Genomic DNA, 115,343 nt, shown 5'->3' on the forward strand with positions numbered 1-115,343 from the left:
CAAAAGTACTTTTATACTCTACGGTATGTAATGCTCCGGATTCACAATCTCTGATGTTTATTGGATTTTCATCTGTAATCGTTTTCACTTTCACAACAGTATCCAGTTCTCGAACCCAAAGTCCGCTTAAAGCATCATCACGTTCGGTGTCGTCTGGCTCAGCTTGTCCATTGGAAACCTTTATTCTTGTAGAATAACAAGATAAAAGGACCAATATGGATAAAAGACCTATCACAATTTTAATTCTTTGCATGGTAATTTAATTTTAGTTATTGGCAAACAAATAGTTATAAGCCAATTTTAAAAATTAAAGTTATTGCATTCAGAGAAGATTTAGTAGAGGCTTTTCCCTGATTTTTTTAAAGCAAAAGCCCCACTATTCTGTGGGGCTTTTTATGTCTATAGCCTGTTTGTTAACTAAAATTGGTAACGCACGCCAAAAGCAATATCGAAATCTACATCATCTCTAAAATCTCCAAATCCAAACTCCGGCCTAAAATCTAATGAGAGTAATAGCGGAAAATCAAAATCATATTCAATTCCTATGTCTCCCGCTGCAAATACAAAAGTTTCATTATCAGGATTCCCCGGAAATGAATTGTCAAAGTCAATTTGTCCAACACCGCCACCAGCTCCTACATACCAATTAAAATTTCCATCTAATACCCAAACCCATTGATACAAAGCAGTAAGCTTAAAAGCATCAAAATCATTACTGCTACGCCAGCCTAGCGCAAATTCTAATCTATTATTCTCGCTAAGGGCACGTTGGTAGTTGATTTCAGTTCCAAAGCCATCACTGTCCCCTAAACGCAATCCTAATGCATTATCTGCAATATTTTGAGCTTCCATGTTCATTGAGAACGCAGCTACGGCAATCAAAATTAAAAAGGTGTTTCTCATAATTGTTTGTTTACGTTTTTTAACGTTTCAAAAGTAGAAGTATTATAAATCTAAGTTTGTTAATACTGTCCAAAAGTTTTTACGAGTTAATAGAAATTTTTGTTAAGAAGTATAATGTGTTTGTTACTTTTACAGTAGTTGTTATGAAAGAAGCATTTACCAATTTTAGTAAAGATTTTGAAGGAGAATTGTACTTCGATGCTCTTCACAGGTCTATCTATGCTACAGATGCTTCAGTATATCGAAAACTGCCACTGGCTGTTGCATTTCCTAAAACCGAAGAGGACATTCAAAAGCTTATCTGTTTTGCTAAAATACATAGTACATCCCTTATTCCCAGAACGGCCGGAACTTCTCTCGCAGGACAATGCGTAGGAGAAGGTATCGTGGTAGATGTTTCTAAGTACTTTACAAAGATCATTTCTGTAGATACAGAAAATAATACTGTTACAGTACAGCCCGGAGTGATACGGGATAAATTAAATAGTTATCTGAAACCTTTCGGATTGTTTTTTGGGCCTAATACATCTACTTCCAATCGATGTATGATTGGTGGAATGGTAGGAAATAATTCCAGTGGAACCACATCCATACAATATGGAGTAACACGCGATAAGGTTTTAAAGCTAAAAACATTACTTTCCAATGGAGAGGAAGCTGTTTTTGAACCTCTTTCTAAAGAAGATTTTGTTTCTAAAACCAAAGAGGATTCATTAGAAGGTGAGATCTATAAAATGCTTTATGCTGAATTGGCTTCAGAAAAAGTGCGAAAAGAGATCATAAAAGAATTTCCAAAACCTGAGATTCACCGCCGTAATACCGGCTATGCAGTTGATACATTACTTTCAACAGAAGTATTTTCTAATTCAGAAGAAAAAATAAACCTTTGCAAGCTTCTATGCGGAAGCGAAGGGACACTTGCTTTTACTACCGAGATCACCTTACAGCTTGATGCTCTGCCTCCTGAGGAAACTGTATTGGTAGTAGCACATTACAACACATTGGAAAATTGCCTGAATGATGTAAATAACGTTATGCAACATCAATTGCATACCTGCGAAATGATAGATGATGTGATTCTTGACTGTACCAAACAAAATAAAAAATTTGAACCACATCGTTTTTTTGTAGAAGGCACGCCAAAAGCATTGTTACTACTGGAATTAAAAGCAGATACACAAGATTCACTTCAGCAAAAGACAGAGAAGTTACTGGCATCTTTGAGTGACACTGCCCTTAGTTACAGCAAACCTGTTCTAAGAGGAGAGGAGATCAAAATGGCTATGGAATTGCGAAAAGCCGGCCTTGGGTTATTAGGTAATATGGTAGGAGATCGTAAAGCCGTTGCATGTATTGAAGATACTGCGGTTGCTTTACCCGATCTACCTGGTTTTATTACTGAATTTTCAGAATTAATGGGGCAATACAACCAGAAGGCAGTGTATTATGCACATGCCGGAGCCGGAGAGTTACACCTTCGTCCAATTCTTAATTTGAAGGAGCGAGAGGATGTTGAGTTCTTTAGAAAAATAACAACCGATGTTGCCAGGCTTACCAAGAAATATAAAGGATCTTTTTCAGGGGAGCATGGAGATGGTATTGTGAGAGCCGAATTTCTTCCTATGCTTATCGGGCAAAAGAACTACGAGCTGTTGCAGAGAATTAAAGATACTTTCGATCCTCAGAATATTTTCAATCCCGGAAAGATAGTTGATGCTTATAAAATGGATGAATCACTTCGATATGAAGTAGCCCGGAATGAACCAAACATTGAAACCTTCCTCAATTTTGATGATTCTGAAGGAATCCTTCGTTTATCCGAAAAATGCAATGGAAGCGGAGACTGTCGTAAAACAGCTGAATCTGATGGAGTTATGTGCCCCAGTTATCATGCAACCAAAAATGAAAAGGATACTACGAGGGCACGTGCCAATGCTTTACGGGAAGTCCTGACAAACCATGAAGCAGTAAACAAATTTGACTCCAGCCAGTTAAAAGAAGTATTTGACCTGTGCTTAAGCTGCAAGGCTTGTGCTACAGAATGCCCCAGTAATGTGGATATTGCAACTGCTAAAGCAGAGTTTTTGTATCAATACCAAAAAACAAATGGTGTTTCCAGAGAAGATAAGTTGTTTGCAAAGAGTAGTAGCTACCATAAAAAAGCATCAAAATTTCCCGGACTTGCAAATTGGGCCTTCACCAATTCATTTACAGCAAGTATTATTAAAAGAATTACTGGTGTTGCAGTAAAAAGAACATTGCCAAAAATTTCAAGTAAAAGTTTTAATAAAATACTAAAAAACAAAGAAAATCAAGTAGATATAAATAATAAAGAAGTTGTTTTGTTTGTAGATGAATTCAGCAACTATCTCGAATCTCATATTGCAGAAGATGCTTACAATTTATTAATAGGGTTGGGATATAAAGTAACCGTTGTAGACGAACTGGATAGTGCTAGAGCATTACTTTCAAAGGGTTTTTTGGAAGAGGCAAAGACAATAGCCAATAAAAACATAGCTGCTCTAAAAGATATAGTTTCCGTAAAAAGCCCTCTTGTCGGGATTGAACCGTCTGCAATACTGGGTTTTAGAGATGAGTACCTTCGTTTGGCAGATGATACTGTTTCAGCAAATGAAGTAAGCAAAAACACCTATTTGATCGAAGAATTCTTAGCTTCGGAAATTGAGAAAGGAAGTATCACTTCAGATCAGTTTACTTCAGAAGAAAAAAGAATCAAAATACATACACACTGCCATCAAAAGGCCTTAAGTACTCAAAAAGTAACTTTTGATATTTTAAATATTCCTGAAAATTACAGGCCTACGATTATTCCGTCGGGTTGTTGTGGAATGGCCGGGAGTTTTGGCTATGAGAAAGAGCATTATGATGTAAGCATGCAAATAGGGGAGTTAAAACTGTTTCCTGCTGTTAGAAAAGCTGCTGCGGATACTATCATTGCTGCTAATGGAACTAGTTGCCGGCATCAGATAAAAGACGGGACTCAAAGAGATGCACAACACCCTGTTACTATTTTGGCTAACGCTTTGCTTTGAAAGTTTAATGTGTTGTAAAAGCCGAGATTAGCTCTGTAAAATCTGAATTTTCCTCAGTATTTAGCCACTCATCCGGATTTGTGATTTTTTTATTGGAATTGAAGAAAAATAAATGCCAGCGTTCATTATTATATTCCAATGCTGACAGGTTCTCTACCCAATCACCACTGTTTAAATAGATACAGGATCCCTGATTTGTAGTTACTTTTTTAATAATAGGCTGATGGATATGGCCACATACCACAAAATCAAATTTATTCTGTATCGCGAGGTCTGAAGCTGTCTTTTCAAAATCCGAAATAAATTTTATGGCACCTTTCACGTTTTCTTTAATCTTTTTTGAAAGTGAATACTTTTCCTTCCCAAGTTTTTCCAGACAAGTATTTATAAGACGGTTTAGGAGTATCAATAGGTCATATCCCCATCCTCCAAGCTTTGCGACCCATTTAGCATGTTTTATGGATACGTCAAAAACATCTCCGTGAAAGAACCACGCTTTTTTACCGTCCAGATTGAGGATTAATTTATCGAGTACACGAATATTACCCATTTTAGTACCCGTAAACCTGCGCATCTTTTCGTCGTGGTTCCCGGTCAGGTAATATACCTGCGTCCCCTTTGCTGCGAGTGCAATTATTTTTTTTATTACCAACAGATGTGCTTTGGGGAAATATCGTTTTCTAAACTGCCAGATGTCTACAATGTCACCATTTAAAATCAGTTTTTTAGGTTTTACAGAATTTAGGTAATGGAGTACTTCTTTTGCATGGCAACCATAAGTACCTAAGTGTATATCGGAAAGGACAACAACTTCAGCTTTTCGTTTCAAGGGTAAATTTGTTTATACAAAGGACCAGAATTACCTTTACAGTAAGTTTATGTCATTGTTACGCTTTGTTATACGAATCGTTATCTTTTTTAGCAATTATTTCTAAAACATTAACTACATCGTTTATTTTTAGGATTCAATTATAAAATTTACATTTGTTGAAAACGGTTTTATGGCAGGAAATTCCTTCGGAAGCATATTCAAACTAACCACTTTTGGAGAGTCGCATGGTGAAGCTATAGGTGGAGTCATTGACGGCTGCCCTGCCGGACTGAAAATTGATTTTGAAGCCATTGAAACCGAAATGAATCGCCGTAAACCCGGACAGTCTGCTATTGTAACTCAACGAAAAGAGCCGGATACAGTTCAATTTTTGTCAGGTATTTTTGAAGGAGTCACTACAGGAACTCCTATTGGCTTTACTATTACGAATGCCAATCAAAAGTCAAAAGATTATTCCCACATAAAAGATACCTATCGTCCTTCGCATGCAGATTACACCTATGATAAAAAATACGGGATTCGGGATCACCGTGGAGGCGGAAGGTCTTCGGCAAGAGAAACTGCCTGTAGAGTTGCTGCCGGAGCTATTGCAAAACAAGTATTGAAAAATATTAATATAACGGCCTATGTTTCGGGAGTTGGGGAATTACAACTTCAGAAAAATTATTCAGAATTAGACTTTTCAGAAATAGAAAAAAACCCTGTTCGTTGTGCAGATCCGGTAATGGCTGCTCAAATGGAAACGTACATCAAAGAGATACGCAAACAAGGAGATACGGTAGGAGGGATGGTAACTTGCGTGATTCAAAATGTACCTGTTGGGCTAGGTGAACCGGTATTCGACAAACTACATGCAGAGTTAGGTAAAGCTATGCTTTCTATTAATGCCGTAAAAGGATTTGAATATGGTAGCGGATTTAAAGGAACACAACTAAAAGGAAGCCAACATAACGATTTGTTTAATGAGGACGGGAGTACTACGACCAATTATAGTGGTGGTATACAGGGAGGTATAAGCAATGGTGAAGATATCTACTTCAATGTTGCTTTTAAACCGGTAGCGACTCTAATGCAAAAGCAGGAAACCATAAATTCTGAAGGAGAGAAAGTAGAAATGCAAGGAAAAGGAAGACACGATCCCTGTGTAGTGCCACGTGCAGTAACTATAGTTGAGGCTATGGCTGCATTAGTATTGGCTGATTTTTGGTTACTCAATAAAAACGCTAAATTGTAAACTCAAATAAGAATAGATGAAAAAACTTGCATTACATTGGCAAATATTACTGGGAATGATCTTAGGACTCGTATTTGGGTTTATAATGACTCAGATATCCTGGGGAGTGGATTTTGTAACTGATTGGATAAAACCAATAGGTTCTATATTCATAAAGCTGCTCAAGTTGATAGCAATCCCATTGATATTAGCTTCTTTAATAAAGGGGATCTCTGATTTAAAAGATATTTCAAAATTTAGAGATATTGGTCTAAAGACCATCGTTATCTATGTGGGAACAACGATTGCTGCTATTACTATTGGTCTTTTACTTGTAAATGTGATGCAACCCGGAGATGGTGTTTCTGAAGAGACCATTGCAAAGATTACCGAAACCTATGCAAATGATAGTGACGTTCAGTCCAAGATAGCCGAAGCCGGAAAACAAAAAGAAAGTGGTCCGCTTCAATTCCTTGAAGATATGGTTCCTGATAATGCTTTTAATGCGATGGGAGATAACTCGCTAATGCTACAAGTGATTTTCTTCGCCATCTTTTTGGGTATTTCTATGTTGCTTATTGGAGAAAAACGGGCAAAACCTCTTAAAAGTTTATTTGATTCGTTAAACGATGTCGTTTTAAAGATGGTTGATCTAATAATGCTTATAGCTCCAATTGCTGTGTTTGCATTATTAGCAAATGTAGTAGTTAGTTCCGGAGACCCGGACCTTTTAATTGCGTTGTTAAAATATGCAGGAACTGTTGTTTTAGGACTGCTGCTCATGATAGTTTTCTATTTGCTTATAGTTGGTGGTTATACCAAAAAGAACCCTTTCTGGTTTTTAAAAGAAATAAGTCCGGCTCAGTTACTGGCATTTTCAACAAGTTCTAGTGCTGCTACACTTCCTGTTACCATGGAACGTGTCGAAGAACATATTGGAGTAGATAAAGAAGTTTCAAGTTTTGTATTACCGGTTGGCGCCACTATTAATATGGATGGAACCAGCTTGTATCAGGCTGTTGCAGCCGTTTTCATATCACAGGCACTTGCTTTTGATCTAACCTTTGCAGATCAGTTAACCATAGTGCTTACAGCTTTGTTGGCATCTATTGGCTCTGCAGCAGTACCCGGTGCCGGGATGGTTATGCTTGTAATAGTATTAGAATCGATAGGATTCCCCGCAGATAGATTCCCTATAGCTTTAGCACTAATCTTTGCAGTGGATAGACCATTGGATATGTGTAGAACAGTAGTGAATGTTACAGGAGATGCTACCGTTTCAATGATCGTCGCCAAATCTGTTGGCAAGCTTGGGAAACCTCGTGTTGAAGATTGGGATGAACATTACGAAGAAGTAAAATAACAGGATATTGAGATTATATAAAGATATTTTGTAGTTTTACTCCATCTTATTTAAAAATTGAACTCCTCAGGTTAGATTAATGTTCTAGCCTGATAGGCTATGAACCAAAAACCATAGTATGAGAGGAGTTTATTTATTTACAATTACATTATTTTTTTCTTTTTTAAGTTTTTCACAGGTAGGTATTGGTACTACAAACCCATCTACTGCTTCCATGTTGGAAGTTAGTAGCGCAATAGGGGATTCATCTTATGGCGGTCTAATGCCACCACGTGTTGTATCACAAACTGAACGCAATGCCGTCAATGCTACATCAATAGACCTTGGCTTGTTGATATTTGTATTGGAAACCGGTACTCTTGAAGTTTGGAACGGAATTTTTTGGGAAACGATCTACACGCTTTCAACACAGGCTCAGACTTTAGCGTTTCAGGATTTTGATTCAAATCTTACATGGAGTTATAGTGTAAGCCCTGGTTTTTATTCCGTAGGAACAGACATTTGGGATACAGTAAAAACTTTAGGAAACGGAACTCAGACAATTGATAATGTTTCAAATTATTACTTAGGCTGTCGGGATCTAAATAACCCCAATGGAGGAGGAAGTCTGCCTCACGAAATTGCCTTTGCTAATGTCGACATTTCGTCTATAACCAATACAAGAATAGCTTTTGATTATGATGTGTATGAATTTGATAATGGAGATGATGTTAGTTACGAAGTTTTCTATGACGATGTTGGACAAGGTCAGGTAACATTTATCAATGGAGCAGCTAATTTTTCAGAAGAAGGGACTATAACACTCGATATTCCCGGTTCGGTCACCAATGTGCGACTGATTCTAACAATTCAACAAAACGGGGATAGTGATTATGCCGGTTTTGATAATTTTAGAGTTTATGGGGAATGAAAAAGGCCTTGTCGCAAAGCGATAAGGCCTTCAAGGATAGAAAAATATAATATTTATCCTTCTTTTTGAATCTCAACTGCATGTGGGTATGGAATTTCAATACCGGCAGCATCGAGTGCTTCTTTAGCTTTTTCTAAAGTCTCAAAATAGACATCCCAGTAATCTTCGGATCTAACTGAAGGCCTTACAGCAAAATCAACAGAGCTTTCTCCCAAAGCGGTTACTTCTACCATAGGAGCTGGTTCTTTCAGTACTTTTTCCTGAGAGGTCAATACATTCATTAAAACATCTTTGGTCTGTTTTATATTAGCATCGTAAGAAACCCCAATCACATGAAATATTTTAAGAACACCTTCAGCTGTATAGTTTGTAATATTTCCATTGGACAAAGCGCCATTTGGGATAATGACCAATTTATTTTGAGGCGTAAGAATCTTAGTTGTAAAGATCTCAATCTCTTTTACATTACCTAATTCTCCCTGAGCTTCTATGAGGTCTCCAACTTTGTACGGTTTAAAAAGCATAATTAATACCCCGCCGGCGAAGTTTGATAAAGATCCCTGCAAAGCCAGCCCAACTGCCAGTCCTGCTGCTCCTAAAACAGCAATAAAAGAGGTAGATTCAATTCCAATTTGTCCTAAAACAGCTATGAATAGCATTATCTTTAATATCCAGCCTATGAGATTTGTTAAAAACTTTTGAAGGGTTTCATCCATCCCACGCTTTTTTAAGGCTTTTTTCGTTGCTCTTAAAACAAGCTTTATAATCCAAAGACCGACAATGAGCAGTAAGATTGCTCCGATTATCTTTGGTGCATAATCGATTAGAATGTCTTTAATTTTGTCAATATATGTTGATGCGTCTTCCATAATTTTTTTTTAACGTCTAAATTTATAAAACAATTTACTTCTAATACTTTCTATTTTTGAATTTTCGTTTAAAGTGTGAAAAAATACTTTATCAGAAAGAAATGAACTTTTTTAAGAGATAGTTTCATATATAAAGAGAATTATTATCTTTATTTTATCATAAAACACCAGCCACTATGAACGTTTGCTTCATTATGTATCCTTGGGAAGAAATTGTACCTGAGGACGATTCAACTTTAGCTATGATCCACGAATTTGTTAAGCGTGGACACGGATTAGCAATTACAACGCCTTCAAACTTAACAATTCGTGACAGCGTAGCCTTTGCTTTTTCAAAGTGTATTAAACGGAAAGACAAAATTTCTTCAAGTTTGAAATCTTTTCATAAGAATGCAGAATTTTATGACGAAATGCTTCCAATGGCCGGCTTCGATGTAATTATCCTCAGGAGTAATCCGCCATTGGATATGATCATGCTGAACTTTTTGGATTCTGTAAAGGATGATGTTTTTATTATGAATGATCTGGATGGGATTCGTCGTGCCAATAACAAGTTATATACTGCAGTCTTTGAAGATGATAAGAACGAGATAATTCCACGTACGCATGTTACCAAAAATAAAGAATACCTTAAAAAAACGATCAAGGAAGGACCTGATAAAATGATATTGAAACCACTGAATGGTTATGGTGGTTCCGGGGTGATCTTAATAGAAAAACGAGCAATGATAAGTATTAATTCGTTGCTGGATTTTTACATTGACAACAAAGACGGAACCTCAAATTATGTGATCCTGCAAGATTATATCGAAGGTGCAGATCAGGGGGATGTTCGTATTTTAATGCTAAATGGGAAACCAATAGGTGCAATGCGACGTGTGCCGGGAGATGAGGACCATCGTTCAAATGTAAGTGCCGGAGGCACTGTTAAAAAGCATTCACTGTCAAAACAGGAAAAAGAATTATGCCGCCGTATTGGTCCGAAATTAGTAAAAGACGGGCTCTATTTTGTTGGTATTGATGTGATCAACGAAATGCTGGTAGAAGTAAATGTAATGTCACCGGGAGGTATCACTTATATGAACCGTGTTTACAAGACTCGCGTACAAGAAAAAATAATTGATTTTATTGAAGACAAAGTAGTGGAACGTGTTGCAGCTTTTGAAAGAAGGCAAAAACTTAGAAAACATGTTGATGAAGCCTAATGGAAAGATTATCAGTTTCAGAGATCATACAAAAAATTGAAGCAGAAGCAATCTTTGAAGCTGTTGCCGAAGATTATTCCTTCACTATAAAAATTGATGAGTATGTTCCGTATGCATGCGGAGCAATTCACGATGGACACCAATTCAGAAAAGAGCTTTGGGATAATTGCCTGCATACCGAGTATGACCGTTGGTTTGAAGAGGACCCTTGTACTAAAGAATTTGTAAAAACACATCCCATCCTAATAGCAGGCTGTGATAGTCGTTTTGAATATGACTTGAACCGGGACACTGAAAATGCTGTCTTTGAAACCGCATGGGGGAAAGAACTGTGGAAAACACCTTTAGATGAGGTTCAACATAGAAAAAGCTTAGAGAAACATTTTGCATTCTATAGTGTTGTAAATGCATTGATCAAAAAGCTGGAAGATCTATTTGGGATGGTAGTTGTATATGATATGCATTCTTATAACTGGCGCAGATGGGATCGGGAAGTGCCTGTGATTAACCTGGGAACAACGAATATTGACAATGAACGTTTTGGAGATGACGTAGAAAGTTGGAGGCAATCGCTTTCAGAATTGGAGCTGCCACATGGAATTAAAACAACTTCAAAGATCAATGATACTTTCTTTGGAAATGGATATTTTCTGAAATTCATTACTCAGAACTTCAAAAATACCTTAGTTTTGGCAACTGAGTTTAAAAAAATATACTGCGATGAGCTACAGCAAATTATTTATCCTGAGGTAGTTTTAGCCATTGAAGAACAACTTCAGATGAAGATAAAAGAACATGCTGAGGCTTTTTATAAAGCACATAAAAGATTATAATGACCTACCCGGAAACAATCATAGAAACACACCCTAACTTATATAAGATTGATTATAACTTAAATAAGATGGTTCAAAAGATTGAACTCCTTAATTATATCAACCCTATTAATATTGAACAGGAAAAACGCAATTTCTTTGCTTCAAAATACAATACCGTCCCAAATTTCAAGTATCGCAAAATTGATTTTGATGCACATAAACTGCAACAGGAGCTTTTTTCACAGAATATTGATAGTATTAGAGATGAAGAAGCACGCAATTTTTATCGGGATGTTATTTATGATTATTCGGGATTGATCCAATGTATAGAAACCATTGGTAAAGGAAAGAAGTTTTATTACAATGCTTTGAAATCTTTTGGAACTCCCAGGCAAAAAGATGTAGAAAATGCACAATTTATCCTTCATTTCAAGGACGAAGCGTACGATCAGGAAATGTTTCCGGTATTTAGTGCCGAAGAAGCAGCCGATTATTTTAAAGAATTTGCCAGAAAATATGATTTCGACCTCAATATAAAACTATCTACAAAGATTACGGCAGCTGCCATGGTGCAAAACAATACGCAGCGGCTTATCTTAAAGAAGAACCACCGGTATAGTGCCAATCAACTAAAAGTATTGGCCAATCACGAGATTGGTGTCCATTTGGTCACTACATTCAATGGACTAAAACAATCATTAAAGATATTCCACAATGGTTTTCCCAACAATGTTAAAACCCAGGAAGGGTTAGCTGTATTCAGTGAATATATGAGTGATTGTTTAACATTATACCGTTTAAAAGAACTGTCGTATCGTGTGTTGGCAGCAGATAGCCTTAATAAAGGCTTCAACTTTTGCGATACTTTCGACCTGCTTCACAATCAATATAAGCTAAATAGAGAAGAGGCCTATAATATTTCATTGAGGGCACACCGCGGAGGTGGATTAACAAAGGATTATAAATACCTGACCGGACTTAAAAGGATTTATAATTACTATATGGACGGCGGTAACCTTGACCTAGTATTAGCAGGAAAAGTTTCCATCAAATATCGAAAAATGGTAAAAAGATGGCAAAAAGAAGGATTGTCGCAGGAGATCACTTATCGTAACGAAGCGTTTATCGAAAATAGCAACAGCAACAAAACGATAGATTTTATTCTTCAGAATTTGAAATAAAAAAGCGGATAATTTCTTATCCGCCTTTAAAGCAGTGTTACAGGTTTATTCGTTTCGATTTTGGATACTTGACCGTATAAGTGAATTCTTTTTTACTTGTAGCATTAGGCATAAGTTCTAATTTCCACTTTAAAATACCGGTTTTGCCGTCATATGAAGCATCTCCCTTTTCAATATCAGCTACTTTGATCTCCTTGTTTTGAGAAATAGGAATTCTATCTTCCAATAAAAGTCTTATTGCTGATTTCTTGCTGTTTTTTATTTCAACCCTATAACCTTTATCAATAATTCGATTATTCCCTAAAAAGGACTTACTTTTAAAATTATCGATCTTTTCTCGCTTGATGATCACTGAAGGGTCTATACCTAATGAAACGTTTAAACTATCTGTAGTTGCTAATGGATTGAGTTCTGTCTTTCCTGCGTAGCTACCTTCAAAGTATATATTGGCTTCGCCGTGAAGCAGGTCATAACGTTCCCAATCCATTATGGTAGCAGTTAGGAACACATTCTCATTTAGTTCAGGAGCGGCATAATGCTGGTATATTGCCGGAAGTGCAAATTTATCTACTTCAATTACGGTGATCTCAGCATTGGAATCGATAGAATATTTTTTTGCAATTTCAAAACGTACAGAAGTTATACCACTTTCTTTGACAGCACCGGAACCGGTTATTTCAACACCAGCTGCTTTTCCTTGCAGTTCTCTGTCCATTTTTTTGTTTTTCCTCACACTACTTCTTCTATACCCAGTAACAACAACCTCTTGTAATAACGCTCCTGCTTCTAATTGTACATTGATCACGTTTGAATATATAGGGAGTTGTTTGGATTCAAATCCTACATAACTAAATGCCAATTCTCTACCACCGTTTACAGTTATAGTATAGTTGCCGTCAAAATCGGATTGTGTTCCGTTTGAAGTACCAACTTCAATTATGTTCACACCAGGTAAGGGTAGCCCGGAATCGTCCAATATGGTTCCACTTACATTTCTAATTGTTGGATTGTATTTGTAGCTGGCACTTTTTATGGCAGAAGTAGCATTGTAATACCTATTTACAAAATTGAGATACTTTGGAAGTATTTGAGGTTTTATATTATTAGTGTTTGGGTCACCTGTAGATAAGACGATCTTCACATTTTCCCAATCGGTACCGCTTTGTTGGTATACATTTGCTTTATAAGAAAGTTCGATAGGAGAAGAGGTATTGACCGCTCTGATATCATACAGAGGAAACCATCCTGCATTCTTAATCGTATATTTTATGTTCAATATAAGGTTCGTTGCTATATTCGCATCTAATTTCAAATTGATCTCTCCTCGTTTTTCTTTTTTAAAATCTTCTAACTTAGCTAATTCATTGCCATTATCCAGGAGTTGTTGCTCTATTTCATCAATAGAAAGTTTCTCTTTATAAATAGCATTTTTTATTTCAGTGATTCTCTTTCTGTAATAAGCAGACATTTCTTTTACCTTTTCCAAAGACAGATCGGTCGCATCACTATTAATGCGTTGATTTTTTTTCAGCAATTGTAGCTCTTCTTCATATCCCGAAATGGTATTCTGAATGGACATTCGTTCCCATTTCAATTGTTTGAGTTTTGCCTCGATTAATTTGTATTCTTCAGAAAGAACTTTCTTTTCCAAATAATCTATATTGAAATTTAGTGCTAAAATAGTTGCATCCTTCAATCCGGAAACCTGAATGCTGCTTTCATCAATGTCTGGTGATAAATTATTGAAAACCAGTATGTTTTCTCCGGGTTTAATATTCACTGAAGCAATCCGTTCAATGGAAGCTCCTTCAAGGTAAACAGTAACTTTTTCAATTTTTGAAGGTTTTGGTTGAATTTCGGATCCAAGAAGAAAACAAGGAGTCAATAATAAGAATAGTAGTACTTTTTTCATGATGTTAGTGTTTTAGATTCATTGTAAAACTACCCTCTATAACACCAATGTGAAAGTTCGATTTAGGCAAGTAGCCGTTTGGAGGAGGGAACACATCCTTTCAAATAGCTTGCTATAAAAACTTAGCTTTTAATTCGGGAGTAGGGATCATGCAGCTTTCTTTTTTACCGTACCATTTATAGCGGTTTCTGGCAATATAATCGTAGACCCAATTCCGTATAAAGTTAGGGATGACCATAAAGACGTAAAGGAGGGGGTATCCCCCAGAAAGGTTTTTCGCAATTTTCAACGCAGCGGTAGACCTTTCATAGTGAGCGTCGCCATCGATCAGGATGATAGAATCGGTTTTTGGTGTGTCGACCCCGTGTTTCTTAATAAATTCGGCCCCGGCATCGCTTTGCAAAGCTGCAAAACGAAAAATATCTTTTCTGTCTCGTTTTATAATAAAGGTGACTGAACTATTGCAGAGATTACAAACTCCGTCGAAAAGAATAACTTTATGTTTCTGTTTATTGTGCATCAGACTTTTTCTAACTCTTCCATATTTACATTAGTCGTAAACATTCCATAGTTCACAATCGCTTTATTTTTTTCAATAGTATCGATAGTACCAATTGCCCTGCCTTCAATCATTCGCACCCTGTCACCAACTTTTAAGGCTACCTTGGGTTTTGGGGGTGGTGCTTTTTTTGCTTCTTCTTTTTCTTTCTTTTTACGTTTACGTATCACTTCAACCTTCTTTTCAACCTCCTTCATCGTAATCTGTTTCTTAGCTTTTTCCTTTTGCTTCACTTTAGGAGCTACTTTTTTTCGTTTACTGTTTTCAACCATCACCAGCTTCATTAATTCATCGACCAGCTGCTTTTTGCGTTTGTTGTTGAAATACCTTTCTGAAAGTACATCGAATTTCTTTCCAAGGCTTATTAATTTTTGATTGGCGTCATATAACTCCTGATAACTTTCCAACTTTTCCTGCACACGAGCATTAATCTCTTCCAACTGTTTGCTTTCTTCACGGGCTTTCTTTGTAGATGTCTCTAAATTCTCTGAAGTTTTCCGAAGCTTTGAGCGTTCTCTCTGGAGATTAGCGATCGTCTTATCAAATCGGATCTTCCCACGTTCGATCTTCTTTTTCGCTTTATTGATTAAACTATAGGGAATCCCATTTTTTTGTGCTACTTCAAAAGTAAAAGAGCTTCCGGCTTCACCCAGATGTAATTTATATAAAGGCTCCAGGCTTCTGCTGTCAAACTGCATATTGGCATTCATCGCGTCCGGTAACTCATTGGCTAATAACTTTAAATTCGTATAATGAGTGGTAATGATTCCAAAAGCTTCTCTTTCGTAAAAGACTTCTAGAAAAGTTTCAGCTAAAGCACCTCCCAGTTCGGGATCGCTACCGGTGCCAAATTCATCAATTAAAAAGAGTGTATTCTTATTACACTTTTTCAGGAACTGGTTCATTTTCTTTAAACGGTAGCTATAGGTACTCAAATGATTTTCAATAGATTGATTGTCCCCAATGTCAGTCAGTACCTTATCAAAAAAGCATAATTCACTTTGAGGGTCACAGGGAATCAACATTCCGCTTTGAAGCATCACCTGTAATAAGCCAACAGTTTTGAGCGTGATACTTTTTCCTCCGGCATTGGGACCAGAAATTACAATGATCCGCTTTTTAGGTAGTAATTCTATGGTCTGCGGAAATGTTTTTTCTTTTCTTTTTTTATTTGAAATTAAAAGGAGTGGGTGATAAGCCTTATTGAGATACACCCTTTTTTCTAAAGTCAACAACGGTAAAACGCCATTTATAGCGATTGCATATTTCGCTTTGGCGTAAAGAACATCTATATATATAAGGTATTTCTGGTAGCTGTCTAAAAGTGTCTTATAGGGTCTGCAGAATTCGGTAAGAGCTTTTAAAATACGTTTTATTTCTTCCTGTTCTTCATATATCAAATTGCTTAGCTCGTTGGCGAACTCTAATGTATCTTGCGGTTCAATATAAACAATGCTTCCGGTTTTAGAATTTCCCAGAACTGCGCCGTTCACTTTGCGACGGTGCATTGCTTTTACAGCTAATACACGTCTATTGTCTACAACAGTTTCTCGAATTTCATCCAGATATTCAGCCTGAGCATAGCGAGTGAGGGCTTTGTTGAATGAAATATTTATTTGTCCTTTAACCACACTTAGGCGCTTTCGAATCGCAGCCAATTCTGTAGAAGCATCATCCCTTACTTCTCCAAAGCGGTCGATAGCCTTTACAATCTCATCACTGATCAATGAAGTGTAACTGACATTTTCGGAAAAATCATTCAGATATACATAGAACTCTTCAAACTTTTTGAAGAATTTAAGAAGCGTTTTGGTAGTCTCGGAAACACTTAAAATCCTTCTAAAGCCAGAAACTTCCAATACGCTATTCTCTATATCTAATAATTGGAGTTCTCTAAAGATAGGTTCGAAGCCATGATTTGGAATGCGATTGTCACCTTCAAAGGACGCAGTAAATTCTTTTACCCGGTGTAGTTCAGAAGCAATAAGTTCGGCATCTTTAAAAGGAGCAATGGACAAGGATCTTTCTGTTCCCGGTTCGGTAATGCAAAAGTCTGAAACTTGTTGCAAAACAGAAGAGAATTCCAAGTCTTCCAAAGTTTTTTTATCAATGCGGATCATTCCCTTTTATTCTTGTAATTTTACGTTTCTGATGCACAAAAGTACTAATAATGGATGTAAAAATAGAGTCAAGCTGGAAGGAAGAACTTCAGGACGAATTTGAAAAAGATTATTTCAAAAAATTAATACAATTTGTAAAAGCCGAATACACTACATATCGTTGTTTTCCTCCCGGCAGGCAAATTTTTTCAGCTTTCGACCATACTCCTTTTCACAAAGTAAAAGCGGTAATTATTGGGCAGGATCCGTATCATGGCCCCGGACAGGCAAATGGGCTTTGCTTCTCGGTTGCAGATGGAATTGCTAAGCCTCCGTCCTTATTAAATATTTTTCAGGAGATTAAAACCGATGTTCAAAAACCTGTTCCGGAAAGCGGAAATTTAGAGCGGTGGGCAGATCAGGGTGTTTTATTGTTAAATGCTACATTAACCGTTCGTGCGCATCAAGCTGGTAGTCACCAAAATAAGGGATGGGAAGAATTTACCGATGCTGTGATAGCAAAGCTTTCAGAAAAAAGAGAGGGTTTGGTTTTTATTTTATGGGGTGGTTATGCAAAACGAAAAGGAGCAAAGATCAATGCATCAAAGCACTTGATATTGTCAAGTGGCCATCCATCACCTCTTAGTGCCAATAGAGGGTATTGGTTTGACAATAAACATTTTAGTGCCGTAAATAATTATTTAGAAAAAAATAAAGAGGAACCAATTAATTGGTAAGGATAAGGCAATGGGATAGAAAATAATATTGGGAGTAGTAAACTATTCTTCTTCAGGAACTTCGTGTTCTGAAACGTCATTACAACTAAACTGTAACAATAAAAAATTTGTTACAAGTAAGCCCCCCAATACAATAAAAAACGTAGTCATAATATCTCTTTTACTTTAGTAAGATGCGTAGGTTGTATCAGGGTTGCGTAAAAAAATAAAAAAAATTAATTTTCACTATTCGCTTCATTTGCAATAAAACCTTTCAGGTTATTTAATGTTCCGTTAAATCGGTCAAAATCAACATCTCCATGAATATCATTTAGGTCATATGTGTCGGATCGTTGCCAAAAGGTCCACCCTTTTTTCTTCCAGGCAGTCGGAACATTTGGAGTTTCGTTACTGGTATATTCTGCAACCCATAAGGGATAAAAACTAAGGTCTTTATTAACCAGGTATTCATTAGCAAAATATGTATTGGAATAGAGTAGTGGGATCTTACCGGATAGTTTCTGTATTTCTTTCAGAAAGGTAAGAACATCTTCCTGCAATTTACTTTTTGAAATTGTTCCTCTAATACTTGCACTTTCCACATCTAAAACCAAAGGGAGATCTGAAGCTGTATAGTCTCTTGATAAAGTGCTCCAAAAGAATTGGGCTTGTGTAGTAGGGTCATCAGATGTAATGTAAAAATGATACGCTCCTCTTATTCTGTCACTTTGTTTTATCTGGCTCCAGTTATGAGCAAAATCTGTGTCCATCAATGTTTGCCCTTCTGTTGCCTTACAAATGGCAAAGGATACTTTTGGGTTCAGGGAATCCCAGTTGATTACCCCTTGATACTTTGAGATATCGATTCCTTTAGCCCAAACTATAGTATCTTGTGTGGTAGTAGTGGTAGCGGTAGAAATATTTTTTTTTGTAGAGAACTCAGTAAGGTCTGCCGTTTTATCAGTAAAATTATTTTGTAATAAAATGGCATCGGAGATCAATATAACTCCAACAAATATTGAAAGGAATATCACTACTATAATAGTAACAGTATAAAAGCTATTGGTTTTCAAATCTATTGGTTAGCTGCTATTAAGTGTCTCTATCTGCTAATAAAGATACAATAAGTTTTCAGTAGGGAAAATCTCTTTAATTAAGTCCAGTTTCAAAAGCTTTTGTTGTACACGACCTGCTTCTTCAAAGGAAAGTTGTTTTTGGCTCCATTCGGTCATGGCGAGCCATTCTTGTACATCGTCTAATTTCTGGCCATACCTGTTCGAGATCATTTTATCGATAGAAGGGATATTTTTAAAATCTATGGTAGTATTGTTTATAATCTTTAAAACTGCCCTTACATTTTCTTCATCCTGCTCCAATACTTCATTTCGTACAGCTATCACAAAACAGGGCCAGGGAGTAGGGCATTCTCCAACGAGACGAAAAATACCGTCATCTACATAAGGTTTTGTAGTAAATTTCTCCCACATAAAATAGTCGCCTTTGCCTTTTGGAAGCCCTTTCAGGGCTCCGTCAAGGTTTTCGATAACTTCAAATTTAAGGTCCTCTTCAAGATTCCATCCTTCATTTTCAGCATTTATATACGCCATTAGATGAGAGCCGGAGCCATACCTGCTTATAGCGGCATGAGTACCTCGCAATTCATCAACAGACTTATAACTTGAATTTTCAGCCACATGGATGCCCCAAACAAGAGGAGATCTTACAAACACCTGTACAATTTTACACTGGTTTCCATTAATGATATCACGAATAATTCCTTCTGTTAGTATTACTGCCATATCAATTTCACCGTCACGCAACGCCTGGCACATTTGTCCGGTACCTCCATGAAAATCTTTCCATCGTAAATTAATATCTTCCTCATGGTATTCCTTATCCCTCAAGGTTAGGTACCAGGGAAGGTTAAAATGTTCGGGGACACCTCCTATATAAAGATCTTTCATTGTACTAAAACTTCTAACGTATGCTGAATGAGTTTGTGAATGGCCTCTTTTGGCTTTTTACTGAAAGTACCATTTGGTCGATTTGCGATAATAGCATTGAGTGATAAAGCGCGATGCCCTAAAAGTTTTGACATTCCATAAATACCTGCGGTTTCCATTTCCAGGTTAGTGATCTTTATGCCGTTGTATTCAAATGAAGCTATCCTATCATTCAACGTTTTATCCTGAAGCGGAAGTCGCAATACGCGCCCTTGCGGGCCGTAAAACCCTACATTGGTGGTAGTGCACCCCCTTATGATATCTTCTGAAGCAAATAGCCTTAGGAGGCTGGTATCTGCAGCAATCACATACGGACTTGACTTTTTAGAGAACCAATGGGTATGTTTTATAAATGCTTCTGAAAAACCTTCATCCATAAACTGTCCGCCTTTATAAAAATGAAGGAGATTGTCAAAACCAATTCCCAATTCACTAACCAACATACTATCTACTGGGATTTCGGGCTGTAATGCTCCTGAAGTACCAATTCTCACAATGGTTAATGCTTTCAGTTCTTTATTGACGGTCCGTGTTGCAAAATCTATATTGACCAATGCGTCCAGTTCGTTAAAAACGATATCGATATTATCAGTTCCTATCCCGGTAGACAACACCGAAATTCGTTTTCCTTTATACCTGCCTGTATGTGTTTTAAACTCTCTGTGGTATGCCTTTACTTCAACAGTATCAAAATAGTCTGAAACCAGGTCGACACGTGCAGGATCGCCTACAATAATGATAGTATCGGCAATTTCATCCGGTTTTAGGTCGAGGTGGTAAATACTGCCATCCGGGGTTAAGATCAGTTCAGATTCGGGAATTCTCATAGTATCATTATCCTCCAACGCGTTTGGTTTTAAATCCTTTATCTTGTAAAAACTGCATTATTTTATCGCGATAATCCCCTTGAATGATAATCTGCTCATTTTTAAAACTACCACCAACACTCAATAGTTGTTTGATCTCTTTGGCAAGTTGTTTAAAGTCACTATCGGCACCTGTATATCCTTCAATGATAGTAATAGGTTTTCCTTTTCGTTTTTCGTATTTACAGATAAGTGGAGCATCCTGTAGCCAAATGGCAGGTTCTTTAGTATGTTCAGGTCCTTCAGAAGAAGGAACATGTTCAGGGAAAAGATTTTTTAATTGATCTTGTAAATCCATTATTTTTTTATCAACCCTATTTCAACCAAACGTTGGTGTAAAAATTCTCCTGCTGTGATATCTTCATATGCTTTGGGATGTGCTTCATCAATACATTTTTCCAGGCAATTCAGTTTCATATCACTTCGGGGATGCATAAAGAAAGGTATTGAGTAACGTGGATTTCCCCATTCTTCTTTGGGTGGATTTGCCACTCGATGTATGGTTGAACGCAATTTATTATTGGTATGACGTTCCAGCATATCACCTACATTGATCACCAATTCATCTTCTTCCGGAATGGCATCGATCCATTCCCCATCTTTGCGAAGTACTTGTAGCCCTCCGGTAGAAGCTCCCATTAAAAGAGTAATTAAATTAATATCTCCATGAGCACCTGCACGAACAGCACCTTTAGGTTCTTCGGTAATAGGAGGATAGTGTATAGGGCGTAAAATACTATTTCCGTTGGTTGCCCAGTGATCGAAGTAATGCTCTTCAAGCCCTATATACAATGCCAAGGCCCTTAATACATAGATCCCTGTTTTTTCCAGCATTCTGTAGGCCTGCATTCCTGTTGAATTGAACTCCGGAATTTCAGAAACCAGTACATTATCAGGGTATGAGTCGGGAAGATTTGCATCTTCAGTAGGTTCCTGCCCAAAATGCCAAAACTCTTTCAAGTCACCTTCTTTTTTTCCTTTGGCATGTTCCTTTCCAAAGGAAACATACCCTCGTTGGCCGCCTAACCCTTCTATTTCATATTTCTTTTTCGTCTCAACAGGAAGCGCAAAAAAAGATTTTACTTCCCTGTAAAGGTCTTCAACTAAGGCATCACTTAAGAAATGATTTTTAAGAGAGACAAAACCAATTTCTTCGTAGGCACGGCCTATTTCATTTACAAATTTCTGTTTTCTAACCGGGTCACCCGAAATAAAATCGGCTAAATCTACGCTGGGTATATTGTTCATAACGGTAGTAATTAAGACTACAAATATACCAAAATAGTAGTGCATTTCCGAAATATCGGATCTATTCAGCAATTGTATTTTCAAAACGATCTATTGTTCTTTTTTAAAACATTAGGGTATTTTTCCGTATATTTAAAGAACCCTGCTTCATTCAATCAAAAAAGAACGCTTTTAACCGATCAAATTTTATGCGTTATGAAAACAACACTACTACTTGTATGCGCTTATTTATTGTGCGCTATTGAAATGAATGCTCAGATCGTTGACATTCCCGATCGTTCTTTTAAACTCATATTATTGGACCAGGATGACCCTATAGTAGATACCAATAATGATGGAGAGATACAGGTGAGTGAAGCAGAAGCATTAACCGGAACGTTGGATCTGTTTGATTCTGCTTATAGCATATTAGATCTAACCGGAATAGAAGCCTTTGTAAATATCACGGGATTAAAAATTAAGTATCATGAAATAACCACACTGGACCTTAGTCATAATACAGCCTTACAATTTTTAGAGTGTTCTTTGACCAAAGTCTCGACGATGAATCTCACACAAAATGTTTTATTGACAGAGTTGAAAGCTAACGGAAACGAGTTGATCTTCTTAGACTTAAGTCAAAATACTGCATTAGAGAAGCTGTTTCTAAGTGAAAATATGGTCGTGAGCTTGGACTTGAGCCAAAACCCTGCACTGGAGTATGTAGGACTTACCGGAAACCTTTTAACTTCTTTGGATATACGAAATGGTAATAATACCAATATATTATCAGGAGGATTTTGGTCTTACGAAAATGCAATACTCGAATGCATTTTTGTAGATGATAGTGCCTGGAGTGAAGCGAATTGGATCTATACCGACCCGGCTTCTTCTTTTGTTGAAACACAGGAAGAATGCAATAGCCTTGGGGTTGATGAATCGTTATTGGAAACAGTTAAATTATATCCAAACCCGGTAAACAAAATATTGCAGATCTCAATACCTGACAAAGTTTTTGAACCAACCAACTTTACGTTGCTGGATGTATTGGGTAGAGAAGTGTTTCATACAAGATTGCAAGAAAGAGAAAGCACTATTGATGTGTCTTACCTGCAAAAAGGCATCTATTTTGCTGCCTTGAAACAAAACTCTGAGGTCATATTTGTAAAAAAAATAGTCAAATTCTAAATCTGATAAATAATTTACTTCTCTTATCAGCTACTTTTTAAAGGATTTATTTTCAAATTAATATTTTGAAAATTTATGATAAAACAATAGTATCTCTCCTTACATTTTTTTCTACTTTTGGACAATTCAAATAAAAGCTATGAGCTCTAAAACATTGCCAACAGTTCATTTTAAGTACGACAGGGAAGGCCTTGATGATAATACCCTGATCTCCTTATATAAAAGGATGCTAAAGCCTCGTATGATCGAAGAAAAAATGCTGATCCTTTTACGCCAGGGTAAAATATCAAAATGGTTTAGCGGAATTGGGCAGGAAGCTATTTCGGTTGGAATTACTTCCGTGTTACACAAAGATGAATACATTTTGCCAATGCACCGAAACCTTGGTGTTTTTACTACTCGCGAAATTCCATTACACCGATTGTTTTCCCAATGGCAGGGTAAGGCCAGTGGATTTACCAAAGGGCGGGACCGCAGCTTTCATTTTGGAACTCAGGAATACAATATTGTAGGAATGATATCGCATTTAGGGCCACAATTTGGGGTTGCAGACGGAATTGCTCTGGGTAATACACTTAAAGAGAACAATCAAATTTGTGCTGTATTTACCGGAGAAGGAGGGACAAGCGAAGGAGATATTCATGAAGCATTGAATGTGGCCTCTGTATGGAGTTTACCGGTTCTTTTTTGCGTTGAAAATAATGGCTACGGGCTCTCAACCCCTACAAGCGAACAGTACAATTGCGAGCATATAGCGGACCGGGGGAAAGGCTATGGGATGGAAGCGCATATCATTGAAGGCAATAATATTTTAGAGGTCTATACCAAAGTAAACCAGTTGGTAGCAAGTATGCGTCAGGACCCGCGCCCAATACTTTTGGAATTTAAAACCTTTAGAATGCGTGGACATGAAGAGGCGAGTGGTACTAAATATGTTCCTCAGCAGTTAATGGACCAATGGGCCGCAAAAGACCCTCTCGAAAATTATGCAGAATACCTGCGATCGAATAATATCCTGTCTGAAGAAGATGAAGTACAGTTTAAGAAAGAGATCATTCATGAGATCAACAAAAATCTTGATATCGCTTTTGCTGAAGAAGAGATTGTGTCTAGTGAAACTAATGAATTAAATGATGTATTTCAATCATTTATATATCAAGAAATTAAACCAAATAAAACTATTGAAGAATTACGATTGATCGATGCTATTTCATTAGGACTGAAACAATCTATGCAGCGACATGATAATTTGGTGATAATGGGGCAGGACATAGCTGAATATGGAGGTGTTTTTAAGATCACCGATGGTTTTTTGAAAGAATTTGGAAAAGAACGTGTACGCAACACACCTATATGTGAGTCTGCCATAGTCTCAGCAGCTATGGGATTGTCCATTACCGGATTCAAAGCAGTTATGGAAATGCAATTCGCAGATTTTGTGACCTCAGGATTCAATCCAATTATAAATTATCTGGCAAAATCGCATTATCGATGGAACCAGAATGCCGATGTTGTTATAAGAATGCCCTGTGGTGCGGGAGTAGGAGCCGGGCCGTTTCACAGCCAGACCAATGAAGCATGGTTTACACATACACCGGGTCTAAAAGTGGTATATCCTGCTTTTCCATACGATGCAAAAGGACTATTGGCTACAAGTATAGAAGATCCGAACCCCGTGTTATTCTTTGAGCACAAAGCATTGTATAGAAGTATTCGTCAGGAAATACCTACAGATTATTATACCTTACCTATTGGCAAAGCTTCTATTCTGAAAGAAGGAAATGATGTTACGGTAATTACCTATGGAGCCGGAGTACATTGGGCTTTGGAGGTTTTAGAAGAACTTAAAGATATTTCAGCAGATCTAATAGACCTTCGTACGTTAATGCCTTTAGATACCGATGCAATTTACGCTTCAGTAAAAAAGACCGGGAAGGCAATTATTTTGCAAGAAGATTCTTTATTTGGAGGAATAGCTTCAGATATTTCGGCATTACTTTCAGAAAATTGTTTTGAGCATTTAGACGCTCCCATAAAACGTGTGGCAAGTATGGAAACTCCAATTCCGTTTGCAGCACAATTGGAAGCACAATATCTTTCAAAAAGTAAATTCAAAGAATCGTTACTAGATCTATTGGCCTATTAAAATTTCTGAAATAGACGGGTTGATAAAATATGCACAAATATTTCTATGCATATTTCTACTTTTTATAGTATCTTAGTATCGATTCCCCATCAAAATTTTTAACTTACATAATCAAATAATAACACTCACCATTTATGAAAAAATTAATTTTATTATCTGTTTTTGCAGCACTTGTATTTGCTTGTGGTACACCAAAAACAGTGCAGGAATCCAGAAAAGTAATTAAAGGAAACTGGTCGTTGGATACCATTACCTACAGCGAAGCCGGAACTTTTAATGTAACTGTCTTTAGTGATACTTCAAAAGAATGCTTTGAAGGCACAACGTGGAAATTTGTTCCCAATAATAACAGAGGGATCTATACGGTAAATAACAGTAACTGTCCTACCGGAGACCGGAATTTTATTTTTGATATCCAGGAAATGGACCCTAATTCCGGTTTGTATGATTTCTTGCTAAAACCTACCGATGCAAAATACAAATCTGCCGATAATAAAGGATTTAGAGTACGATTGGCAAGACTTAACAACAATTCCATGCAATGGGAACAAACCGTTTCATTGGATGGAAAACCCTTTAAAATAACTATGAACTTTTCAAAAATTAGCGAATAATGAAAACACTTATTAAAAGTATATTTTTAACTGCATTATCTTTGGCCCTTGTGGTAAGTATCTCTAGCTGTGAGGCAACTAAAAATGCAAACAATAAACAAAAAGGAGCCGTTATTGGTGCTGCTGGTGGAGCCATTTTAGGAGCCATTATCGGAAACAATGTTGGCAAAGGAGGAAATGGAGAAATGGGTGCAGTGATTGGCGGTGTTGTAGGAGGTACAGCCGGAGTCCTTATTGGAGCCAAAATGGACAAACAAGCGCAAAAAATCGAAGAAGAAATCCCTGGAGCCGAAGTGGAACGTGTGGACGATGGAATTGTAATTACCTTCGATGAGAATAGTGGAGTATATTTTGCTACCGGTAAATATAATATCAATGATGCCTCAAAGATCACACTCGATAAATTAACAAGTATTCTCAAAGAGTATAGTGATACAAACGTATTAGTTGTTGGCCATACGGACAGTGTTGGATCAGACGAATCCAATATGACACTTTCTAAGAACAGGGCAAATGCGGTAACTAATTATTTCACAGGCACCAAAGGGTTGAGTGCAGGTCGATTCACTACCAACTGGTATGGTGAGCAAAGTCCGGTAGGTGATAACAATACAGCCGAAGGTAGAGCAAAGAACCGCCGTGTTAACATTGTGATCGTACCTAATGAGCAAATGATAGAAGATGCCCAAAATGAGGCAGACGGAAACTAAAAATTAAAACACTACTTTTTTAGATCCCATGTTCTTCATGAATATGGGATTTTTTTATGCCATATAAAACTTCGTATCTTAGTTAAGATATGGCAAACCTTATTACATACGATGTATTGATTATTGGTGGCGGACTTGCAGGCCTCACCTGCGCATTGCACTTGTCACAAAGTGATTGTAAGGTTTTATTGATAGAAAAACATCCCTATCCACACCATAAGGTATGTGGTGAATATGTATCTAACGAAGTACTTCAATATTTAAAAACCCTGAGGATAAACCCATATGCAGAAGGAGCAAAAAAGATATCGAAATTTGAAATGAGTAGTAAGAGCGGAGCCATGATACATGCAGAACTCCCATTAGGTGGTTTTGGGATAAGCAGGTATCATTTTGACAATATCCTTTATAAAACCTTACGGAACCATACAGAAGTTTTATTTGATACTGTCAACAGTGTTTCATTCTCTTCTGAAACATTTACGGTAGAAACACAAAGCAAAAACAGTTATAAAGCTCACTATGTCGTTGGGGCCTTCGGAAAAAGGTCCAATATAGACATCAACCTGAAACGAGATTTCATTCAAGAGCGGTCACCCTGGTTAGGTGTAAAGGCTCACTACGAATATGACTTTCCCGAAGATACGGTAGCCCTTCACAATTTTAAAGGAGGGTATTGTGGCCTGTCAAAAACTGAAACCAATGCTGTTAATGCCTGTTATCTTACCACTTATAAGTCTTTTAAGCGTGTGGGTACTATCGAAGCCTTTCAAAAGCAAGTTCTTTCAGAAAATCCATATCTGAAAGATTTTTTCAGCAATGCCAAACCACTTTTTGATAAACCGCTTACTATTAGCCAGATATCCTTTCAGAAAAAAGAACCTGTCGCGAATCATCTTTTTATGGTAGGGGATAGTGCAGGACTCATTCATCCGCTCTGTGGAAATGGAATGGCAATGGCAATACACGCTGCCAAATTGTTTGCTGAACTGTTTTTAAGTGCATATAAAACAGGACATATCGAGCGACTTCAGCTTGAACAGCTGTATACAGATACCTGGCAGAGGACCTTTTCAAAACGGCTAAAAACTGGCAGAAGAATTCAAAATATATTATTACGCCCCACTGCAACATCTATAGGATTTGGAATTGCAAAAGTAGTACCGGCACTGGTTCCAAACCTTATCAAACACACCCATGGTAATGTATTATAAATGGTAAAATTTTCATCTACATATCGCTCTACAGAAGCTGAGATCATGGATGACCTCAATTTACAGGGAGACGAGATGAAGTTGTTGCTAACTGATCTAAAGAACCTTAATAAATGGTTGGGAGGGAATTATATAACACGTAATGGAATCTCAAAATTATTGAAAGAAGGTTCAAAAAATAAAACATATACCATTGTCGATCTGGGCTGTGGAGATGGTGAAATGCTCCGACAGTGTTCAAATTACGCTACTAAACACTCCTATAAATTTGAACTAATAGGAATAGACGCGAATCAATTTATTTTGGACGAAGCAAAAAAAAGATCTGTTGCATTTAAAAATATCTCATTTAAAAAAATAGACGTATTTTCAGAAGAGTTTAAACTTCCCCCATGTGATATTGTAATGTGTACATTGTTTTTGCATCATTTTAAAAATGATGCAATTGTGGAATTGTTCAATAAATTGACAAAGACTGCGAAAGTTGGAATTGTAGTGAACGACTTACACCGAAGCAAAATTGCTTTTATATTGTTCAAATTAATGAGCACAATGTTTGTAAAAACCAAAATAGCACGCCACGATGGACTTGTTTCAATTGCGCGTGGGTTTAGAAAAGAAGAACTAAAAACGCTTTCAGAAAAAATGAAGGTTAAAACATTTTCGATACAATGGAAATGGGCCTTTCGGTATCAATGGATTATCAAAACAGGGGAATGAATGTAAAGATCACATCGGTTGCAAAGCAATTGCCGCCCTATACTCGTAGTACAGACGAGATACTTCCCTATGTGGAAGCCTGGCTGCAAGGGCAAGAGCCCCGTTTTATAAGAAAAGTACTCAAGATCTTTGAGGGGGCAGGGGTAGACCGCCGTTATTCCATTATGGATGCCCACGAAGTATTTTTAAATTCTTCTTTTGAAGAACGCAATGACATCTATGTACGGGAGATAAAGAAACTGGGGAGATTATCGTTGGAAAAAGCATTGGATAAGAGCAATTGGAAGCCAACAGATATTGATTTCCTGATCACCGTAAGCTGCACAGGAATTATGATTCCCTCGATTGATGCCTATTTGATTAATGATCTTAAAATGCGTCAGGACGTGGTACGTTTGCCTGTTACTGAAATGGGCTGTGCTGCCGGTGTTTCCGGAATCATCTATGCAAAGAACTTTTTAAAAGCCAACCCCGGAAAACGTGCCGCAGTAATTGCACTGGAATCTCCTACAGCTACTTTTCAGCTAAATGATTACTCGATGGTGAATATTGTAAGTGCTGCTATATTCGGGGATGGAGCTGCATGTGTCTTACTTTCTTCGAACGAAGCGGATAGCGGGCCAAAGATCATTGATGAAGAAATGTATCATTTCTATGATGCAACACATATGATGGGCTTTAAATTAGTAAATACAGGACTGCAAATGATCCTCGATAAAGATGTGCCGGAACAGATCGCTACTCATTTTCCGAAAATCGTCCATCCCTTTTTAAAGAAGAACGGAAAAATCATCGAAGACATTGATCATCTCATATTCCATCCCGGTGGAAGAAAGATCGTACAAACTGTGGAAAGTCTTTTTGGAAGTATGGGTAAAGACATAGACGATACCAAAGAAGTTCTTAAATTGTATGGAAATATGAGTAGTGCGACAGTATTATATGTATTGGAACGTTTTATGGAAAAGGAGATAATAAAAGGAGATCTGGGATTAATGCTGAGCTTTGGCCCCGGTTTTTCTGCACAACGGATTTTACTGGAATTTTAATATGGATACAGAGTTTAAAAATAATTGGGCATTGATCATTGGAGGCAGTAGTGGCCTGGGGCTGGCCAGTGCCAAAAAACTGGCTTCTCATGGAATGAATATCTGTATTGTCCATAGAGACAGGAAGAGTAATCTCCCCGATCTTGAAAAGGAAGTACGTAGCATGCGTGAAAACGATGTTGAAGTACTGACATTCAATAAAGATGCATTATCTAAAGAGACTCAGGCAGAAGTTGTATCAAGATTACCGAAAAGAAATGTTAAACTGTTACTTCACAGTGTTGCCAAAGGAAGTCTGAAGGCAATGACAGGAACTACAGGAAATACGCTGTCTAAGGAAGACCTGGATATTACACTCCACGCCATGGGTACAAACTGGTATGAATGGACGCGTGTGCTACAGGATCATGGACTCTTTGTAAAGAATGCCAGAAATATAGCATTTACAAGTGAAGGCAGTACAAGAGTATGGCCGGGTTATGGAGCGGTTTCTACTGCTAAAGCTACATTGGAGGCTCTAATGCGAAATATGGCTGTAGAACTAGCACCTTTGGGAATTACTACTAATTGTATTCAGGCAGGGACTACGGAAACAGCTTCTTTTCAAATGATCCCCGGAAGTGAAAAGCTGGCAGAAATGGCAAAAAAAAGAAACCCTTTTAAGCGATTAACAACCCCCGAAGATGTTGCCAATACTGTTTACTTGTTGTGTAAGGATGAGGCGCAATGGATTAATGGAACCATTGTAAAAGCAGATGGAGGTGAGAGTCTTCGGTAATGGATGGATTTAAAGACATATTAGCACGTTTGCCTTACTCAAGACCATTTCTTTTTGTAGACAATATTACAGCCATTTCAGAAAATGGGGTAGAAGGTGCCTATACGTTTCGGGAAGATGAATTTTTTTATGAAGGGCATTTTAAAGAGAGCCCCATAACTCCGGGAGTTATTTTAACGGAATGTATGGCACAGATCGGTGTGGTTTGTTTGGGGATTCATTTGCTTGCCGAAAAAGCTGTTGAAAATACACAAATCGCTTTGAGTAACAATGAAATAGATTTTTACAAACCGGTCTATCCGGGAGAAACCGTACGGGTATTTTCAGAAAAAAAATACTTCCGTTTCCATAAATTAAAATGCAAGGTAAAGATGCTGAATGAAAAGGATGAAGTGGTTTGTAGAGGAGTCATTAGTGGAATGATAGCGCCTAAAAGTATATGAAGCAAAGAGTGGTTATCACCGGATTAGGAGTAGTTTCGCCCAATGGTGTAGGGATTCCGCAATTTACTGAAGCCATTAAAAAAGGGGCCTCCGGGATTCAATACTATCCGCAGTTAAAAGAACTTAATTTTTCATGTCAAGTAGGAGGCATACCCAGTATTTCTGAAGCAAAGAAACGGGAATATTTAGCCGAATTACAACTCAAGGACTTCAATAGCAACGGAATCCTATACGGTGTTATTGCCGGAATGGATGCACTGCAGGATGCAGGAATCTCTCCTTCAGAAAAAGATAATGAACCGTATTGGGATCTGGGAATTGTTTTCGGGACCGGAACAAGCGGTGTGGAGAAATTCAGGGAGGCCATTTATAAGCTGGATGAAGGCAAGGTCCGTCGTTTGGGAAGTACTACGGTGGCACAGACCATGGCTAGTGGAATCAGTGCATATCTGGGAGGAATCATTGGAGCCGGGAACCTGGTAACGACCAATTCATCAGCCTGTGCAACCGGAACCGAAGCTATTATCATAGGCTATGAACGCATTGCATCCGGAAAAGCCACAATAATGCTTTGTGGAAGTACCAGTGATGACGGCCCTTATCTTTGGGGAGGTTTTGACGCGATGAAAGTGATCACCTATAAACATAATGACGAGCCAACCAAGGCTTCCCGACCCATGAGTGCTACTGCCAGCGGATTTGTCCCCGGAAGTGGTGCCGGAGCTTTAGTATTAGAGTCGTTGGAAAGTGCATTACAAAGAGGTGCCACCATCTATGCCGAAGTATTGGGAGGAGCTGTTAACAGTGGCGGACAAAGAGGAGAGGGGAGTATGACCGCACCTAATAACGTTGCGGTGCAAAGGTGCATCAAAACAGCTTTGGAAGATGCCGGAGTTATGGCTTCGGAGATCGATTATATCAACGGGCATCTTACTGCCACGATCAAAGATCCCGTAGAGATCGAGAATTGGTGCAATGCTTTGAATAGGAGAGGTGAAGACTTTCCGTATATCAACTCCTTAAAAGGAATGGTAGGTCATTGTTTGGCTGCGAGTGGTAGTGTTGAAGCTGTTTCAGCGATACTTCAGTTGTATCATGGCTTTGTATTTCCCAATGTAAATTGTGAAGATCTGCATCCGGAGATCACCGCTTTAATTGCTTCGGAAAAAATACCACAACAGTTACTTGCAGCTCCTTTAAAAACTATTACAAAAGCTAGTTTTGGTTTTGGAGATGTCAATGCGTGTGTTATCTTTAGAAAAAATTAAGCCTGCATGACGACTGAAACCATCTATGCCAAATTACTACCCATTGTACAGACCTATTTACCTGAAGATGTTGTGGTTGACCAAGTGAACCCTGACAGCGACCTCACTCAGGAATTGAATATCAATTCGGCACATTTGGTGGATATCGTATTGGATGTGGAAGATGAATTTGATGTTGAGTTTGCAAATGAGGACATGGAAACCCTTCGAACCATGAATGATGCGATAGGGATTATTCAGCAGAAATTATCCTGATGTTTACCGTCTCATTTCCGGAAATTAAACCCCAGCGTCTGGCAGTAAAACTAACTGCAACAGGGGAGCGGAGCCTAAGAAGCGGACACCCCTGGATCTTTACCAATAGTATTGAAAAAATCAATAAAGAAGGAAATCCCGGTGACATTTCCATTATTTTCAGCCATACTAAAAATAAAGTGATAGGAGTGGGGCTTTACGATCCTGATTCTCCTATCCGTATCAAAATACTACATAGTGGAGGAGGAGCTACTGTCAATGCAGATTTCTTTTCAGAAAAAATAAATAAGGCGTATGCGCTTCGGACTGAACTACTGGCCACTCAGACCAATAGCTATCGGTTATTGTTTGGTGAGAATGACGGATTTCCGGGTTGCATTGCCGATGTATATGATCATGTACTGGTGGTTAAATTATATTCTGCTATCTGGTTTCCGTATCTGGAAATGATACTGAAGAAACTGATCGAAGTTTCGGAATGTGATGTTGTTGTACTTCGATTGAGTAGAAACCTTCAGGCAATGGACACTTATAAGCTGAAAGACGGGCAAGTGATCTATGGCGAACTGGAGAATGAAGTAGTTCCTTTTACAGAACACGGCGTACATTTTTCGGCCAATGTGATAAAAGGGCATAAGACCGGGTATTTTCTGGACCATCGCCATAACCGGAAACGTGTAGGCGAGCTTTCTAAAGGAAAAACGGTATTGGATGTATTTGCATATTCCGGAGGGTTTTCCGTACATGCTTTAGTGAATGGTGCTAAGGAAGTAACCAGCTTGGATATTAGTGTCCAGGCATTGGAGAATGCTGTTGAAAACGGGAAGTTAAACGAGCATATTGGCAGTCATAAGACCATAGGAGGTGATGCTTTTGAAGTGTTGCAGGAATTGATACAACAAAAAAAGGTATTTAATATTGTGGTCATTGACCCGCCAAGTTTTGCAAAAAGCCAGAAAGAGATCGACAAGGCCAAAAAGAAGTATACACAATTGGCGCAATTAGGAGCGCAACTCACAGCAAAGAAAGGAATGCTTGTTCTGGCATCCTGTTCGTCGCGGATATCGGTCGATACTTTTTTCGAGATCAATGAATCGGTTTTAAAGACACAGTCGAGAAAATACAGATTGCAGGAAAGTGCAACCCATGGTGTGGATCATCCGGTCTCTTTTAAAGAAGGCGCTTATTTAAAATGCGGGTATTACAAATTTGACTAAGCAGCCTTAGCGAACTCTTCTCGCATACATAAGGATTCCTAAAGACAGTATTGCACATACCAGAAATCCAATGAATATGGGAAGTGTGGTATCAGCAACAAACCGCCCAATAAATATACTAATGGGAACCGCCATAACGGTTGAAATAAAACCGGTAATGGCAGCAGCGATCCCTGCAATATGACCTACGGGTTCCATAGCCATGGCACGCAGGTTTCCAAATAGAAATCCGACAGCAAAGAATTGTAAAGCAAAGAAGGTAAGTAGTACTTCTATACTTGGATTGGGTGAATTATAGAACAAAATAATATAGAGTAATGGAACAGCAAAGAAACCCAGAAGGGAAGCGGTAATGAGTTTTTTCATCCCGAATTTTAAAACCAGTGTTCCGTTGAGAAAAATAGCCGAACCTATAGCAATAGCAAGAGCTGCAAAGATATAAGGGAATTCTTCCTTGAGTTGGTATTGTTCCTGAAAAATCTGTTGTGAACTACTTAGATATACCAGGAAAGAACCTACTATAAACCCTGAGATAAGGGTATAGCTCATCGTTATTTTATGCCGTAATATTTCTTTGAATCCGTTTATAAAGATCCGGTGGGAAAAACGGATACGTTTGTCTTTTGTAAGAGTTTCGGATTGCCTTCTCCAAAACCAGAGTGACACCAGTATACCAAATAACATTTGTATATAGAAGATGCCTTGCCAACTGTGATGGTCCAGGACAAATTTCCCTAAAGCAGGGGCGATAACCGGCACGAGAATAAAAACGACAGTAACGAACGACATGATCCGTGCCATATAGTTGCCGCTATACATATCCCGGATGATAGCGATACTAATGGTTCTGGGAGCTGAAAGTCCAATACCCTGTAAGATCCTGCCTACGATCATCATTTCCAGGCTTGAAGAATACACACAGATATAACTGGCGATGATAAACAAAAGGAATCCCATATAGACGATGGGTTTTCTACCCATACTATCTGAGATGGGGCCAAAGATCAACGGACCGATCCCAAGGCCCAGAAAGATCATGGTAATAAGTAATTGATTGTCTGCAGGCAGAGAGGTTCCAATAGCGATCCCGATAATATCCAGAGCCGGTAGTAAGGCATCTATTGCCAGAGCGACGACCGACATTAAGGATGCCATGAGGGCTACAAACTCGAATTGGGAGGGCTGTTGTTTCATTGAAAGCGTAAAGCTATGACTTTTAGAACACTTTGATTGTGAATTATTGTTGGAAAAGGCAGTATTAAGAATAGGATACTATTGATTGTTATATTTGATTATATTTATAGTGCTGTAAATTAACTAATTACTATACGATGGTCACAACAAGATGGAACCCTTCCGGGAGTATAAGTTCCGAATTTGGAGAAATAGGTTGGAATTATTCTTTTGAAGTTAGCTATCATGGAGACACCTGTATCGTCACCTTTAGACCCAAGGTACAGCTTACATTTCCTGATGGCACGGGGCAAGGGATGATAGATGCCCACATTGATGCCTGGAATGCTGTATTGGAGGCTGCTTTCAATAATAAATGGAAGCTAGTTCCTGTAGAATCGGCAAGATGTGAAGAGTGCCCTGATGGTATACAGGTCAAGGTACGGGTGAAATTCGTTACCGAATGGACATGGACCGATGATTATGAAGTTAGCTTGGATTTTGACGATGATGGTAGTGACATGTTGTACTGGCATCTGGGAGACGACCGATTCGGAGTCAATGGAGGAGCAAGTGTAGTACATGAGGTATGCCATATGCTTGGGCTCGAAGACGAATATATAAACGAGGAAAGTTATCCAGGTAAGACCGAAGCTGATCTTCCGCCAAACGCTGGTGACGGTGTAATGGGTAAAAGTAGCAAACCTATTCTGGATCGACATATGGAAACAATCGTCTTTAACCGTGCTATGGTAAACGACTATTTACCTTGTGCAACCTATCGTCTGGAGCGCATATAATCCATAACAAGATTACTTATGAAACTAGTTACCTTTATAGATCGACAGAATCCGGACACAGACATCTCTTATGGCTTTGGTCCAGATGGTACTATTTTTGTTGCCATTGGCACGAGTTCCATGCCAGAACATAAGACCTACAAGCTTTTAGATGCACGTACCTTACCTGTGTTAGATATAATGGATTGGCCTATGGTATACGGAACGGTAAAACGACCTGTTTCTCCCGGGGTACATCATACCATGATCACTTACGACAGTTGGACCGATAAGACACAGCGAATTTATTTTTTGAATGGGCAACTCAAGTTGAAAAGAAAGGCAAAGGCTTTAAGGGACCTAGCTATGACTGCACCTGATTATATTGATCCAATTCCTAAGTGGATTACCTTATATATCCCGCAGTACTTTGGCATTATAAGTCCATAAACTCTAGATATTAGTTTTGTGAAGCAATAATGGGGTGGAGTTTATCAATTGCAAATTTTCTATTTTACATAATATAAATTATAGTACAAGTGTTGTATTATAGCCAATTTACATATAGCTCTGCTATTTGCACATAAAATCAGTTCTGTGGCGCCAGTCACATAACGGTACCGATTTTATGTCAAAGTAAATTGCTCTATCACGTCAACAATTATGTCACAGCTGTTTTTACGACCAGGTTATTTTATATTACCTTTTTAAAGATTTTTTTGAAGAAGAAAAGTAAGTATTAATAGTTGGCAAGTAGATCGATACTGTTTGATTGCTTGCTATTAGTCTATTTTCTCTTCTAATCCAACTAATTTAGTATCCTTACCTATAAAGCTATAAATATTCCTCAGTTTTTTGGCAAAATCTTCATTCTGGGGTTGTGACTTTACAATACTTTTTAAATATGGAAGCACCTCATAGTATAGATTGATACGTTTTTGCTTTAATTTTTCGTAACGTTCATCATCAGCTTCAGATTCCCCTAATTTATTCATTTCATCACTTATAACTTTGTCTTGCTCTAAAAGCAACATAGATAGGTTTATATTGGCATTTATATAGTTAGGATCTATCGCCAACGCTTTTCTGTAAAACTTTTTTGCCCTTTCAAGATCGTTATTCTGTGCACTGGCTACAGCAGAATTATAATATAGGTTTGGGTCATTAGGAGTTTCTTTAATAAGTTGATCTACAATAGCATTGTATTTATCATGTGCATCTAATTGTCTATAAAGATGAGAAACCTGATTCAGTAGCATCTTGTTTTCAGGCATTTTAGCTACTGCTCTATCAATAATAGCCGCAGCTTCGTATTTTTTATTAATAGGTATAGATGCCGCCGTTATCCCTCGCAATATTTCAGGTAGTTTGCTATTGGTTGTAACAATTTCAGGGTTTTTATATAATCCTTCTGCTATAGCTTCATCTCGTGTCGACTTTGAAGAAAACGCCTCTTTTTCATTAGATACCACATTAGTAGCTACATATTGGGTCCTTGCGTTAGTAAATCCCAATTTAAATAGATTACTATATGACTTGTAAGCATCATTATACTCTTCAGCCAGTAAATGGCATCTGGCAGCTTTGAGAAGATGCATATTATTTTGCGAAGATTGATAAGCTGTTTTGTATAGAGAAGCGGCATTTGAATAGTTTTTATTTGCTAACTCGCTTGCCGCAATGGTTGCTGAAAACCCTTTAATCTTCAAATTAATTTGTGAAATTCTTTCTTGAAGCGATGAAGTTAGCTCATAGCGATTTGCAAGTTTTAAGGATTGAGAAATTAACTCTATTTGTTTCGCGTCTAATTTCTTTTCAACAAGTCTCAGTTCGGCTTCAACCACATAATACTCTGCACGCGTTTTATTGTCTGCAGCTGCAAAAATTCTCTTTGCCTGACTTAAATAAGAAGCAGCACTAGCAAAGTTTCCGGCACTTATACTCTGCTGGGCTTTTCTAATTTCTTTCTTTTGCGCTTTAAGAGCAGGTGTTGCTATTAGCAATACGACTATAATTATAATTCTTTTCATAGGGGGAATATTTTAAATTTTAACCTATAATGCATTCAACAAAAGCAATTTAGAAAAAAAATATTCAATTGTAAGCTTTTTCCGACTTAAATATACATTTTATCGATATTATTTACTTTATATCGATATTTTTTATTATTTTTATAGGAATTTTTAAGTGAGAAAACTCTTTGGATTTAAGCTAGTTTAAATCCATTTCATACACTTATCCTCCACTCCTCTGCCCTATCTGAAAAAAGAATATTCAATTGCATTTTAAGAGAAAAATTTGAGAAGAAAAAAATCCAATGAAGATTGGCTGGAACTTTGCTTTTTCTTCAAAGTAAAGAGACATCAGCCTGCCGGCAGATTAGGTAACGCAAAAACATTATAGTATATTCAAGCAAATAGCCAATAACTTGTTATTTTGCATAAAAGCAGATATTGTTCCGTCTTAGACGGACTATATCGTCAGATTTTATGTAATCAAGCTATTTGTACAATACATCTATATAACGTAATATCGCTTATTTATAATTGTGTATGGTATTTTACATCAAATTGATCTGGAATACTGTCTTTTGCCTCTCCTAAATTTTGACGAAGGTCAATTTCTATACCCCTGGCAATGGTAGATATGGGTACATCGTTAGCAGTACCTTCAAAAGGATTATCTCCGGTTCTTCCTATACGTTCCATAGTATGAAAGACCCAGGCAATAAGAACATAAATTGGAATTGTAAGCCAGATGAATAGTTTACCAATAAGCGGATTTTTATCTGAAATCTCACCTCCTATTTCTGCAAATTGAGGTATTAAAGCAAGTGGTAAAAGTAGTACGAAGATCCACATAAAAAAGCGGTTTAGTGTTGCAAATTGTCTTGGATAAGGAAAATTCTTAATACGTTCGCTTTTCCCCTGAAGTGCAAACAATTCCTGAAGTATGCCTTCTAATTCCAAAAAGGAAAATTCCCAAACATAGCCTTGCTCTTTTAGTTTTTTTAAATGATGTGATTGTAGGTACAATAGAGCTGTTTGCTTATTATTCTTATTCATAACATATACAAAGTCAGCATCTGAAATGTAGGGCTTTAAATCTATTTCTAAAGACGATTCTTTTTCGGGTGGTCTAAGGTCCCATTCCTGATTGGTTTTGTGATTGATGGTGGTTTCCCATGGCTTTTGCATTCGCATGGCGTGACGTAATGCAGTCATCCAGGCAATATGGCGGTAGGTCAAGGTTTTAATTTCGTTTTGTAAATAGTCATCTGTTTTAGCCTCTTCTGCATATTCATTAGTTACCATATCCTGTATAAACATTCCAAAGGTCCTGGAGGTATTTACAATGCCTCCCCAAATTTTTCGGGCTTCCCATATACGGTCATAGGTCGCGTTATTTTGAAAACCAATTACAAAAGCTACTGCCGTTCCAATTAGTGCCAAAGGCGTCCAGGGAATTTTAAACCAGGTTATATCAAAAAAGTTGTAAAGGGCGACCCAAAGAACAATGATTATAATAAATAGCAAGGTTTCAAAACGTGTCCACCAGGCCATCTCACGAATAGAATAATTCTTTTTTATTAGCATAGTTAATTGTGTTAGTTACTTCTATAGTTTAAAGGAGCTTTTCCTGTTTTTTGTTTAAAAAGGCGACTAAAATAATGCGGATAATTAAAGCCTTCTTAGTAATGTAAATTTAGGTTTTAATTTTAATAAATTGGAAGTTGTGATATGACAATAAAAAAAGCCCATCATAGTGATGGACTTTTTAAAGCAATTTGTTTTATTTTTTAGTTCAACATGAAATCCTCTTTTCTAAAACCATTGTTAAACTTAATTTCGCTAAAAGTATATACGCCAATAGGTACATAATCTCCCTTTTCATTAGGCATAAATCCTTTTCGTACCGTAGGCACTAAAATACCGTCAACTTTTTCGTAAGTCAAGGTCATTTTTAATATAGGTTTTTCAATTCCCCAATCCGGTAATGAAAAGTAGAATTGATCTATTAAATGTGTAGTAGGGTTGAAATACAAGATGTATTCATCGTTTTTTTCCTTTTTGGTAATATTGGCATCATAAATTAGGCTTACTTTATCATAAGTGATGTCGCCTACTTTTTCTGTACCAAGATATTTGTAATTTGTACCCGGGTCCCTTAATTTGTACATCATGGTGAACCAATAGAAATTTACTTTGCGTAAAAATATAGTTCCACCAATGGCTTTCGGATCTGTTATAGCTTTTCCGTCTAAGGTTAAGGCCGGCTTACTATCTACATATGATTGTATAGCAATCCCTTTTTTTCCTGGCATGACATTTAGATCATGCTGCTCGTAAGAAGCCCAGGAATGCTCACCATGAAAAATATGTCGCTCTGTTGAAACATCTTTTCCCTTATCAAAATTATCATATACATAGTGAAATTGAACATCTTTTTTGGCTGCCAATGTTTTGTAACCACCATTTACTGCTACTAAAGCATCTAACAATTCTGCTGATTTAGCATCTGTGTTTTGAGCGTTGGTTGAAAGAATGCATACAAGTGCCAATAACATACTGGCCAGGGTACTTTTAATTTGTGATTTCACGTTTATAAAGATTTTTAGATTAGAAATTTGTAGTATACAAGTCGGTATAAGTTTAAGAACTTACAGTTAACGATTATAACATACCTGTTCACACTAGACAATTTTCACTACCTTCCCCAAAATAGCCTTTTAGAGGGTAATTAATTTAGAAAACAAAGATGGCAGAGCAAAAAGATTTGGATTTTACATATACTACTATCGATGAGATATTTCGTTTGAGTATGGGAGAAACAGGGGACTACAGCGGAGCGAAATACGATGGTGATTTTTCAATGTCATTGGAAGAGGCGCAAAAGGCAAAACATAAATTCATAGCAGATAGTCTCAACATTACCAAAGGAAGCAAAGTTCTTGATATGGCCTGCGGCTGGGCACCTTTTACACGGTATATTGTGGATGAAAGGGGTGCAGAGAGTATTGGTTTGACACTCTCACAAGGGCAGGCAGATGCTTGCCAAAAAAATGGTTATAATGTGATGGTAAAAGATTGTCGCTATATAAAACCAACGGATTTTGGAACTTTTGATGCCATTACGTGTATTGGGGGGTTAGAGCATTTCTGTTCGGTAGAAGAATGGCAGGAAGGTAAACAAGAACAAGTATATAGTGATTTTTTCAAAACGATCTACGACCTATTACCCGTAGGCGGCCGGTTCTATATGCAGACGATGACCTTCAGCAAGAATATGATCGAATTTGAAGAACTGGATGTGAATGCGAAAAAAGGATCTACGGCCTATATCATGGCACTAATGGTAAAACAGTTTCCCGGTTCCTGGCTCCCCTACGGCCCTGAAATGGTAGTAAAATGTGCTGAACCCGGATTCAAATTAATTTCTAAAAGCAGTGGAAGGTTAGATTATATTGAAACCATTTCACAGTGGAGAAAGAAATTCAGGAAGTTTCATCTCAAAAAATATTGGCTTTACCTGTCGCTAATTCCCAGATATTTTATGGATAAGGAGTTCAGACATCTGGTGGCAATATTTAAAGTAAGCCCAAACAAAGTATGTTTTGAAAAAGAGGTCATGGACCATTATCGATTGGTTTTTGAGAAAATTTGATAATAGTATCTTCTTGTATCTAAAATAGATCGATTTTGCCCACAAAAAAACCATCTCGTAAGATGGTTTTAGGTCTATTCATTAAGAGTTATTAGATCAAACTTACGCGTATAGCGCTCAATCCCTTGTCTCCTTTTTCAACGTCAAATTTAACTTCGTCATTCTCGCGAATTTCGTCTATAAGATTTGTCGTGTGGACAAATATTTCGTCTTCTGAATCTTTCAATTTAATAAAGCCAAATCCTTTGGCATTGTTAAAAAACTTTACGGTACCTTCTTTCATTACTTCTATTTTTTTAGTGTTATTAGTATTTATTAATTTATGTATCAATTTTTTGATCATCATTTTAGTATTTTAATTAAAAATTTAATTCCCCTATTTTTATATAAGGTTTACAGCTGGTTTTCTTCCCAGCATATGAAGCATCTTAGTGTGATCCCAAATTGCGTGAAAGAGATCTTTTTTGACATGATAGGGCATGCCGAATTCCCGGGCCGTATCGGCCACGATCTTAGTTAATCTTTTATAGTGAATATGACATACGTCTGGTAGTACGTGGTGTTCTACCTGATAATTCAATCCGCCAATAAGCCAAAATAAAAGCTTACTCTTGGGAGAAAAATTACTGGTGGTGGCAAATTGGTGCCCATACCAATCTTCTTTCATCATCCCTTTGTCATCTGGAAGTGGAAAGTGATTGACCGGCATGATATGTGCTATTTGAAAAACGATACTTACCATAAGTCCGGTCACAAAATGCATGCTTAAAAATGCAAGTACAATTACCCACCAGGATAACGGAACCATGATCAGTGGCAACACAAGCGCATAGGAATAATAGAATAGTTTCCAGGCGATCATACCTATAAGCGTTTTTGTGTATTCATTTTTCTTGTTTAAAAACCCCATATCCTTATAGCGTTTTAAACGAACAAAATCTTTAGTCGTTATCCACGACAAGGTAGAGATACCATAAAAGAACCATATATACACATGCTGAAATTGATGTAACCAATAGTGTTTTGCATGTGGTGAGAATCTAAGGAAAAACGGTGCATTAAGATCATCATCCGCATCATTGATATTGGTATATGTATGATGCAATACATTGTGTTGTATTCTCCAGACAGTTGCGTTGGCCCCAATAAGGTTGAAAGTATAGCCTAACAGCATATTGACCTTTTTGTTCTTTGAATAAGATCCGTGAATAGCATCATGCATGACACCCATACCTATTCCCGACATTCCAAATCCGCATATCAGATATGCCAAGAAAAGCATCCATGTGGTTGTAATACTTCCTGTACCCAGCAAGATTAAAGGAACAATAAATAAAGAAAGCATAATAACGGTCTTAACAACCATAGCTGTATTTGCATTTCTACTTATATTATTGGTTTTGAAATATAAATTAACTCTACTCCTCAACGTTTTTGAAAAATCTGAGTTTATGGATCTTGAAAATTTTGGATTATCGATACTACAATTTCTTTATTTGATTATTGTCATATTTATTTCAATAACACTATATCATGCTCAATTAGAGCGGTATTGCTTAGTTTTTAAGCTATTTGATAGTATATTGAACTCTTGTGACGTATTCGGATTACTGCCTATAAAGAATCTTGTTTGGAGGGATATCATTAAAACACAACCAATAGTTTCATCTTACAAACGCTTAGTCTTAGTGCGTTACAACTATTAAAGTATTGAAGAAAGCAATAGATTGATTAAAATTGGAAGAAAATTAAAAAAAAGAAAGCTGTCTAAATAACTAAGCTATAAAGATAAGCCAAATTAACATAGGTTTCCCAAAATTATGTTAAAACATTGATATTCATGTCTATATCGTATTCCTCACCTCCTTTCATTATAACTAAGAAGACAAGGCATTATACATTATGCTTCCCTCCTATGCTTTGGTAGACAACTTGCCCATTTCTGCTTTTCAAATAAAACTTTAATAACAAAAGTTATTCATTGGTTAAATACTTTTTAAATCCAATACCTTTACCTCCATGCATCTACAAAATCCATATCAAGAACGGTATGATCTTAAAAGATTGACCAAACACCATCCCGACTTAGGAAAACATGTGATTTTAAACCCTTCTGGGGAGGAAACCATTGATTTTAGCTCTTCAAGTGCTGTATATGAACTGAATAAAGCGATGCTACTTGCCGATTTTAAACTAGAAGCGTATCATTTGCCAACAGGTTATCTCATCCCTCCTATTCCCGGACGGCTAGACTATTTGTATCATGTACGGGATTTTCTTTCAGAAAAACTAAACATTGCTTTAGATGCTAAACTACGAGGGTTGGATATAGGTGCTGGTGCCAATGGCATCTATTGCATCCTTGGGGCGCAACACTTTAACTGGACAATGGTTGGCTCAGAAAGTGATGCGAAAGCGGTAAAAATAGCCCGTGGAAATATCCAATATACCAAAGAATTACAAGACAAGGTTGAGATACGACATCAAGAAAATAAAGGCTTTCTTTTTAAGAATAGTATTCAACCCCATGAGCGATTTGATTTCAGCGTTTGTAATCCTCCTTTTCATAACTCCAGAGAAGAAGCAGTAAAAGGCTCCCTTAGAAAACTTAAAAACCTGGGCGGACCAAGTGATAAAGATGAACTCTTACTTAATTTTGAAGGGCAAGCCAACGAACTTTGGTGTAACGGTGGTGAATCACTCTTTATTAAAAGATTAATAAAGGAAAGTGTGTTATTTAAAGATCAAGTAAAAGTATTTACCAGTTTGGTTGCCAAAGCGAACGATTTTCCCAAGATCGAAAAACAATTAAAAAAAGTAAAAGCAAACTACCATATCATCTCTGTTTCACTTGGAAATAAGAAAAGTCACTATATTTTGTGGTGGTTTGAGTAAACATGTTTTGTTTACCAAATTTTTATGCGCTCCTCCATTGATCTGTAATTTGTTTCATTGGGTTGAACATCAAAAGCTTCATAAAAGGGCGTGAAATTCATCAAAGGGCCATTAACACGCCATAATGGTGGTGAATGTGGATCTGTAGCAACATAATTACGCAGAAACTCATCTCGCACTTTTACCCGCCAAATACGGGCTATAGACAAAAAGAAGCGTTGGTCCGGTGTAAAGCCATTGATCTTCGTTGTGTCTTGTCCTTGTTTGGTCATTTTAAAAGCATCATATGCTATGGCAATACCTCCATTATCAGCCGTATTCTCTCCTACGGTCAACGCACCTTTTAGGTATACACTATCTAATACCGAAAATTTACTATATTGGTCGATAACCTGTTGTGTTTTAGCTTTGAATTTTTCATAATCACCCTCTGTCCACCAATTTTTCACATTACCTTCTTTATCAAATTGAGCGCCTTGATCATCAAAAGCATGTGTAAACTCATGACCAATCACCATTCCAATACCACCATAATTAACAGCATCATCTGCATATAGATCGAAATAGGGAGATTGTAATATACCCGCAGGGAACACGATCTCATTAAGTGAAGGGTTATAATACGCAGTTACCGTAGAAGGCGTTGTGAACCACTCGTCTCTATTAGGTGCCTTATTTAATTTATCTAAGTTATATAGATAATCGTTTCGGCGTAGAGCGACTACATTTTCAAAATACGCCCCCTTTTCTATTTTTACATCATCATAATTTCTCCAAACATCCGGATAGCCTATTTTCTTAGTAATGGCATACAATTTATCCTTGGCTTTTACTTTAGTACTATCACTCATCCAGTCCAGTTGCTCAATTCTGTTTTCCAATGATTTCTGAAGGTTATTAACCAGCTCTAATGCTCTCTTTTTTGCATCTTCATTAAAATAGCGTTTCACATACAATTGTCCTAGTGCAAAACCAATTTGTCTGTCCACATTTTGCACCATTAATTGTGCGCGAGATTTCTGAACGGATTGACCGGATAATACTTTAGAGTATGAAAATGAGGCATCTTGGAACGGCTGACTCAAAATATCGTCATGCGATCCTATTGAATTTGCTTTTAAATAGATTTTCCAATTTTCCAGATCAACTGACTCCAGCATCGTATCAAGCTTCTCGTAATATGCTAACTGACGAATATCGACTGAATCTGCAACTATTCCTAAATTCGATAACAATGCTACCCAGCCAATATTCTTATAGGTTTCATCAATCTCTGAAACCGATAATTTATGGTAATTTGCTTTTACATCTCTACGTTCAACACGTGTTTTATGAGATCCGGCAAGTTGTTTTTCAATGTCATACACTATGTCGGCGTTCTTTGAAGCATCAACATCGCCAGTCAATTCAAATAAGGTTGTTATATAATTTTTATATGCTTTTTGGATACCAACAGCAGACGAATCTGTTCTAAAATAATAATCACGATCCGGCAACCCTAATCCGGTTTGACTAAAGTGTGCAATGTTTATAGCACTATTGGCTTGATCCGGAGAAACATATGGAGAAATGATTGAAAAATCTCCTGTCTTAAGCTGCTCAGCTACAAATGCCGTCATGGAAGGCACATCGTTAATAGCTTCAATAGTATTCAAAATAGGCTGAATAGGTTCAAACCCACGTCGGTTAATGCTTACTGTGTCTATTCCCGAAGCGTAAAAATCTCCTACTTTTTGTTCAATACTTCCTTCAGGATGTTCCTCTGCAGATACCTCTTCCAGTATTTTTTGAAGTAATTCTTTTTGAGGAATATTCAAATAGCGGTAAGACCCAACGCCAACTTGATCGTCTGCAATAACAGCCGTATCATGCCAGATTCTATTAACATGATTGAAGAAATCGTCTCCGGGCCTAATGGATGAATCAATGCCATCAAAAATTACTTTGTTTTGTACAATTGTAGTTTCCTTTTTGCAAGAAACCAATAAGGCTACGATTAATGAGAAGAAAAGAAGGTTTTTCATAGGTTTAGGTATTGCTTTAAACAAAGATAGGTAATTTTGATTGCCGTTCCGGTTCCATTTTTCAATTACTATTTTACTGAATCAATAAACCAAATCACCTCTATCCATTCCACATGCCCACCTTCTTCATAGACAGATTTAGTGTACTCTGTCTTAAACTCTTTCAGCTAACTTTCGGAAACACAAATAGCTATTAATTTATAATATACAGTAGCCGTCCATCCATATGGTCTACCCCTGTTCCATAAGCAATTAAGGACCCACCAAGAGTCCATCTTTTGGATTTTCCAATACTGTACCAAAAAGAATACCGCTGATATAACCATTTGGGTTGTATATTTTTAGGCCGGGTGATATATATTCCGGCTTGTTGCAGGGCATGAAAATTTCCCAAAGAGAAATGATGTCCCAAGGTTACGGCAGACGAAAATGCTGAATCATCTAACATATCATTTTCGGCGATTCTCTCGTCTGAATAATCATACCACGCTTCTATGCCTCCATTGATGCCATTAATACCGGATAATGGTTGTAACGCTCCACCCAGAAATCCGATAAGCGGATGACTGGTCGCGTCGGCTTCACCACCGGAAGACCGCAAGCTAAAAAAAGATCCCATATAATATTTTGTGGACATATCTTGATTTCGTAACTCTCTGGGCTTAGGTTTTAAAGCTTCATAATTGATAAGTCTGTCAACACCTATTGATACGGTTGGAAAGTTCATTCCTTTATTTGGCTGTTTTTTACCACCGTTAGAAATGTGATTGTAGTTTGCCGACAGGTTTATAGCATACTTTTTATTAAGATGGTAGTTAAGGTTGAGCGATAAAGCCAGATAAAAGTTGAAATGAGAACTAAAAAGAAGGTTTTCGGGATTGGTGGTTGCATCAAATGTTTTATCCAGATAGGTAGCACCGATAGATCCTCTAAGAGAGAATTTTAAAGGCCCTTTATATGTAAAATACGGTTCTACAAAATAGATCAAGTTGTACGAACTCCCCAAAATCCGGGGATTGGCATAATTAAAATAGGCAAAGGAAAGCCCTGTACGGCCATAGCAATAACAGGTTTTCCAAGACTTATCGCTTATTTTGAGCCGGCTGTATTCTAATTGAATCCCATAAGGATTGGATTGGGATATGGACTTTACTTCTTCGGAATGCGAAATAATAAAGCCATAATGTCCTTTCAGGCTATAAAAACCGGGATTTACCTGCCCAAAAGTAAGGTAGCATGTTAGAAGAAACAGTATAAGCCCTACATACTTTTTCATACCTGGTAAACTACAAAAAAGTTCTCAATTTTTAATGATATAGTCGAAAAAGTACCGTATAACTACATGAGGATAAGAACTTTGCGTATCCATCGTCGGAATATGTGTCTCTTCTGAATTATTTTTTAGTAGAAACCAATAATTCTCTTATATCAACATCAAGAGCTGCTGCAACTTCCAAAAGAGATTCTAAAGAGGGTTGCATGTCATTTGTACACCAACGAGAAATAGTCGTTCTATTTTTACCCACTTTTTCAGCCAGCCATTTGTTAGTTCTGTCCTTTTCAGCTAAAACCACTCGTATTCTGTTAATTTGTCTTTTAGTGCTCATTTGAAGCGAATTACACTATATCAATAGCATTTAAAGCAAATTTAGTGTTTCCAAATGTTTTGAAATATTTATGTAATTGTATGTATTTGAATCGTATTACATAACTTTTTATGCATATTAGCAATATTTAATAATCTATTACGAATCAAAATTTATTTTTATGCCACGAACCAGATACACCAAAGCGGAATTAGAACAACTTGTATTCGCCCAGCTGGAAAACCTAAACGCCATTCACGACCTACTCCGTATCCTAAAACTACAAAATGAGCTTATTGAAAATGCTAATAAAAAGCTACAGGAGGAAGTGATCGACTTTAAAAATCGTGTTGCCAACTATCCAACGAATCATAGGAAGAAGTTTTCTTGATTCTATCCTACTATATACACCATAGCTTTTTAGTGGAGGTGGATTGTTTAGCAAGATTTTATAAGATTAAAATATAATCCTTATTTATAAAGCGTTTTTATTTCTTTAATACCATCCTGTAAATCGGGCACAGAGTTGTATATTCTTGTTAAATCTAAAGAAGCAATAAAATTAGCAGATCTTTTACCTTTTTGATAATGTTTTCCATATTTATGAAACAAAGAAGATAAGGTGCGATTTGTAACCATTTCACAATTTGGATATGCCTTTAAATTTCGTTTTGCTTTTGGTACTTTAAGAAAAGAATAAATACCATCTAGATCATTAAATAACCAGCTCTCTAAATCTTGGGTAGCAACAATCTCATATACACTTTTAATCCTAGAGCCATCAAAAATAAAATTTGTTTTTAATTCATCTATGTTTAATAAAGTATCAGTATTTCTATCACCATCTCTATCATAGGCAATGAAAACATTAATGTTTTTATAATCTTTCGGGCTTTTATTATCTAAATATGCCTTAATCTTACTTTCAACCTTATTATTTATATCATAAACACCTCGTAAATTTCCATAGTTAATTCTAATTGTACGAGGTTCTATATATTTTTCAAAAATTGCTTTATAAAATTCTTTTTCTGTCTCTCCTTCATACAAAAAAAGTATTGAATTTTTATTCTTTCTTGGAACCATAATCAATTTTATTCAAATTCATCCTCGTCTAAATCACCAAAAAATAATTCATCGCTAAAATTAATATGCCCTTGCTTTAAACGTCTTTTTAAATCAACTTTATCAGCTATGTTATAAAAAGTACTCAAACCATTTTCATTAACACTACTCACAATTATATTATCAGTTTTTGTTTTATTAAGTATTGCTATAGAATGTGATGTTATAATAAATTGCTTATATTCAGAGAAGCTCTTTAGAAAAGAAAATAAATCAATTAATGCCCTCGGATGAGTTGAATTTTCAGGCTCTTCAATTAAGAAAATATCATTGCTACTCGATAATACTTTAGTAATCAATGCGATTATTAATATTGTACCATCAGAAAAATTCAAAAGATTTTTAGTTTTATGAAAATGTTTGAAATTTAAAAATTTTCTCCTATTTTTTTTACTATCTTCTTCATTGAAAAGAAATTCACCAACTATAACATCATCAATATTCAATATGTTATATAGAGCAGATTTAAATATTTCCCATTTATTAGTTTTTTCTAATTTTATTATCTCAGCTTTTAATTCAAATGATACAATTCTACCATTATGTAAATCTAATCTATCTACATTTTCAGTTTTTAATAGCTCTAGATTTGAAAAATAAAAGATTGGAGTTTTAATTATAGAATTTAAACTATTAACAGCATCTAAATATGATTCTGTTTCTGAATTTAAGACAAGCTTTAAAACTCTAATCACACTAAAATGATTTGGAACCTCTTCAAGTAGAGATGTTCGGGTGAGCTTAGAGCCATACTTTACTTTATTTCTATTTCGCTTAAAAATATTTATTGCTTGACCAGGTTTATTTGATTCTTTAGTATCTAAAGATTCTGCAACAATACTATACTTTGTCTCAAAAAACTGCTCTGTGACACCTAGCTCCAAATAATAGTTAAAAACTCTATTGGTCATCGAATTAGAAAATTTAAGAAAAAAACTAACCGAATGTTTTTGTGGTTCTTCAACAAAACTTTCACTTAACGGTATCAATTCCTTGAAGTATGTTCTATAAAAGCCATGTTCAAAATATCTTTCAAGGTCATCAGTGGAAGCTGCATTAATAATAAAATTAATAAATGAAATTGATTGAATAAAGTTTGATTTTCCAGAATTGTTTGACCCTATTATCACATTAACATTTTCAAAGGACAAATTCGCTTCTAAAATATTCTTATAACCAGATAATTTATATTCCTCTAATCTAATCATTTAAGTCCGAAAATTGATTTATTAATACTAATCACACACAAATATATAACAAATTGACCCTAATTAGATCAAAAAAAGAGGTAATTGTTTTTTGATATAACCCTTGTGGATTATTTCTTTTTCGACGAAAAGTGCCCCTTTGACTTTACTTTACCTTAGAATTAACCTTCTCAATCATAAATGGATTTGATGAGCTACATATAGGTTATAGTTATACACAAAATACATCCAATCTAATTATTGGAACATGACGTTTTGAAAAGGAATGTGATTTGAGATCAAGGAAGAAAAATCTAAATTTATCGAAATTCCGTGGTGTGTTCCATTAACTGAAAGCAGAAATGGATATACTGAGAGAACATTTAAAGTGGATATGAATTTGAATTTTTATTATGATCAAGCCCATATCGATTATGAAAAATACAGAATAGAAAGCAACAAATTTACTATCGAAAAACATCTATCAAAAAAAGTGGAGAACAGAAAAGAAGTATAAGGTATAAGGATTAGAACCCTAACGCTCTATCAGCTTATTGCCTATAATCGCCTGGTACACCTGGTTACGAAGGGACCTGCTGATCTTAATTTTATGATCTTCAACATAGATCAAATTTCCTTCCAGTTTTTTAATGTGTTTTAGTCCAACTAAATAATAACGGTGTACCCGTATAAATTTTTCTTTTGGGAGTTCTTCTTCAATATGCTTTAAGGAAACCAACGTAAGGTGCTTGTCATTGACCGTATGAATAAAAACATAGTCTTTGGCGGTTTCAATAAAGATAATGTCATCCACCATCACCTTAACGATCATTCCCTTGCATTTAATAAAAATGTGGTCTTTAGGCTCTTCGTTGTTTTCAATTGCTTTGTCGGCTACTGCTATAGCCTTATTTACTGCCTTTAAAAACCGATCGTATGAAAACGGTTTTAATAAGAAGTCCGCAGCATTAAGGTCAAAACCATCCAGAGCAAATTCCCGGTGTGCTGTAGTAAAAATAACCTGTGGAGGGTTAGCAAGTGCTTTCATAAGTTCTATCCCGGTCATATCCGGCATCTGAATGTCTAAAAATAAGATATCAACTGGATGTTGTTTTAAAAATTCCATTGCCTTTAGAGCAGACGGTAATGACCCTACATGCTCTAAAAATGGGGTTTGCCCCACAAGATCTTCCAATCCTTTTCTTGCTAAGGGTTCGTCATCAACTATTAAGCATCTCATTTTCATCTAACTGTATCTTTAATTGTACTGTAAATTTTGAAGTATCGCGCTCTGCCTTAAATTGATGCCTGTTCGGATAGATCAACTCCAATCTTCTCTTCACATTGGCCAATCCTATTCCTTTACTATTTCTATAAGGCTTCTTCGCGGTTTCAGTTGAAACTGTATTTTCCACTTTAAAATAAAGTGTGTTCCCGGATGTTATTTCCGATTGAATATGTATTTGATAACCCTGGCTGCTTTGTCCGTGTTTAAAAGCATTTTCAACAATAGGCAGTAGAAGCATTGGAGAGATCACCAAGTTATCCCGGCCTTCCGGAAAACTATATGATACCGTTACCAAATCCTCATGCCTCATTTTTTCAATGTTAATATAATTTGTCAAATTTTCAAACTCCCGTTTCAATTCAATACTTTTTTTGTTGGCTTCATATAGCTGATGGCTCAATATGTCAGAGAACTGAAGTAGCATTTTTTTTCCACCTGTTAAGTTCTTATCTAGCATAACATAGATGCTATTTAGTGAATTAAAAAGAAAATGCGGATTGATCTGGTTTTTTAACAGGCTTAATTCTGTCTCCAACTGCTTTTTCTCTATTTCTCTCACAGATCTGTCCTTTCTATACCATTCGTCGGTTAGAAACAATGTCATTGAAAGGCCCAGTGATAGAATAACTTCTACTACTACGGCAATTTTCCCCTGAGGGCTTTCAAAAAATACTGCGGTTGGCTCATACACATTTATGTGTTTGAAGTAAAACGAAAGGTAATTAGATGCGATCCATGTAATGCTAATGATACTGAGGACCATCAATACTATATAAACTGTTATTCTTTTATTGAGTAAGAAACTAGGCATTAAAAAATAAAGGTTGAAATACACCAATATAGCATAAGGGATAAACGCAAATGCATTGGTCTCCAAATTTTCCAGTATATCATTGTGGTAGTTCAGGTCATGTGCACTCCATAGCAAAAGGAATAAAACCCAAAAAACAAGATGCTTGATAATTTTACCGAACCTGATACTCATTGAAATGAATCTAAAATTGTAAACTACTATTGCACTTTAAAGATAGTGGAACTATTTGTAAATTGAGTTTACTGTGCTGCCAATGGTCAGTTTAAGAAGACACCTTGCTTTATACGGCTCACAATGTTCTCATTGATATTGGAAATATCTTCTATCGGGTTTTTGTCCAACACTAAGAAACTGGCTTCATAGCCTTCTTTCAACTCCCCTATCCTTCTATTGGGAAAAGTCGTTCTTGTTGCATTTTTGGTCCACATTGTTAGTAGTTCCAAATTAGTGAAAATACCCAATTCGTATAAAAATTGGAATTCTCCAACCGAAGTATCATAATAAAGATCAGAACCTATGGCCATTGTTACCCCTTCCTGTTTGAGTAGCTTTAGATTTGCCACTATATTATTCACTAACTCATCATAATTGGGTTGCTTTTGCTTTTTAATAACAAGGGCTGCAGTAGTTACAATAACGGTTCCTTTTTTTGCTGCTAATATTGCATCCTCTTTATGAATAGGCTTTCCGTTGGACCTTTCCGGAATGTGTGCGATCTCATCCACTCCGGCAGTAACGGCTATATGAAAGTCATATGCAGTTTCAACATGAGCACTTACTTTTAAATTTGCAGCCTGCGCTTTTTTGACAATTTCAGGAATTAATGTTGGGTCCAAGCCTTTTTTTCCGAAGAAAGTAGTGTCATTCTTCCGCTTTTCATATTCTTCTGAATACAAAAGGTTTAATTTTATAAAGTCAGGTGAAAAAGATAGTATTCGGTCCCATTTTTCATTGAGATCGGTCAGGTTATTTATAGTGACGTAGCCATGAGATTCAATTTCTTCAATTGAATTAAATAAACCATCAAAATAGCCATAGTCCAAATATCTTTTGCGAAGGGCAATCGGGTGCCCGCCTGTTGCAGTTAAAGGTGCATGTGCCATACGCACATCTATTCCGTCCGGTTTGTTATAATGGTGCATCAATGGATCTATTCGCTTTTTTATGGAGGAAAGCAGTTTTACGTAAAAGACACCATTGTCCAAATACGATTTAATTCGTTTATCCAATTCATAATCACTCTCCAGGTTATGGTTGTGGGCTTCGGCAAATGGTGGAATAATATATTTGCCCGACACATTAACAATGGTATCCACTTCCTCCTTAAGCGCATTGAAACTTAGTATTCCGTCTTTAACCCAAACCGGTTTTCGTTCAAACGTTTCTCCGTTAAACCAATGGCCATTAATAAATTTTAAAACTTGACTGTTTGGATTCTTTTTGGCATAGCTCACAGTATCTATCTGTTGAGAATTGCACGAACAAGCCGTTAGCAGTATTAAAAGTAGAAGAGCACCCCTTTTCATTCTTTAGCGATTTAGTTTTAAATAAAGGAACAACACAAATGATTTGTATAAAAAATAAATCGCCGGTCAGCACATCTAAATAGATGAATGGTCTTATTCAGTATATAAAACCAGTATTGGATACTGTCATTTAATACATCATATTCTTTCCTTCTGAAAAACAAATTAATTAATTAACTTGAACACATAAATATTTGCATTTTTGTACTCCAATATTCTTATAAGTTTAGTTTTTGCAGGAATCTTTCAAGGACTCTTTCTCAGTGCCTTTATTTTATCATATAAAAAGCATAAAGCCAAGGCTTCTATGTATTTAGGGCTGCTAATTTTAAGTTTTACATTATCTAATTTATTTTATATAATGGATGAAATTGGCATTATTAGCTGGCATGTATTTAACATGTTATACCTACCCTATTCATTTTTAATTGCTCCTTTTTTATATTTTTTTGCGATGTATTATATTGATCCCGATAGAAAAATTAAAAGGTTGGAATATATTTTCTATCTCCCGGCTCTTGTAGCTCTTCTCATTGCATTTGCATATAAACTCATTGCCTTAACTACTCAAAAGACTGTAGATAATGATGTATTTCAAGCGCAATTGGTCAATTTGATAGATGTTTATGGTGATTTTATGAACATTCCCTTTTTTCTGGTGGCTTTGATCCTATTATTGGTAAGAATATACCGTATCCATAAGGAAACTTCTTTTCATTTCAGTGTTGTTAGAGTGGAATTGCGATGGCTTAAAATACTACTTTGGGTGTTGCTACTGGTAACTGTTGTTCCTTGGAGTATTTATACCTATACATTTTATACGAATGTGGAAATGTACTACCTTCCCATGTTTGCGATAACGAGCCTCATTATTTACTTAATAGGATATATTGGAATTTATAAGATCGGAATTTTAAATGAGCGAAAAAAGATCAGATCCTATTCCGAAGAGCACTTCAAGAATGTAAAGACTAAAAAAACCAAAAACGAGTATATCGATAAGATCGAAAAAATCCTTCTGGAAGAACGTCGGTATCTGGATCCTAATATTTCTCTGGAGTCGTTGGCCAAAGAACTTCAATTGAGTAAAAGTCACCTTTCCAGAATTATTAATGCTGAACTTAACCTGAGCTTTTCTGCCTATATCAATTCTCTTCGTATAGAAGATGCGAAGCAATACCTCAAGAACCCTGAGTTTTCTAATTATACGCTGGTAGCTATTGGGCTTGAAGCCGGATTTAACTCTAAGTCTACTTTTAATACGGTGTTTAAAAAATATACCGGACTTACACCTTCACAGTTTAAAAAAGACTCTGCCGGTATTCAATAGTTGTTTATCAATGCTTTAAAGTTGTTCTTTAACTGAGGAAACTCTGCAATGAAATCCTTAAAATTGTCAGATTCCGATTTGTGCATAAAATGTGCAACTGCTCTAACTGAAGCTATGGTCAGGGTTTTATTGTATTTGTCTGTTGCCCCGACAAATTCCACATAATTTTGCAGTTCCTTCTGAATATTCTCCTCAGCCTGTACAACTCCATATTTGATGATATGTATCCACGCCAGTCGTACATGTGCTTCGTGACTAAAAACTGAAGCATCCAATGTACAGTTGGCAAACTGTTTTTCAAATTCTGCATCTGTTAACTCAAAGTGCTTTTCCATTTTGCTGTGTTTTGTATTTCTGAATACAAAATAACAGTGAACGGAACTCTTTATCATTTACATTTGTCGATAAATTGCTTGCGAGCCCTACTTAATTGAGTAGGTGTAATTCCCAGATAATTAGCAATATAATAATGTGGAATTCGATTGATCAGGCTTGGGTATTCTTTCAGAAAGAGCTCATATTTCGCTACAGAACTTAAGTTTAAAAGTGATACCAACCGTGATTGTAGCTGGCTGTTGAGCTTTTGGAATTCCCGTGTAATGACTTCAGTAATTCCCCTGTCCTTATTCACCCATGACATCACTTCAGAATAATTGGCAACTGAAACCTCGCATTCGCTCAATGCTTCAATAGTTACCGAAATATTTACGTTTGGTATGTAACTGGCAATGATCATATCACCTTCCTGATAAAAATGTGTTGTGATCTCGTTGCCTTCAGTATCATACACAAAACCACGCATCACACCAGCCAGCAACCTTCCAATTTTTGTACAAGGTTTACCATATGCAAGGAATGCATCTCCACTTTTCAACAATTCGGTTTTATGCAAAGACGTATCGATAGAAGTATTTTTGTCCATTGATCTTTAGAATATTGGAAATCACACAAAACAAATATACCCAAAAAGGTTGTCCGGAATATGTATTGCAAAGAAATCAAATAGCATTTCCAATCTCATTTACATTTGTTGAGAAAAAGTGTTCTGCAGGAAAGCAGACTCTTTATAAACAAACTACCTGCCGCTTTTGGCAGGTAGTTTCAGTACAATTTCATTAATCACTAAATCAATGTTATGTCTTACATAATAAGTTTGTACTGTACCATCTAATTATGCATATATCCTATTCTTTAGCAATGGTGCCAGAACGGTATATGGTGTGATAATGCCCGTAATTTATATTACTAAGCGAACTTAACCGTGGGTAATAGATCACAAAATCACCCCACACCTACACCACTACTGGCACCAGATATACCAATACAAAAGCTGTAATAGCTCTAATTACCCTTTACTTTTGTCAAGGTTATAAGTTGTTCAAATCTAACCAATTGAACTTCAGTTTTCTAGAGGGGTTTCACCCATTTATATACGGGGTTTTCCCTGTATCTCTATTATAAAATAGAAAACGACCCCATAAAATTTTATAAGGCCGTTTTAGTATTAATTAAAGATTACTTTGAAAGTTTCTTACATGCTATTAAAATGATCATTCATACTTTAAGGCATTAACCGGATCTGAAACTGCAGCTTGATATGCTTGAAAACTCACAGTGATTATAGCAATTATTAATGCTAGTAAAGTGGCAAATACATATGGTAATAAAGGCATGTCAATTTGATATGAAAAGTTAGACAACCAGTTCTTAGCCAGTAAATAGGTAATTGGCCAGGCAAAAATATTTGCAATTAAAACCAGTTTAATAAAATCCTTTGTGAGCATAGTCATAATTTTTGGAACAGATGCTCCCAATACTTTTCTTATACCTATTTCTTTTGTTTTTTGTGCAGCTGTATAAGAAGCAAGACCATATAATCCCATAGCAGAAATTATAATAGCAAGGATTGTTAAAAATAAGAACATGGTTCCGAAATTTTCCTGTTGTTTTATTAACGCTCCAAATTTTTGATCTAAAAAAGTATATCTAAATGGATGAGAAGGTTCCAGCTTATTCCATTCTTTCTCTATGTAATCAATTGTTGCATTCATATCATTGCTTGCAATTTTAAAAGAAGCAAACCATACATTATTGTTTATAGAAAGTATCATGGGGCGTATGGGCTGGTTGAACCCTTCAATATGAAAATCCTTAACAATCCCAATAATGGTACCATATTCAGCTTCTCCATTGAGGTTCATGTTCCCAATTCGTCTTCCAACGGCATTTTCAATGTTAAAGCTTTTTACGGCAGTTTCATTTAAAATACAATATACAATAGAATCGGATTCTTTTTCTCTATCAAACCTTCGTCCTTCTACCAATTCAATACCCATAGTTTTAAAGTAATCATAATCTACTTCCATATTCCACAAAGGCAATTGCTCTTCACTTCCTTCCATAATAAACTGGTTTTGATTAGGAATATCGCCAGGATAATAAGAAGCTCTGGTTACACTTTCCACATTAGGGTTCTTTAAGAAAATATCCTTATAATTCCTAAAATTTTCAGTCATTATATCTGTTTGCAAAGGCACAACGATCACTTGTTCGCCTTTAAACCCGATATCTTTGTTATGCATATACGAGATCTGACTAAAAATAATAATCATTCCAATAATTAAGATGGTTGATGCTGTAAATTGGGTAATTACAAGTCCTTTTCTTAACAATGTGCCTCCTTTTGTCTTAGTGAGGTCTCCTTTTAATACGGCAATGGGTTGAAATGCAGATAGGAAAAATGCGGGATAACTTCCGGCGAATAAGCCGTAGATGAACGTTACTATTAAAGCAAATAAGATAGTGGTTCCCAGATAATCATTAAATAGACTAATATTGGTCTCCATAATGTTATTAAAACCCGGTAGGAATAGTTCTACTAAAATGAATGCTAGAAACAGTGCAATAAAGCTCTGAATTACAGATTCTGTTAGAAATTGTGTAATTAGCATTTTTCTTGAAGCTCCTGTTACTTTACGGACTCCAACTTCTTTAGCTCTTTTTCCAGACCTTGCTGTTGATAGATTCATGAAATTAATCCCAGCAATCAAAATAACAAGTATCGCAATTCCCATAAAAACATAGATGTACATGATGTTGCCATTTTGGGTAATCTCCCAGTCTTGTTTTGAATATAAATGAATATCCTTGATAGGCATTAATTGGTACTCAAAAGCGTTGCCCTGTGCTAAGAACTCTTCTACTGTAATATTCATAAATCGCTCTACATCCGGTTCAATTTTTTTCATAAAATTACGTCTCATTTCTGCTTGAAATGCAGTGAAATCTGCCCCTTCTTTTAGTTTAACGTAAGTATAATTGTTATTGCTCATCCATACATTACGAATGGTATTTTGAGCCATAAACATATCAAACTGAAAATGCGAATGTCCTTTGGGTTCCTTTACAATTCCTTTTACTATATAATCTCTTCTGTTATCATATCTCACAACTCCGCCCAAAGCGCTTTTATCTCCAAAGAGCTTTTTGGCAGATTCTTCGGTAAGTACAATGGCATTCTCCTCATTAAGTGCTGTTGCTGCATTCCCATGAACAAATTCATAATCAAATACTTTAAAGAAGGTACTATCCGCATAAACACCTTTTTGAATATACACCTTTGTTTGTTCATGGCTTACCATGATTTCCTGATTAACGGTATTAATACGCGTGGCGGTTTCTACATCGGTAAATTCGGTTCTAAAAGCATTGGCCATAGGGCTTGGTGAAACGGGAGCATTCATTTTTTGTCCCATCAGATCTGCTTTTATTCCAGTTCTGTAAATACGTTCGTAACCACTCCAATGTTTTTCATAACTTGTTTCATCATTGATAAACAAAAAAACCAGTATGGTAACGGTCAATCCTAATGCCAGTCCCAAAATATTGATGACTGCATAGACTCTATTCTTATTAAGGCTTCTAAAAGCTACTTTTATATAATTTTTAAACATTGTTTCCGGTTTTTAAAATTATATAGCAGATTGTACCAGTTTATTTTTCTTTTCAGATACAACTTGACCATCTAATAAATTAATGATTCTACCTGAATAACTTGCGTCGTGTGAGGAATGCGTTACCATAACAATGGTAGTTCCTGCTTCGTTTAATTCGCACATTAACTCCATAACTTCATTCCCATGAGAGCTATCAAGATTTCCTGTAGGTTCATCGGCTAAAATTAATGGAGGTTTTGTAATTAGTGCTCTTGCTACCGCAACTCGTTGTTGCTGCCCTCCAGATAATTGTTGTGGAAAATGAGAGGCTCTGTGTGCGATCCCTATTTTTTCCAGAAGTTCATTAACACGTTGTTTCCTTTCAGAGGCCGGCACTTTATTGTATAACAAAGGAAGTTCAATGTTTTCGAATACGGTAAGTTCATCGATAAGGTTAAAATTTTGAAATATAAAGCCTATGTTCTTTTTCCGAATATCAGAACGTCCTTTTTCATTGAGATTCGCTACTTCATTTCCAAGAAATTGATAACTGCCACTTTCCGGTTTGTCCAACATTCCCAAAATATTTAGCAATGTAGATTTACCACAGCCGGAAGGCCCCATTACTGAAACAAACTCTCCTTGGTTAATTTCAAAAGAAACTGCATTTAAGGCTGTTGATTCAATTTCATCTGTTCGATACACTTTCGTTAATTCATTTAATTTGATCATGATTTTTACTTATTTAATTTGATTGATTCATAATTTTTAAACTCATCATAAGATGAGGTAATAATACTTTCTCCTTTTTCCAAGCCTTCTAATACTTGATAATAGCTGGGGTTTTGACTCCCAAGCTTTATATGGCGCTTATACGCTTCCCCTTCTCCATTTAATACATATACATATTGACCTCCTGAAGATTGAAAATAACTTCCTCTGGGAATTAGTATAGATTTTTGGGCTTTTGAAAGTTCCAGGCGAACTTGTAATGATTGTCCATTTGTTATAGATTTTGGAGGCTCATTAACAAATACTAATTCTATTTCGAAACGTCTATTTATAACTTCAGACAATACCTTTTTCACTTTAAGATCAATGAGTTCTCCATCAAAAGAAAAACGTGCTAATTGTCCGGGTTTTACCATGCTTAAATAATATTCGTCTACTTGCCCTCTAATCTTAAAGCCGGATTGCACATCTATCTTAGCAACCGTTTGATTATTTGTATAAGATTCTCCTATTACAGGATCGAATGAAGATAGCATACCAGAGACAGGAGCACGAACCAGCATTTTGTCCAAACTTTCATGAATAAATTCCAGGTTACGCTGCATTAAAGAGATTGATCTGTTGATTTGTTGAATTTGTGTCTGATTGTTTTGTTTGCTTTTACTAACATTCTTTTCCATAAAATCACGCTTTTTTTGCTGATATTTATAGGCTTCTTTAGAATTAGTATGGTTATTTCTAGCAATGACGTCCCTAGCGTATAATACAGAATCAATTTTGTAATTACGTTCTACGTCTGCCAGACTATTCTCACTGTCGATTAAAGACTCCGAAAGGTCTCTCTGGTCTTTCTCCAGTGATAATTTTAAACTTCTTAAATTATTTATTTGTTCTATAATGGCTGTTTCTTGATTTAAATAGTTTAAAGTGGCTGCAGGATTATTTAATTTCACTAGTGGTGTCCCTTTTTCTACTAAAACACCATCTTCAACATAGATCTCTTCAACGCTACCTCCTTCAACAGTATTTACTAATACAAGATTAATGGGTTGCACATCACCATCAATTAAAATCACATCTTGGAAATCTCCTTCAGTGACTTTCTTAACCGAAATTCTGGAAGCATCTATTTTGTAGGTCTTTTTATTAATCGCTCTTATTCCAAAAGCCGAAAGCGTTACAAAAGCTATAATCCCAACTGTATATAACGTCTTAGTTCGACTCCACTTTTTTTTCACAATACGTTTATCCATTCCAATTTGTTTCATAGTAAAATTTAGCTTTTCTAATTATTTTAAAATTTAAAACAAGTGGTTTACTATTGTGTCCATTATAAAATTTGCAATTTCTAATATTACTAAAATCATTACTCTAGATTTTAAATGTTGTTAATTTGTCTGTTGAACTCTGCCAAGTGAATTTTCTTCATGCTGATAAAAAGTGATAGCTTACTATGCTCTCTTTTCATACCTGTCTGATTAATTACTGCTATTTTCATACTGTTTGTTTTAATTGATTGATGATGATTTCTTAAGCGTCTATCTGAAACGCCTCTTAAGGTTCCAAGAATAACTTTTTGTTAGCTTTGATACTGCTGTTAACTGGTTATTATCTAATGTTCTCATAATGATATATTTTTAATTTGACAACCTTAGTTCAATGCACGTGCCAAGAAAAATATTTTATTTAAAATACTGATTATCAATTAATTAATTTTTTTCTGAAATTCAAAAGTGTTCATTTTCGAACATTTAGTTGTTCGTTATTGAACATTTTGTACCTTAGTGAAAATTAAAATATATTCAATAAGAATGGCAAAAACCGAAGCTTCAATTTTAGTTATTGACGACGATGAAGATATTTTGTTATCTATAAAATTGGTGTTGAAAAAGGAGTATACCAATGTCATTACCCGAAACAGTCCCAAAGAAATCAATCAAATAATTTCTAAAGAACAAATCGATGTTATTGTGTTAGATATGAATTACCGCATTGGTTTTAATGACGGTAAGGAAGGCATTTACTGGCTAAAACATATTCTAAATATAAACCCTAAAATGGTAGTCATATTGATGACTGCTTACGGTGAGGTTGAGTTGGCTGTTAATGCTATAAAACTTGGCGCTTTCGACTTTATCCTAAAACCATGGACCAACGAGAAACTATTAGCTACTATTCATGCGGGGTTAACATTAAGTAGATCAAATCATAAAATTTCTATTTTAAAGCATACTAATGATACCTTATTGAAAAACAGTGAGCAACAATTTGGACCCATCATAGGAAATTCAAATGAAATGCAAGGTGTTATGAATACCATTGAAAAGGTAAGCGCTACAGATGCCAATATTATTATTTTGGGAGAAAATGGTACAGGAAAACAACATTTAGCCAGAGAAATTCATAAAAGATCATCGCAAAAGAACGGACCATTTATTCATGTAGATTTAGGTTCTCTCTCTGAAAATCTATTTGAAAGTGAGCTTTTCGGTCATAAAAAAGGGGCTTTTACAGATGCACATGAAGATAAGCCGGGTCGATTTGAAATGGCTCAGGACGGAACTCTTTTTTTGGATGAAATAGGAAATCTTCCTTTAAACTTACAATCTAAATTATTAACTGTCCTTCAGGACAAAAAAACATCGAGATTAGGCGAAGGAATTGAGCGTCCCTTTAATGCAAGGCTTTTGTTTGCCACAAATGCACCAATACACCAATGGGTAACCCAGGGGAAGTTTAGACAAGATCTATTGTTTAGAATTAATACTGTTGAAATTACAATACCTCCATTAAGAGACAGGCCCGAGGATATTGTTGATTTTATAAATTATTACCTTAATATATTTACTGAAAAGTATCAAAAATCCCATTTAAAAATAACTGATGAGGCCATGAAAGCACTGCAATCTCATAATTGGCCAGGTAATGTTAGAGAAATTCAACATACACTTGAAAGAGGTGTAATTATGGCAGACAGTAATGAAATTAAAATTTCAGACTTTAACCTTACCATCATTCCAAAGGAGAAAGATACCCCTCTTAGTGGTGAATTTGATAATTTGAATTTGCATGACATTGAAAAGTTGTTAGTACAGAAAGCCCTGGATAAACATGAGGGTAATATTTCGAAAGCAGCTAAAGAACTGGGATTAACACGTGCAGCGCTGTATCGTAGATTGGATAAATTTAATATATAATATACTCTCTTTTGATAAAACGATTTACATTACAAGTAGTCATACGTATTTTACTGATACTGGTCAGTTGTGTTCTACTTTCATATTTTTTAATGAGTAGTCTATGGTTCACCACTGTAGGAATAGGGCTTGTTATTTTTATTCAAGTCATTTTTTTAATTCGTTATGTTAATAATACAAATTACTCATTGGTTAAGTTTCTGGATGCTCTAAAAAATGAAGATTACTCGGTGTATTTTTCGCCTTCAAAGAAAGGAGATTCCTTTGCTAGAGTGTTTGATGATTTTAATCTCATTATCAAAATTTTTAAACGGAATAAAATAGAAAAGGAAGCACAATTCAAATATTTTAAATACATATTGGAACATGTTAATTTGGGAATTATTTCTATCAAAAAAGAAGACTTGTATAGCAAAGATTCAAATGAAGAGATCTTGTTTTTAAATAAAGCAGCATGTGATATTCTTCAGCAACCACAGCATAAGTATTGGTATCGTTTGGCAAATAATGTGCCGTGGCTGGCTAGTGAAATAAAGAAGACTGCGGATGGTGGTAAAACTTTAGTAGACTTTGGTGATGAAACTGAAAAGAAACAATTATCTCTAGAAACAATTGAAATACAATTGTTAAACAAACCCTACCTCATTATTACTTTTCAGGATATTCGTTCCGAGATTGAGCAAAAAGAGATTGAAGCCTGGCATAACGTGATTCGTATTTTAGCGCATGAAATGCTGAATTCTTTTACTCCCGTCAGTTCACTGGCCTCAACAGTCAAATCTATTACTGAAGACAAAGATGGAAACCTTTTAAAAATCGACACTTTAAATGATGAAGACATCTATGATATTAATGTCGCTGTAAACACCATTAAGAAAAGGTCAGATGGTCTATTGGAGTTCGTTAAGGATTATAGAACGATTTCTAATGTTCCAATTCCTATTTTAGAAACTATTAATATTAAGAAGTTTTTGTCATCAATAGTCTTATTAATGACACCTGCAATTGAAGAAGCTAACATTAGTATGATATTATCCCGTATTCCTGCAAATGCTACTATTTCAGCTGATACTAAATTGATTGAACAAGTCCTAATTAATTTAATAAATAACAGTATTTATGCATTGAAAGGATGTTCAAACCCAATCATAAAAATTGGTTGTTCTATAGAATCTGGCAAAGTAATTATCAGTATTTACGACAATGGGAAAGGAATCGAAGAAAAGATATTAAACCAGATTTTTATTCCGTTTTATACTACCAAAAAAAATGGGTCTGGAATAGGCTTGAGTTTGTCCAAAAATATAATGAGAAAGCATGGCGGAAATCTATTAGTAAATTCAGAAGTAGGCGCTTTTACAACGTTCTCACTTGTGTTTAAAACCACTAACAACTTCTAAAATTTATTGATAATCATACAAATAATTTCATTGTATCTTCTTTCGCAAAGATTCTGAAAGAAGAGGTATTATGCTTCGAATATGTGCATTACATAAAATGCATTCCGAAGTGTCATTATCAGGGAAAGTATAGAATTATTATATGTACATTGTATACTCAAATATGTAAAAGTAGTGAGCAAGAAGTTAAAAGGATATCTTAACCACTTATGGCAGTCAGCTATTTTTTGGACCATAGCCATGCTTTTGTGGGGCATGTTTCGGTTTTATGGCATTGAATCCATGGATGGCATAGCAATCGATAAAGATTTTCAGGAAGCAATACAAATGAAAAACATGTTGCGCCTTTTTGCTTTTTCCGGACTTTTAATAGGTTTGCTATTTGCAAACATAGAACTACTTTTTGAAAAGTATACCTCTCACAGAATTGGAATCGGCCTTAAGATTTTTTTAAAAACACTGATCTATTTTATTACCATTGTTATTGTATCTACGCAAATCAAACAACTTGCTATATATCGCTTTGGGATAGATATCAATGTGGAACACGGCTGGTGGTGGGAAGACAAGTTATTCAGGGTAAGCCTGCTATACATACTTCTAGTTTCCATAGTATTTTCATTTATAAAGATTGCGAATGAAAAATTTGGGAAAGGAATATTTCTGAAGATGCTTTTAGGAAAGTATAAAAAACCACAGGAAGAAAAGCGTATTTTCATGTTTCTGGATCTAAAATCTTCTACTACCATTGCTGAAACCCTGGGACATTTTCAATATAGCCAATTGATACAGGATTGCTTTTATGACCTGAATGATATTGTTCCTAAGCATGCTGCTGAAATTTATCAATATGTAGGTGACGAAGCTGTTTTGAGCTGGCCTTACAAACGGGGGTTGGCAGATAATAATTGTGTGGCCTTGTTCTTCGAATTTCAAAACCTCTTAAAATCCAGAGCCCATTATTATAAGGAAAAATATGGTTTAATCCCAGAATTTAAAGCGGGTCTTCACGGTGGTAAGTTAATGGTCGCCGAAGTGGGAGTTGTTAAAAAAGAACTTGCCTTTCATGGGGATGTTATCAATACTTCCGCCAGAATACAGGCAGAGTGTAATAAATACAATGTGTCCATCTTAATTTCTGAAAAATTAAAGGATGATCTGCAAGAGAATAGTTCTTATGCTATGAAACACGTAGGGAATGTTCTCTTAAAAGGTAAACACGATACGCTGAACATCTTTACACTTCAGAAGCATTAATCTCTTTAGAAAAGCCTTAGGCGAATTTTAGCCTAAAATATTCTAGTCTTTATATCTTTTATTAATAACCTTTCCAACAACGATCGCTGTAATAATCACCAGATAAAACTGTCCCATTAAGCCTAAAAGAATAGCAGCTTTCTGAGCTATTGCCGTTAGAGGAACTATTTCACCATAACCAATAGTCATTAAAGTGATATAACTGTAATAGAGTAAAGTATCCGAGTTTTGTATCAGGTCATCTTTTACAAATAATTCACCTCCAAAAGATCCCGGGTTTGCCATTTCAACAGCCATAAAAATGAAAAACCCCACCAAACCCAAGGTTATGTACCCACAAATTACACCTATTATCAGGTCTTTATTTATTTTTTTTGCATACCAAACCTGAGTTATTATTTCGTATGCCATTACAGCATAAAACAAGAAGTAAAGGGCAAACTTCATATAATCTATCTCCTTGGTCTGGTTAATTAAGGACGAGCCAAATAAAAAGGCAGCAATGATAAATAGTATACTAAATAAAAGACGAAGCCTTTTTTTGGATATTAAATTTATTCCCGTGATGATATTTAATAAAAAGAAAAAGGGAAATAGATGGATTTTAAATAGTTGGCTTGGAAAGATTAATGAGCCAAATAGAATAAACAGCAGGGTGGTTAAAAAAAACTCAAACCTGTAGTAATGCAATAAATTTTTAAGTTTCCCCATAAGTCTAGTTCCTATTTTTTAAAAGATATAACTTAAGTAGTATTAGTCAAACTTTACCATTATTTGAGTGTTGCACCTTCCTCCTATTACTTTTCTTATATCGTATTTAATTTATCTCACTTTATCAAATGGGATAATTGCCGATAAGTTATATCCTGCAATCCAATGTATAGTATATAGTTTTACGCAAAAATAATTAATAAAATTATAAAAAGAAGATAACCTCAGTCCCTTATTAGGCTAGTATTCTTCATTGTACTTCTAAAATTCAATTCATTTAAATTATTATACTATGAAATTATTAATTACACCAAAATTCATTTTGATAGCTTTAATTGTTCTGAGCAGTAACTTAATTAGCGCTCAGGATTTCGTGCAAGTTAATACTCAGCCAATATCTGTTACTAATCTTGAAGATTATTGGACAGGTGCTGCATGGATTGATATTGACAATGACAATGACCTGGATCTATTTCTAACAAATAGACAGCCTGGTACAACTCCAAAAAAGAATAAGTTGTATCTAAATAATTCAGGAAATTTTACTGAAGTTACAACCGGTATATTGGTTAATGATCTAGGTTACTGGTTTGGAAATACCTGGGGAGATTATAATAATGACGGCCTTATTGATGTATTTGTCGCAGGATATAAAGGCACATTATATAAAAATTTGGGAGGAGGTAATTTCGAAAAAGTAATAACCGGAGAAATTGCCGCTTCAACCTTAGCCGGTATTGGTACGGCATGGGGTGATTTTAATAATGATGGTAATTTAGACCTAATTCTAACCAGGCCTAATTGGTTACAAGGAGTTCCTCCTTCTTCCGGACCTCCGGGACCACCACATGTGATGATAAACAGCGGAGCCCCGGACTATACTTTTAGTAGGCTTTTAGGAACAGAGATTACCGTTCCGCAAGATGGAACTTATTTACAGCCAACACTTTCAGACTTTGACGGCGATAACGATCTAGATATATTTATAGGTTTAGGGAGCGGCACTTCTATTCCGGATATAATGTATAAAAATTTGCTCACGGAAAGTGGAAGCTTAGATTTTGAACAAATTACCGGAACTGCATTATCCGATGCACTTGTAGAAGGGAATCAATGGAGCTTTGTGGATATTGACAATGATAAGGATCTGGATGCGTATTTAACAAATTGGGCCACAGGCAATGGAACGATACCAATGTCTAACAGTTTATTTCGCAATGATTCCGGATTTTATACCGAAATAACAAATGGTGTAATTGTTACCGATGAATCACTCACCAGTACGGTAAGTTGGGGAGATTTTGATAATGACGGGGATTTGGATGCTGTTACCCCTTCGGATACTGGCTATACTATAAACTACTATCAAAATGACGGAACTGGAAATTTTACACGTATCAATGCCGGAGAATTAGGAACAACTGATAAACATCAAAGCGGGTGTTCTGCCGGGGATTTTGATAATGACGGAGATCTGGACCTGTTCATTCCCGGCCCCGGTGCCAATAACTCCTTTTTCAGAAATGACCTGACCAATAACAATAATTGGGTAAAACTAAAAATGGTTGGAACTATCTCAAATAAAAGTGGCATTGGAGCAAAAATATGGCTTGAAAGCCAGGGAACAACTCAAATGAGAGAGGTTTCAGGTTCCAACACTTTTTTTGGGACGAACAGCATCATTCAACATTTTGGATTAGGTAATGGAAATTCAATCGATAACATTCGTGTGAGCTGGCCCTCCGGAATTACAGAAGACTTCTCAAATATCAATATCAATGAAATGCACGAGTTGGTAGAAGGCCAAGGTATTTTATCATCAGATGATTTTAACTTAATAGGAGGAGCCGTAATTACCTATCCCAATCCGGTGAAAGGAGATCTATTTATTCATATACAACAGCAACAAATAGACCTTGATTCTTTAAAAATTAGTTTTTATGATGCCAAAGGTGCAAGAATTATAAAAGAAACTAAATATGTGAGAGAATTAAACACCATTAAAATCAGTCAAAATAGTTTGGCTCCCTTAGTGAAAAATGAAATGTATTTTCTGAAGATAGAAAATGACAACAGATTACTATCCATAGAGAAAATTGTAATAGAGTAAGAGTGTTGTATATCACTTCAATAAATACACTAAACCACCAGCACTGCTAATATGGTTCATCAATGAACTAAAAACGAACTTTAAATCGGTCTTAAATCCTGTAATTATATACTATTACGGGATTTATGTTTTTAATAATCTTTAGAAATAAAAAAAATCATAACTTATCCTATTAAAATTGGTTGAATTCAATGACCCTTAATGTTTATATTTTAGTAATCTTCTTTGCATCTATAAGCACATTTAATATTGGGTTTTATTTTTTAATTCGATCTTTCAAAAAAAAAACATCCAGCTTTTTGGCTTTAAGTACCATATTGTTTTCCATATGCTTGATGTTCTATGTGTACGAGGTAAGTGGATTTTTTAAAAAACTTCCGCATCTTATCTGGATCAATGCGCCTTTGTTATATACGGTTGGCCCTTTTTTCTACTTACATTCCAAGAAGAATATTCGTTGGTATGACTGGTTACATTTTCTTCCGGCAATAGCGTTCTATCTGTATATGATTCCTTTTTATTTGAATTCACCCGAAGAAAAACTCCAGGCGTTTTTGAGTATATACATGTCAAATGAATACCAATCAAATATTGTGCAGTACCTCTATTTATTTCATTTCAGCATGTATAGTTTAGCAGGCTATTTCCTTATTCGAAAAAGACTCGTTGGATACAAACAGGTGGGATCTGATGACATTCAACAATATAGAAACAGGCGTATTGAATATGTGTATTTGGCAATAGGTGTTTTTTCTTTATTGAGCTTTATTGTGAGTTATATTTTGGATAAAAACGAGTCATTTATTGCCAAATACGATTACTATACTCTCGCTCCTTTAGTACTTTTTATGGCTGTATTACAAATATATTTTTCTTTTGTAGGCTTTGATTTTGAAACAACGCTGAAAAAAGCAAAATCTAAACCTGAAACAAAGAATAAATCAGACTATTCAGCTTTAATGAATAATCTGGATCAAATGATGCAAAATGAGAAGCTGTATAGAAACCCTGAACTGAAAATCAACGATGTAGCTCAGCAATTAGATGTCTCTATGCACGAGCTTTCAGCAGGGATCAATTCTTATTTTGAAAACAACTTTTTTGATTATATAAACAAATTAAGAGTTGAAGAATTAAAGTCTACACTACTTGATAAAGACAATAGCCATTTAACTCTATTTGCCATTGCCCGGGAATCCGGCTTTAAGAGTAATAGTTCTTTTTACAGGGTTTTTAAAAAATATTTGGGGTGTACTCCAAAGGAATACATCAAACAGCATAAACCGAAATGATTGCAAAAGGTATAATTGCCCTGAACCAAACCTCATTCAAGATTTCAATAACTTGTAGTAAAAAAATCTAAAATTTTTAGATACGCTGGAGTTCGTTAAAATTTTGATAAAAAACATTTAAGCCTGTTTTAAGCTTTTTGAGCCGCTCTCTAGTGATATTGAATTCTTCGCCATCCATCATTCTAACAATATATTTTTCATTTTCCCAAAAGGAGTATTCTTTAAAGAATACAAGATTAATTATTGTAGCTCTATTGATACTAATAAAATTTTCATCCAATTCTTTTTCTAGAGCAATCAAACTTTTATTGATCTGATATTTATTAGCACCTGATTTTAAATAACACTTCCTGTTTTCTGTTTTTATCCAGGAAACAGTTCTGCTGTTAATCATTTTTTTGCCAATCTCTGTTTTAACATATAAAGAAATATCTTTAAACTTCTTGTTTGATGTTTCAACTTTTGACGCATTGATCGATTTTACAATAACTATAAGTAAAAGTAATGTACAAATAATACATATAGGAAACAGATATACTAAATACAAATCTCCATTGAGAAAAAAATACGATTCAAAATAGTTAACAGATTTTCTTTGTAATATAAAATAATGATACAAGTAGCGGATAGTAACAGTAAAGGGAACAGTAAAAAAGTAAATGAGCAGGAAGAATGGAATAAATTTAAAAAAATACAAAGTAATCCCCCTAAAAGTAACAACTAAATCCTTTATTTTAAAGATAGTAGCATATTTAGTTATAGCTACAGATATTATAAAAGTTGTTAAGAGTTCAATTAAATATTGATCTATAAAAACAAATTGCAGAAGGTTTAAAAAACTAAAACTACTGTCTTCATACCAATTAATATTTGAAGGATGTAAATAATAAACACCTATTACCACTAGCAAGGAGATCAAAGTTATGGCAGCAATAACATCCCATTTCTTTATGGGCGAATAAGAAAGTGAAACTTTTTTTGTGTCTGGCAAACTCATTAATATTATTTCAATTAAAAACAATATTAAACATAGTATTCAATATAGTACCCGCTATATTCCTTATTTCAAACAGTATTTTATAGGTTTCAGACAAATTCATTAAATACAATGCTTAGCCTTTTATATTTTGGTTTCAAATTATAAAAACAAAATGGATTTATTACACTACATCTATTTATATCCGGCTTATGCAGTAGCTATTTCCGGGTGGATAATTTATTCTAAAGTAACCGGTTTCAATAAAAGCAATTCAGAAGTTGTTGCTATAAATTTTAAAAGGCCATGGCTGGAATTTATTTTTGCCCTTTTTGCCGGGGTGGTTACTGTTATTATAGGACAGCTTTATTTAAAAGGGTTATTGCTTCCTAAAACCTCATATGCCTTTATAACAGAATCTATAAATCAACTTTTAATTTTTTCGCCATTTTTATTGCTTTTATTAATAAGGAAACAATCTTTGCAAACTGCCTGGGTTCCTGAAAAACAAAAAGCAAAAAGTATTTTTACCGGCTTAATACTTGCGCTGCTAGCGCTCTTAACTTTTTTGCTACTCAAAGGAAGAGTTGGTAGTATAACAGAAGATATTTTGTCTATATATTCTTATAAAAACCTTCATTTGTTGATTCAGGTCATGGCTGAAGATTTTGCAATTTCTATTTGCCTTTTTAGGCTCATTGGCTGGATTGGTGTTAAAAAGGCTATTGTGCTGGTCGCATTACTATTTGCCATTGGACATATTCCGGCTATGATAAGTAACGGGCTCGCTGTAGAAAACTTCACAAGCCTTATTTTTGATGTTATTTTAGGCATCTTTGTTATGTATACACTTTACAAATCAAAAAACTTTTTATGGTTCTGGATGATTCATTATGCAATGGATATGACACAATTTATCAATTCATAAAGACTATTTACCATTTTATGGGATAGTATAAGTATAGTTGAGTTATATATAGTGTAACATCAATTCCCTTCAAACCAGTCTTTAAATGCAGATACTCGCTCACGGCTTACAATAATATCCTTGTCGGTATTTTTTACCACCGTAATAATTTTTAAACGACTGTTAGAAAAGACCAATACATCATTAATAGCATTTAAATTGACAATAAATGTGCGATTAGCGCGGAAAAATTCTTTTGCATCCAAGACTTCTTCCAATTTTTCAAGATTGTAATCGAGAATAAATTTTTTGCCAAGATGAGTAATCAGGAAAACCGTTCTGCCTTCTGCATAGAACAAAGCGATATCCGGAGTCTTTATAGAATGAATGTGCGTGCCTAACCGTACTAAAAAACGGTCCTTCACCTTCTTTTGTGTAAAGGCCTTTGAAACATGCTCTACGGTAGCCGAAGACAAATAGGTTTTCAAATTCTTAAGCTTGTTTATAGCTTTAGAGACATCTGTGAATGTGATGGGCTTAAGGATATAATCAATACTGTTCACCTTAAAGGCATCAATCGCATATTCGTCAAAAGCAGTGACAAATATGACAGGTTTATTTATTTTGATATGGTTAAAAATATCGAAGCTCAAACCATCGGTGAGTTGTATGTCCATAAAAGCTAGGTCATAACCTTCTTCATTATTCCTAATCCAATCCACGGTTTCGGATATACTTGAAAGACGTGCTACAATTTCAAAATTAGCATCATATTTCAGAATATAACGTTCCAGTTTTTCTAATGCAGGAATCTCGTCTTCTATTAGTAGTACTCTCATACTTTAGTCTTTTGTCTCTAGTTTAGGGATACGTATGGTTCTTGTGTTTTCATCTTCTTCCAAAACAACACTATTGACACTATAAATACTATACACATACCGTATTTTCTCAATATCTTTTATACTCAGAGGATGATTAATTACATCGTTATGATAGTATTGAATATCCAATGTTTCTTCTGTTTCTTTAAGCTGTACGGTTATAGGAATCTCTGCTGAACTGATCGTCCTTCTTACAATATGTTCTAAAAGCTTTAGAATACTCCCCGGAACACATAAAAAGTTTGATTGTATAGAAGTTTGAATCTCAACATTTCTATATGGTAAATAATTAATGAGGGAACTATGGTGACCCAGTGCTTCCATTTCTTCTTCGACAGGCACCAGTTGCCGTTCTTTTCTCGACAATATATACCTGTATGTAGTTGCTATATGATCTATAAGGTCATCTATTTTATCTTCTTCCTCTTGCTTGCGCATCAATACGATAAGAGCCTCGAAGCTATCAAATAAAAGATCTGGGTTGATACCTTCTCTAAACTGAACAAAATCATCTTCAACCATCTGTTTTAATAACAGTTCGTGATTTAGCTTTTTGGTATTTATCTTATGAAGGTACTGATGGCTTATGTATAATAAGACGTAGATAAGTGTTACCGAACAAAAAATACTATTGAACATCCAGAGTTCTTCATTGCTGGGAGAAAACCCAATCACATTTTTATAGTAAAGTCCTATCAAAGTGGTAACAAGAGCGATACACAATAGTATCGAAACAACTACCTGAATGAGTATACCCGGCAGTGTAGCGATCTTTTTAAAGAACCGGTTGAATATCACCAGAAGCAGCCTTGAAAATTCTTGTGTAATAAAAGACAATCCTATACATACATATAACTCTTCTCCCAGAAAATGGTCCTGCAACTGCTCTACATTATTATTAATCAATAAAATAAGCAGGTAAGCTACTACCCCATTAAAAAGCGGACTTAACAGCCTGAACAGCGGATGATGTATAAACAGACGCTTCATTGAATGATGGGGATTTTTACGGTGAAGTCTGAATCTTTAACAATAGAGATTCCTTGCTTAAGAAGCAATTGGTAGCGCGATTCTATATTTTTCAAGCCAATATTGAAGGAACTCACATTCTTTGGCTCCTTGGTAATGTTGTTCTTAACAGTAATGGTATCCTTATCAGAAAAAATGTCTATATGCAATACATGATTGGCATCCACCACATTGTGCTTTACAATATTCTCTACTAACATTTGCAGAGTAAGCGGAGGAACTTTTGAAGATTCTATCTTTTCATCAATAGCCAGTTCATAGTTAAAAAGGTCGCCGTGCCGGGTTTTCAGTAGTAAAAGATAAGAACGTAGCATAGCAAGCTCTTCATGAAGGAATACCAGTTTAGAATGGTAACTGTTCAATGAATAATTATATACTCCGGCCAGTCCTTTTATATAGTTTTCTGAAGCTTTGGCATCCTTAAATGCCAGTGATGAAATGGTATTGAGGTTATTGAACAAAAAATGAGAGCTAAGCTGCGATTTAAGTGCTTTTAGCTGCAAGTCTATTTGCTGGCGTTCGTACTTAACAGCTTCTATTTGTAAAGTTGCATAGGTATAATATGAATACAGTGCAAAGTAAACCGTATTGTATATAAGCATGATAATGAATAGAATAATTGCCAGTTTTATAAATGTATTTGGATAAGTATCCGGAAAGGCTTCAGAAATAATTTTTTTATACCCAAAATACAATACCGCAACCATGGTAAAGGCAATAACAAAATGAAGTAGAATACCTGCTGAGAATCTACTGGCCAGCTGTGTATTCCATGGCAGCGATGTATCCAGTTTTTTAGAGATCGCATAGATGGTATAAGAAGCAAGGATACCGCAGGCACCTGACAATATAGCTTCTACCATCGAAAACGACCTGTGATCGGTATCTACACTTGTTGCAAAATAATTATACAAGAGGAGGCCAATGGCAATACCAATAAATGAAATGAGAATGTGCTTTTTCACATGATGGTTATCAAGGTGGTCAATGAGTTTCATAAAACCAAGGTAATCAATCTGACTAATATTTTAGTTTAGTGGAATAAAATGACAGATTACCTTGGCTGGGTTGGCTAATCTATTGCTTTAGCAGCGAATCCGTAATAAGAATCAGAATTGATTGATTTTGCCGCTGTTCTGTATGCAACTTTCACACGCTCTGAAGAACGCCTTACTTTACTGGAAAAGTTTACCAATACCTCAGACAGGTAATGATCAGAGTCAATACTTGTTGAAGACTGTAGGGCCTTAATTAGCTGGTCTTCAGATAAATCTTCCCTTGCAAGCATTTTATAGATCGTTGCTGCATAGTGGTCTGACTCAACATGGGTGCTCACCATTGTTAAAAGTTTATTCAATCCACCGGAAGTAGGTTTTAATTTACCCGTCATTAATACTTTAACGACCTCTGTAACATAATGATCAGACTCAATATCGTTCAAGGTAGTTAGCAATGCATCATAGGCATTAGAAGGCATTGCTTTGTCTTTAATCACTTTTTTAAGCACTTCAGTCTTGTAATGATCAGATTCAATATCCTTGGACAGTGCAATGATCTTAGAGATGTTATTTGAATTGAGTTCTCTATTATCCATGATCTCGGTAAGAATCTCAGTAAGATAGTGGTCAGACTCCACCTGCATTGAAATATCCAGTAAGCTTTCCATTTGCGAATCGGTGATGGAAGAATCATTAATAACCGTTTTCAATACACTGGTCAGGTAATGGTCAGACTCTATGCTTTCACAAGCATCAATGTATGCAGTAATAGTTTGACTGTTTGCCAGAAAGGCTTTTTGATTACTTTTTAAAATTTCAGTTAAATAGTGGTCAGAATCTATTTCATCCCCGGTTTTTTCTATTACATTGACCAAATCTTTGTTACTCAAATTCTTTTTCAGTAATAATTCAAAATAGGCAGATTTTACATGATCACTGTCCATATTGTGAATCTCATTCAGGACGCCATTTACGCCGCCTTTCTTATAAAAGCGGTTCACTCTGGATTCTGCCCCTATGGAAGTCGTACGTACTACTTCGGGAAGAATTTCCGCAAGCCATTCTCTTCCTTCTACATTGTAGTTTCTCTCTGAGCTTCCTACATAAAATTTTCTGATTAGATTACCGTTGTTGTCAGATTCTATAAGAAGCCTTCTCCTGTTTCCAAAGGAAGATTTTGTGATCTCAATGAACCCTCCCCTTGTAATGGCGGTAATATCCCTGTCATCATTGGACAAAGTAATCTCTCCTTCGTACTCAATCTTAAAGTCTTTACTATTGTCTTTAATGTGAATGGTACTTTTTCCATCGGTGGTATTCTCGATTGAATAGGTGGAACTTGTACTAACTGTTCGTTTTTGACTAAAAATATGAGCCGGCTGTAAAAGCAATACTGTTGCTAAAGCAATACCGGACAAAATCTTTTTTGAAATACTAAACTTTTTCATGGTTGTCATGTTTATGATTGATGAAGCGAATATAGAAGCATGTGGTTGCCCAAAAAAATGAATTGTAGTGAATTACATATTTTGTGTAGTGAATTGTAATTTACAGTACGATTACACTTCAAGCTCTAGTCTGTTTCAGTATTTAAAACAGAAAAAGGCATACCAATATATATTGATATGCCTAAAAAACCAGCCTGAAGTACTTTGTACTATTTAGCTTTCAAACTTTTCCAATTTGTATCTGCTGCTTTTACAAGTTTAGATTCATTTTCATTGATCCAAAGCTGTTTTGCATCTACTTCAACATCATTAAGGAATAGATAATATATACCGTCACTTACTACAAACTTGTTGGGGTCTATTCTAAACTTTGCGCCGGCATAGATACCAAAGGCACAGAAACCACCGTATTGAGGCATGTATTTAGCAGGATTTTTATCAAAAGCCGCTTTTTGTTCAGCAGAAGTAAAGTAATACGCTATCTTATTGTGAACCGTTTTGTATTGTTTTGACCCTCTTTGTGCCAGCCCAAGGTCTAGGTAAGATACGGCACTATACCCTTGTAGTGCTATATTACTGTCGTCTATATTATTTGCTTTCTTGTCTTGTGCAAGTACTGCTGTGCCTGCTACCAATGCAAGCATTAAGACTGTTGTTTTAATTAAATTTTTCATGTTCTCTGTTTTATTAATTACTATTTATGACTATTGTGCATTAAAATATTCTTCCTGTATTACTTCGCCATTAGCATTCCATACCCGGCGAACGATCTCATGCCAGTAGATCTTACTATTGTCTTTCATATTAAAATCGAAAGTAAATTCTGAAGCCGATACATTTCCATCTACAATAGTGTGATGGTGCGTAATACCGTTTACAGTAGCTATGGCTCCTGCAAAACCTTCCATTTTTTCTACCATTTGCTGTTTGTTGGTAGTGGCTACCCCATTATAGTCTGAAGTAGTAGCCTCTTCCGAAAAAAACTGCTTTACGGCATCTACGATGGCTCCCTTAGCCACTATACCGTCCATTTGTGTTGCTTGTTCTTTAATGTTCATTTTTATATGTTTTAGTGATTCAACAAATCTTGTTTGTAACTACACTGCAAATATGAAAATGAATTGTTTTTAAGCGACTACAAAAAACACGCAGAAAATTGTACTTTTTAGTTTTTGTATACTGAAGGTGACATACCTGCATACTTTGTAAAGAAGGATGAAAAATGATTGGCTTCCTCAAAGCCCAAAGCATAGGCTGTCTCTTTAACGCTTTCTCCTTCTGTCAACATGACCTTAGCAGATAAAATGAGTTGTGACCGTATTAGTTTACCTAATGAAAGGTTCATTTTCTGCTTCACCTTTTTAGACAATGCTTTTACGCTAATGTTCATCTTTTCTGCATAAAAGCCTAACTTATGTTCTTCCTTATGAAAAAGCTGAATAAGTTCTATAAGATCCTGTGAGAAAGTATCCCTGTTGTGGTAGTCAAAACTATCTCTAAACTGATTGGGAGTCTGCCCTACTTCTCTTTTAAAGGCCCGGTTAAAATATCCGGGGTCTTTATATCCCAGATCATAGGCAATCTCCTGCATACTTTTTTCTGTAAACGCCACCTCTTTTTGGCTTTCTACAAGTTGTTTGTTATGTATGAGTTTACGAACAGAAATACCAAGTTTATCCTTTATTAAGTGTTGTACATTATATTGAGTATCTGTAAGATGGTTTACTAAAGCCTGTGTATTGATTCTATTATTAAACTCGGAATCTATGACATCCTTTACATCAAATATAACCTGGTATTCCTCTTTACTGGCCTGAAAAGGATTTTCCCAATACCATTGCTCTGTGGAAACATCTATAAGATCACACATATTACTGTTAAACACAGTATTGTCTAAGAACAACTGGCAATCTTCACATTCACTAAAATTAATATAGCCCAGTGAAATAAGATGCTTGAACAGGATGCGTACATCTTTACACCTAAAGAGTACTTCATCCGGAAAGTCGATAAACCGTACCACAAAATCATCAGACATAAATTTAATATACTGTCCTTTCTCCAGATAGATAGCCTTATCTTCCCAATCTTCATAATTCCTGAAATCCACCTGAATATTTCCGGTCCCCTCAAGTATATGGATCATGGTATACTTGTTAATGAAGTATACTTTATTGATCTCGGCATTGATCTTACGTACCATTAACTACAGAATTTGTTTGCCATTCTATAGTCGTGAATTTATCTTAAAATAACATGTATTCCTTTCTAATAGCCGGAATCCTATAAAACTCCTATTTTTATAAGCCAGGGACGTATGTATTCTTCCAGCTTATAACGAACTCCGGTATCCACATTCATGAAGTTGTGATCACCATCAGGTAATATTATTATATCAAAATTTTCATTGTTTAATTCCTCGAGTACTTCAAGAGAGGCATCAACCGGAATTACATCATCTCTTGTTCCAAAGAACCATAATGTTTTGGCATTCATATTTTTAAGAATACTTTTGGGGTCGAACCCTTTTTCACCCTTAAATAGTTTAAGTTTTTCGTCAGCTTCATCAATTGAAACTCCATTTCCGGAACCATCACCGGTCAGGTTACTGTGGTACGCCTCTTCGCCGGCAGAAACGGTGGCGCCTTCCCCTGCAACAATAAAGTTTACTATAGGGTTTTTTGAAGCTGCAAGAGGCATGATCCAACCTGCCTGGCTACCTCCCAAAAGGCCAATTTTTTTATTGTCGACCTCCCGCTGATTCTTTAACCAATTTAAACATGCATTAACATCCTGGGCTAATAAATTAAACCAGACCTCACTATCTTCCACCGTAAAATATTGATAGGTTCCCCCGGATTTACCACAGCCTCTTTTATCAAATACCAGCACCGACATACCTAGCTTCGTTGCAATTGATGTATAATAAGCGACATCGCTATAAGTAGATGGAGCAGAACCATGCACGATCACAACCGCAGCATTGTTTGGTGTTTCATTTATTGGAGAGTAGTAGGCTGCATTTAAGGTAATATTTCCGCTCTCTATTGTAACAGGCAACACCTTATATCCTTCAAAACTTATAGGAGCTGTTTCTTTTACTAAGGTCATTCCGCAAACTGGACATTCGCCAGGATGCTCATATCGTTCGGTGTCACAATCGTACGGACACGGAGGACAGAAATATGTTCCTTCTTGCGAGCTCAGCTCATTACAACCCATTACTAACAGAGATAAAGCAAGCAGTTTTATTTTTAAGTTCATAACAGATTTATTCTTTATGGCTAGTTCTTAGATAAAATAAGACCTTCACCGGGCACCCATTTATCGTATTCCATATATTCACTGGTACGTTGTGCTCTTTCTTTACCATAGATCTTTTCAACTAAATGCAGCGCTCCATCAATTCCTGCCGATATCCCTGCGGTCGTTATTACTTTTCCATTATCCACAAAACGTACATTGGACAATACTTTTGCTTTAGGAAATGCCTTTTTTAAGCTTTCAATGCTAGAATGAAATGTAGTAACCGTTTGGTTGTCCAAAATTCCTGCTTCTCCAAGAATAAAAGCCCCAGTACAAACCGAAAACAAATAATCAACACTGTCTTTTTGCTTTTTAATCCAGTTAATAACATCTTTATCGTTTCTGGCGACACTGGCATTTCCTCCAAAAAAGGCAAGAATATTTACCTCTGGTGCATTTTCTATGCTGTAATCCGGAATCACTTTTAACACCCCTTGTGAAATTATGGGATCTGTTGTCTTGGATACTGTAAATACTTTAAAGCCCGAGGCTGCAAAGACTTCTAACGGGCCTGCAAAGTCTAAGACTTCAACGCCTTGTTGTAAATAAAATGCAATGGTCATATCTTTAGTTTCCGGGTAGTTTTTCAGTTCGTCTTTTGTGATTAGTTCCATATCGCATACGTGACATTTTCCAGGTTTTTTGAACTCCAAATCATCACATGTGTTATTGCATGGCGGACATACATATATAGCATCAGACGTTACAGGTGGTTGTGACACCGCAGAGATTTGTAGCAGGCAAATAATGACAATTAATAGTTTTTTCATGATCTAACTTTTTATGTACTCAAAAATAGACCTAAGTACAATGCCATGAAAGGACAAGCATACGCAGTATAAGGACAACCTTTACTTTAGGGAAGAGATATCTGTAGGTAGCACTCCTTTATGCTTTTTAAGAAGTGTCCTTAATTGATTTGAACTTTTAAAACCACACAACTGAGCCACAGTATCAACTTTATTTTTTTCGGATAACAGATGTATTGCTCTGTCCACCTTTAATTTTTCAAGATAGGCTCCAATTGTAATTCCGGTAGTTTTTTTAAAAAGTCTGGTTAGATTACGCGTACTCATATGAACAGCTTCAGAAATATCATGTATGGTAAATGTTTTGGATATATGCTTTGCTATAAAGTCTTGTGCGTCATGAATTCTGGAATCCAAATGATTTCTATATTGAAGAAAAATACTAAGCTGTGGGTCTGTTTCACTACGCCGAAAATAAACAACGACCTCCTTGGCAATATCTGCAGCGAACTTAGAACCAAATTGGTTTTCCAGTATATAAAGAGCCAGATCAATTCCGGAACATACCCCTGCACTGGTATATACATTGTTATTGGCTACAAATAACCTGTTTTTTCGTACCTCTATAGCAGGAAATTTATCTGTTAAACGAGAGATATACCGCCAGTGCGTGGTACATTCCCGGTCATATAAAATACCGGATTCTGCCAATAAAAATGTACCGGTACATACCGAACAAATGTTTACATTCTTAGTGTATTGAAGGTGTAACCAATTAAAAAAGGGTTTGTTTTCCTTTATAAAAGTGTCATCTGAGATTAATTTATATTCTAAACCGGGAACAAAGACAAAATCATTTTCAGACAATTTGAAGCTGTTGAAATGTGCCAATTTTGAAAAAAACAAACCTGCACTACTTTCAATTTCTAATGCACCGGTCATAGATACAAAATGCAGCTTAACATCCGCACCATATTCCCTTGCTTCATAAAAAATATGAGCAGGGCCGTTTATGTCCAGAAGATGCACATTTGGCGGTACTATAAATAAAATGTTCTTAATGGCCAGACCCTTTTAATTACTATTAACGTTAATCTTGTTATAGAAGTATTATACGCAGTAAGATAGCAAAAAAAGATGGGCTGTGTAATAAAGCGATAGTGAAAGGTTCTATAACAAATTGTATATTTACCATATGAATGTACGCTTAACTAAGGAGCAAAAAATTAAAGTGCTCAATGCTGCAGATATCTACAAAGTAATGCAGCAGGTCTTACTACGTGAAAACAAAATACGCCGCAACCAGGAACACTTTTGGGTAGTAGGGCTGGATAATAAAAACAAGATCCTTTTTGTGGAACTTATAGGCTTGGGAGCCGTAAACCGCGTAGAAGCCAACCCACCGGATGTCTTTAGAATGGCCATTTACAAACTGGCGATAAAAATGATATTGGTACACAATCACCCCAGTGGTGACACTTCCCCTTCTCATACAGATAAGAACTTTACAGACCGTATGCTAAAGGTGGGTAAGCTTATTAATATAGATGTAATAGATCATTTGGTGATCGCCGAAGAAGCTTTTACCAGCTTTGCAGAAGAAGGTATTATAAAAGAACTACACAAGTCCGGGCAGTTTGAAATTGTAGAACGCGAAAAGGAAACCATTAAAAAATGGAACCTCCAAATGGAACGGGAAAAAGAAGCGATTAGCATTGCTACTAAAATGAAAGCTAAAGGCTATGATGATGATACTATTAAAGAACTTACCGGGTTGACAAAGAAGGTTATTGGTGGGTTGTAGGGGTGTTTGGGATATTTTTTGAAGGTCTATACGGCTGTCAAGTCATTATTTATATTATTTATATGGTCCAAGAAATTTATCTCCATTAAAGTGTATCATATGATCAGGATTATCAGCTATCCAAACTTCTGTTTCCCAAGCTATATCTTTAGCTTTTCCTCTAAATTTATCCCTGCTCATAAATGCAGTTACATAAATAATATCAGCAGTACATTTTTCGGTTAATTTTTCAAATTGAATATATTTTGTTTGGTCAATGTGTCCAGTAGAATGATATGCTTCAATTAAAAAAAGCCAATTTTTAGACTTTGAAAAAGCAATCACATCTGGAAGTTCATCATGAGATAATTCAAAAAAATTAATTTCCTTAAGTTTTTCTTCTTCTAAATGTAAATACTTTTTAGCCGTATCTCCAACGTATAACACTTCTGCTCCATGTCCAAATCTAGGTAAAAACTCTTCAATTATTGCTTTTTGTAAATCATTATGGACTCCAGCGGTAAAGTCTAATTTCTTTCCAGAAGGAAGTTTTACAGGAATTTTTATTAAATTTCTTTTTGCAGCTAATTTCTCTTCAATAGTTTCAATGCCGCTTAATCTATTTGATACAAACTTCTCCCAGTTTTTCTGATTATTAAACTTTCTTATTAATTCCGCATAAAATGGATTAATTACATAACCTCTAGTAGAATCATTTGTAGCAGAATTTGGGCTTGATTTTAGGACAATATCAGCAAGAACAAGTAACTTCAAATCTTTTCTTCTAATATCATCATATGAGCCAGAACTTATTTCTTCTTGGAAAAATTTATTGACATATTCAATAATTTCTCTTGTCTTTGGGGAATGTTTGTCAATATCACTTTGATCTTTACAAATTTCAAAATCTTCAGATTTTTTGACATCTGCAACTGCTAAAAAAGCAATTGCCATTCTTTCTTTTCTTCTTGGTGTAATTTCATTAAGGGGTACACCAAAATGATCCAATATAAAAAGCACTTGATTTATAAGAGTTTTGACACCTTTATTTTTAATTTTATAGGTCTTCAGTTTATCATTTAGATATTCTTTCTTCATCATTGATTTGTGTAAAGAGATTTAACTGTTTAGCTCTCTTTTTTATAACTTTATTCATTGTAGTGTTTACTAAATTTTCTTTTATCTGACCAGCTATCTTGTAAGCTAACATTGGAGGGACTGCATTGCCTATTTGGTTAAAAACACTTGTCTCTTTCCCATAAAAATCAAACCAATCAGGAAAACTTTGCAATCTTGCAGCTTCACGGGGAAGCATTCTTCTTCTTTTTCCGTTTGGCAATTTTATCCTATGCATATCTCCTGTTGCTCCAGCTAAATTCCTACAAGTTAATGTTCGTGCAGGTTTATTCAAATATAAATCTCTTGGATTAATACAGTTTGATGCTTTCTCATATTTTGCAACATATATATCCATACTTTCAGTCAAATATTTTGAGTTTTCAGGAGCCTTAAAAGCCATTTCACCTAAAGCTTCACCAGCTGTGATAAGTCTATTAGATTTTTTTGGATAAAAGAAATCTCCTCTATATCCAACAACAAAGACCCTCTCCCTATTTTGTGGTACATTATAAAACTTAGCATTTAACATTTTATAGTTTACTGTGTAGTTCAGATTTTCTAGCTCGTCAATAACTTCTTCTAAATACCACTTGTTTTTATAAAGCATGCCTCTGACATTTTCAAACATAAAAATCTGAGGATTTATTTTTTTTACTGCATCAATAAATATAGGAAACCCATCTCTTGAGTCTTTTAATCCTTTCTGTTTCCCTCCAACACTAAAAGGTTGGCATGGTGGCCCACCAATTACTACTTCAGCATTAGGATATTCAAAATTAGTTGTTAAATATTCATTATAACATTTCCCTAATAAGTTCTTATTATAAGTTGCACAAGCATCATTTATCATTTCATAACCGATAGTCTTAAACCCCTGAGCTTCAAACCCAAGAGATAATCCACCACAACCAGCAAATAGATCTAAAACAGTCATATTGAGCTCATTGTCTATCCAAGGTTTTAAATTCTTATTTATATATTCAATGTAATCCATAATTTGCAAATTAAGAAAATCTAAATCTGATAAAACGCAAAAAAATAAAACTTACTAACCTTTTATTTACAATACAAGCATTCAAGATTTGGCTATCTTGAGGTTCTCTCCTATTTTTAATAACTAATTGCTGTTGAAAGATTTGTGCTTTTAAGAATTGTTCTTTATATACAAAACATAAAAAATTATCTTTACTGTATATCAACAATAAATTAGCATACATAACTAGTTGGTAATCATCTAAAACCAAAATCATGAAATATAATACATATTTGATTATTTTCATCTTTATAATTGGCTGTGCAAAAAGTCCAGATAAAAAATATGACTTGGTTATTTCAAATGTTAATTTGATTGATGGAACCGCAACAATGCTGAGATCAAATGTAAACGTATACATAAAAGACGGAAGGATTCACTTAATAGATAAAACGGAAGTAAATAAAAGAGAAACTGTCATTAATGGAACAAACAAATATTTAATGCCGGGATTATTTGACTGCCATACGCATACCGGCAATTTTCAAAAAGATTTTCCAAAATTCATTCACTATGGTGTTACTTCAATTTTTGTCACCGGAGGAAGTACTTGTACAAATGAATACTATAAAGAAATGCGGGAAATAGGAAGCCAGGATTCCATAGCTGCTCCAAGAGTTTTTCATACAAGCCAACATTTTATTATGGAAGGAGGTCACCCTGTTCGTACGTATTCATCAAGTAATTGGAGAGAAGGAGAAACTGTATTTTATTTAAAAGATACGCTACAAATAGAATCTCTGGTAAAGGAAGTTTCACAATATCCTATTCAAGGTATAAAGTTAACTATTGAAGAAGGTCCAATGCCTCCGCCAGTACCTCGAATGCCACAAGAGTTTATTAATAAAGTAGTAAAAGAAGCTAAAAAGAATAATACCAAAGTTTTTGTACACATTAGTGATAATATAGAGTTGGGTATGGCTTTAGAGGCCAAAATAAATAACATCATTCATTTTACCGGAGTAGATTTAGATTTTGAAAGAGACAAGGAAATGATAGAATTGATTTATCAATCTGATGTTTCATGGGTCACTACTTTAATGCTTGATAAAAGTTTTATCTATCCGCTTCACCCGGAATGGGTCAACCAAACTGAAATTAAAGATATCTACGATCCTGAGGAGTTTAGTAACTTAACAAGTCAATCGCAAATAGAAAGAGCGAAAGAAATGCTTGATTTTTTTAAAAATGATTATGGCCTGAAAGATCCAACTCTGGAAAATATTATAGCTTTTCAAGTAGAAGGTATTAAAACACTTTATGAAAATGGGGTGAATATGGTATTAGGAACTGACACCGGGAATACATTTATATTTCATGGGCATAGTTTACATGAAGAAATGCAACTATTGGAAATGGGTGGTATGAAACCCATGGATATCATAAAAATGGGTACATATAATGCAGCAAAAATGATGGATATTCTTGATGATTTAGGTACAATTGAGAAGGGGAAAATTGCAGATATGATTTTATTGGATAAAAATCCGCTTGAATCAATTAAAAACACTTTATCAATAAACACGGTATTCAAAAACGGAATTATTCAAGAAAGAATTGAACTAACAAACAATTAATTCAAGCTTAATTTAAAAGAAAGTAAACTTAGGACGCATATAAAAAACACTCACGATTTGGCTATATTTAGGTTCTCTCCTACTTTTATAAGTAATCCTGCTTTTCATAAAAAAGACATTAAAACATTTAAAACATTTAAAACAAAAATTATGACAAATAAAATCCAAACACAACACTTAAAGGATGTAATTATTAACCACGGACAAGATATGACCAACAAAGTGGTTGCAATAACAGGAACCACTAGTGGGACGGGTTTCGTCTGTGCTAGAGAAGCCGCAAAAAAGGGAGCTACAGTCATTCTGCTTAACCGTAAAAGTGAAAGATCGCAAGAAGCGCTTAGGCAGCTGCAAGAATCCGTTTCTAATGGGAACTTCGATGCGATTGAGTGCGACTTACAAAGCTTCGACAGTGTGAGAACCGCAGCGGAGACTATTAAATCAAAATACGAGGTGATTGATGTACTAGTCAATAATGCCGGAGTTATGGCACTTAAGGATGAGGCCACTGAGGATGGCTATGACATTCAGATGCAGACCAACGTGATTTCTCACTTTCTTATTACAAAGGAATTGTTTCCTCTACTTAGAAAAAGTGAAGAAGCAAGGATAGTGAATCATTCTTCTATGGCTATGTTGGGCGCACCACTGGTCTCGGATTATTTCGAGCAAAAAGGTGGCAATTTAGGAGGAAATGGTACTGAGGAAGAAAATTCGAGCTTTCAAGGGCCCAGATGGGAGCGCTATCATCAAACTAAATTAGCCAATGCTACATTTACCTACGGCCTCAAAAAGAAACTGGATGAAGCCAATATTACGAACGTAATTCCGCTACTCGCACACCCAGGATTAGCTGCCACAAACCTTCAGATTACAACTGCCTCCAGTGGCGGCATGGACGAAAATACCGAATTCATGAATCAGGCTCAATCACCTGAAGATGGTGCTACCGGTATAATACGGGCGACTATGGATCCTGAAGCTAAATCAGGTAATTTTTACGGCCCGACAACTGGTTGGAGTGGATATCCAGATTTATTAACTCCGGAAGATCTTCTTTCTGATGACTCTAACATCAACATCAATTGGGAGGGTTGTGAAAAAGCTGTTGGACCGTTCAGGATCACTACATAGGTGTTTTAATGGTTATAAAGAGTTGTAATTACAGGTAGAGGCTGTTTTAACACCTCCTCTACCCGGTTACATAAATCGTAGTATATGTTTTATAACTGCTTGCAATTTGTCCTCGCCTATAAAATACCCCTACAGAAAAAATTAGCCTGCCTCCACATTAAAAATGTTTTTAATACTTTTATAAAAAACTAAAATATTCATCATGAAAAAACTTATTCTTTTAGCCCTAATCGTTTCTTTTTTCGCCAGTTGCAAAGAAGAAAGCAAGGACCAGGCATCCGTTAAAACCGAAGTTCAAAACTTTTTAGACGAGTACACAACTACCTATAAAAAGTTGTATTATGCTTCTGCAGAAGCAGAATGGGCCGCCAATACTCATATTGTTGCAGGAGATACTACCAATGCATACAACGTACAAAAAGCGGGAGAAGCCTATGCAAAATTTACCGGAAGTACCAATGTTATTGAAAAAACCAGAAAATTCCTGGAAAGTAAAGATGAGCTGGATATGGTGCAGGTACGGCAACTCAATACGATCTTATATAATGCAGCAAATAACCCCGAAACGGTTTCAGAGCTGGTAAAAGAGCGTATTGCAGCAGAAAATGCCCAGAATGAAACCCTCTTTGGCTTCGATTTTAAAGTGGACGGAAAATCCGTTACCACTGGTGACATTGATGCCATTTTAAGAGGATCTAATGATGAAAAAGAACTGCTTGCAAATTGGGAAGCGTCAAAAGAAGTAGGTAAAGACCTAAAAGACGGCCTGGAGAATTTACGTAAGCTTAGAAACGAAACTGTAGGGGCTTTGGGTTACGATGATTATTTTACCTATCAGGTTTCGGACTATGGAATGACACGCCAGGAAATGCTTGATGAAATGAATAAAATGGTTAAAGAAGTCTGGCCATTATTTAGAGAATTACACACCTGGGCACGTTATGAACTTGCAAATAAATATAATGCCGAAGTACCGGAATATATTCCTGCGCATTGGCTGCCAAATCGTTGGGGGCAAGACTGGAGTGCTTTGGTTACTGTAGAAGGCCTTGATGTAGATGCTGTTTTAGCAGATAAGGACCCGGAATGGATTGTAAAAGAAGGTGAGGATTTCTTTAAAAGTGTTGGGTTTGATGCACTTCCGGCCAGTTTCTATGAAAAGTCCAGCATGTATCCCCTTCCGGCAGATGCATCCTATAAGAAAAACAATCATGCTTCTGCATGGCATATGGATCTGGAAAACGATCTGCGTTGTTTAATGAGTATAGAGCCTACTGCAGACTATTATGAAACCATCCACCATGAATTAGGCCATATCTATTACTATCAGGCGTATACAAATCCAAATGTTCCACCCTTACTTAGAGGAGGTGCTAACAGAGGATTTCATGAAGCGATTGGTAGTTTATTAGGGTTTGCCGCTATGCAAAAACCTTTTTTAGTTGGAAAAGGATTGGTTGATGCAGATGCAGAAATAGACCAGACACAAAACCTTTTAAAAGAGGCATTAAACAATATCGTGTTCTTACCCTTCTCTGCCGGAGTCATGACTCAATTTGAAAATGCGTTATACGCTGAAGATTTACCTAAGGATCAATTTAACAGCAAATGGTGGGAACTGGCAAAAAAATATCAAGGCATGGTACCTCCAACCGAAAGAGGTGAAGAGTATTGTGATGCTGCTTCAAAAACACACATTAATAACGATGCCGCGCAATACTATGATTATGCAATCTCGTATATTTTATTATTCCAGTTTCATGACCATATCGCAAAGAATATCTTAAAACAAGATACGCATGCTACAAATTATTTTGGTAGTAAAGACGTTGGAACTTTTTTAAAGGGAATTTTAGAAACAGGAGCCAATAATGATTGGAGAGAAGTATTAAAAGAAAGTGTTGGAAGCGAAATGAGCGCGAAACCCATGTTAGATTATTTTTCTCCATTAATGGAATATCTTAAGGAACAAAATAAAGACAGAACATATACTTTACCGGAAGAATTGTAAAACCGAAAGGCTTACACTGTATAATAGTAACCAGCCCGTCAGAGTCGTTCTGGCGGGTTGTTTGTTCCGGCATGTAAAATCCCTTAGCTTTGTAAAGCTTGGTTTGTATAAACCATATATTTGGTTTATATAATTGCTAACAAACAGTAAAACCGTTATCAATACTGTGAGCAACGATAGATTTCCGGTTAAATGACTTCAAAAAGTGAAATAGTATGAAAACAACACCCGAACACGACCAGCGTATTGCAAAATTGACATTTGCCTCTGTATATCCACATTATATTACAAAAGTTGAAAAGAAGGGCAGAACAAAAGAAGAATTACATCAGGTAATAGTGTGGTTAACGGGTTATGATACTGGAAAACTAAAAGAACTGATCGACAAGAAAGTAACTTTCCAAACGTTCTTTTCAGATGCAAAATTAAACCCTAATGCTCCACTAATTAAAGGAGTAATTTGTGGCTACAGGATAGAAGAAATTGAAACTCCTTTAACCAGGCAAGTACGGTATTTAGATAAATTGGTGGACGAATTAGCAAAAGGACGAAAGATGGAGAAGATTTTGCGACAACCATAAAAATAGACAGTAAACTTCTTGACTCAAAAAACATTACAAACTATAATTTACAACCATATGAAATTAGGTGTATTTTCTGTAAGTCTCAGTGTAAAAGACATAAATGCTTCAAAGAAATTCTACGAGAACCTTGGATTTAAGGTGTTTGCAGGCGATATTGAGAAAAACTATCTCATCTTGAAAAACGAAGGCACCATTATTGGTCTGTTTCAAGGTATGTTTGAAAACAATATTCTAACTTTTAATCCGGGATGGGATGCCAATGCAAACAAACTTGATGAATTTGATGATGTGAGGGAAATTCAGAAGCATTTAAAGGCAAATAATGTGACGTTAGCAAGTGAAGCAGATACAAATACCAGTGGGCCTGCTAGTATTACCTTACTTGACCCGGATGGTAATGCAATTCTGTTTGACCAACACGTTTAGCAATATAGCCAAAAGATATATGTCTGGAAAAATAAAGTGATCATGCAAAAAGAAGTTATTATAAACAAACTATTTGAGTTTTCAAGTCATATTAGATATGCAGCCATTTATTATAATGATGATCTAATGTATAGACAGAAAAACAAAACACTTGATGATGCTTCTTCTGATGAAACAGACAAATACGAAGAACTTTTGGTGAACCCAACCTTACTAAAACTGGCAGACCAAAGAGGTAATATAGATTGTGGCGGCCTTGACCATTTACTTATAGGCTATGGAAATTTCTACCAGTTGGTAAAAGCAATTCCCGGTGGACATATTTCTATTTGCCTAGATAAAAATTCAAATATTAACAATTTACCCAGGGAGATATTCTCTTTCCTGAATACCAATTTTCCCGGATTAACCGGAATAATAAAAAACACATAACAACTTATGAAATCACTTACTATCGTAGCCTTAGCATTCACCTTATTCTTTGGGATAAATACAAATGCACAAACCGAGAACAGCAAACAGGAAATTGAGCAAATCACCGAGACTTTAATGCTTTACATTGACGGAACCACAAATGGAGAACCTGATAAGTTGAGAAAAGCGTTCCATCCGGATTTTAATCTCTATTCGGTAACCAAAGAAGATAGTTTAAGAACCTGGGCAGGGAAAGACTATGTAAGTAGAATAAAAGTTGGAAAAAAGAATAACCGGATTGGAAGAATTATTTCAATTGATTATGAAAACAATGCTGCAACTGCAAAAGTGGAAATTGTAATCCCTAACTGGAGAGTTTTTACGGATTATTTTCTGCTGTTAAAATATGAAGGGTCCTGGAAAATTGTACATAAAAGTTACACCTGGAGGGAATTTCCAAAAAGCGACAAAAAAGAATAGAACAACAAGCGCTGTATAAAATAATACATGATAGACTTTGAAAATTATACGCTAAGGCCAACGGTGTGATACAAACAATTTAAATGAAACAATCTATAGTACATATTGCCTTAGTGGTTAAGGACTATGATGAGGCTATAGCATTTTATACCCAAAAATTAAATTTTGAATTACTTGAAGATACCTATCAATCGGAACAAGATAAAAGATGGGTGGTTATAGCGCCCCCTAATTCAGCCGGAACAACCATTTTACTTGCAAGAGCATCAAAACCTGAACAGGAAGGATTTATCGGAAACCAGGCAGGAGGCAGAGTTTTTCTCTTCCTAAACACTGATGATTTTTGGAGGGATTATAACCGGATGACCTCAATAGGGATTGAGTTTGTAAGAGAGCCCAAAATAGCAGATTATGGCACAGTTGCCGTATTTAAGGACCTGTATGGAAATCTTTGGGACTTATTAGAATTAAATCCTGAACACCCCATAGCAGGGAGAATGAAATAGCATAAAAATTGTTGTATCCTATTTAAAAAATGAAAAACAGACACTATCTATTATTTTTGATCCTTTTGGTAGGTTTATTTTATACACTTACTAGTTGTCATTATAAAAATCCTTCACAAAAATTACCTTCAGTTTCTTATGATTCAATTTTATCTCCTAAATTACTCAATAGCGAAAGAATTAAATTGAAATTTGGAAACTATGATATCAAGGTCCTTAGCAGCAATTCCAGATTAAGGATTTCCAATCTATATAGCACACATGATGGTGAAATAATAACAAGGACTTTCGCTGTTGTTCAATATCCTGAAACAGTAGATAGTGTTTTCTTAAAAGAGCATACAAAATTATTGATGGGCAATCTATAGGAAGTGTATTTAAACAGCACCAATGGAAAATTGAGAAAAAAAGTATTTTTTTAGGTGAGATCTTACCTTCAAACGATTATAAAGAAATATATACCCTTATGGGAAATATAACTCCGTCCAAATTAGCAATTTATACATATGCGTTTTATATTAAAAAAAATGGTGAAGAGTACGCATATGCAACAATTTCAGAAATATACCACCCTGATTACCTTACTTTGAACGACCTTAAGTATATAGTTAAGGATGTTGATGCTTATTTAGAAAAAAGTGATGCTATGGTTCAAACATTAAAACTGGTAACCGGTAAAATGAAAATTGAATAGACTTCACTATGTCAGCTTTGGGCCCCAGACGGCTTTTGGCTTGGGGTATTGGTTAGAGACCTCGTAGAAGGTTTCGGTAAGCTTGCTGCCGTTAATTTCCAACATGGCAAAACCGTTGAGTACCCGTAAGTGCTGTGAAGGTGTGGAATGTGGTGCATTCAATGGAGTACGTGTATAATATTCAACAGCTTCTATAGTTTCTTCTATACCATCTACGGTTTTGTATAAACCGGTACCATTACCAAAAGGGATAGACGCATGCCCACAGCAACGTAGTTTTGGAACAGTGCCATGTATAGAAGTCGCCCCTTTCAAAACAGGTAATGCCTCTTTCGTGTCTTTGTATACAATACCATTATGTACATGCCCCCAATACCATACATCCGGAGTCTTACCACCTAGTGCATCACATATCTGGCTCCAAAGTGGATCGTTTAGCTTGGAAGCATTATATTCTATTCCGTTATGGTGGGTAAACAGCATCAACTTTTTACCCAGTTTTGCTTTTTCACTTAAAAAAGCGGCTTGTTCCTCCCCGCCTTTCTTACTGTGGATCGCTCCATCCATATACAAGGCACTTTCATCATAATAGGCAGAGTCCAGTCCCACAAGCACCCACTCTCCTATCTCAATAGAAAAATAGCTACGCCCTCGTTGCGGGCTAAACCTGGGGTTGCTAATAGCGATCTTAAATAATCCGTTGGCACCGTCGTACATTTCGTGATTGCTGTTCATAGTATAGAGCTTCCCTTTAAAATCATCAGGCAACATAGCTAACAGATGTTCCTGCTCTTCCTTACGTGTTCCTGCATAATACACATCACCCAGGTGAATAATATAATCAGGGTTTAAACTGGTGATACCATCTATAACTAACTGTGCGGCACATTTGGCTTCTTTGCCATCTTTCCATTTGCCTGTGCCCCAATCTCCCAGCACTGCTACTTTTGCAGAAGGCAGCGTAAGATCTATAAGCATGTTAGAAGGTTTTGTAACGAAGGGGTGGACTTCTCCGGGAATAATATATTTATACAAAAAATAGTATACCAGTACCAGCATCCAGAGAGGGTCCAACTGACAGTACTTAGAAAAAGCATATAAAGTACCGTCTCCGGCCACAAAACCATCCAGTATAGTATCTAAACTAAGCTTGTCTTTGGATATGCTGGTGGGTGGTAGTCCATAGTATTCTCTTAGGGTATTGGTTAGCTCCTGCGGAATCACTTTGTTAAGTGTATAGAGTGCCAGCATATTCTCCATATCGTGCGAGTAGTCTCCCTCGTTATAACTGCCATCCAGATAGAATTGCTCACAATCTACCAGATAGTCCCAAAAAGCTGTAGCATCTTTTTGTACCAATAGAAAGGCCTCTTTTGCAAGGTCCGTATGTAAGATAGTGTTTATGTCATTAATGATCGATTGATATTCTCCGCTGAAGCTATATTCATCCATAATTTGACAGAATTTAGTACGATAAAGCTTATAATAATTTATAGTATAAACAATACGTATAAATACTGATTTTGGGCTATCAAATAGAAAGAGACAGCTTAAAGATTTAAACTGCCTCCGTTCATGAAGAAAAATGATTTAGGGTCACCTCTATCGTATTGAGACCTTTTTAGTAATGACAGCTTTATTCGTGGAAATGTGTATAAAATAAATACCGGAAGCTATTTGCTCCAGATCTATTTGCTGCTGTTCGTTAAAATGAGTTACATCAACATTTTGAATGACTTTCCCACTGATGTCTGTAATAGTTTTATCTACTTCTTCTCCAATGGGTGAACTTACAATCCCAATTGAAGTAATGGTCATAGCAGGGTCAAAAATGGGTGTTTGTGAATACACCAGGGGCATAAAGATTAGGGCCACTAAAAGAAATGCTTTTTTCATTTTTAATGATTTTGTAAGTTAGTATTGCCTAAAGATACGCATAAGTTATAACATGCTGATTATTAGAATCATTAAGACGCTTCTTTTATATTATTGGTTCAGATTATTTACAACCAATATTATAAATTTGCATCAAACCAATGACTAATGGATGCCAATACCGGACGGGTGTTTTTCCGGGAAGAAGCCCTGGCTTTGTCAACACTTGCCCTATCCCCTGTTACACCGTTCCTGCCTCCACCACGACCTCCGCCTTTCATGCCTCCACCTGAAGATTTTGATTTCCCGCTTTTCTGAGCAGCGGGTGGGTCTGCTTTACTGGTTACTACGCCAATGGATAGCTTGGCCAGGTCTGTTTCAGTATCTGGATCAATTCTATATTTGGGTATTTTAAGGCTGTAGGTGAGCAGTTCGTTTTCAGAAGTGTACATATAGGATACAGTAATGTCCAAATCATTCAGGTCTTTATGAAATTCCCGGGTGTTTTCAAAAAAACCGTATTCGGCTTCCGGGGGTAATTTTTCTATTAGATCACCTACATTCAATTTTTCCATGGCCTGTTCTTTCTCCTCTGCGTTCTTAAAGTGAGGCCTTACCACTTGTAATGGGTATTTGAGATATACATTCTCTTTCTTTTTCCCTTTCACATCAAAATAAACAGTAAGTCCCTGACGTAATATAGATAATGCCATATACTTATCTGTAGTGCTGATGTTTACGTATAGATAGGTCTCATCATCGGTGACTTGATAAGTTACGCCTTCTTTTACAACTTCTGTCGTATCCGGAAGATTCATCTTATAAGTTTCTGCGGTAACAAAGCTTGCAAATGCCAGTAAGAATATTGTTAAAAATTGTTTCATCTTATGATCTTTTTGTGGTTACATCATCAATAAGACTATAAAAGTTTTTAAAGGTTTAAAGAAGGGTATGGGTTTAATAAATATTTAACTTTTTTACCTAACGGCTTGTGGATTCTAAGGCAAAGAAGTTCAATAACAAATCGCAGGTCCTTGTTTTACTATGGAAACTCCTTCTCTTACAAAGATATCTCCGTTTGTAAGCTTATACAAAGGGACAAACTGTTGAGAGCCGCTAGTGGTGCTGTAATACATACCTACCTGATTATTCTGACTTATAGCCTGCCAGCTGCCAAATTCCTGCCAGTTACTTCGTTGTTCGTTACCAAGTACGGTTTTCTTTACCGAACTACCATAAAGCCCGTACTTCCCGTTGGGACAATAGTGTACTTCCAGAAAATAGTATGTACCATAGATAACCTCTCCCTCCCGGTAGGTGATCAATATATTTTGATTATTGAAAAACGACTGTACCTCTTCTACCGTCGAAATGCTCTGTGCTTTACATGAAGGAACAGCTAAGAGAGAGCTAGCCAGGAATAGTGCTGTCAAACAAAAACTCTTCATATAGAATTGCATGGTACAGGTTTATATAAATATTTATAACGTTCTGTATATGAGAATACTATATAAAGATATAAAATAGATGGTTAATAATATAGCTATTTCCGGAATCATCCGGCAAAGCCCTTTCTTATTCAATCTTTTTTGCAGCTAGCGGTTTGTTTTTATAGATCCAGTCACATCCAACTATTTTTCCATTCTCTCTTTTAAATATAATGGTTAAATCAAAATAATTACAGAAAAAGGCGTTTTGATCATAAGCAATGAGTTGTGAAGGAGCATCACCATGAGATTCGACATATAATTGGTTTTGAAACTGGAATATCTTAAAAGGGAAATCTTTGGTTTTATATGAACCTGTAAAGTCTTTAAGGTTCATCCCATTAATAGTTATGGGTTTATACAATTTTGGCTGGTAGTATTCTTCGCGCAACAGTATTTTTTGAAAGGTGTTCAGTATAGACTCCCTCTCTGCGTTCATATAATTTCCAAGAATTATTACGGTAAGGTCATCTTCCAGAAACTGAAAATACCCTCCTCTGAACCCTGTAGTGCGTCCATTGTGATTAACGATTCTTCCGGTTTTACCTTTCATAAGGTTAAATCCATATCCCCATCTATAGCCACGTTCTTTTTCGAGGAAAGGTTCAAGAGCCAGCTTCCATGTTTCCGGTTTTAAAACATCGCTTTTTCCTATTTGTCTGCAAAACTTTAAAAGATCTTCTGCCGTTGCATACATAGCACCAGTAGCATCAGAATAGCCATGTGAGCTCATATGCATTTCACTAATAGCATAATTTCCATTTTTATCAGTTCCACTTCCATAGCCATCGGCTAAGCCTATAGGAGGAAATAAAGGGTCTTCAATCCCCGTATTTTTTAATCCTAATGGCTGCAATACGTTTCTGGTGACATAGGTTTCATAATCTTCTCCCGTTACTTTCTCCAATATAGCATGCAACAGAACATATCCGCAGTTAGAATAGGTCATTTTAGTACCGGGCGTATATAAAAGGGAATCTACCCGGGACATTACTATAAGTTCTTCCAGACTATATTTCTTGTTTCTATCCGGAAATTTTATGTCTCTTTTTATTCCTGAAGTATGTGATAAGAGATTTTTAATTTTTATCTCACTGCCAAATGCATAATCTTTGATAAATTTTGAAATGGGGTCTTCTAATGATATTTTTCCTTGTTCTACCAACTGAAGGATGCTTATGGCTGTAAAGCTTTTGGTTATGGAACCTATCCGAAACTTTGTAGTTGCAGAATTAGGAATATTAAAACGTCTGCTGGCTTGCCCATACCCCTTTTGAAATTGTATTTCGCCTTTATATGCTACCAGAACAGTTCCGGTAAAACCTCCAACATTTTGAATTGCTTTTAAATAACTGTCTGCTTTTTCTGTAAAACCGGAAAAATCGTATTTTTTTTGTGCGAAGTTGTTTGCCTGAAATAGTATTATAAAACAAAGAGCAAGTATGCATTTTTTCATTTAGATAAGTTTTGATTGATGACTATATTTATGTAAAAGAATAACATCACAGGAGAAAAGTCGCCTCATTTTATATTTTGAGCCTAACTTTTAGAGATTTCTTCTAAGTATTCAGCAGGGGAAATTTCACAAAACTTTTTAAATGCACGATTAAAAGAAGCTTTTGAATTAAAGCCGGACTCAAAAGCCAAACTCAGTATGGTTTTCGATTTTAAATCGTATGATCTTGCTTTGGATTTAAATGCTTCTATGCGATAAGAGTTTACAAAATCTCTGAAAGAATGGCCCATTACGGTATTCACAATTGCAGAAACTTTATTAGGATGCAAATTTACAATTCGGGAAAAACCGGAAAGGTTCAATTCGGGGTCTAAATAGCATTTTTCACTTTTCATGGTATCGTCAAGTCTTTTTGAAAGCTCTTGCATTTCAGTGCTAACAAGTTGTTTTTGAATACCATCTTCCAATTCATCATTTGGAAGTGCAACTTTTATTAGTGTATCATCACTAATTCTAAAACCATAAAACCCAATTCCATAAGTGAGTATTGCAAATAATATGTAAAAAGAATAAAACCCGGATGGAGGAAAAGTAAAGTCGTAATAGACAATATCAAAAATGGTATAGGGTACCCAGATAATCCATAGCAGTCCAAAACATAGAAGAATGCTTCTAATTTTGTTAGCGGCGTAAAGAGCATGAACACTTTGTAATAACTTAAAACTTTTAACCAGATAAATTGCAATAATCACCAAGCCAACAATATGTTCCACTGAAAACAAGTTAAAAACCAAGGCTTTTTCAAAAGGGTTTAAATTTAAATATTCCATCCCGTTTACCCAGGAAATAAGTGTACAGGTGTTAAAATATATTTGTTCAATAAGTAACGGGAAGAAGAGCCATCTTAACTTTTTAACTTCAATAGGTTTTCCAAAAAGGAATCTTAAATAGGCATAAAAAGCAGGACCTATTCCCCACAGAAACAGTACCGGTAAAAATTGCAATTCAGGAATCTTTTTCTGAATACCAAAATCGTACTTTAATACCCAAAGCAAATAAAATGATAAGAACAATACCGTTAGTGCCAGATATTTTTGAGCTTCCCTAAAATTACTTTTCCAATAAAGTAATGCTCCAAAAATGAAACCTTGAAGCATCCCAAATCCAATTAATAGGTTGTAAATGTTAATATGATAATCCATATTTCTGGGAATACGTAAAAGTAAAGATTACCATTTATATAGAGGCCACGATATTGCTATTTTCAGCTTTTTTATAAAATAGCAATTGTCTTGTAAAAAGTGTAACATAAGTCAGGCTGACTATGTTACATTGGCAGCATGTCGTAGTTTTTTTTCAAAAAAGTGAAAATGTGTTTTTATGGTTTTGGTAATTCCTATTTTATTTCTGTGCTAATTTATTTAAATCGCTCTTTGAAATAAATCGATTTTTTGTTTTAAATCACTATTTAATTTTTCGTTGGTCAATCCCTCAGTCGAAAAATTATCATAAAACGAGGGTAACGAAAAATCTGCGACAATTTTAGCTCCCAAACGCGGAAAAGATGCATTAGCAGCCTGCAAAACACTTGCTCCTCCCCTTCCTCCGGGAGATGTTGCCATTAACAGCATAGGTTTATCCTTCCAAACATTCTTATCTATTCTTGACATCCAGTCATAAGCATTTTTAAACGCTGCTGAATACGAACCGTTATGCTCCGCCAGCGAAATAACCAAACCGTCTACAGTATTTATGAGATTATCAAGCTTTATCGCTTCTTCCGGGATCCCTTCTGATGTTTCTAAATCAATACCATATAACGGTAAGTTGAAATCATTTAGGTCTACTACTATGGTTTCTGAATTTTCAACCTTGTTAGCTACGTATACGGCTAATGTTTTATTAATTGATTTTTTGCTGTTACTTCCTCCTAATGCTATGATATTTTTCATTTTAGTTTCCTCTTAATTTATGTATTAATTGTTTTAGTGTATCTGCTTCTTCCGGGCTAAGGTTATTCATCATCGGTTTGTGAAATTCTTCAACTTTTTTATCCAGTTTTTTTAATAAGTCCAATCCCTCTTTGGTGATAATGATGTCCATTTTCCTCCTGTCCGAAGGACACAATGTTCTTTCCACAAGTCCTTTAGCTGTCAACTTATCTACAATACGGGTTACATTGCTGGACCGTTGCACCATATTTTCCAATATGCTGTTTACTGAAATTGGTTTCCCTTTTGCGCCACGGAGTATTCGTAAGACATTAAATTGAGGTTCATAAATGTCAAGTTCTTTAAGCTCCCTGGATACAGAGTCTGTCATCCAGTGCCCGGTTTTAATGATTGCATAAATTGCATTATAATATTCATTCATTACACCTACATTATTTGTATATACAAATATATAATCAAATTTTTGAATATGCAACAGTTATGTATTTTAATAATAACCTGTCCTTCGACATACGCAGGACAGGTTAATTTAGCAACTAAAGTTTATTTGATTCTAATTCCGTTGTTATCAGTAAACTTTCCGGTGATTAGCCAGCCTCCAAATGCCTCAGAAACAGCCATTAATAGTGTATTTTCTCCTTTTTTGAGGTTCAGGTAGATCGCATCAAACAGCCCGATGGTCCCTAAATAGCGATAATCACGGCTGCGATATTTATTAGTGCCTTTATATATAGGTTTTCCATTGAGAATGGCAACTACATCATCGCTATATCCAAATTCAAAAAGTTTAACCTGTTCCTTATCAGAATCGATAGTGATCTTTGCAAAAACAGTTTCTCCGGGAGTTCCATCAAACAGAAACTGTACTCTTGAAATATTGGCAGCAATCCCTTCTTCCACCTGAACCTTTCTACCCCATTTTCTGGCAGCTATAACCGAACCTATTTTGCCGGAGTCTTCAAGAAGCTTTACTTCAAACATATCGGAGATTTCCCATTCCGGTATAAGGCCTTCAATAGGTTCTCTCTCTATTGGGTTGAAATCCACAATTTTATACGCATCTTTGTTTACAGTTATATTGGCCAGATGCATTCCTGAAGCATTTCCTCCGGTTAAAAGGAGATCTCCTTCCCTTGTAGGGTGAAAAAGATTCCACGATAAATTGGGCTTTTCAGCGTAATCAAGATATACCTGTGCTTTATTGTCATTTACCACTATTTTTACATGGGTCCAATCGTCATATTTATATTCATGTGCAAATGAATATTTTGGTCCAAAATATAACTGCCAGGGAGAAATTCTCTTGGTTGATGGTATTACTTGGTTAGCATCTGGCTTTCCGGGAAGATGAGGACGAATATAAAATTGTTCGGCATCATTTTCCACAATTCTGAATAAAACCCCTGGGAAAGACTGTTCTTTTTTTAAAAATATGTCATACTCAATAGTACCATTGAGGAATTTTGTATCTTTTAATGTCATGCTTCCTCTTTGTAAGTAGATAGCATCTTTACCCTTATGCTTCTCCAGAACATAGGACCTGGCATTAATATTCCAGTGTAAGGTATCTATAGGTATGATACTTTTTTGAGAAAGGCCTGTTATAGACATTAGTAATAAGGTCAATAATAATGTAAGTGGTGTGGGTTTAAGTTTTGTCATGATCTTTTTTTATAAAGCTCTTATATTGAGCTTATATAACTAAAACAAATTGGTGCAAAACGATTCAATGTTGTACAAGTCATATATTTTAAGGAATTTTGGTCTATAAGATGAATACATACCCGGAACATAAACTAGTAGAAAAATGCCTGCTTCAAATTGAGGAGAAGTTGGGTTGGGGAACTTCAGCCCATTGGCATAATGATGTATTCATTGAATTAAGTGAAACCATACAACAAAGTACCCGGGTATTGCTAAGTCCAACAACGTTAAAACGTGTTTGGGGAAAAGTAAACTATACCAGTGCTCCAAGTATCAGTACCTTAAATACCTTATCACAATTTGCAGGCTATGCAAATTGGCGTGATTTTAAGAATGAAGCAAAAGCCAAAAAGCCTTCCTGGATACAACACAAAGTAGCTTCAAATTTTGGTGTTATCATAACATCTGCAGCCGTAATGACCATTGTTTTTATTTCTTTTTATTCTATGGTAGGTTCAGGAAATACAATTTCCGAGGAAGACCTCTCAACGATTGAATTTAGCAGCCACCCGGTAACAGAGGGTTTACCGAATTCGGTCGTGTTTGATTTTAACCTGAACAATATTGAATCAGATAGCATCTATATCCAACAGTTTTGGGATGTTACAAAGACCATTAAAATAAATACCAAACAGCAACAGGCAACAGGTATTTATTATTTTCCGGGCTATTTTAGAGCCAAACTTTTGGTTGAAGGGAAAATTATTAAAGAACACGACCTGTTCATCAAATCAGATGGCTGGGTAGGAACAATCGATTATGACCCGGTGCCAAAATATTTTTCTGAAGAAGAAATAACAAATAATAAACTCTCCTTTCCTAATACTGCGTTGAATGAAATAACATCGAATGAAAAACCCTTAGTTTCCTCATTTCATTTTGTAAAAGATTTTGAAACTATTTCTGGCGATAATTTTTCTTTACATACATCGATCAAAAATACCTATGCTGAAAAATGGGCTGTTTGCCAGACCGTTCGGATTGTAATATTAGGAACCAAAGGAGCTATGGTTATTCCTTTTTCAATTCCCGGCTGTGTTTCGGATATTAATTTAATGCTTAACGATACCTATTTGAGAGGCAAAGAGCATGACCTGTCTATGTTTGGTGTTGATTTTTCTAACTACAGGAACATAGCAATAGATGTAAAACAAAAACAAGTTACCGTATCGGTTGACAGCACTGAAGTGTATAGAGGCAGCTATCAAAAAAGCGTTGGAGAACTGGCAGGCTTCCGTTACCGGTTTTTGGGAGCAGGTGAAGTGGGTCATTTAAAAGTAATGGGGCCTTCTAAAAATAGTGTATATATGGATGAGGGTTTCAGTAAAAATGAATCATATCCATTTTAAAAGATAAAAAAAGCACGTGAACTTAAATATTTAAGTTTCACGTGCTGCACTAATCTAACACTATTAGATAAATATTTTCAACTATCCTTTCAACCAGGCTTTTCGTAGACTAATTTGTTTTTGGGTAGCATTAGGGTTTTCAACCAGTTTTTTCCCTTTTGTGTAAGCTTGTGTGGTAGTGGTTTTAATAATAACTTCCTCTCCACCTCTATCTAGTCTTACATCGATATCTTTTCCAAGTTCCCAGTTATATACTTGCTGGAATATAGCATTTGCATTTTGCATGGTCACATCCGTTCCATTTACCTGCTTAATGACATCGTTTGCCTTTACTCCCTGTTCAACCCAAAAGCTGTTACCTTCTACCAGTGTTGTAAAGAATATACCTTTCTCCGGATCTCCACTTACAATGGGGGTATTACCATCCATTATAAAGTTGCTTTTTACTTTCGCTTCTTCTTCCAACAATCCTACCTTACCAAAAAATGTACTATAATCAATTGGAGTTGACCCTTCTACATGTGTCTTAAAGAATTCGGTAACACTTGGATACGTCATTTGTGAAATTTCTTCAATAATTGTATCGTCAGTAAACGGCTTATTTTTTCCGTATTTTAATGATAATTCTTTCATTAATGATAACATGCTTCTGTTACCATTACTTTCTTCCCTCATTAAAATATCAATACACATACCTATTAAAGCTCCCTTTTGGTAGACATTATAGTAATTTGCTGCATACGGTTCTTCCAGGATATTCTCACTCATGGTAGTAAAGCTCATATTATCATCCAGGCTCAATGAGGTGTTAATTTTGTCTAGTACGGTTTCATAAAATTCTTCTTCGGTCTTTAAACCTTCATACACTTGAAAGTGTTGTGCAAAATATTCGGTTACACCCTCATACATCCATAAATGCTTTGAAAACGTAGGAGCGTTATAGTCAAAATAATGTACGTCTTCCGAGTGTACGGACAATGGAGTTACAATATGAAAGAATTCATGAGAAACCACATCTACCATAGTCTCTGCCAATGCACTGGCTGGCATCGATTCCGGCAAGACCACTACTGTAGAAGTATGGTGTTCCAATGCTCCGAATCCTGCAGGAGAATCTTCTTCTCCTTTAGATAAGTACAAATAAATGTCATAACGAGGTGTGCTGTTTATTTCTCCCAAATACTTCTTTTGGGCTTTCATCATGTCGTACATCGTTTCTTTTAAGCTTGCCGCTGTATGTGTTTTATTTGGAGAAAACACACTTAAGACAATTTTAATATCGCCAACCATAAACTCTTCAACATCCAGATTACCATACATCATAGGGTTATCTGTAATATCAAAATATCTTGGGGCAAAATAACTTGTCGTTCTGTTTAAACCATCTTCACTTAACTTTTCTCCTGTATTTTGAATAGCGGAAGATCTTATAAATCCTACAGGGGCAGTTACATCCAAAGTGTATTGATTTGCTTTCAAAGAATCAAAATATCCTATAAAACCGTGAAGGTTTAAGACATAATTGTCCGGTTCTATATTTGTCCCGGAAGGAGAAAAGGGAGATTTTCCTTCCCCTTCTACATCATAAGTGTCGTTAATAAAATAGGTGATCCTGTCTAATTTTGTAGCATTTGCAATTGTCCATGTATTGGTATCATCCTTTACAGCAGCTAGTTGATTTCCTTCATAGTCGAAAGCTTTAAAATCATCAACAAAATGTCCAAAGTCACTAACTGCATAGGTTCCCTGCACTACCTTAGGGAGTCTATAGGTTACAGCTTCTTGAGTGAATCGCCCGGGGTCAATGGTAACCGGGACCTTATCATCTATAACTTTTGTAAGATCTAATGTTGTTTTAATTGGGTTTTGAGTAGCTAAATCATTCGTGGTTTTGGAAGAAGGACCACAAGCCACTAATAATATGGCCAAGCCTATAATGGCAAATACTTTTTTCATAATCAGGAATTATTTTGCATACTAGACGCAAAAAAATAGATTTTGTTACGTTACTGTATGAAAAAAAGCAAATTGTATACTATGGAAGTAACTTAACCTTAACAGCATTCATACCCTTTTGCCCTTTTTCCAGTTCGAAGGACACATTATCATTTTCAGCAATGGTATCAATTAAACCACTAACATGGGTAAAATATTTTTCTTGATTTTCTGAATCTATAATAAATCCAAACCCTTTTGAATCATCAAAAAATGAAACTTTACCTTTTCTAACAGGATCAAAGGCCACTCTTTCACCCTCTTCCATTTTTGGGATGCCAATCTCTATGCTTTCGGCTTCAATTTTTATTTTTTTTGAAGGATCCGGAGGCGTATCGGTTAAATTTCCATTATGATCGACATATGCAAATTGAATTCCTCCGCCTTTTTCTTTTGCTTCTGCTTTACGAGCTTCTTTTTTCTTTTGTTTTTCTTCTCGTTTTTTTAATCGTTTTTTTTCTTTTTCATTCTTACTATAGGTTTGCTGGGATTTTGCCATTTGTATTTTTTAATGTGAATATAAGGTGTAGCTAAAGACACAGTTAATAATCTACCAAAGAATGTGTGAAAAAAAATATTTCGCTTTATCAAAGATAAATCCAAAATGATCGCCTGTATAACTTATGGCAAAGATACCTTTTTGTACTAAACTTTCTCTTAGGTATTTATATTAATTAATGATTTCCGCCTTCTGTGATCTTTTTAAGCATATCGCGGGCGTTTCTTCCTGTGAAACCTTCCGGATCCATAGAAAGCGCTTTGTTATAATACTCAATGGCTTTTTCTTTATCACCGGCTTTCCAATATCCTTCCGCAAGACTATCCCATGCATTGGCAGAACCGGGGAATAGTTTTGTAACAAATGTAAATATGGCAATAGCTTCCTGATGCTCTCCGCTAGCCAATACATTATAACCTGCTTTATTCAATTCTTTTTCAAAATCAAAAAACTGGTACATTGGGTCATTTATCATTCTAAAAGCTTCCTTTTCAAGTTTCTCCATTTCACCAGCAAAATATAGGTTTGTCATATACTGCATTGGATCTAAAATATACTTGGTATCTGAAAAAGTCAAGGATGCATCAAGGACCGGATCTTTATTAGTTTTATAATCCTCAAAGCTCATATCGATAGCAATATGTGGGGCAGTCCAGGGTTTATTTTCCCACTGGGGTTTATCCTGCCACCATGCAAAGGATAAGTAAACAGGGATTTTACTATTAGGTAAATCTACACGACGGTTGTCTCCGTAAAAGTTTACATTCTCTCCTGTCGGTTCTCCTAAAAAAATAGCATTTGTATAATTATCTAACTCATTTACAAGGTTTTGACATGCAGAAAATGTACGGCGCCCGATAATTACATAAAGATTTCCCGTTGTATTTATCTTTTTAGATTCTATAATTCGCGTAATCACTGCTTTATTTTTATAATTATTGCCTCCCCCATTAAGCCTAACATCCAAAACCAGGCGCTCTACACCATTGTTCTCTATAAAATTGAAAACCCGAGTATAAAATTCAGGGATCTTTTCATTGGGATCATCCTGTATCTGGCTATGCCTTACATATACGGTCTTCTTATTTGGAAGATATTCGTAATAATATATCTTGTCAAGATTTTTTAAATATAGCGGAGTTTCATCTTGGGAACGGGCATCCAACCAATCTCCTTCTTGTTGTACAAAGCCATATGTTAATGGGACTTGTTGTCCACCTGCTAGAGATTTAAACGCAACCTTAAAGGTCTTACCGTTTTTTTCTAATGTAAATTCGATTGTATCCGATAACTCATTGATCACCTTTTGAGCATGTAAAATCTCAGGGCTAATGAGATAACGAAAGCCATAAGCCTTAAAAAACTGATCATTTTCTGAAGGCACTACCGGATAAATGGCTTTAAGAACCTCTTCTATGGGCATATTTTCCACAGCTATAACCTTTGCTCCCAATGCCTGTTTATAATCTTTATGTATACCCTGAACATAGACACCATCATTAAAATGATATAAATTCATAGGCAATTGATGAAATATGTCAGACAAATTCCTAAAACCAAGTACCGTATGCCCATATTTAAATGAAGAAACAATGCGGGCAAATCCAACAATTATCTCATGTTCTTGTAAGTTTGGAATATTGTTATGCAACTCATCAACAGCTTTATCGAATTCTTTTGCCGTTGTTTTTTTAAATAAAAAAGAGTAATCCGAATGTACTGTATGCTGAAGAAATTTAAGGTCTTCCTGCCATTCTCTGGCAGCTATCTTTGATTGTGCTGTCCCCTGCAATATAAAACTGCATAGGAAGATAATTATTAAATGTTTCATTTTGATTGATTGATTGGTTCTATGATAAGATGTAACTTTATTACTAATGTTACACTTTTATCCATAAAATACTGTCGGTCAATTCCGGTAAAATAGCTTTGTACTCCTAAATTTTAAGAATATCAATTATTGATCAATTCTTTCTGAACATTCGTAGGCACTGGCTGATAGGATGAAAAAGTTGAATTAAAAGTAGCTCGCCCCTGCGTTAAAGACCTCAGGTTTGTAGAATAACCGTATAATTCGGCTTCAGGAGTTATACACTTTAAAATCTGATAATTGTTATTGCTGTCTATCCCCTGTATCATTGAACGTCTCGATTGTAGATCGGTCATTACATTACCCACCATTTCTTCAGGAACTTTAACAGTCAGCTCCATTGTAGGTTCCAATAACTTAGGGTTTGCATTTAAAAATGCTTCTTTGAAAGCATGTGCTCCGGCGATTTTAAAAGAAATGTCATTAGAATCTACCGAGTGCATCTTGCCATCATATACCATAACCCTTACATCTCGGATATAAGAACCGGTAAGTGGCCCTTCTTCCATGACTTCGAGGACACCTTTCATTACAGAAGGTAAATAGCGTTGGTCTATGACCCCACCTACAATACAGTTATAGAAAACTAATTTTCCACCCCAGGTAAGGTCTACTTCTTCTTTTCCTCTAATATTAAAGCCTTCAGGTTCACCCATACCTTCATGCCATGGTTCTATTTTCATATGCACCTGCGCAAATTGCCCAGAACCTCCGGATTGTTTTTTATGCCTGTAGTTAGCACTTGAAGAGCGTTGAATAGTCTCTCTGAATGAAATTTTTGGTTTCTCGAACTTTGCTTCAACACCATATATATTTTTTAAGATCCAATCTATTGTTGCCAGGTGTAATTCACCCTGACATTCAATGATCAATTGTCGTGCTTCTTTAGAAAAAGAAACAATTACCGTTGGATCCTGACTGTGTATCTTTTTAAGTGCGTCACTTAATTTCTCTTCATCTTTGGTATTCGCTGCTAAAATAGATTTTCGTATTCTTGGTTGCGGATACTGAATAGGTTTTATAGTAACCTTATTACCGGCTTTTGTTAAGGTGTCATTGGTTTCTGTATATTTCAATTTTAGTGTTGCTCCAATGTCACCTACTGTTAATTTTGAAACGGGATTCCGTTCTTTCCCATCCATAATGAATAGCTGGTTAAGAATTTCGGTTTCGCCATTTCTGGAATTCACCAACTTATCGTTCAGATTTATTTCCCCTGATTTTACTTTGAAAAAAGTAATTTGACCCAAATTAGGTTGATATACGGTTTTAAACACAAATAAAGCCGTAGGGGCTTCCTTTTTACGGGTTATTTCATTTCCTTCTACACTCTGTTCTGGTTTCAGGTCTGCTGCAGCCGGTGCAACATTATCAATGAAGCCCATTAACCTTCCACTACCCATATCATTTAAAGCCGACATACAAAAAACAGGAAACAATTCATGATTTAGCATTCCTGCTTTTATTCCTTTACGCATTTCATCTTCGTTCAAAGTCCCTTTGTCAAAGAATAACTCCATCAACTCTTCATCGTTCTCTGCAGCTTTTTCAATTAATTCATTCTGCAAGTTAGTAGCCATTACCAGCTGATCTTCCGGGATATCAAACTTTTCAGGCTTGCCACCTTCCGGAGAGAATTTATACATTTTCATCTTCAAAACATCAATAATACACTGTGCACCATCAACCACTAAAGGATATTGAATTTTAACTGCATTATTCCCAACTAAAGTTTTAATGCTCTTAAAACTTTCTTCAAATTTGGCATTGGGATGATCAATTTGATTGATCACAAAAAGGGTGGGTTTATGATATTTATCTATATAACTCCAAATAATTTCTGTACCTACTTCAACCCCGTGCTGTGCATTGAGAACAGTTACGATAGTATCTGCAACTCTAATTGAAGAAATGATCTCACCTATAAAATCATCCAACCCCGGTGTATCAATAATATTTATTTTATAATTACGCCATTCGGTATGAAGTGGTGTTGCAAATACCGAATTGCCTCGTTCGTGTTCAATTTCGTGATAATCTGAAACAGTATTTCTGGCTTCTACTGTCCCACGTCTATTGATCAATCCTGCTTCAAAAAGCATGGTTTCGGCAAGAGTAGTTTTGCCGCTATTATGAGCTCCAACAAAGACTACATTTTTTATGTGTTTATCGTCATATATTTTCATAGGGTGAGATTTTAACCTAATAAATATATGAAATTACTGCAACAATATCTTTACAATTAATCGCTTAGTTTTAGTTTGAATTGCAATAAAATATAAACCCGAATTTAATTTAGTTCCATCATCACCTGTTCCGTTCCAAATAAGGCGCTGCTTACCGGAAACGGTTTCATTTAGCAAGGTGCTCAATTTTCTACCTCGTACATCAAAGACTTCAACTGTGGTTTTTTCTTCGGAAGGAATTGTAAATTCCAGTGTAGTTGTATCACTAAATGGGTTAGGATAGTTAACAAGATTGAACGGATTTGCTCCGGCAATATCGTCAACATTTAAAATCCCCAGCGGAGAAATACGTGTATAATACACATCCTGTCCTCCATTGATGGTATTGGTCCACGCCAGGTGCGCATAATCATTATCGGAAACCATATCAAAATAATCACCCATTTTGTTTTGTTGTGGATAGCCAACAGAAGGGTCAAATTCTAAAGAGATAGGTTCGTTATCTGACCAGGTATCTCCCTGATCTTCAGAAAAACTATAATACAACACTGAATTAATTGCGTTAGTAGCATTCCGTGTATCTAACCAAACTACATCAATACGTCCATTAGGTGCTACGGCCATGGTACCAAACCATTGGTAAGCGTTAATTCCCACATCTGTGTTTATTCGCATAGGCGCCGAAAAAGTTTGACCTCCATCCTCACTTTTAGCAAACATAACGTCCGCCGGATCTGCAAAAGAAGATCTTGCTACCGAAGCCAATACGTAAACATTCCCATGCCCTGCTCCTCCGGATATATCTACATCTACCCAGGCTTGTCCTACTAAGCCCTGAGGATTCACTGCTACACTTGCATTTAAATTTCCATCCAGGTCTACAGGACTAAAAGAATCAAAAGTAACCGGTATCGATGTATCCTTTGCCGTTGTAGATTTTGTAACGATTAGTCCCTGTGTAACTTGGCCTACTGTATATAGAGTACCATCTGCATCTACCGCAAGTGTACCCCAAACAGGATCTCCGGCTACCAACACGCAGCTTTCAAAGCTTTGTGCATCATCAACAGACCTTGTGAAATTATTAGGGTTACAAGCACTAAACGAAGAGTTCCAGTATGAATAATTATTACCATCTCCTATTCCTCCGGATCTGTCAATTCGCATCCATTGCTTATCTCCACCTCTTGCAGGAACAGGCAATCCCCAATCTTGCCCTCCATCTGTACTTGTATATACTTCACAGTCGAAAGGATTAATACTAAGGCTATTGTAATAAAAGTTTCCCTCTGCATCAAAATCCAATACAGGGTCCGAACGAAATACTCCCGGATCCAATACTCCGGGATTTATCCAGTTATAACCTCCGTCAATAGAATATGCATTTCCAGCCTGACGAAAATTATTATTTACAGTATCGAACTGCCTCCACCCAATCACCATTTTATTTGGGCTGGTTGGGTCCACTGCAATAGAAGGTTCATTTCCTGCATCCCCTACTATATTATTTCCATTTTCGTCAATATTAACCTGTGTGGTAAAATAGTTGGGAGTAACAACGCGATATGCGGGACTTCTTTCCATACTGGCCTTATCAACTTCCACATAGGCATCATCCGGCACTTCATTGTGCATTTGCTTAAGCTCTTCGAAACTTCTTGTTTGTGAAAGAAGTGTGGCAGGCACCATACATAAAACTCCCAGTAATAGATTACAAGACCATCTCTTAATATTGGTTTTGAATAAATTTTTCATAGTGGTTGGTTTTTTTCTGAATTTAAGCTTAAAAATACAATAACACCAGGTAACTACAAGTGTTTCTATAATAGTTTTCGGAAAAGTATATCGGGGCTTACTGAATCCAGGTTTTAATGAGCATTTATGGCTGTTCTGAAGCTCCAATATCTACTTCTACTTCTTCTGTATCATCTATATTCTGTGTAAACCAGACATATAATGAATAGATCATATTCACTAAGAAAAAGGCAAGAATGATACCCATGATCAATTTTGACGGTATTCCTTCAGAAAAGAAAGAAAAAAGAATAATACTCAGCCCGGTTATTATTTTTAGTAGCGGACTAACAAAATAATGTGTTGGCTCATCGTGAGTTTTCTTTAAGAGCGGTTCTATACAACCTATCACAATTAAAGCACCTCCCGAAGCGATCAATAGAATAATTTTTGCAAATTCATCCAAATCTCCCACATGACCAATAAGGCCGGTCATAGCAGCCCCAACTGCCGAAAAACAAATTACTAAAGGCAGATGTGCATAGGCCCAAGCAAATTGTTTAAAAGAGCTATTATTATCTGCAGTACGACGACCTACAAAATCAAAGTAGATCCACCATAGTGAAAAGGTAATGGCGATACCTAAAATTCCAAAATAAATAACACCGGTGCCTATATGGTCGTTTTGTGAAATTCCATTAATCGTTCCTACGATCCCCTCACCTAATACGATAATTATAAATAATCCAAAGCGTTCCGGAAGTTTTGAAGTTGAGAACTTTGGCAATATTCTATTAGCTTTGATAGCAAACATAGGAACAATAATATCTATGGTCATCGCAACTCCAAAAACCACAATTCCAGCAAATGGTGGCAATAGCACTGCAAACAAACATAGCAAGATCGAAAGAGAGAAACCGATAACGTAGATTAAACCGGATTTTCTAAATATTCTATTATGATATGTAGCATAGGCCCACATAAAAACGGTGATAACCCTGGCCAGTGCGTAAGACAAAACAAATCCTATAAAATTATGCCCCAACGCATCATGGGAGAAGACTGCAAGCCCTGCAATAGGAATCATGAGAAGAAAAATAAATAAACGGTTTTCAAACCCTTCGGTCTCAAAGCGTTCATTATAATAGGTAACTCCAATCCAAATCCACCAGACCGGTATAAACGTAAGAGCAAAATCCAGAATTCCCTGCCAATTGAGCATCCCGGCCAAATTATGTGTTAATGCGGCAATTACAACTACAAAGTACAGATCAAAAAATAGTTCGAGCCACGTTACTTTGCGATGTTTATTCTCTTCTTCTTCAAAATGAAGTGCCGGCCTCTGCCAGAATTTTCTTCTTGCCATGGTGTATTGGTTGATTCTATATTTGAATGTTAAGATATAAAAAAGAGAGGAAACTTTAAATCACTTAAAGTAGCTACGTTTACCTATAAAACAAAAACCCGCCGAAAGGCGGGTCTCTAAATATCCTATGACAATTTACCCTTATTCATCATTCCCAAATGGCTTTAAGATCACGCCCATACTAACAATAATTCCATCGGTAGGAGCATAAATTTCAGGAAATACCGGATTTTCATGTGGAGGTAATACCAAAGGTGAGAATCTGCTTTGTCGCTGATCCGTAATATTTTCGAAATTGACAAAGACACTACCCCATTTAAAATTTCGCATTCCTAACAACCCCATAGTGACATAGGATTTGGTTTCATCTCCATTAAATAACTGTTGGCTTCCGGTAAAATACGTTTCGTAACCAATGCGCCACTTTTCATTTTCATACATGATGACACTCCCTGCATTGTGCCTTGCCGTTAAAGGTTTTTGCGGATTTCCTTCCAAATAATTAAGGCGCGTATCAATGAAGGCATAATTTAAAAACCATCTAAAATCTTTATAAGTGAACTTAATATTTGTTTCGGCTCCTTTACTGAAGATTTTATCTTGTGCATTTTCAAATTCAAATTGGTCATTACCTACATCATTTAACAGCAACCCATTTTTTATAGCAGTTAGATAGAATAACTGGTTTATAGAAAAACCCACCGTTTCTGAAATCTTTGTCTTGTAGTTAAAATCCAGGTTCATTCCATAAGACTCTTCAGCTTTAAGAGATTCTTTGTCAATGGGAGCTACATTCTTATAATTAATAAACGCTGCTTCTTCCGTAAAAATATCCGGTAGTTTGTATCCCAATCCTCCCCCTATTCTACTTGAAAAAGAACTATCGGTTTTAAAGAGAATGGATATTTTAGGAAGTGAAAAGAAACCCCAATCTTTTGCATAATCGGTTCTCATGCCTGTCTCAAGTATCCAGCTTTCAGAAATATCATAAATGTTATTTACAAAAGCCCCATAAGTAATGTCTTGCTGATCTCTCTGTAATACTGAAGATTTTTCGTCAAAATCCACAGTATATAAGTTCGCTCCAAAAACCCAATCTGTTTTTTCCTTTTGCATTTGATAAGCAGCTTCAGTAAAGGTATTGACCTGAACTCCGTTAAATGTAAGATCTGGCGTGTTTAGCTCTCTGTCGAAAAAGGAAATACTATTCTTAATGTCCAGGCTATTTACATCGCTGAATCGGGTTTTATAAACCAATTGACTACTTAGACGCTTTGAAGTATTTTCTTCGGTATATTGGTGAATACCATTTTCTCCACTTTCAATTTTTGTAATATCGCCTCCCAGTCTGTCATCATAGGTACCATTTAAACCCAACCAGATCGTAGTATTCTCTGAAGGATAATAAAAGACTTTCGGATTCAAGGAAATAGACTTTGTCTGTGGCAGATTAGTAAATCCATCATCATCGGGATCATATTCCTTTTGATAATGACCTGAACCGTACAAAGTAATTCCAAAGGTTTCATTTCGTTTGCTGTAGAAAACATTTACTGTACTTCCCAAAGCATGCGTTTGTGTAAGCATGATATCAAGTTCCGGGTCCATATCCGGAGTTTTTGACACCATATTGACCAGCCCTGCTATGGCTCCGCCACCATATAAGGTAGACGAACTCCCTTTTATTATTTCAAATTGCTGTAAGTCCAAAGGAGGGATTTGCATAATGCTTAATCCGCTGGAAAAACCTCCGTAAAGAGGAAATCCATCTTTTAATAATTGTGTATACCGGCCATCCAAACCTTGAATTCTGATATTTGTATTTCCACTACTTAAGGATGTTTGTTGCATTTGTATTCCGGTACTTTCACGTAGCACCATAGAAATGTTAGAAGCATTCATAACAGCTTTTTCGCTCAGTTCTTCTGCCCCAATGAATTCTATTCGTGTAGGAGTCTTTTTGAATGTCCGTGTGCTTCGGGTTGATTGTAACACTATTTCGTCCAAGGTGTTCTCTCCTTCTTTTATTCTGAACTCCAGCATATTGGTTTCCGGAATTGTTACCGTTGTTTCAATAGTGACAAATCCCACAAAAGAAATAATCAATTTGTGTGTCCCGTCCGGTATATCTGAAAAAGTAGCAATGCCGTCAAAATCTGTGACAGCTCCCTTTTCTAATTCCGAAAAATAAACGGTGGCACCTAAAAGAGGTTCGCTATTAATTTCGGTACTAACTTTAATTTGTATTGTATTGGTTTGTGCTACTGCTGATACGCATAGCAAAAATATAAGCATAGTGCTTAAAAAGTAATTTATCATTTTAAAATGTATTTAATTAACTAATAAGGAAAGTTGCGTTCTGGTTACTCAAAAACATATTTAGCTAATTGTTTGTGGCGGATGCCAGATACTGGAAAGGAAATCAAATGAATACTGAGATTGGTAATATTTATTTGTTTGAGTATAAATAATAGGATTACCGGTAACATTATAATTTATGAGTGGTTCATATACAATAGATATGCCACAGCAAATACATATACACAAGGCGGGGCAGGAATCATCAGAGTCTTTAGAATGGTTGTGGATTTCATTCACCGCCAATTCATCTGTATGGTCCTGATTAAAACCATCGGAACAAGGCTTTAATGCCAGTAAAAGCATAAAGATTGATAATATGATGGTAAGTCCTTTCATTCTCTTTTGCAAATTTATAAAACCCGTAAATAAACCATTCCTATTTTCTTATTTATTTTAAGATAAAAGGAAGCTGCTTGCAAACTACTAAACAAGATTAAAAATGGCAATTGCAAATAAATAGAACCGAACAAAGCGAAGGCTGCCAAAGAGTAAATAGTTCTTAAAACTATAATTAATGGTACCTGCTGCCATACTGGTCATTGAAAATGGTATGGGGAGCAATGCTCCTACTATAATTAAAAAGCCACCCCATTTGCGAACATTTCGCAGATGTTTCTCCATTCTGACTTCAACATAGTTATAGACTGCAGGAATTCGTAAAATTAGTTTTCCAATGAAGTAAGATACAATACCTCCTAAATAAGATAATATTGCCAATAAGCTTAAATAAACAATAGGAGATGCCGTTTTATCTGACCACGCAATAAAAATCTCCGGGGGAATAAGACCCAACAAAGATTCTGAAGCAAAAAAGACAGACAAAATACCAACTGGTGCATAGGTGTTGGTAATTTCAGTAAAAAAAGAACTGAAATCAATTACATATTGATCCAATACTATAATAAGAAGTATAAATCCGGTAATTGGAAGGATCGATTTCTTTAAGCTATAGCTAACAAAAGAATAAAATCCTGTATAGCTGTAATACTTATGTAATCTTTTAAAACTTTTCTTTTTCGTCTTTTGGGGCATATTTATAAAAGGTAATCAAATTCTAATAACGTAAAAATCTTTAAAATCTTGTAGGGAAAATTTTAACTAGACAAATATAAGAGTATTTTTTTCTAAGAATAGTTAAATTATGTCTAATAAATGACTTTTGTATGGATATTATTCTTCATCATCTGTATACTACATATATTATTTAGGTAAAAAATTACAATTCGTAAAAATTATATAGATGGTTTTTCAAAATATTGATTTAAAAATATTGGAAGAAAACGATACTTTCTTCCTACTCTTTCCTACAAAAAAATAGCTAATATTTAAATTATTCGACGAAATACATTTAATATTCGTTATAAAGCACTTTACAAATTATTCTTTAACAACTACTTACGGGTATAGACTATATATTTGTAGTCCCAAATTAGATTAAAATGAAAACTTACAACCTACAGAGTATTTTACTATTCGCATTTATTATATGTAATAGTTATACTTCATTTTCTCAAGTTGGAATTGGAACTACTAATGCAAGAAAAACATTAGAAGTTGCTGGTAATGTAACTATTTCCGGAAATATAGATATTGTTACTCTTAATGATATGGAGGATGGAGACACTTCCACTTTCCTGGTTCAGGATACAGACAATACAGTTAAGGCTTTGGATGTAAGTAATCCAACAGGCGCTGCACTTGGATATATACAAGAGTATATTATAACGAATGCAGATCTAGACTGGGTAAGGGATTTTGACACCGGGATTGACGCTTCAGAATTTGTCCTTATTACTTTCTCTGCCTTTTATGATCAGGAATTGGAAATAAGTGGATCAAGTAATGCTATTGATAACTCCAGTTTACCTTATACCGCTACTTTTATAAAAAATGGTACCTGGCATATTATTGCAGATTATCCTATGGTAGCAAACTTAGATGAATCCGCAATAGGTACCTGGACAGTAAAGACACTTATATTTTCAAAAGATCTATCAAAACAATTTGGCACTATAGAAATCCCTATGTCTAATTCGACAACAGGAAGTGCCGCAAGCCCCCTAATAAATTAATACCTGCTTATTATGAAAAATAATATATC

109 protein-coding genes (2 of these 109 running past the window's edge) are annotated in these 115,343 nt (G+C 35.8%); 46 read left to right on the forward strand and 63 right to left on the reverse strand.

Annotated elements, in window-relative coordinates; translation table 11 throughout:
- Nucleotides 1-253, reverse strand: partial view of a hypothetical protein gene (locus ACY2RT_RS00570; protein ID WP_490153918.1) — the 5' portion only. Its footprint begins 83 nt before the window's first position; the window shows 253 of its 336 coding nt (coding positions 1-253); it begins with the start codon at nt 251-253; its stop codon lies off the left edge, out of view.
- Between the two features lie 164 nt (nt 254-417).
- Nucleotides 418-903, reverse strand: a complete 486-nt coding sequence (locus ACY2RT_RS00575; RefSeq protein WP_490153919.1) for a hypothetical protein — start codon at nt 901-903, stop codon at nt 418-420.
- Between the two features lie 143 nt (nt 904-1,046).
- Here ACY2RT_RS00575 and ACY2RT_RS00580 point away from each other — a divergent pair, with 143 nt between their 5' ends.
- Nucleotides 1,047-3,956 carry an FAD-binding and (Fe-S)-binding domain-containing protein gene (locus ACY2RT_RS00580; RefSeq protein ID WP_490153920.1) on the forward strand — a complete coding sequence of 970 codons (2,910 nt, stop codon included), beginning with the start codon at nt 1,047-1,049 and terminating at the stop codon, nt 3,954-3,956.
- A 4-nt stretch (nt 3,957-3,960) separates the two neighbouring features.
- Here the strand turns inward: ACY2RT_RS00580 and ACY2RT_RS00585 are convergent, their stop codons facing one another.
- Nucleotides 3,961-4,785 carry a UDP-2,3-diacylglucosamine diphosphatase gene (locus ACY2RT_RS00585; RefSeq protein WP_490153921.1) on the reverse strand — a complete coding sequence of 275 codons (825 nt, stop codon included), beginning with the start codon at nt 4,783-4,785 and terminating at the stop codon, nt 3,961-3,963.
- A gap of 172 nt (nt 4,786-4,957) precedes the next feature.
- On the opposite strand from ACY2RT_RS00585, the gene aroC reads away from it, so the two are divergent.
- The 3 genes from aroC to ACY2RT_RS00600 all read left to right on the forward strand — a co-directional run bounded on the left by aroC (nt 4,958) and on the right by ACY2RT_RS00600 (nt 8,274).
- Nucleotides 4,958-6,022, forward strand: coding sequence for a chorismate synthase (aroC, locus tag ACY2RT_RS00590; RefSeq protein ID WP_490153922.1), 1,065 nt, complete (start codon nt 4,958-4,960; stop codon nt 6,020-6,022).
- Between the two features lie 16 nt (nt 6,023-6,038).
- Nucleotides 6,039-7,364: a dicarboxylate/amino acid:cation symporter gene (locus ACY2RT_RS00595; RefSeq protein ID WP_490153923.1), complete on the forward strand. Its 1,326-nt coding sequence runs from the start codon at nt 6,039-6,041 to the stop codon at nt 7,362-7,364.
- Nucleotides 7,365-7,482: 118 nt separating this feature from the next.
- Nucleotides 7,483-8,274 carry a phage tail-like protein gene (locus ACY2RT_RS00600; RefSeq protein WP_490153924.1) on the forward strand — a complete coding sequence of 264 codons (792 nt, stop codon included), beginning with the start codon at nt 7,483-7,485 and terminating at the stop codon, nt 8,272-8,274.
- Nucleotides 8,275-8,327: 53 nt separating this feature from the next.
- Here ACY2RT_RS00600 and ACY2RT_RS00605 read toward each other — a convergent pair whose 3' ends face one another.
- Complete coding sequence (locus ACY2RT_RS00605; RefSeq protein WP_490153925.1) at nt 8,328-9,143, reverse strand: mechanosensitive ion channel family protein; 816 nt, start codon at nt 9,141-9,143, stop codon at nt 8,328-8,330.
- A gap of 176 nt (nt 9,144-9,319) precedes the next feature.
- Between ACY2RT_RS00605 and gshB the strand changes: the two genes are divergently transcribed.
- Genes gshB through ACY2RT_RS00620 form a run of 3 tightly spaced genes read left to right on the forward strand, consistent with a single transcriptional unit; the run spans nt 9,320 to nt 12,344 of the window.
- On the forward strand, nt 9,320-10,348 hold the full coding sequence (gshB, locus tag ACY2RT_RS00610) for a glutathione synthase (protein WP_490153926.1): 1,029 nt from the start codon (nt 9,320-9,322) through the stop codon (nt 10,346-10,348).
- Entirely contained in the window at nt 10,348-11,181 is an 834-nt protein-coding gene (locus tag ACY2RT_RS00615; RefSeq protein ID WP_490153927.1) for an N-formylglutamate amidohydrolase, read from the forward strand. The genes gshB and ACY2RT_RS00615 overlap by 1 nt, the downstream gene beginning before the upstream one ends.
- Nucleotides 11,181-12,344 (forward strand): peptidase MATCAP family protein, encoded by a 1,164-nt coding sequence (locus ACY2RT_RS00620; RefSeq protein ID WP_490153928.1) that lies wholly within the window; start codon nt 11,181-11,183, stop codon nt 12,342-12,344. Before ACY2RT_RS00615 ends, ACY2RT_RS00620 begins: the two co-directional genes overlap by 1 nt.
- Nucleotides 12,345-12,381: 37 nt before the next feature.
- On the opposite strand, the gene ACY2RT_RS00625 is transcribed toward ACY2RT_RS00620, so the two are convergent.
- The 3 genes from ACY2RT_RS00625 to ACY2RT_RS00635 form a co-directional block, all read right to left on the reverse strand.
- The gene (locus tag ACY2RT_RS00625; protein ID WP_490153929.1) at nt 12,382-14,256 is read right to left on the reverse strand and encodes a mucoidy inhibitor MuiA family protein; all 1,875 of its coding nucleotides are present in this window, start codon (nt 14,254-14,256) and stop codon (nt 12,382-12,384) included.
- Nucleotides 14,257-14,368: 112 nt separating this feature from the next.
- A complete protein-coding gene (locus tag ACY2RT_RS00630) occupies nt 14,369-14,776 on the reverse strand; it encodes a thiol-disulfide oxidoreductase DCC family protein (protein WP_490153930.1) in 408 nt (135 codons plus the stop codon).
- The gene (locus ACY2RT_RS00635; protein WP_490153931.1) at nt 14,776-16,935 is read right to left on the reverse strand and encodes an endonuclease MutS2; all 2,160 of its coding nucleotides are present in this window, start codon (nt 16,933-16,935) and stop codon (nt 14,776-14,778) included. Before ACY2RT_RS00635 ends, ACY2RT_RS00630 begins: the two co-directional genes overlap by 1 nt.
- Nucleotides 16,936-16,985: 50 nt before the next feature.
- On the opposite strand from ACY2RT_RS00635, the gene ACY2RT_RS00640 reads away from it, so the two are divergent.
- Nucleotides 16,986-17,651: a uracil-DNA glycosylase gene (locus ACY2RT_RS00640; protein ID WP_490153932.1), complete on the forward strand. Its 666-nt coding sequence runs from the start codon at nt 16,986-16,988 to the stop codon at nt 17,649-17,651.
- 215 nt (nt 17,652-17,866) lie between these two features.
- On the opposite strand, the gene ACY2RT_RS00645 is transcribed toward ACY2RT_RS00640, so the two are convergent.
- The 5 genes from ACY2RT_RS00645 to ACY2RT_RS00665 are packed head-to-tail and all read right to left on the reverse strand — an operon-like array spanning nt 17,867 to nt 21,747.
- Complete coding sequence (locus ACY2RT_RS00645) at nt 17,867-18,703, reverse strand: glycoside hydrolase family 25 protein (RefSeq protein WP_490153933.1); 837 nt, start codon at nt 18,701-18,703, stop codon at nt 17,867-17,869.
- Between the two features lie 36 nt (nt 18,704-18,739).
- The gene (locus tag ACY2RT_RS00650; protein WP_490153934.1) at nt 18,740-19,594 is read right to left on the reverse strand and encodes a substrate-binding domain-containing protein; all 855 of its coding nucleotides are present in this window, start codon (nt 19,592-19,594) and stop codon (nt 18,740-18,742) included.
- Complete coding sequence (locus ACY2RT_RS00655) at nt 19,591-20,460, reverse strand: nucleoside phosphorylase (RefSeq protein ID WP_490154917.1); 870 nt, start codon at nt 20,458-20,460, stop codon at nt 19,591-19,593. The genes ACY2RT_RS00650 and ACY2RT_RS00655 overlap by 4 nt, the downstream gene beginning before the upstream one ends.
- Nucleotides 20,461-20,467: 7 nt before the next feature.
- Nucleotides 20,468-20,797, reverse strand: a complete 330-nt coding sequence (locus ACY2RT_RS00660) for a translation initiation factor (protein WP_490153935.1) — start codon at nt 20,795-20,797, stop codon at nt 20,468-20,470.
- Nucleotides 20,797-21,747, reverse strand: a complete 951-nt coding sequence (locus ACY2RT_RS00665; protein ID WP_490153936.1) for an isopenicillin N synthase family dioxygenase — start codon at nt 21,745-21,747, stop codon at nt 20,797-20,799. The genes ACY2RT_RS00660 and ACY2RT_RS00665 overlap by 1 nt, the downstream gene beginning before the upstream one ends.
- Nucleotides 21,748-21,942: 195 nt before the next feature.
- Between ACY2RT_RS00665 and ACY2RT_RS00670 the strand changes: the two genes are divergently transcribed.
- The 12 genes from ACY2RT_RS00670 to ACY2RT_RS00725 all read left to right on the forward strand — a co-directional run bounded on the left by ACY2RT_RS00670 (nt 21,943) and on the right by ACY2RT_RS00725 (nt 33,328).
- On the forward strand, nt 21,943-22,914 hold the full coding sequence (locus tag ACY2RT_RS00670; RefSeq protein ID WP_490153937.1) for a T9SS type A sorting domain-containing protein: 972 nt from the start codon (nt 21,943-21,945) through the stop codon (nt 22,912-22,914).
- Between the two features lie 139 nt (nt 22,915-23,053).
- Complete coding sequence (locus tag ACY2RT_RS00675; RefSeq protein WP_490153938.1) at nt 23,054-25,060, forward strand: alpha-ketoacid dehydrogenase subunit alpha/beta; 2,007 nt, start codon at nt 23,054-23,056, stop codon at nt 25,058-25,060.
- Nucleotides 25,061-25,194: 134 nt separating this feature from the next.
- Nucleotides 25,195-25,674 carry a lipocalin family protein gene (locus tag ACY2RT_RS00680; protein ID WP_490153939.1) on the forward strand — a complete coding sequence of 160 codons (480 nt, stop codon included), beginning with the start codon at nt 25,195-25,197 and terminating at the stop codon, nt 25,672-25,674.
- Nucleotides 25,674-26,384, forward strand: coding sequence for a YiaD family glycine zipper/OmpA-like lipoprotein (locus ACY2RT_RS00685; RefSeq protein ID WP_490153940.1), 711 nt, complete (start codon nt 25,674-25,676; stop codon nt 26,382-26,384). Before ACY2RT_RS00680 ends, ACY2RT_RS00685 begins: the two co-directional genes overlap by 1 nt.
- Nucleotides 26,385-26,473: 89 nt before the next feature.
- Nucleotides 26,474-27,598, forward strand: coding sequence for an NAD(P)/FAD-dependent oxidoreductase (locus ACY2RT_RS00690; RefSeq protein ID WP_490153941.1), 1,125 nt, complete (start codon nt 26,474-26,476; stop codon nt 27,596-27,598).
- The gene (locus ACY2RT_RS00695) at nt 27,599-28,318 is read left to right on the forward strand and encodes a methyltransferase domain-containing protein (RefSeq protein ID WP_490153942.1); all 720 of its coding nucleotides are present in this window, start codon (nt 27,599-27,601) and stop codon (nt 28,316-28,318) included. It abuts the gene before it with no gap.
- Nucleotides 28,315-29,367 (forward strand): type III polyketide synthase, encoded by a 1,053-nt coding sequence (locus tag ACY2RT_RS00700; protein ID WP_490154918.1) that lies wholly within the window; start codon nt 28,315-28,317, stop codon nt 29,365-29,367. The genes ACY2RT_RS00695 and ACY2RT_RS00700 overlap by 4 nt, the downstream gene beginning before the upstream one ends.
- 1 nt (nt 29,368) lies before the next feature.
- Complete coding sequence (locus ACY2RT_RS00705; protein ID WP_490153943.1) at nt 29,369-30,145, forward strand: SDR family oxidoreductase; 777 nt, start codon at nt 29,369-29,371, stop codon at nt 30,143-30,145.
- The gene (locus ACY2RT_RS00710) at nt 30,145-30,588 is read left to right on the forward strand and encodes a 3-hydroxyacyl-ACP dehydratase FabZ family protein (RefSeq protein ID WP_490153944.1); all 444 of its coding nucleotides are present in this window, start codon (nt 30,145-30,147) and stop codon (nt 30,586-30,588) included. Before ACY2RT_RS00705 ends, ACY2RT_RS00710 begins: the two co-directional genes overlap by 1 nt.
- Nucleotides 30,585-31,856, forward strand: coding sequence for a beta-ketoacyl-[acyl-carrier-protein] synthase family protein (locus ACY2RT_RS00715; protein WP_490153945.1), 1,272 nt, complete (start codon nt 30,585-30,587; stop codon nt 31,854-31,856). Before ACY2RT_RS00710 ends, ACY2RT_RS00715 begins: the two co-directional genes overlap by 4 nt.
- A gap of 6 nt (nt 31,857-31,862) precedes the next feature.
- Entirely contained in the window at nt 31,863-32,111 is a 249-nt protein-coding gene (locus ACY2RT_RS00720) for an acyl carrier protein (RefSeq protein WP_490153946.1), read from the forward strand.
- Nucleotides 32,111-33,328 (forward strand): class I SAM-dependent rRNA methyltransferase, encoded by a 1,218-nt coding sequence (locus ACY2RT_RS00725; protein WP_490153947.1) that lies wholly within the window; start codon nt 32,111-32,113, stop codon nt 33,326-33,328. Before ACY2RT_RS00720 ends, ACY2RT_RS00725 begins: the two co-directional genes overlap by 1 nt.
- A gap of 6 nt (nt 33,329-33,334) precedes the next feature.
- On the opposite strand, the gene ACY2RT_RS00730 is transcribed toward ACY2RT_RS00725, so the two are convergent.
- Nucleotides 33,335-34,522: a multidrug effflux MFS transporter gene (locus ACY2RT_RS00730; RefSeq protein WP_490153948.1), complete on the reverse strand. Its 1,188-nt coding sequence runs from the start codon at nt 34,520-34,522 to the stop codon at nt 33,335-33,337.
- 137 nt (nt 34,523-34,659) lie between these two features.
- On the opposite strand from ACY2RT_RS00730, the gene ACY2RT_RS00735 reads away from it, so the two are divergent.
- Both ACY2RT_RS00735 and ACY2RT_RS00740 read left to right on the forward strand, forming a co-directional pair.
- Nucleotides 34,660-35,301, forward strand: coding sequence for a hypothetical protein (locus ACY2RT_RS00735; RefSeq protein WP_490153949.1), 642 nt, complete (start codon nt 34,660-34,662; stop codon nt 35,299-35,301).
- An 18-nt stretch (nt 35,302-35,319) separates the two neighbouring features.
- Nucleotides 35,320-35,730: a hypothetical protein gene (locus ACY2RT_RS00740; protein ID WP_490153950.1), complete on the forward strand. Its 411-nt coding sequence runs from the start codon at nt 35,320-35,322 to the stop codon at nt 35,728-35,730.
- Nucleotides 35,731-36,062: 332 nt separating this feature from the next.
- Here ACY2RT_RS00740 and ACY2RT_RS00745 read toward each other — a convergent pair whose 3' ends face one another.
- The 3 genes from ACY2RT_RS00745 to ACY2RT_RS00755 form a co-directional block, all read right to left on the reverse strand.
- On the reverse strand, nt 36,063-37,310 hold the full coding sequence (locus ACY2RT_RS00745) for a tetratricopeptide repeat protein (RefSeq protein WP_490153951.1): 1,248 nt from the start codon (nt 37,308-37,310) through the stop codon (nt 36,063-36,065).
- Nucleotides 37,311-37,820: 510 nt separating this feature from the next.
- Nucleotides 37,821-38,876: a bestrophin family protein gene (locus tag ACY2RT_RS00750; RefSeq protein ID WP_490153952.1), complete on the reverse strand. Its 1,056-nt coding sequence runs from the start codon at nt 38,874-38,876 to the stop codon at nt 37,821-37,823.
- A gap of 203 nt (nt 38,877-39,079) precedes the next feature.
- Nucleotides 39,080-39,880: a hypothetical protein gene (locus ACY2RT_RS00755; RefSeq protein ID WP_490153953.1), complete on the reverse strand. Its 801-nt coding sequence runs from the start codon at nt 39,878-39,880 to the stop codon at nt 39,080-39,082.
- Nucleotides 39,881-40,038: 158 nt separating this feature from the next.
- Here ACY2RT_RS00755 and ACY2RT_RS00760 point away from each other — a divergent pair, with 158 nt between their 5' ends.
- The gene (locus tag ACY2RT_RS00760; protein WP_490153954.1) at nt 40,039-40,944 is read left to right on the forward strand and encodes a class I SAM-dependent methyltransferase; all 906 of its coding nucleotides are present in this window, start codon (nt 40,039-40,041) and stop codon (nt 40,942-40,944) included.
- 91 nt (nt 40,945-41,035) lie between these two features.
- Here the strand turns inward: ACY2RT_RS00760 and ACY2RT_RS00765 are convergent, their stop codons facing one another.
- Both ACY2RT_RS00765 and ACY2RT_RS00770 read right to left on the reverse strand, forming a co-directional pair.
- Nucleotides 41,036-41,290: a cold-shock protein gene (locus tag ACY2RT_RS00765; RefSeq protein ID WP_490153955.1), complete on the reverse strand. Its 255-nt coding sequence runs from the start codon at nt 41,288-41,290 to the stop codon at nt 41,036-41,038.
- A gap of 36 nt (nt 41,291-41,326) precedes the next feature.
- The gene (locus ACY2RT_RS00770; protein WP_490153956.1) at nt 41,327-42,289 is read right to left on the reverse strand and encodes a fatty acid desaturase family protein; all 963 of its coding nucleotides are present in this window, start codon (nt 42,287-42,289) and stop codon (nt 41,327-41,329) included.
- 674 nt (nt 42,290-42,963) lie between these two features.
- Here ACY2RT_RS00770 and rlmF point away from each other — a divergent pair.
- Nucleotides 42,964-43,839 carry a 23S rRNA (adenine(1618)-N(6))-methyltransferase RlmF gene (rlmF, locus tag ACY2RT_RS00775; RefSeq protein ID WP_490153957.1) on the forward strand — a complete coding sequence of 292 codons (876 nt, stop codon included), beginning with the start codon at nt 42,964-42,966 and terminating at the stop codon, nt 43,837-43,839.
- A gap of 11 nt (nt 43,840-43,850) precedes the next feature.
- Here rlmF and ACY2RT_RS00780 read toward each other — a convergent pair whose 3' ends face one another.
- From ACY2RT_RS00780 to ACY2RT_RS00790, 3 genes are all read right to left on the reverse strand, one after another.
- Entirely contained in the window at nt 43,851-45,863 is a 2,013-nt protein-coding gene (locus ACY2RT_RS00780) for a M13 family metallopeptidase (protein ID WP_490153958.1), read from the reverse strand.
- 193 nt (nt 45,864-46,056) lie between these two features.
- On the reverse strand, nt 46,057-47,139 hold the full coding sequence (locus ACY2RT_RS00785; RefSeq protein ID WP_490153959.1) for an acyloxyacyl hydrolase: 1,083 nt from the start codon (nt 47,137-47,139) through the stop codon (nt 46,057-46,059).
- A gap of 118 nt (nt 47,140-47,257) precedes the next feature.
- Nucleotides 47,258-47,470, reverse strand: coding sequence for a helix-turn-helix transcriptional regulator (locus tag ACY2RT_RS00790; RefSeq protein ID WP_490153960.1), 213 nt, complete (start codon nt 47,468-47,470; stop codon nt 47,258-47,260).
- Nucleotides 47,471-47,630: 160 nt separating this feature from the next.
- Between ACY2RT_RS00790 and ACY2RT_RS00795 the strand changes: the two genes are divergently transcribed.
- Nucleotides 47,631-47,840 carry a hypothetical protein gene (locus ACY2RT_RS00795; RefSeq protein WP_490153961.1) on the forward strand — a complete coding sequence of 70 codons (210 nt, stop codon included), beginning with the start codon at nt 47,631-47,633 and terminating at the stop codon, nt 47,838-47,840.
- Nucleotides 47,841-47,920: 80 nt separating this feature from the next.
- Here ACY2RT_RS00795 and ACY2RT_RS00800 read toward each other — a convergent pair whose 3' ends face one another.
- The 5 genes from ACY2RT_RS00800 to ACY2RT_RS00820 form a co-directional block, all read right to left on the reverse strand.
- A complete protein-coding gene (locus ACY2RT_RS00800) occupies nt 47,921-48,535 on the reverse strand; it encodes a DUF4276 family protein (protein ID WP_490153962.1) in 615 nt (204 codons plus the stop codon).
- 8 nt (nt 48,536-48,543) lie between these two features.
- Entirely contained in the window at nt 48,544-49,782 is a 1,239-nt protein-coding gene (locus ACY2RT_RS00805; protein WP_490153963.1) for an AAA family ATPase, read from the reverse strand.
- A gap of 514 nt (nt 49,783-50,296) precedes the next feature.
- The gene (locus tag ACY2RT_RS00810) at nt 50,297-51,001 is read right to left on the reverse strand and encodes a LytR/AlgR family response regulator transcription factor (RefSeq protein ID WP_490153964.1); all 705 of its coding nucleotides are present in this window, start codon (nt 50,999-51,001) and stop codon (nt 50,297-50,299) included.
- Nucleotides 50,982-52,034, reverse strand: coding sequence for a sensor histidine kinase (locus ACY2RT_RS00815; RefSeq protein ID WP_490153965.1), 1,053 nt, complete (start codon nt 52,032-52,034; stop codon nt 50,982-50,984). Before ACY2RT_RS00815 ends, ACY2RT_RS00810 begins: the two co-directional genes overlap by 20 nt.
- Nucleotides 52,035-52,120: 86 nt before the next feature.
- Nucleotides 52,121-53,389 carry an amidohydrolase family protein gene (locus ACY2RT_RS00820; RefSeq protein ID WP_490153966.1) on the reverse strand — a complete coding sequence of 423 codons (1,269 nt, stop codon included), beginning with the start codon at nt 53,387-53,389 and terminating at the stop codon, nt 52,121-52,123.
- A 307-nt stretch (nt 53,390-53,696) separates the two neighbouring features.
- On the opposite strand from ACY2RT_RS00820, the gene ACY2RT_RS00825 reads away from it, so the two are divergent.
- Entirely contained in the window at nt 53,697-54,719 is a 1,023-nt protein-coding gene (locus tag ACY2RT_RS00825; RefSeq protein WP_490153967.1) for a helix-turn-helix transcriptional regulator, read from the forward strand.
- Here ACY2RT_RS00825 and ACY2RT_RS00830 read toward each other — a convergent pair.
- From ACY2RT_RS00830 to ACY2RT_RS00850, 5 genes are all read right to left on the reverse strand, one after another.
- A complete protein-coding gene (locus ACY2RT_RS00830) occupies nt 54,713-55,054 on the reverse strand; it encodes a hypothetical protein (RefSeq protein WP_490153968.1) in 342 nt (113 codons plus the stop codon). The two genes, ACY2RT_RS00825 and ACY2RT_RS00830, sit on opposite strands and share 7 nt — an antisense overlap.
- Before the next feature lie 53 nt (nt 55,055-55,107).
- Nucleotides 55,108-55,641 carry a Crp/Fnr family transcriptional regulator gene (locus ACY2RT_RS00835; RefSeq protein ID WP_490153969.1) on the reverse strand — a complete coding sequence of 178 codons (534 nt, stop codon included), beginning with the start codon at nt 55,639-55,641 and terminating at the stop codon, nt 55,108-55,110.
- 628 nt (nt 55,642-56,269) lie between these two features.
- On the reverse strand, nt 56,270-58,672 hold the full coding sequence (locus tag ACY2RT_RS00840; protein WP_490153970.1) for an ABC transporter permease: 2,403 nt from the start codon (nt 58,670-58,672) through the stop codon (nt 56,270-56,272).
- A gap of 18 nt (nt 58,673-58,690) precedes the next feature.
- On the reverse strand, nt 58,691-59,386 hold the full coding sequence (locus ACY2RT_RS00845; protein ID WP_490153971.1) for an ABC transporter ATP-binding protein: 696 nt from the start codon (nt 59,384-59,386) through the stop codon (nt 58,691-58,693).
- Between the two features lie 5 nt (nt 59,387-59,391).
- Nucleotides 59,392-60,654 (reverse strand): efflux RND transporter periplasmic adaptor subunit, encoded by a 1,263-nt coding sequence (locus ACY2RT_RS00850; RefSeq protein ID WP_490153972.1) that lies wholly within the window; start codon nt 60,652-60,654, stop codon nt 59,392-59,394.
- A gap of 543 nt (nt 60,655-61,197) precedes the next feature.
- On the opposite strand from ACY2RT_RS00850, the gene ACY2RT_RS00855 reads away from it, so the two are divergent.
- The 3 genes from ACY2RT_RS00855 to ACY2RT_RS00865 all read left to right on the forward strand — a co-directional run bounded on the left by ACY2RT_RS00855 (nt 61,198) and on the right by ACY2RT_RS00865 (nt 65,240).
- Complete coding sequence (locus ACY2RT_RS00855) at nt 61,198-62,583, forward strand: sigma-54-dependent transcriptional regulator (RefSeq protein WP_490153973.1); 1,386 nt, start codon at nt 61,198-61,200, stop codon at nt 62,581-62,583.
- Between the two features lie 92 nt (nt 62,584-62,675).
- Nucleotides 62,676-63,983, forward strand: coding sequence for a sensor histidine kinase (locus ACY2RT_RS00860; protein WP_490153974.1), 1,308 nt, complete (start codon nt 62,676-62,678; stop codon nt 63,981-63,983).
- Nucleotides 63,984-64,157: 174 nt separating this feature from the next.
- The gene (locus ACY2RT_RS00865; protein ID WP_490153975.1) at nt 64,158-65,240 is read left to right on the forward strand and encodes an adenylate/guanylate cyclase domain-containing protein; all 1,083 of its coding nucleotides are present in this window, start codon (nt 64,158-64,160) and stop codon (nt 65,238-65,240) included.
- A gap of 42 nt (nt 65,241-65,282) precedes the next feature.
- Here the strand turns inward: ACY2RT_RS00865 and ACY2RT_RS00870 are convergent, their stop codons facing one another.
- Nucleotides 65,283-65,687 carry an ion channel gene (locus ACY2RT_RS00870; RefSeq protein ID WP_490153976.1) on the reverse strand — a complete coding sequence of 135 codons (405 nt, stop codon included), beginning with the start codon at nt 65,685-65,687 and terminating at the stop codon, nt 65,283-65,285.
- A 556-nt stretch (nt 65,688-66,243) separates the two neighbouring features.
- Between ACY2RT_RS00870 and ACY2RT_RS00875 the strand changes: the two genes are divergently transcribed.
- Nucleotides 66,244-68,061 (forward strand): FG-GAP-like repeat-containing protein, encoded by a 1,818-nt coding sequence (locus tag ACY2RT_RS00875; protein WP_490153977.1) that lies wholly within the window; start codon nt 66,244-66,246, stop codon nt 68,059-68,061.
- 299 nt (nt 68,062-68,360) lie between these two features.
- On the forward strand, nt 68,361-69,353 hold the full coding sequence (locus ACY2RT_RS00880) for a helix-turn-helix domain-containing protein (RefSeq protein WP_490153978.1): 993 nt from the start codon (nt 68,361-68,363) through the stop codon (nt 69,351-69,353).
- A gap of 76 nt (nt 69,354-69,429) precedes the next feature.
- Here ACY2RT_RS00880 and ACY2RT_RS00885 read toward each other — a convergent pair whose 3' ends face one another.
- The gene (locus tag ACY2RT_RS00885) at nt 69,430-70,350 is read right to left on the reverse strand and encodes a LytTR family DNA-binding domain-containing protein (protein ID WP_490153979.1); all 921 of its coding nucleotides are present in this window, start codon (nt 70,348-70,350) and stop codon (nt 69,430-69,432) included.
- A gap of 154 nt (nt 70,351-70,504) precedes the next feature.
- Between ACY2RT_RS00885 and ACY2RT_RS00890 the strand changes: the two genes are divergently transcribed.
- Nucleotides 70,505-71,257, forward strand: coding sequence for a CPBP family glutamic-type intramembrane protease (locus ACY2RT_RS00890; RefSeq protein WP_490153980.1), 753 nt, complete (start codon nt 70,505-70,507; stop codon nt 71,255-71,257).
- A 59-nt stretch (nt 71,258-71,316) separates the two neighbouring features.
- Here ACY2RT_RS00890 and ACY2RT_RS00895 read toward each other — a convergent pair whose 3' ends face one another.
- The 10 genes from ACY2RT_RS00895 to ACY2RT_RS00940 all read right to left on the reverse strand — a co-directional run bounded on the left by ACY2RT_RS00895 (nt 71,317) and on the right by ACY2RT_RS00940 (nt 80,715).
- Nucleotides 71,317-72,075, reverse strand: a complete 759-nt coding sequence (locus ACY2RT_RS00895) for a LytR/AlgR family response regulator transcription factor (protein WP_490153981.1) — start codon at nt 72,073-72,075, stop codon at nt 71,317-71,319.
- 3 nt (nt 72,076-72,078) lie between these two features.
- Nucleotides 72,079-73,107 carry a histidine kinase gene (locus tag ACY2RT_RS00900; protein WP_490153982.1) on the reverse strand — a complete coding sequence of 343 codons (1,029 nt, stop codon included), beginning with the start codon at nt 73,105-73,107 and terminating at the stop codon, nt 72,079-72,081.
- Nucleotides 73,104-74,144, reverse strand: a complete 1,041-nt coding sequence (locus ACY2RT_RS00905; protein WP_490153983.1) for a sensor histidine kinase — start codon at nt 74,142-74,144, stop codon at nt 73,104-73,106. The genes ACY2RT_RS00900 and ACY2RT_RS00905 overlap by 4 nt, the downstream gene beginning before the upstream one ends.
- 74 nt (nt 74,145-74,218) lie before the next feature.
- The gene (locus tag ACY2RT_RS00910; RefSeq protein ID WP_490153984.1) at nt 74,219-75,592 is read right to left on the reverse strand and encodes a hypothetical protein; all 1,374 of its coding nucleotides are present in this window, start codon (nt 75,590-75,592) and stop codon (nt 74,219-74,221) included.
- A 209-nt stretch (nt 75,593-75,801) separates the two neighbouring features.
- Nucleotides 75,802-76,266 (reverse strand): YHS domain-containing (seleno)protein, encoded by a 465-nt coding sequence (locus ACY2RT_RS00915; protein WP_490153985.1) that lies wholly within the window; start codon nt 76,264-76,266, stop codon nt 75,802-75,804.
- Between the two features lie 30 nt (nt 76,267-76,296).
- Nucleotides 76,297-76,650, reverse strand: a complete 354-nt coding sequence (locus tag ACY2RT_RS00920; protein WP_490153986.1) for a hypothetical protein — start codon at nt 76,648-76,650, stop codon at nt 76,297-76,299.
- Nucleotides 76,651-76,757: 107 nt separating this feature from the next.
- The gene (locus tag ACY2RT_RS00925) at nt 76,758-77,795 is read right to left on the reverse strand and encodes a helix-turn-helix domain-containing protein (protein WP_490153987.1); all 1,038 of its coding nucleotides are present in this window, start codon (nt 77,793-77,795) and stop codon (nt 76,758-76,760) included.
- 80 nt (nt 77,796-77,875) lie between these two features.
- A complete protein-coding gene (locus ACY2RT_RS00930; protein ID WP_490153988.1) occupies nt 77,876-78,856 on the reverse strand; it encodes a prolyl oligopeptidase family serine peptidase in 981 nt (326 codons plus the stop codon).
- A 20-nt stretch (nt 78,857-78,876) separates the two neighbouring features.
- Nucleotides 78,877-79,668: a DJ-1/PfpI family protein gene (locus ACY2RT_RS00935; RefSeq protein WP_490153989.1), complete on the reverse strand. Its 792-nt coding sequence runs from the start codon at nt 79,666-79,668 to the stop codon at nt 78,877-78,879.
- 81 nt (nt 79,669-79,749) lie between these two features.
- Entirely contained in the window at nt 79,750-80,715 is a 966-nt protein-coding gene (locus ACY2RT_RS00940) for a GlxA family transcriptional regulator (protein WP_490154919.1), read from the reverse strand.
- 127 nt (nt 80,716-80,842) lie between these two features.
- Between ACY2RT_RS00940 and ACY2RT_RS00945 the strand changes: the two genes are divergently transcribed.
- Nucleotides 80,843-81,451 (forward strand): JAB domain-containing protein, encoded by a 609-nt coding sequence (locus ACY2RT_RS00945; protein WP_490153990.1) that lies wholly within the window; start codon nt 80,843-80,845, stop codon nt 81,449-81,451.
- Between the two features lie 54 nt (nt 81,452-81,505).
- Here ACY2RT_RS00945 and ACY2RT_RS00950 read toward each other — a convergent pair whose 3' ends face one another.
- The gene (locus ACY2RT_RS00950) at nt 81,506-82,531 is read right to left on the reverse strand and encodes a BsuBI/PstI family type II restriction endonuclease (protein WP_490153991.1); all 1,026 of its coding nucleotides are present in this window, start codon (nt 82,529-82,531) and stop codon (nt 81,506-81,508) included.
- Nucleotides 82,506-83,543, reverse strand: coding sequence for a DNA cytosine methyltransferase (locus tag ACY2RT_RS00955; RefSeq protein ID WP_490153992.1), 1,038 nt, complete (start codon nt 83,541-83,543; stop codon nt 82,506-82,508). The genes ACY2RT_RS00950 and ACY2RT_RS00955 overlap by 26 nt, the downstream gene beginning before the upstream one ends.
- A gap of 254 nt (nt 83,544-83,797) precedes the next feature.
- On the opposite strand from ACY2RT_RS00955, the gene ACY2RT_RS00960 reads away from it, so the two are divergent.
- From ACY2RT_RS00960 to ACY2RT_RS01005, 10 genes are all read left to right on the forward strand, one after another.
- On the forward strand, nt 83,798-85,159 hold the full coding sequence (locus ACY2RT_RS00960) for an amidohydrolase family protein (RefSeq protein WP_490153993.1): 1,362 nt from the start codon (nt 83,798-83,800) through the stop codon (nt 85,157-85,159).
- Nucleotides 85,160-85,369: 210 nt separating this feature from the next.
- Nucleotides 85,370-86,293: an SDR family NAD(P)-dependent oxidoreductase gene (locus ACY2RT_RS00965; protein ID WP_490154920.1), complete on the forward strand. Its 924-nt coding sequence runs from the start codon at nt 85,370-85,372 to the stop codon at nt 86,291-86,293.
- Between the two features lie 202 nt (nt 86,294-86,495).
- Nucleotides 86,496-88,304, forward strand: a complete 1,809-nt coding sequence (locus ACY2RT_RS00970; protein WP_490153994.1) for a M2 family metallopeptidase — start codon at nt 86,496-86,498, stop codon at nt 88,302-88,304.
- A gap of 215 nt (nt 88,305-88,519) precedes the next feature.
- Nucleotides 88,520-88,885, forward strand: coding sequence for a DUF2200 domain-containing protein (locus ACY2RT_RS00975; RefSeq protein ID WP_490153995.1), 366 nt, complete (start codon nt 88,520-88,522; stop codon nt 88,883-88,885).
- A 57-nt stretch (nt 88,886-88,942) separates the two neighbouring features.
- Nucleotides 88,943-89,314, forward strand: coding sequence for a VOC family protein (locus ACY2RT_RS00980; RefSeq protein WP_490153996.1), 372 nt, complete (start codon nt 88,943-88,945; stop codon nt 89,312-89,314).
- A gap of 42 nt (nt 89,315-89,356) precedes the next feature.
- A complete protein-coding gene (locus tag ACY2RT_RS00985) occupies nt 89,357-89,746 on the forward strand; it encodes a hypothetical protein (protein WP_490153997.1) in 390 nt (129 codons plus the stop codon).
- 6 nt (nt 89,747-89,752) lie between these two features.
- On the forward strand, nt 89,753-90,208 hold the full coding sequence (locus ACY2RT_RS00990; protein ID WP_490153998.1) for a nuclear transport factor 2 family protein: 456 nt from the start codon (nt 89,753-89,755) through the stop codon (nt 90,206-90,208).
- Between the two features lie 83 nt (nt 90,209-90,291).
- A complete protein-coding gene (locus ACY2RT_RS00995) occupies nt 90,292-90,714 on the forward strand; it encodes a VOC family protein (protein ID WP_490153999.1) in 423 nt (140 codons plus the stop codon).
- A 29-nt stretch (nt 90,715-90,743) separates the two neighbouring features.
- On the forward strand, nt 90,744-91,082 hold the full coding sequence (locus ACY2RT_RS01000; RefSeq protein WP_490154000.1) for a hypothetical protein: 339 nt from the start codon (nt 90,744-90,746) through the stop codon (nt 91,080-91,082).
- Nucleotides 91,083-91,180: 98 nt separating this feature from the next.
- Nucleotides 91,181-91,408: a hypothetical protein gene (locus tag ACY2RT_RS01005; RefSeq protein ID WP_490154001.1), complete on the forward strand. Its 228-nt coding sequence runs from the start codon at nt 91,181-91,183 to the stop codon at nt 91,406-91,408.
- Between the two features lie 6 nt (nt 91,409-91,414).
- Here the strand turns inward: ACY2RT_RS01005 and ACY2RT_RS01010 are convergent, their stop codons facing one another.
- The 9 genes from ACY2RT_RS01010 to ACY2RT_RS01050 form a co-directional block, all read right to left on the reverse strand.
- The gene (locus ACY2RT_RS01010; RefSeq protein WP_490154002.1) at nt 91,415-92,860 is read right to left on the reverse strand and encodes a metallophosphoesterase family protein; all 1,446 of its coding nucleotides are present in this window, start codon (nt 92,858-92,860) and stop codon (nt 91,415-91,417) included.
- Between the two features lie 150 nt (nt 92,861-93,010).
- Nucleotides 93,011-93,304, reverse strand: a complete 294-nt coding sequence (locus ACY2RT_RS01015) for a T9SS type A sorting domain-containing protein (RefSeq protein ID WP_490154003.1) — start codon at nt 93,302-93,304, stop codon at nt 93,011-93,013.
- A 119-nt stretch (nt 93,305-93,423) separates the two neighbouring features.
- Complete coding sequence (locus ACY2RT_RS01020) at nt 93,424-94,167, reverse strand: hypothetical protein (protein WP_490154004.1); 744 nt, start codon at nt 94,165-94,167, stop codon at nt 93,424-93,426.
- 129 nt (nt 94,168-94,296) lie between these two features.
- A complete protein-coding gene (locus tag ACY2RT_RS01025; protein ID WP_490154005.1) occupies nt 94,297-94,716 on the reverse strand; it encodes a hypothetical protein in 420 nt (139 codons plus the stop codon).
- Nucleotides 94,717-94,858: 142 nt separating this feature from the next.
- Nucleotides 94,859-96,226, reverse strand: coding sequence for a serine hydrolase domain-containing protein (locus ACY2RT_RS01030; RefSeq protein ID WP_490154006.1), 1,368 nt, complete (start codon nt 96,224-96,226; stop codon nt 94,859-94,861).
- An 83-nt stretch (nt 96,227-96,309) separates the two neighbouring features.
- Nucleotides 96,310-97,428, reverse strand: coding sequence for a helix-turn-helix domain-containing protein (locus ACY2RT_RS01035; protein WP_490154007.1), 1,119 nt, complete (start codon nt 97,426-97,428; stop codon nt 96,310-96,312).
- Between the two features lie 219 nt (nt 97,429-97,647).
- The gene (locus tag ACY2RT_RS01040; RefSeq protein ID WP_490154008.1) at nt 97,648-98,178 is read right to left on the reverse strand and encodes an NADPH-dependent FMN reductase; all 531 of its coding nucleotides are present in this window, start codon (nt 98,176-98,178) and stop codon (nt 97,648-97,650) included.
- Between the two features lies 1 nt (nt 98,179).
- Entirely contained in the window at nt 98,180-98,653 is a 474-nt protein-coding gene (locus tag ACY2RT_RS01045) for a MarR family winged helix-turn-helix transcriptional regulator (protein WP_490154009.1), read from the reverse strand.
- A 68-nt stretch (nt 98,654-98,721) separates the two neighbouring features.
- A complete protein-coding gene (locus ACY2RT_RS01050; protein WP_490154010.1) occupies nt 98,722-99,840 on the reverse strand; it encodes a hypothetical protein in 1,119 nt (372 codons plus the stop codon).
- Between the two features lie 110 nt (nt 99,841-99,950).
- Here ACY2RT_RS01050 and ACY2RT_RS01055 point away from each other — a divergent pair, with 110 nt between their 5' ends.
- Entirely contained in the window at nt 99,951-101,231 is a 1,281-nt protein-coding gene (locus ACY2RT_RS01055; RefSeq protein ID WP_490154011.1) for a hypothetical protein, read from the forward strand.
- 81 nt (nt 101,232-101,312) lie between these two features.
- Here the strand turns inward: ACY2RT_RS01055 and ACY2RT_RS01060 are convergent, their stop codons facing one another.
- The 9 genes from ACY2RT_RS01060 to ACY2RT_RS01100 form a co-directional block, all read right to left on the reverse strand.
- Nucleotides 101,313-103,187, reverse strand: a complete 1,875-nt coding sequence (locus tag ACY2RT_RS01060) for a M61 family metallopeptidase (protein WP_490154012.1) — start codon at nt 103,185-103,187, stop codon at nt 101,313-101,315.
- 79 nt (nt 103,188-103,266) lie between these two features.
- Complete coding sequence (locus ACY2RT_RS01065) at nt 103,267-103,725, reverse strand: cold-shock protein (RefSeq protein ID WP_490154013.1); 459 nt, start codon at nt 103,723-103,725, stop codon at nt 103,267-103,269.
- Between the two features lie 175 nt (nt 103,726-103,900).
- Nucleotides 103,901-105,556, reverse strand: coding sequence for a tetratricopeptide repeat protein (locus ACY2RT_RS01070; RefSeq protein WP_490154014.1), 1,656 nt, complete (start codon nt 105,554-105,556; stop codon nt 103,901-103,903).
- A 122-nt stretch (nt 105,557-105,678) separates the two neighbouring features.
- Nucleotides 105,679-107,781 carry an elongation factor G gene (locus ACY2RT_RS01075; RefSeq protein ID WP_490154015.1) on the reverse strand — a complete coding sequence of 701 codons (2,103 nt, stop codon included), beginning with the start codon at nt 107,779-107,781 and terminating at the stop codon, nt 105,679-105,681.
- A gap of 33 nt (nt 107,782-107,814) precedes the next feature.
- Nucleotides 107,815-109,536 (reverse strand): sialidase family protein, encoded by a 1,722-nt coding sequence (locus ACY2RT_RS01080; protein WP_490154016.1) that lies wholly within the window; start codon nt 109,534-109,536, stop codon nt 107,815-107,817.
- Nucleotides 109,537-109,660: 124 nt separating this feature from the next.
- Nucleotides 109,661-110,881, reverse strand: coding sequence for a low temperature requirement protein A (locus ACY2RT_RS01085; RefSeq protein ID WP_490154017.1), 1,221 nt, complete (start codon nt 110,879-110,881; stop codon nt 109,661-109,663).
- A 141-nt stretch (nt 110,882-111,022) separates the two neighbouring features.
- The gene (locus tag ACY2RT_RS01090; protein WP_490154018.1) at nt 111,023-113,176 is read right to left on the reverse strand and encodes a TonB-dependent receptor; all 2,154 of its coding nucleotides are present in this window, start codon (nt 113,174-113,176) and stop codon (nt 111,023-111,025) included.
- 84 nt (nt 113,177-113,260) lie between these two features.
- The gene (locus ACY2RT_RS01095; RefSeq protein WP_490154019.1) at nt 113,261-113,578 is read right to left on the reverse strand and encodes a DUF6660 family protein; all 318 of its coding nucleotides are present in this window, start codon (nt 113,576-113,578) and stop codon (nt 113,261-113,263) included.
- An 87-nt stretch (nt 113,579-113,665) separates the two neighbouring features.
- Nucleotides 113,666-114,274, reverse strand: a complete 609-nt coding sequence (locus ACY2RT_RS01100; protein WP_490154020.1) for a YqaA family protein — start codon at nt 114,272-114,274, stop codon at nt 113,666-113,668.
- Between the two features lie 407 nt (nt 114,275-114,681).
- Here ACY2RT_RS01100 and ACY2RT_RS01105 point away from each other — a divergent pair, with 407 nt between their 5' ends.
- Together ACY2RT_RS01105 and ACY2RT_RS01110 are read left to right on the forward strand one after the other, a co-directional pair.
- Entirely contained in the window at nt 114,682-115,314 is a 633-nt protein-coding gene (locus ACY2RT_RS01105) for a hypothetical protein (protein WP_490154021.1), read from the forward strand.
- A gap of 12 nt (nt 115,315-115,326) precedes the next feature.
- Nucleotides 115,327-115,343 carry the 5' portion of a hypothetical protein gene (locus tag ACY2RT_RS01110; RefSeq protein ID WP_490154022.1) on the forward strand. 613 nt of this gene lie beyond the right edge of the window, so 17 of the gene's 630 nt are visible here — the first part of the coding sequence; the start codon lies at nt 115,327-115,329; the stop codon falls past the right edge of the window.

The sequence above is a fragment of the Ulvibacter sp. 2210JD10-4 genome (assembly GCF_058148525.1).

What these genes read in the sequence shown, in the direction of transcription:
- ACY2RT_RS00895 (WP_490153981.1), bottom strand. Translation starts at nt 72,075, where the DNA reads ATGAGAGTACTACTAATAGAAGACGAGATTCCTGCATTAGAAAAACTG.
- ACY2RT_RS00655 (WP_490154917.1), bottom strand. Translation starts at nt 20,460, where the DNA reads ATGAGAATTCCCGAATCTGAACTGATCTTAACCCCGGATGGCAGTATT.
- ACY2RT_RS00575 (WP_490153919.1), bottom strand. Translation starts at nt 903, where the DNA reads ATGAGAAACACCTTTTTAATTTTGATTGCCGTAGCTGCGTTCTCAATG.
- ACY2RT_RS00955 (WP_490153992.1), bottom strand. Translation starts at nt 83,543, where the DNA reads ATGGATTACATTGAATATATAAATAAGAATTTAAAACCTTGGATAGAC.
- ACY2RT_RS00860 (WP_490153974.1), top strand. Translation starts at nt 62,676, where the DNA reads ATGAGTAGTCTATGGTTCACCACTGTAGGAATAGGGCTTGTTATTTTT.
- ACY2RT_RS00660 (WP_490153935.1), bottom strand. Translation starts at nt 20,797, where the DNA reads ATGGATTTACAAGATCAATTAAAAAATCTTTTCCCTGAACATGTTCCT.
- ACY2RT_RS01060 (WP_490154012.1), bottom strand. Translation starts at nt 103,187, where the DNA reads ATGAAAAAAGTATTTGCCATTATAGGCTTGGCCATATTATTAGTGGCT.
- ACY2RT_RS00745 (WP_490153951.1), bottom strand. Translation starts at nt 37,310, where the DNA reads ATGAAAAGAATTATAATTATAGTCGTATTGCTAATAGCAACACCTGCT.
- ACY2RT_RS00665 (WP_490153936.1), bottom strand. Translation starts at nt 21,747, where the DNA reads ATGAACAATATACCCAGCGTAGATTTAGCCGATTTTATTTCGGGTGAC.
- ACY2RT_RS00615 (WP_490153927.1), top strand. Translation starts at nt 10,348, where the DNA reads ATGGAAAGATTATCAGTTTCAGAGATCATACAAAAAATTGAAGCAGAA.
- ACY2RT_RS00580 (WP_490153920.1), top strand. Translation starts at nt 1,047, where the DNA reads ATGAAAGAAGCATTTACCAATTTTAGTAAAGATTTTGAAGGAGAATTG.
- ACY2RT_RS00920 (WP_490153986.1), bottom strand. Translation starts at nt 76,650, where the DNA reads ATGAACATTAAAGAACAAGCAACACAAATGGACGGTATAGTGGCTAAG.
- ACY2RT_RS00685 (WP_490153940.1), top strand. Translation starts at nt 25,674, where the DNA reads ATGAAAACACTTATTAAAAGTATATTTTTAACTGCATTATCTTTGGCC.
- ACY2RT_RS00995 (WP_490153999.1), top strand. Translation starts at nt 90,292, where the DNA reads ATGAAACAATCTATAGTACATATTGCCTTAGTGGTTAAGGACTATGAT.
- ACY2RT_RS00805 (WP_490153963.1), bottom strand. Translation starts at nt 49,782, where the DNA reads ATGATTAGATTAGAGGAATATAAATTATCTGGTTATAAGAATATTTTA.
- ACY2RT_RS01050 (WP_490154010.1), bottom strand. Translation starts at nt 99,840, where the DNA reads ATGACAAAACTTAAACCCACACCACTTACATTATTATTGACCTTATTA.
- ACY2RT_RS01020 (WP_490154004.1), bottom strand. Translation starts at nt 94,167, where the DNA reads ATGAAACAATTTTTAACAATATTCTTACTGGCATTTGCAAGCTTTGTT.
- ACY2RT_RS00785 (WP_490153959.1), bottom strand. Translation starts at nt 47,139, where the DNA reads ATGAAAAAGTATGTAGGGCTTATACTGTTTCTTCTAACATGCTACCTT.
- ACY2RT_RS01040 (WP_490154008.1), bottom strand. Translation starts at nt 98,178, where the DNA reads ATGAAAAATATCATAGCATTAGGAGGAAGTAACAGCAAAAAATCAATT.
- ACY2RT_RS00850 (WP_490153972.1), bottom strand. Translation starts at nt 60,654, where the DNA reads ATGAAACAAATTGGAATGGATAAACGTATTGTGAAAAAAAAGTGGAGT.
- ACY2RT_RS00725 (WP_490153947.1), top strand. Translation starts at nt 32,111, where the DNA reads ATGTTTACCGTCTCATTTCCGGAAATTAAACCCCAGCGTCTGGCAGTA.
- ACY2RT_RS00825 (WP_490153967.1), top strand. Translation starts at nt 53,697, where the DNA reads ATGTATTTAGGGCTGCTAATTTTAAGTTTTACATTATCTAATTTATTT.
- aroC (WP_490153922.1), top strand. Translation starts at nt 4,958, where the DNA reads ATGGCAGGAAATTCCTTCGGAAGCATATTCAAACTAACCACTTTTGGA.
- ACY2RT_RS00670 (WP_490153937.1), top strand. Translation starts at nt 21,943, where the DNA reads ATGAAAACAACACTACTACTTGTATGCGCTTATTTATTGTGCGCTATT.
- ACY2RT_RS00800 (WP_490153962.1), bottom strand. Translation starts at nt 48,535, where the DNA reads ATGGTTCCAAGAAAGAATAAAAATTCAATACTTTTTTTGTATGAAGGA.
- ACY2RT_RS01030 (WP_490154006.1), bottom strand. Translation starts at nt 96,226, where the DNA reads ATGAAAAAATGCATACTTGCTCTTTGTTTTATAATACTATTTCAGGCA.
- ACY2RT_RS00600 (WP_490153924.1), top strand. Translation starts at nt 7,483, where the DNA reads ATGAGAGGAGTTTATTTATTTACAATTACATTATTTTTTTCTTTTTTA.
- ACY2RT_RS00620 (WP_490153928.1), top strand. Translation starts at nt 11,181, where the DNA reads ATGACCTACCCGGAAACAATCATAGAAACACACCCTAACTTATATAAG.
- ACY2RT_RS01070 (WP_490154014.1), bottom strand. Translation starts at nt 105,556, where the DNA reads ATGAAACATTTAATAATTATCTTCCTATGCAGTTTTATATTGCAGGGG.
- ACY2RT_RS01085 (WP_490154017.1), bottom strand. Translation starts at nt 110,881, where the DNA reads ATGGCAAGAAGAAAATTCTGGCAGAGGCCGGCACTTCATTTTGAAGAA.
- ACY2RT_RS00740 (WP_490153950.1), top strand. Translation starts at nt 35,320, where the DNA reads ATGAAACTAGTTACCTTTATAGATCGACAGAATCCGGACACAGACATC.
- ACY2RT_RS00840 (WP_490153970.1), bottom strand. Translation starts at nt 58,672, where the DNA reads ATGTTTAAAAATTATATAAAAGTAGCTTTTAGAAGCCTTAATAAGAAT.
- ACY2RT_RS01095 (WP_490154019.1), bottom strand. Translation starts at nt 113,578, where the DNA reads ATGAAAGGACTTACCATCATATTATCAATCTTTATGCTTTTACTGGCA.
- ACY2RT_RS00845 (WP_490153971.1), bottom strand. Translation starts at nt 59,386, where the DNA reads ATGATCAAATTAAATGAATTAACGAAAGTGTATCGAACAGATGAAATT.
- ACY2RT_RS00780 (WP_490153958.1), bottom strand. Translation starts at nt 45,863, where the DNA reads ATGAAAAACCTTCTTTTCTTCTCATTAATCGTAGCCTTATTGGTTTCT.
- ACY2RT_RS00870 (WP_490153976.1), bottom strand. Translation starts at nt 65,687, where the DNA reads ATGAAGTTTGCCCTTTACTTCTTGTTTTATGCTGTAATGGCATACGAA.
- ACY2RT_RS00695 (WP_490153942.1), top strand. Translation starts at nt 27,599, where the DNA reads ATGGTAAAATTTTCATCTACATATCGCTCTACAGAAGCTGAGATCATG.
- ACY2RT_RS00760 (WP_490153954.1), top strand. Translation starts at nt 40,039, where the DNA reads ATGGCAGAGCAAAAAGATTTGGATTTTACATATACTACTATCGATGAG.
- ACY2RT_RS00965 (WP_490154920.1), top strand. Translation starts at nt 85,370, where the DNA reads ATGACCAACAAAGTGGTTGCAATAACAGGAACCACTAGTGGGACGGGT.
- ACY2RT_RS00990 (WP_490153998.1), top strand. Translation starts at nt 89,753, where the DNA reads ATGAAATCACTTACTATCGTAGCCTTAGCATTCACCTTATTCTTTGGG.
- ACY2RT_RS00625 (WP_490153929.1), bottom strand. Translation starts at nt 14,256, where the DNA reads ATGAAAAAAGTACTACTATTCTTATTATTGACTCCTTGTTTTCTTCTT.
- ACY2RT_RS00810 (WP_490153964.1), bottom strand. Translation starts at nt 51,001, where the DNA reads ATGAGATGCTTAATAGTTGATGACGAACCCTTAGCAAGAAAAGGATTG.
- ACY2RT_RS00640 (WP_490153932.1), top strand. Translation starts at nt 16,986, where the DNA reads ATGGATGTAAAAATAGAGTCAAGCTGGAAGGAAGAACTTCAGGACGAA.
- gshB (WP_490153926.1), top strand. Translation starts at nt 9,320, where the DNA reads ATGAACGTTTGCTTCATTATGTATCCTTGGGAAGAAATTGTACCTGAG.
- ACY2RT_RS01065 (WP_490154013.1), bottom strand. Translation starts at nt 103,725, where the DNA reads ATGGCAAAATCCCAGCAAACCTATAGTAAGAATGAAAAAGAAAAAAAA.
- ACY2RT_RS00890 (WP_490153980.1), top strand. Translation starts at nt 70,505, where the DNA reads ATGGATTTATTACACTACATCTATTTATATCCGGCTTATGCAGTAGCT.
- ACY2RT_RS01075 (WP_490154015.1), bottom strand. Translation starts at nt 107,781, where the DNA reads ATGAAAATATATGACGATAAACACATAAAAAATGTAGTCTTTGTTGGA.
- ACY2RT_RS01015 (WP_490154003.1), bottom strand. Translation starts at nt 93,304, where the DNA reads ATGAAAAAAGCATTTCTTTTAGTGGCCCTAATCTTTATGCCCCTGGTG.
- ACY2RT_RS00595 (WP_490153923.1), top strand. Translation starts at nt 6,039, where the DNA reads ATGAAAAAACTTGCATTACATTGGCAAATATTACTGGGAATGATCTTA.
- ACY2RT_RS00750 (WP_490153952.1), bottom strand. Translation starts at nt 38,876, where the DNA reads ATGCTAATAAAAAAGAATTATTCTATTCGTGAGATGGCCTGGTGGACA.
- ACY2RT_RS00935 (WP_490153989.1), bottom strand. Translation starts at nt 79,668, where the DNA reads ATGAAAAAACTATTAATTGTCATTATTTGCCTGCTACAAATCTCTGCG.
- ACY2RT_RS00730 (WP_490153948.1), bottom strand. Translation starts at nt 34,522, where the DNA reads ATGAAACAACAGCCCTCCCAATTCGAGTTTGTAGCCCTCATGGCATCC.
- ACY2RT_RS01010 (WP_490154002.1), bottom strand. Translation starts at nt 92,860, where the DNA reads ATGGATGAATATAGCTTCAGCGGAGAATATCAATCGATCATTAATGAC.
- ACY2RT_RS00710 (WP_490153944.1), top strand. Translation starts at nt 30,145, where the DNA reads ATGGATGGATTTAAAGACATATTAGCACGTTTGCCTTACTCAAGACCA.
- ACY2RT_RS00700 (WP_490154918.1), top strand. Translation starts at nt 28,315, where the DNA reads ATGAATGTAAAGATCACATCGGTTGCAAAGCAATTGCCGCCCTATACT.
- ACY2RT_RS00820 (WP_490153966.1), bottom strand. Translation starts at nt 53,389, where the DNA reads ATGAAAAGGGGTGCTCTTCTACTTTTAATACTGCTAACGGCTTGTTCG.
- ACY2RT_RS00605 (WP_490153925.1), bottom strand. Translation starts at nt 9,143, where the DNA reads ATGGAAGACGCATCAACATATATTGACAAAATTAAAGACATTCTAATC.
- ACY2RT_RS01100 (WP_490154020.1), bottom strand. Translation starts at nt 114,274, where the DNA reads ATGCCCCAAAAGACGAAAAAGAAAAGTTTTAAAAGATTACATAAGTAT.
- ACY2RT_RS00905 (WP_490153983.1), bottom strand. Translation starts at nt 74,144, where the DNA reads ATGAAACTCATTGACCACCTTGATAACCATCATGTGAAAAAGCACATT.
- ACY2RT_RS00945 (WP_490153990.1), top strand. Translation starts at nt 80,843, where the DNA reads ATGAATGTACGCTTAACTAAGGAGCAAAAAATTAAAGTGCTCAATGCT.
- ACY2RT_RS00910 (WP_490153984.1), bottom strand. Translation starts at nt 75,592, where the DNA reads ATGAAAAAGTTTAGTATTTCAAAAAAGATTTTGTCCGGTATTGCTTTA.
- ACY2RT_RS00975 (WP_490153995.1), top strand. Translation starts at nt 88,520, where the DNA reads ATGAAAACAACACCCGAACACGACCAGCGTATTGCAAAATTGACATTT.
- ACY2RT_RS00735 (WP_490153949.1), top strand. Translation starts at nt 34,660, where the DNA reads ATGGTCACAACAAGATGGAACCCTTCCGGGAGTATAAGTTCCGAATTT.
- ACY2RT_RS00885 (WP_490153979.1), bottom strand. Translation starts at nt 70,350, where the DNA reads ATGAGTTTGCCAGACACAAAAAAAGTTTCACTTTCTTATTCGCCCATA.
- ACY2RT_RS00675 (WP_490153938.1), top strand. Translation starts at nt 23,054, where the DNA reads ATGAGCTCTAAAACATTGCCAACAGTTCATTTTAAGTACGACAGGGAA.
- ACY2RT_RS00815 (WP_490153965.1), bottom strand. Translation starts at nt 52,034, where the DNA reads ATGAGTATCAGGTTCGGTAAAATTATCAAGCATCTTGTTTTTTGGGTT.
- ACY2RT_RS01080 (WP_490154016.1), bottom strand. Translation starts at nt 109,536, where the DNA reads ATGAAAAATTTATTCAAAACCAATATTAAGAGATGGTCTTGTAATCTA.
- ACY2RT_RS00930 (WP_490153988.1), bottom strand. Translation starts at nt 78,856, where the DNA reads ATGAACTTAAAAATAAAACTGCTTGCTTTATCTCTGTTAGTAATGGGT.
- ACY2RT_RS01000 (WP_490154000.1), top strand. Translation starts at nt 90,744, where the DNA reads ATGAAAAACAGACACTATCTATTATTTTTGATCCTTTTGGTAGGTTTA.
- ACY2RT_RS00915 (WP_490153985.1), bottom strand. Translation starts at nt 76,266, where the DNA reads ATGAAAAATTTAATTAAAACAACAGTCTTAATGCTTGCATTGGTAGCA.
- ACY2RT_RS01005 (WP_490154001.1), top strand. Translation starts at nt 91,181, where the DNA reads ATGGGAAATATAACTCCGTCCAAATTAGCAATTTATACATATGCGTTT.
- ACY2RT_RS00830 (WP_490153968.1), bottom strand. Translation starts at nt 55,054, where the DNA reads ATGGAAAAGCACTTTGAGTTAACAGATGCAGAATTTGAAAAACAGTTT.
- ACY2RT_RS00790 (WP_490153960.1), bottom strand. Translation starts at nt 47,470, where the DNA reads ATGAGCACTAAAAGACAAATTAACAGAATACGAGTGGTTTTAGCTGAA.
- ACY2RT_RS00900 (WP_490153982.1), bottom strand. Translation starts at nt 73,107, where the DNA reads ATGAAGCGTCTGTTTATACATCATCCGCTGTTCAGGCTGTTAAGTCCG.
- ACY2RT_RS00765 (WP_490153955.1), bottom strand. Translation starts at nt 41,290, where the DNA reads ATGATGATCAAAAAATTGATACATAAATTAATAAATACTAATAACACT.
- ACY2RT_RS00970 (WP_490153994.1), top strand. Translation starts at nt 86,496, where the DNA reads ATGAAAAAACTTATTCTTTTAGCCCTAATCGTTTCTTTTTTCGCCAGT.
- ACY2RT_RS00680 (WP_490153939.1), top strand. Translation starts at nt 25,195, where the DNA reads ATGAAAAAATTAATTTTATTATCTGTTTTTGCAGCACTTGTATTTGCT.
- ACY2RT_RS00985 (WP_490153997.1), top strand. Translation starts at nt 89,357, where the DNA reads ATGCAAAAAGAAGTTATTATAAACAAACTATTTGAGTTTTCAAGTCAT.
- ACY2RT_RS00875 (WP_490153977.1), top strand. Translation starts at nt 66,244, where the DNA reads ATGAAATTATTAATTACACCAAAATTCATTTTGATAGCTTTAATTGTT.
- ACY2RT_RS01035 (WP_490154007.1), bottom strand. Translation starts at nt 97,428, where the DNA reads ATGGATTATCATATTAACATTTACAACCTATTAATTGGATTTGGGATG.
- ACY2RT_RS01090 (WP_490154018.1), bottom strand. Translation starts at nt 113,176, where the DNA reads ATGCTTATATTTTTGCTATGCGTATCAGCAGTAGCACAAACCAATACA.
- ACY2RT_RS00835 (WP_490153969.1), bottom strand. Translation starts at nt 55,641, where the DNA reads ATGGACAAAAATACTTCTATCGATACGTCTTTGCATAAAACCGAATTG.
- ACY2RT_RS00690 (WP_490153941.1), top strand. Translation starts at nt 26,474, where the DNA reads ATGGCAAACCTTATTACATACGATGTATTGATTATTGGTGGCGGACTT.
- ACY2RT_RS00950 (WP_490153991.1), bottom strand. Translation starts at nt 82,531, where the DNA reads ATGATGAAGAAAGAATATCTAAATGATAAACTGAAGACCTATAAAATT.
- ACY2RT_RS00855 (WP_490153973.1), top strand. Translation starts at nt 61,198, where the DNA reads ATGGCAAAAACCGAAGCTTCAATTTTAGTTATTGACGACGATGAAGAT.
- ACY2RT_RS00705 (WP_490153943.1), top strand. Translation starts at nt 29,369, where the DNA reads ATGGATACAGAGTTTAAAAATAATTGGGCATTGATCATTGGAGGCAGT.
- ACY2RT_RS00635 (WP_490153931.1), bottom strand. Translation starts at nt 16,935, where the DNA reads ATGATCCGCATTGATAAAAAAACTTTGGAAGACTTGGAATTCTCTTCT.
- ACY2RT_RS00925 (WP_490153987.1), bottom strand. Translation starts at nt 77,795, where the DNA reads ATGGTACGTAAGATCAATGCCGAGATCAATAAAGTATACTTCATTAAC.
- ACY2RT_RS00715 (WP_490153945.1), top strand. Translation starts at nt 30,585, where the DNA reads ATGAAGCAAAGAGTGGTTATCACCGGATTAGGAGTAGTTTCGCCCAAT.
- ACY2RT_RS00630 (WP_490153930.1), bottom strand. Translation starts at nt 14,776, where the DNA reads ATGCACAATAAACAGAAACATAAAGTTATTCTTTTCGACGGAGTTTGT.
- ACY2RT_RS01105 (WP_490154021.1), top strand. Translation starts at nt 114,682, where the DNA reads ATGAAAACTTACAACCTACAGAGTATTTTACTATTCGCATTTATTATA.
- ACY2RT_RS01055 (WP_490154011.1), top strand. Translation starts at nt 99,951, where the DNA reads ATGAATACATACCCGGAACATAAACTAGTAGAAAAATGCCTGCTTCAA.
- ACY2RT_RS00795 (WP_490153961.1), top strand. Translation starts at nt 47,631, where the DNA reads ATGCCACGAACCAGATACACCAAAGCGGAATTAGAACAACTTGTATTC.
- ACY2RT_RS00980 (WP_490153996.1), top strand. Translation starts at nt 88,943, where the DNA reads ATGAAATTAGGTGTATTTTCTGTAAGTCTCAGTGTAAAAGACATAAAT.
- ACY2RT_RS00720 (WP_490153946.1), top strand. Translation starts at nt 31,863, where the DNA reads ATGACGACTGAAACCATCTATGCCAAATTACTACCCATTGTACAGACC.
- ACY2RT_RS00770 (WP_490153956.1), bottom strand. Translation starts at nt 42,289, where the DNA reads ATGCTTTCTTTATTTATTGTTCCTTTAATCTTGCTGGGTACAGGAAGT.
- rlmF (WP_490153957.1), top strand. Translation starts at nt 42,964, where the DNA reads ATGCATCTACAAAATCCATATCAAGAACGGTATGATCTTAAAAGATTG.
- ACY2RT_RS00650 (WP_490153934.1), bottom strand. Translation starts at nt 19,594, where the DNA reads ATGAAAGATCTTTATATAGGAGGTGTCCCCGAACATTTTAACCTTCCC.
- ACY2RT_RS00960 (WP_490153993.1), top strand. Translation starts at nt 83,798, where the DNA reads ATGAAATATAATACATATTTGATTATTTTCATCTTTATAATTGGCTGT.